Annotated in this window: 98 protein-coding genes, 1 tRNA gene and 1 pseudogene (1 of these 100 running past the window's edge); 45 read left to right on the top strand and 55 right to left on the bottom strand. The window is 62.1% G+C overall.

Going from position 1 to position 97,126, the window contains the following annotated elements; all coding sequences use genetic code 11:
- Positions 1-725: 725 nt before the first annotated feature.
- Complete coding sequence (locus BLR35_RS19110; RefSeq protein ID WP_090385686.1) at positions 726-3,146, bottom strand: efflux RND transporter permease subunit; 2,421 nt, start codon at positions 3,144-3,146, stop codon at positions 726-728.
- A gap of 6 nt (positions 3,147-3,152) precedes the next feature.
- Positions 3,153-5,048 (bottom strand): COG1361 S-layer family protein, encoded by a 1,896-nt coding sequence (locus BLR35_RS19105; RefSeq protein WP_090385683.1) that lies wholly within the window; start codon positions 5,046-5,048, stop codon positions 3,153-3,155.
- An 83-nt stretch (positions 5,049-5,131) separates the two neighbouring features.
- On the opposite strand from BLR35_RS19105, the gene BLR35_RS19100 reads away from it, so the two are divergent.
- A complete protein-coding gene (locus BLR35_RS19100) occupies positions 5,132-5,926 on the top strand; it encodes a TrmB family transcriptional regulator (protein ID WP_090385680.1) in 795 nt (264 codons plus the stop codon).
- Positions 5,927-6,072: 146 nt separating this feature from the next.
- Here BLR35_RS19100 and BLR35_RS19095 read toward each other — a convergent pair whose 3' ends face one another.
- From BLR35_RS19095 to BLR35_RS19060, 7 genes and pseudogenes are all read right to left on the bottom strand, one after another.
- The gene (locus BLR35_RS19095; protein WP_139169330.1) at positions 6,073-6,816 is read right to left on the bottom strand and encodes a hypothetical protein; all 744 of its coding nucleotides are present in this window, start codon (positions 6,814-6,816) and stop codon (positions 6,073-6,075) included.
- Positions 6,817-6,903: 87 nt separating this feature from the next.
- Positions 6,904-8,028, bottom strand: a complete 1,125-nt coding sequence (locus BLR35_RS19090; RefSeq protein WP_090385674.1) for a DUF63 family protein — start codon at positions 8,026-8,028, stop codon at positions 6,904-6,906.
- A gap of 120 nt (positions 8,029-8,148) precedes the next feature.
- Positions 8,149-8,960: pseudogene (locus tag BLR35_RS19085) on the bottom strand (TrmB family transcriptional regulator).
- A gap of 88 nt (positions 8,961-9,048) precedes the next feature.
- Entirely contained in the window at positions 9,049-10,305 is a 1,257-nt protein-coding gene (locus tag BLR35_RS19080; RefSeq protein ID WP_090385671.1) for an RNA-guided endonuclease TnpB family protein, read from the bottom strand.
- Between the two features lies 1 nt (position 10,306).
- On the bottom strand, positions 10,307-10,699 hold the full coding sequence (gene tnpA / locus BLR35_RS19075) for an IS200/IS605-like element ISNph5 family transposase (RefSeq protein ID WP_090385668.1): 393 nt from the start codon (positions 10,697-10,699) through the stop codon (positions 10,307-10,309).
- 1,103 nt (positions 10,700-11,802) lie between these two features.
- Positions 11,803-12,615 (bottom strand): inositol monophosphatase family protein, encoded by an 813-nt coding sequence (locus BLR35_RS19065; protein WP_090385661.1) that lies wholly within the window; start codon positions 12,613-12,615, stop codon positions 11,803-11,805.
- A gap of 55 nt (positions 12,616-12,670) precedes the next feature.
- A complete protein-coding gene (locus tag BLR35_RS19060; RefSeq protein WP_090385657.1) occupies positions 12,671-14,173 on the bottom strand; it encodes an HTTM domain-containing protein in 1,503 nt (500 codons plus the stop codon).
- 285 nt (positions 14,174-14,458) lie between these two features.
- Between BLR35_RS19060 and BLR35_RS19055 the strand changes: the two genes are divergently transcribed.
- The gene (locus BLR35_RS19055) at positions 14,459-14,902 is read left to right on the top strand and encodes a hypothetical protein (protein WP_170831077.1); all 444 of its coding nucleotides are present in this window, start codon (positions 14,459-14,461) and stop codon (positions 14,900-14,902) included.
- Positions 14,903-14,930: 28 nt separating this feature from the next.
- On the opposite strand, the gene BLR35_RS19050 is transcribed toward BLR35_RS19055, so the two are convergent.
- The 4 genes from BLR35_RS19050 to BLR35_RS19035 form a co-directional block, all read right to left on the bottom strand.
- A complete protein-coding gene (locus tag BLR35_RS19050; protein ID WP_090385654.1) occupies positions 14,931-15,392 on the bottom strand; it encodes a response regulator in 462 nt (153 codons plus the stop codon).
- Positions 15,393-15,756: 364 nt separating this feature from the next.
- Positions 15,757-16,227, bottom strand: coding sequence for an Lrp/AsnC family transcriptional regulator (locus tag BLR35_RS19045; protein WP_090385653.1), 471 nt, complete (start codon positions 16,225-16,227; stop codon positions 15,757-15,759).
- A gap of 240 nt (positions 16,228-16,467) precedes the next feature.
- Positions 16,468-16,550, bottom strand: a tRNA-Leu gene (locus BLR35_RS19040).
- 123 nt (positions 16,551-16,673) lie between these two features.
- The gene (locus BLR35_RS19035) at positions 16,674-17,846 is read right to left on the bottom strand and encodes an XdhC family protein (protein ID WP_090385652.1); all 1,173 of its coding nucleotides are present in this window, start codon (positions 17,844-17,846) and stop codon (positions 16,674-16,676) included.
- A gap of 362 nt (positions 17,847-18,208) precedes the next feature.
- Here BLR35_RS19035 and BLR35_RS19025 point away from each other — a divergent pair, with 362 nt between their 5' ends.
- Both BLR35_RS19025 and BLR35_RS19020 read left to right on the top strand, forming a co-directional pair.
- Positions 18,209-18,877 carry a nucleotidyltransferase family protein gene (locus BLR35_RS19025; protein WP_090385649.1) on the top strand — a complete coding sequence of 223 codons (669 nt, stop codon included), beginning with the start codon at positions 18,209-18,211 and terminating at the stop codon, positions 18,875-18,877.
- Positions 18,878-18,933: 56 nt separating this feature from the next.
- On the top strand, positions 18,934-19,995 hold the full coding sequence (locus BLR35_RS19020; RefSeq protein WP_090385647.1) for a phosphotransferase family protein: 1,062 nt from the start codon (positions 18,934-18,936) through the stop codon (positions 19,993-19,995).
- A 42-nt stretch (positions 19,996-20,037) separates the two neighbouring features.
- Here the strand turns inward: BLR35_RS19020 and BLR35_RS20835 are convergent, their stop codons facing one another.
- The 3 genes from BLR35_RS20835 to BLR35_RS21180 form a co-directional block, all read right to left on the bottom strand.
- Positions 20,038-20,196: a hypothetical protein gene (locus BLR35_RS20835; RefSeq protein WP_170831076.1), complete on the bottom strand. Its 159-nt coding sequence runs from the start codon at positions 20,194-20,196 to the stop codon at positions 20,038-20,040.
- 100 nt (positions 20,197-20,296) lie between these two features.
- Entirely contained in the window at positions 20,297-20,881 is a 585-nt protein-coding gene (locus BLR35_RS19015; protein ID WP_139169329.1) for a hypothetical protein, read from the bottom strand.
- A 219-nt stretch (positions 20,882-21,100) separates the two neighbouring features.
- Complete coding sequence (locus BLR35_RS21180) at positions 21,101-21,229, bottom strand: hypothetical protein (protein ID WP_280139376.1); 129 nt, start codon at positions 21,227-21,229, stop codon at positions 21,101-21,103.
- Between the two features lie 110 nt (positions 21,230-21,339).
- Here BLR35_RS21180 and BLR35_RS19010 point away from each other — a divergent pair, with 110 nt between their 5' ends.
- From BLR35_RS19010 to BLR35_RS18990, 5 genes are all read left to right on the top strand, one after another.
- Positions 21,340-21,834, top strand: a complete 495-nt coding sequence (locus BLR35_RS19010; RefSeq protein ID WP_090385642.1) for a DUF309 domain-containing protein — start codon at positions 21,340-21,342, stop codon at positions 21,832-21,834.
- A gap of 127 nt (positions 21,835-21,961) precedes the next feature.
- A complete protein-coding gene (locus BLR35_RS19005) occupies positions 21,962-22,759 on the top strand; it encodes a M14 family metallopeptidase (protein ID WP_090385639.1) in 798 nt (265 codons plus the stop codon).
- Between the two features lie 82 nt (positions 22,760-22,841).
- On the top strand, positions 22,842-23,396 hold the full coding sequence (locus BLR35_RS19000; protein ID WP_090385637.1) for a YeeE/YedE family protein: 555 nt from the start codon (positions 22,842-22,844) through the stop codon (positions 23,394-23,396).
- The gene (locus tag BLR35_RS18995; RefSeq protein ID WP_090385634.1) at positions 23,396-23,863 is read left to right on the top strand and encodes a DUF6691 family protein; all 468 of its coding nucleotides are present in this window, start codon (positions 23,396-23,398) and stop codon (positions 23,861-23,863) included. The genes BLR35_RS19000 and BLR35_RS18995 overlap by 1 nt, the downstream gene beginning before the upstream one ends.
- A gap of 53 nt (positions 23,864-23,916) precedes the next feature.
- Positions 23,917-24,900, top strand: a complete 984-nt coding sequence (locus BLR35_RS18990) for a deoxyhypusine synthase (RefSeq protein ID WP_090385632.1) — start codon at positions 23,917-23,919, stop codon at positions 24,898-24,900.
- Positions 24,901-25,730: 830 nt separating this feature from the next.
- On the opposite strand, the gene BLR35_RS18985 is transcribed toward BLR35_RS18990, so the two are convergent.
- On the bottom strand, positions 25,731-26,279 hold the full coding sequence (locus BLR35_RS18985) for a DUF8121 family protein (protein WP_139169328.1): 549 nt from the start codon (positions 26,277-26,279) through the stop codon (positions 25,731-25,733).
- 240 nt (positions 26,280-26,519) lie between these two features.
- On the opposite strand from BLR35_RS18985, the gene BLR35_RS18980 reads away from it, so the two are divergent.
- The 4 genes from BLR35_RS18980 to BLR35_RS18965 all read left to right on the top strand — a co-directional run bounded on the left by BLR35_RS18980 (position 26,520) and on the right by BLR35_RS18965 (position 29,248).
- Positions 26,520-26,819 carry a hypothetical protein gene (locus BLR35_RS18980; protein ID WP_244510287.1) on the top strand — a complete coding sequence of 100 codons (300 nt, stop codon included), beginning with the start codon at positions 26,520-26,522 and terminating at the stop codon, positions 26,817-26,819.
- Between the two features lie 8 nt (positions 26,820-26,827).
- A complete protein-coding gene (locus tag BLR35_RS18975; RefSeq protein WP_090385625.1) occupies positions 26,828-28,141 on the top strand; it encodes a PQQ-dependent sugar dehydrogenase in 1,314 nt (437 codons plus the stop codon).
- 72 nt (positions 28,142-28,213) lie between these two features.
- The gene (locus BLR35_RS18970) at positions 28,214-28,558 is read left to right on the top strand and encodes a glutaredoxin family protein (protein ID WP_090385622.1); all 345 of its coding nucleotides are present in this window, start codon (positions 28,214-28,216) and stop codon (positions 28,556-28,558) included.
- A gap of 105 nt (positions 28,559-28,663) precedes the next feature.
- The gene (locus BLR35_RS18965; RefSeq protein ID WP_090385620.1) at positions 28,664-29,248 is read left to right on the top strand and encodes a DUF7110 family protein; all 585 of its coding nucleotides are present in this window, start codon (positions 28,664-28,666) and stop codon (positions 29,246-29,248) included.
- Positions 29,249-29,384: 136 nt separating this feature from the next.
- On the opposite strand, the gene BLR35_RS18960 is transcribed toward BLR35_RS18965, so the two are convergent.
- The 7 genes from BLR35_RS18960 to BLR35_RS18930 all read right to left on the bottom strand — a co-directional run bounded on the left by BLR35_RS18960 (position 29,385) and on the right by BLR35_RS18930 (position 36,478).
- Positions 29,385-29,861 (bottom strand): hypothetical protein, encoded by a 477-nt coding sequence (locus tag BLR35_RS18960; RefSeq protein ID WP_090385617.1) that lies wholly within the window; start codon positions 29,859-29,861, stop codon positions 29,385-29,387.
- On the bottom strand, positions 29,854-31,569 hold the full coding sequence (locus BLR35_RS18955) for a coiled-coil domain-containing protein (RefSeq protein WP_139169327.1): 1,716 nt from the start codon (positions 31,567-31,569) through the stop codon (positions 29,854-29,856). The genes BLR35_RS18960 and BLR35_RS18955 overlap by 8 nt, the downstream gene beginning before the upstream one ends.
- On the bottom strand, positions 31,566-32,189 hold the full coding sequence (locus BLR35_RS18950; RefSeq protein ID WP_139169326.1) for a hypothetical protein: 624 nt from the start codon (positions 32,187-32,189) through the stop codon (positions 31,566-31,568). Before BLR35_RS18950 ends, BLR35_RS18955 begins: the two co-directional genes overlap by 4 nt.
- 733 nt (positions 32,190-32,922) lie before the next feature.
- Positions 32,923-33,936, bottom strand: a complete 1,014-nt coding sequence (locus tag BLR35_RS18945) for a hypothetical protein (protein WP_090385609.1) — start codon at positions 33,934-33,936, stop codon at positions 32,923-32,925.
- Positions 33,937-34,047: 111 nt separating this feature from the next.
- Positions 34,048-35,379 carry a hypothetical protein gene (locus BLR35_RS18940; RefSeq protein WP_090385606.1) on the bottom strand — a complete coding sequence of 444 codons (1,332 nt, stop codon included), beginning with the start codon at positions 35,377-35,379 and terminating at the stop codon, positions 34,048-34,050.
- 62 nt (positions 35,380-35,441) lie between these two features.
- Positions 35,442-35,954: a hypothetical protein gene (locus BLR35_RS18935; RefSeq protein WP_090385604.1), complete on the bottom strand. Its 513-nt coding sequence runs from the start codon at positions 35,952-35,954 to the stop codon at positions 35,442-35,444.
- Between the two features lie 212 nt (positions 35,955-36,166).
- The gene (locus tag BLR35_RS18930) at positions 36,167-36,478 is read right to left on the bottom strand and encodes a hypothetical protein (protein WP_090385602.1); all 312 of its coding nucleotides are present in this window, start codon (positions 36,476-36,478) and stop codon (positions 36,167-36,169) included.
- A gap of 389 nt (positions 36,479-36,867) precedes the next feature.
- Here BLR35_RS18930 and wecB point away from each other — a divergent pair, with 389 nt between their 5' ends.
- Both wecB and BLR35_RS18920 read left to right on the top strand, forming a co-directional pair.
- A complete protein-coding gene (gene wecB, locus BLR35_RS18925; protein WP_090385704.1) occupies positions 36,868-37,977 on the top strand; it encodes a non-hydrolyzing UDP-N-acetylglucosamine 2-epimerase in 1,110 nt (369 codons plus the stop codon).
- A gap of 205 nt (positions 37,978-38,182) precedes the next feature.
- Complete coding sequence (locus BLR35_RS18920; protein ID WP_090385600.1) at positions 38,183-39,154, top strand: phosphoadenosine phosphosulfate reductase family protein; 972 nt, start codon at positions 38,183-38,185, stop codon at positions 39,152-39,154.
- Here the strand turns inward: BLR35_RS18920 and BLR35_RS18915 are convergent, their stop codons facing one another.
- The 8 genes from BLR35_RS18915 to BLR35_RS18880 form a co-directional block, all read right to left on the bottom strand.
- The gene (locus BLR35_RS18915; RefSeq protein WP_090385599.1) at positions 39,155-41,380 is read right to left on the bottom strand and encodes an amino acid transporter; all 2,226 of its coding nucleotides are present in this window, start codon (positions 41,378-41,380) and stop codon (positions 39,155-39,157) included.
- Positions 41,381-41,495: 115 nt separating this feature from the next.
- On the bottom strand, positions 41,496-41,825 hold the full coding sequence (locus BLR35_RS18910) for a cupin domain-containing protein (RefSeq protein ID WP_090385596.1): 330 nt from the start codon (positions 41,823-41,825) through the stop codon (positions 41,496-41,498).
- A gap of 49 nt (positions 41,826-41,874) precedes the next feature.
- Entirely contained in the window at positions 41,875-42,966 is a 1,092-nt protein-coding gene (locus BLR35_RS18905) for an Mrp/NBP35 family ATP-binding protein (protein WP_090385594.1), read from the bottom strand.
- A gap of 128 nt (positions 42,967-43,094) precedes the next feature.
- Positions 43,095-43,409, bottom strand: coding sequence for a hypothetical protein (locus BLR35_RS18900; RefSeq protein WP_090385592.1), 315 nt, complete (start codon positions 43,407-43,409; stop codon positions 43,095-43,097).
- A 162-nt stretch (positions 43,410-43,571) separates the two neighbouring features.
- Positions 43,572-43,886, bottom strand: coding sequence for a hypothetical protein (locus tag BLR35_RS18895; RefSeq protein ID WP_090385590.1), 315 nt, complete (start codon positions 43,884-43,886; stop codon positions 43,572-43,574).
- Complete coding sequence (gene nrfD / locus BLR35_RS18890) at positions 43,883-45,289, bottom strand: NrfD/PsrC family molybdoenzyme membrane anchor subunit (RefSeq protein WP_090385587.1); 1,407 nt, start codon at positions 45,287-45,289, stop codon at positions 43,883-43,885. The genes BLR35_RS18895 and nrfD overlap by 4 nt, the downstream gene beginning before the upstream one ends.
- The gene (locus tag BLR35_RS18885; RefSeq protein ID WP_090385585.1) at positions 45,286-46,974 is read right to left on the bottom strand and encodes a 4Fe-4S ferredoxin N-terminal domain-containing protein; all 1,689 of its coding nucleotides are present in this window, start codon (positions 46,972-46,974) and stop codon (positions 45,286-45,288) included. The genes nrfD and BLR35_RS18885 overlap by 4 nt, the downstream gene beginning before the upstream one ends.
- A 231-nt stretch (positions 46,975-47,205) precedes the next feature.
- Positions 47,206-47,877 carry a helix-turn-helix domain-containing protein gene (locus tag BLR35_RS18880; RefSeq protein ID WP_090385583.1) on the bottom strand — a complete coding sequence of 224 codons (672 nt, stop codon included), beginning with the start codon at positions 47,875-47,877 and terminating at the stop codon, positions 47,206-47,208.
- 135 nt (positions 47,878-48,012) lie between these two features.
- Between BLR35_RS18880 and BLR35_RS18875 the strand changes: the two genes are divergently transcribed.
- The 3 genes from BLR35_RS18875 to BLR35_RS18865 all read left to right on the top strand — a co-directional run bounded on the left by BLR35_RS18875 (position 48,013) and on the right by BLR35_RS18865 (position 49,021).
- Positions 48,013-48,240, top strand: a complete 228-nt coding sequence (locus BLR35_RS18875; RefSeq protein WP_090385580.1) for a DUF2249 domain-containing protein — start codon at positions 48,013-48,015, stop codon at positions 48,238-48,240.
- Between the two features lie 133 nt (positions 48,241-48,373).
- The gene (locus BLR35_RS18870; RefSeq protein WP_090385579.1) at positions 48,374-48,607 is read left to right on the top strand and encodes a DUF2249 domain-containing protein; all 234 of its coding nucleotides are present in this window, start codon (positions 48,374-48,376) and stop codon (positions 48,605-48,607) included.
- A gap of 144 nt (positions 48,608-48,751) precedes the next feature.
- A complete protein-coding gene (locus BLR35_RS18865; RefSeq protein ID WP_090385577.1) occupies positions 48,752-49,021 on the top strand; it encodes a DUF2249 domain-containing protein in 270 nt (89 codons plus the stop codon).
- On the opposite strand, the gene BLR35_RS18860 is transcribed toward BLR35_RS18865, so the two are convergent.
- Entirely contained in the window at positions 49,018-49,917 is a 900-nt protein-coding gene (locus BLR35_RS18860; RefSeq protein ID WP_090385574.1) for an alpha/beta fold hydrolase, read from the bottom strand. The two genes, BLR35_RS18865 and BLR35_RS18860, sit on opposite strands and share 4 nt — an antisense overlap.
- Before the next feature lie 161 nt (positions 49,918-50,078).
- Between BLR35_RS18860 and nirK the strand changes: the two genes are divergently transcribed.
- From nirK to BLR35_RS18835, 5 genes are read left to right on the top strand one after another with little or no spacing between them, the layout of a single operon-like run.
- Positions 50,079-51,176, top strand: a complete 1,098-nt coding sequence (nirK, locus tag BLR35_RS18855) for a copper-containing nitrite reductase (protein ID WP_090385572.1) — start codon at positions 50,079-50,081, stop codon at positions 51,174-51,176.
- A 39-nt stretch (positions 51,177-51,215) separates the two neighbouring features.
- Positions 51,216-51,800 carry a cupredoxin domain-containing protein gene (locus BLR35_RS18850; protein ID WP_090385569.1) on the top strand — a complete coding sequence of 195 codons (585 nt, stop codon included), beginning with the start codon at positions 51,216-51,218 and terminating at the stop codon, positions 51,798-51,800.
- Positions 51,801-51,822: 22 nt separating this feature from the next.
- A complete protein-coding gene (locus BLR35_RS18845; protein WP_090385565.1) occupies positions 51,823-52,605 on the top strand; it encodes an SCO family protein in 783 nt (260 codons plus the stop codon).
- Positions 52,606-52,607: 2 nt separating this feature from the next.
- Entirely contained in the window at positions 52,608-53,144 is a 537-nt protein-coding gene (locus BLR35_RS18840; protein ID WP_090385562.1) for a TlpA family protein disulfide reductase, read from the top strand.
- Between the two features lie 6 nt (positions 53,145-53,150).
- On the top strand, positions 53,151-53,813 hold the full coding sequence (locus BLR35_RS18835; RefSeq protein WP_090385558.1) for a cytochrome c biogenesis protein CcdA: 663 nt from the start codon (positions 53,151-53,153) through the stop codon (positions 53,811-53,813).
- Positions 53,814-53,817: 4 nt separating this feature from the next.
- On the opposite strand, the gene BLR35_RS21175 is transcribed toward BLR35_RS18835, so the two are convergent.
- Positions 53,818-53,943: a hypothetical protein gene (locus BLR35_RS21175; RefSeq protein ID WP_280139375.1), complete on the bottom strand. Its 126-nt coding sequence runs from the start codon at positions 53,941-53,943 to the stop codon at positions 53,818-53,820.
- A 113-nt stretch (positions 53,944-54,056) separates the two neighbouring features.
- Complete coding sequence (locus BLR35_RS18830) at positions 54,057-55,034, bottom strand: transcription initiation factor IIB (protein ID WP_090385555.1); 978 nt, start codon at positions 55,032-55,034, stop codon at positions 54,057-54,059.
- Between the two features lie 192 nt (positions 55,035-55,226).
- Between BLR35_RS18830 and gatC the strand changes: the two genes are divergently transcribed.
- Positions 55,227-55,505 carry an Asp-tRNA(Asn)/Glu-tRNA(Gln) amidotransferase subunit GatC gene (gene gatC, locus BLR35_RS18825; protein WP_090385552.1) on the top strand — a complete coding sequence of 93 codons (279 nt, stop codon included), beginning with the start codon at positions 55,227-55,229 and terminating at the stop codon, positions 55,503-55,505.
- A gap of 2 nt (positions 55,506-55,507) precedes the next feature.
- Positions 55,508-56,779 carry an Asp-tRNA(Asn)/Glu-tRNA(Gln) amidotransferase subunit GatA gene (gene gatA, locus BLR35_RS18820; RefSeq protein ID WP_090385550.1) on the top strand — a complete coding sequence of 424 codons (1,272 nt, stop codon included), beginning with the start codon at positions 55,508-55,510 and terminating at the stop codon, positions 56,777-56,779.
- A 1,454-nt stretch (positions 56,780-58,233) separates the two neighbouring features.
- Here the strand turns inward: gatA and BLR35_RS18810 are convergent.
- Positions 58,234-58,584: a helix-turn-helix transcriptional regulator gene (locus tag BLR35_RS18810; protein WP_090385701.1), complete on the bottom strand. Its 351-nt coding sequence runs from the start codon at positions 58,582-58,584 to the stop codon at positions 58,234-58,236.
- A gap of 73 nt (positions 58,585-58,657) precedes the next feature.
- Positions 58,658-59,485 (bottom strand): NRDE family protein, encoded by an 828-nt coding sequence (locus BLR35_RS18805; protein ID WP_090385545.1) that lies wholly within the window; start codon positions 59,483-59,485, stop codon positions 58,658-58,660.
- A 186-nt stretch (positions 59,486-59,671) separates the two neighbouring features.
- Between BLR35_RS18805 and BLR35_RS18800 the strand changes: the two genes are divergently transcribed.
- Complete coding sequence (locus tag BLR35_RS18800; RefSeq protein WP_090385542.1) at positions 59,672-60,220, top strand: hypothetical protein; 549 nt, start codon at positions 59,672-59,674, stop codon at positions 60,218-60,220.
- Positions 60,221-60,522: 302 nt separating this feature from the next.
- Here BLR35_RS18800 and menE read toward each other — a convergent pair whose 3' ends face one another.
- From menE to BLR35_RS18755, 9 genes are all read right to left on the bottom strand, one after another.
- Positions 60,523-62,067, bottom strand: a complete 1,545-nt coding sequence (gene menE, locus BLR35_RS18795) for an o-succinylbenzoate--CoA ligase (protein ID WP_090385539.1) — start codon at positions 62,065-62,067, stop codon at positions 60,523-60,525.
- Positions 62,055-63,155, bottom strand: a complete 1,101-nt coding sequence (locus tag BLR35_RS18790; protein ID WP_090385537.1) for a mandelate racemase/muconate lactonizing enzyme family protein — start codon at positions 63,153-63,155, stop codon at positions 62,055-62,057. The genes menE and BLR35_RS18790 overlap by 13 nt, the downstream gene beginning before the upstream one ends.
- Positions 63,152-64,090 carry a 1,4-dihydroxy-2-naphthoate polyprenyltransferase gene (locus BLR35_RS18785; protein WP_090385534.1) on the bottom strand — a complete coding sequence of 313 codons (939 nt, stop codon included), beginning with the start codon at positions 64,088-64,090 and terminating at the stop codon, positions 63,152-63,154. The genes BLR35_RS18790 and BLR35_RS18785 overlap by 4 nt, the downstream gene beginning before the upstream one ends.
- A gap of 93 nt (positions 64,091-64,183) precedes the next feature.
- The gene (locus tag BLR35_RS18780) at positions 64,184-64,489 is read right to left on the bottom strand and encodes a hypothetical protein (protein WP_090385532.1); all 306 of its coding nucleotides are present in this window, start codon (positions 64,487-64,489) and stop codon (positions 64,184-64,186) included.
- 66 nt (positions 64,490-64,555) lie between these two features.
- Positions 64,556-65,221: a cohesin domain-containing protein gene (locus tag BLR35_RS18775; RefSeq protein WP_090385530.1), complete on the bottom strand. Its 666-nt coding sequence runs from the start codon at positions 65,219-65,221 to the stop codon at positions 64,556-64,558.
- A 2-nt stretch (positions 65,222-65,223) separates the two neighbouring features.
- The gene (locus BLR35_RS18770) at positions 65,224-66,585 is read right to left on the bottom strand and encodes a DUF7350 domain-containing protein (protein ID WP_090385528.1); all 1,362 of its coding nucleotides are present in this window, start codon (positions 66,583-66,585) and stop codon (positions 65,224-65,226) included.
- A 33-nt stretch (positions 66,586-66,618) separates the two neighbouring features.
- A complete protein-coding gene (locus tag BLR35_RS18765) occupies positions 66,619-67,917 on the bottom strand; it encodes a DUF7405 family protein (RefSeq protein WP_090385525.1) in 1,299 nt (432 codons plus the stop codon).
- Positions 67,918-68,010: 93 nt separating this feature from the next.
- Positions 68,011-68,529 carry a hypothetical protein gene (locus BLR35_RS18760; RefSeq protein WP_090385523.1) on the bottom strand — a complete coding sequence of 173 codons (519 nt, stop codon included), beginning with the start codon at positions 68,527-68,529 and terminating at the stop codon, positions 68,011-68,013.
- A gap of 48 nt (positions 68,530-68,577) precedes the next feature.
- Complete coding sequence (locus BLR35_RS18755; RefSeq protein WP_090385520.1) at positions 68,578-69,468, bottom strand: 1,4-dihydroxy-2-naphthoyl-CoA synthase; 891 nt, start codon at positions 69,466-69,468, stop codon at positions 68,578-68,580.
- A gap of 401 nt (positions 69,469-69,869) precedes the next feature.
- Here BLR35_RS18755 and BLR35_RS18750 point away from each other — a divergent pair, with 401 nt between their 5' ends.
- Positions 69,870-71,144: a hypothetical protein gene (locus BLR35_RS18750; protein ID WP_244510286.1), complete on the top strand. Its 1,275-nt coding sequence runs from the start codon at positions 69,870-69,872 to the stop codon at positions 71,142-71,144.
- Positions 71,145-71,852: 708 nt separating this feature from the next.
- Here BLR35_RS18750 and menD read toward each other — a convergent pair.
- Genes menD through BLR35_RS18735 form a run of 3 tightly spaced genes read right to left on the bottom strand, consistent with a single transcriptional unit; the run spans position 71,853 to position 75,654 of the window.
- Positions 71,853-73,649 carry a 2-succinyl-5-enolpyruvyl-6-hydroxy-3-cyclohexene-1-carboxylic-acid synthase gene (menD, locus tag BLR35_RS18745; protein WP_090385515.1) on the bottom strand — a complete coding sequence of 599 codons (1,797 nt, stop codon included), beginning with the start codon at positions 73,647-73,649 and terminating at the stop codon, positions 71,853-71,855.
- On the bottom strand, positions 73,646-75,022 hold the full coding sequence (locus BLR35_RS18740) for an isochorismate synthase (RefSeq protein ID WP_090385513.1): 1,377 nt from the start codon (positions 75,020-75,022) through the stop codon (positions 73,646-73,648). Before BLR35_RS18740 ends, menD begins: the two co-directional genes overlap by 4 nt.
- Positions 75,023-75,054: 32 nt before the next feature.
- Complete coding sequence (locus tag BLR35_RS18735) at positions 75,055-75,654, bottom strand: sulfite oxidase-like oxidoreductase (RefSeq protein WP_090385510.1); 600 nt, start codon at positions 75,652-75,654, stop codon at positions 75,055-75,057.
- 211 nt (positions 75,655-75,865) lie between these two features.
- Here BLR35_RS18735 and BLR35_RS18730 point away from each other — a divergent pair, with 211 nt between their 5' ends.
- Both BLR35_RS18730 and BLR35_RS18725 read left to right on the top strand, forming a co-directional pair.
- A complete protein-coding gene (locus BLR35_RS18730; RefSeq protein WP_090385508.1) occupies positions 75,866-76,165 on the top strand; it encodes a hypothetical protein in 300 nt (99 codons plus the stop codon).
- Between the two features lie 195 nt (positions 76,166-76,360).
- Entirely contained in the window at positions 76,361-76,591 is a 231-nt protein-coding gene (locus BLR35_RS18725) for a ribbon-helix-helix domain-containing protein (protein WP_005579832.1), read from the top strand.
- A 15-nt stretch (positions 76,592-76,606) separates the two neighbouring features.
- Here the strand turns inward: BLR35_RS18725 and BLR35_RS18720 are convergent, their stop codons facing one another.
- Positions 76,607-76,795, bottom strand: coding sequence for a DUF7550 family protein (locus BLR35_RS18720; protein ID WP_090385505.1), 189 nt, complete (start codon positions 76,793-76,795; stop codon positions 76,607-76,609).
- A gap of 114 nt (positions 76,796-76,909) precedes the next feature.
- On the opposite strand from BLR35_RS18720, the gene BLR35_RS18715 reads away from it, so the two are divergent.
- From BLR35_RS18715 to BLR35_RS18695, 5 genes are all read left to right on the top strand, one after another.
- Positions 76,910-77,626 (top strand): hypothetical protein, encoded by a 717-nt coding sequence (locus tag BLR35_RS18715; protein WP_090385503.1) that lies wholly within the window; start codon positions 76,910-76,912, stop codon positions 77,624-77,626.
- Positions 77,623-79,005: a transposase gene (locus BLR35_RS18710; RefSeq protein ID WP_090385500.1), complete on the top strand. Its 1,383-nt coding sequence runs from the start codon at positions 77,623-77,625 to the stop codon at positions 79,003-79,005. The genes BLR35_RS18715 and BLR35_RS18710 overlap by 4 nt, the downstream gene beginning before the upstream one ends.
- A 57-nt stretch (positions 79,006-79,062) precedes the next feature.
- Positions 79,063-79,878, top strand: coding sequence for an imidazole glycerol phosphate synthase subunit HisF (gene hisF, locus BLR35_RS18705; protein WP_090385497.1), 816 nt, complete (start codon positions 79,063-79,065; stop codon positions 79,876-79,878).
- Between the two features lie 66 nt (positions 79,879-79,944).
- Positions 79,945-80,769 carry a zinc-ribbon domain-containing protein gene (locus tag BLR35_RS18700; RefSeq protein ID WP_090385494.1) on the top strand — a complete coding sequence of 275 codons (825 nt, stop codon included), beginning with the start codon at positions 79,945-79,947 and terminating at the stop codon, positions 80,767-80,769.
- A gap of 59 nt (positions 80,770-80,828) precedes the next feature.
- Positions 80,829-81,557 (top strand): hypothetical protein, encoded by a 729-nt coding sequence (locus BLR35_RS18695; RefSeq protein WP_090385492.1) that lies wholly within the window; start codon positions 80,829-80,831, stop codon positions 81,555-81,557.
- Here the strand turns inward: BLR35_RS18695 and BLR35_RS18690 are convergent.
- Positions 81,554-81,838, bottom strand: coding sequence for a DNA-directed RNA polymerase subunit L (locus BLR35_RS18690; RefSeq protein ID WP_090385698.1), 285 nt, complete (start codon positions 81,836-81,838; stop codon positions 81,554-81,556). The two genes, BLR35_RS18695 and BLR35_RS18690, sit on opposite strands and share 4 nt — an antisense overlap.
- A gap of 130 nt (positions 81,839-81,968) precedes the next feature.
- On the opposite strand from BLR35_RS18690, the gene BLR35_RS18685 reads away from it, so the two are divergent.
- From BLR35_RS18685 to BLR35_RS18670, 4 genes are all read left to right on the top strand, one after another.
- On the top strand, positions 81,969-83,768 hold the full coding sequence (locus tag BLR35_RS18685) for a rhomboid family intramembrane serine protease (protein ID WP_090385489.1): 1,800 nt from the start codon (positions 81,969-81,971) through the stop codon (positions 83,766-83,768).
- Positions 83,769-83,922: 154 nt separating this feature from the next.
- A complete protein-coding gene (locus BLR35_RS18680) occupies positions 83,923-84,672 on the top strand; it encodes an ABC transporter ATP-binding protein (protein ID WP_090385695.1) in 750 nt (249 codons plus the stop codon).
- Entirely contained in the window at positions 84,662-85,918 is a 1,257-nt protein-coding gene (locus BLR35_RS18675) for an ABC transporter permease (RefSeq protein ID WP_090385487.1), read from the top strand. Before BLR35_RS18680 ends, BLR35_RS18675 begins: the two co-directional genes overlap by 11 nt.
- Positions 85,915-87,150 carry an ABC transporter permease gene (locus BLR35_RS18670; RefSeq protein WP_090385486.1) on the top strand — a complete coding sequence of 412 codons (1,236 nt, stop codon included), beginning with the start codon at positions 85,915-85,917 and terminating at the stop codon, positions 87,148-87,150. Before BLR35_RS18675 ends, BLR35_RS18670 begins: the two co-directional genes overlap by 4 nt.
- An 82-nt stretch (positions 87,151-87,232) precedes the next feature.
- On the opposite strand, the gene BLR35_RS18665 is transcribed toward BLR35_RS18670, so the two are convergent.
- Positions 87,233-87,850: an METTL5 family protein gene (locus tag BLR35_RS18665; RefSeq protein ID WP_090385483.1), complete on the bottom strand. Its 618-nt coding sequence runs from the start codon at positions 87,848-87,850 to the stop codon at positions 87,233-87,235.
- A 10-nt stretch (positions 87,851-87,860) separates the two neighbouring features.
- A complete protein-coding gene (locus BLR35_RS18660) occupies positions 87,861-88,262 on the bottom strand; it encodes a DUF7961 family protein (protein ID WP_090385481.1) in 402 nt (133 codons plus the stop codon).
- Positions 88,263-88,420: 158 nt separating this feature from the next.
- Here BLR35_RS18660 and BLR35_RS20425 point away from each other — a divergent pair, with 158 nt between their 5' ends.
- Positions 88,421-88,591 carry a zf-TFIIB domain-containing protein gene (locus BLR35_RS20425; protein ID WP_139169325.1) on the top strand — a complete coding sequence of 57 codons (171 nt, stop codon included), beginning with the start codon at positions 88,421-88,423 and terminating at the stop codon, positions 88,589-88,591.
- A gap of 51 nt (positions 88,592-88,642) precedes the next feature.
- Here the strand turns inward: BLR35_RS20425 and BLR35_RS18655 are convergent, their stop codons facing one another.
- Together BLR35_RS18655 and BLR35_RS18650 are read right to left on the bottom strand one after the other, a co-directional pair.
- The gene (locus BLR35_RS18655; RefSeq protein WP_090385479.1) at positions 88,643-89,695 is read right to left on the bottom strand and encodes a disk-shape morphogenesis protein volactin; all 1,053 of its coding nucleotides are present in this window, start codon (positions 89,693-89,695) and stop codon (positions 88,643-88,645) included.
- A 97-nt stretch (positions 89,696-89,792) separates the two neighbouring features.
- Positions 89,793-90,695: a cell division protein CdpA domain-containing protein gene (locus BLR35_RS18650; protein ID WP_090385476.1), complete on the bottom strand. Its 903-nt coding sequence runs from the start codon at positions 90,693-90,695 to the stop codon at positions 89,793-89,795.
- A 111-nt stretch (positions 90,696-90,806) separates the two neighbouring features.
- On the opposite strand from BLR35_RS18650, the gene dph2 reads away from it, so the two are divergent.
- The 6 genes from dph2 to BLR35_RS18620 form a co-directional block, all read left to right on the top strand.
- Entirely contained in the window at positions 90,807-91,856 is a 1,050-nt protein-coding gene (gene dph2, locus BLR35_RS18645; RefSeq protein WP_090385474.1) for a diphthamide biosynthesis enzyme Dph2, read from the top strand.
- Between the two features lie 393 nt (positions 91,857-92,249).
- The gene (locus tag BLR35_RS18640; RefSeq protein ID WP_090385472.1) at positions 92,250-93,005 is read left to right on the top strand and encodes a DUF7344 domain-containing protein; all 756 of its coding nucleotides are present in this window, start codon (positions 92,250-92,252) and stop codon (positions 93,003-93,005) included.
- An 87-nt stretch (positions 93,006-93,092) separates the two neighbouring features.
- A complete protein-coding gene (locus tag BLR35_RS18635; protein WP_090385692.1) occupies positions 93,093-93,923 on the top strand; it encodes an MBL fold metallo-hydrolase in 831 nt (276 codons plus the stop codon).
- Positions 93,924-93,976: 53 nt separating this feature from the next.
- Positions 93,977-95,752, top strand: a complete 1,776-nt coding sequence (locus BLR35_RS18630) for an AAA family ATPase (protein ID WP_090385470.1) — start codon at positions 93,977-93,979, stop codon at positions 95,750-95,752.
- Between the two features lie 94 nt (positions 95,753-95,846).
- Positions 95,847-96,773 carry a phosphoribosyltransferase HisG-related protein gene (locus BLR35_RS18625; RefSeq protein WP_090385466.1) on the top strand — a complete coding sequence of 309 codons (927 nt, stop codon included), beginning with the start codon at positions 95,847-95,849 and terminating at the stop codon, positions 96,771-96,773.
- A gap of 94 nt (positions 96,774-96,867) precedes the next feature.
- On the top strand, positions 96,868-97,126 hold the 5' portion of the coding sequence (locus tag BLR35_RS18620; RefSeq protein WP_090385463.1) for an ArsR/SmtB family transcription factor. Its footprint extends 107 nt past the window's final position; only the first 259 of its 366 coding nucleotides appear in the window; its start codon is at positions 96,868-96,870; its stop codon lies off the right edge, out of view.

The raw sequence follows: 97,126 nt of genomic DNA, 5'->3' as shown, positions 1-97,126 counted from the left end.
AGTCGGGCTATGCCCGACGACGGCGAGGCTTCCCACGGCACCGCACCGCTGAGTTGGGATATTTGCTGGTTTACGACCCGTCGGCATGACGGGCCGATGGCGGGGCCACACCGCCGTTACTCCTATCCCGGCATGGGACTCGGAGTTATCTTGTTGGCCGAGACACCACAGCGGTTCGAGATGGGTGTCTCGAACGTATTGGGTCTCGGAGTCCCAATATTGTGCATTTAGGTGGCGGGGTAACCGCCTCGGTGTACGTCATACTACGACACGATGATCCTTAAATATCCGTATTGCTGCCGAACAGTGATTGTATCAGCGTTGTTGGATTCACGCCCGCCGTAAACGGCAGGATTCTCTCCTCGAAGAAAGATAGACGTCTCCACTCCATATCGATTGGCGGGCCAGCTCGAGACTCGTCGGTGTAATTTAGCTTTCTTCTCGCTTGCGTTCGTCGTTCCGGTCGTCGTCGCACTCACCTGGCTGTTGTGGCGATCTTCGGTGCGCTGTCGTACGTCCCTTGCAACCCTGACAGCCGTCGTTTTGTTCTGTTCCGTCTCGAGACTTTCAGACTGGACAGGTCGGCAGCCACATTCTAGGTTTCGTTGCTTCGTCGAGAAGTGTTCACGACGATCCATCCCGACGATATACGTTTCGTTTAGATGAACGGACAGCCGCTCGCCGAAGACGCAGTCCGGGGAAAACGACGCGTTAGTGACTGTCGCTCAGCCGAACAGTCGCTCCCAGACCACGAGCGTCGGCGGCAACACGATCACCGCCATCAGGTACGAGTAGATGACGCTGATGACCATCAACACGCCGAACTGTCCGATCGCGGGAGTGACTGCGATTATCAGCGATCCAGCGCCACCGAGCGTCGTCAGCATCGAACCCGTCAGTGCACCACCCGTTCCGCGAAGGGTCGTTAGCAGCGATTCGTAGGCATCCTCGCATTCGTTGTACTCGTCGATAAACCGGTGAGTGACGTGAACCGAGTAGGCAACACCCACACCGATCGTGATCGACAGCACTGTTCCGGTAAGAGCGTTCAACGCGATTCCAACCATTGGCATCGTCCCACCGAGAACGGCCACGGTGACGATGATCGGAATGAGATTTGCTATGCCAAGCGATGCCCGACCCTCGAGAACGTGATAGATCAGCATTAGGAATCCGGCTGTGAGTGCAAGCGCAATCGCAAGACTGAGCAATGACGACTCGAAGACGAGATTCGAAATCTCGTGGAAGACGACGATATCGCCGGTCGGCGTCGTACCGAGGCGGTAGTCAGCAGCAAGTTCCTCGGCATCGTTGCTGACTTCTTCCTGCGTTGCGTCAGCCTCGACAGTGTAGATGACGCGCATACTCCGCTGATCTTCGGTGACGTACTCGAGTGCGTCATCCCGAGCATCCGATGTGAGGAGTTGGTCGAGGACGTACCCGACGTTCCGATCGGGAACACCGTTCCCGCTGACGTCGTTTGCCTCGAGCAGGTACGCGAACTCGTCGTCGTCCTCGGCGTGTTCGTGCATGACGTCGACGACGCTCTGGCTGTCAGCGTGCCCGTCTGCGGTGATGATCGTCGATGGTGGGTCCGAGCCAGCACGGTCGACGGACTCGAGGACGTGATCCTCGTGTATCGGCCCTTGGACGTAGATCGTTACTTCGTCGTCTTCCCCGCTCTCGAAGTTCTCCTCGAGATAGTTGATTGTGCCAGTTGCGGTGTACTCTGTCGGAGCCAGCGGCTCCGGCGCGGCTTCCGCGTAGGCTGGAAGCTCCTCCGCGGGAAGGAAGTCTTCGTCCTCGAAGGTCGTGTCGACCGTCGTTGCGTATGCGCCAGTACCCGCGGTCAACAGGAGTGCAACCAGAAGCATCGCTTTTGGCGCTTTGTTCCCTGCGTGCGCTCCGTAGGGCAGCAGGCGGCCCAGTGCAGAATCCTCCGAGCCGAGCGGTGACGTGCTGAACGACGGCAGGTCGTACGCCCGTCGGAACCGCTCGAGTTCGACTTTCGCCGCCGGGAGGAAGACGCCAAACAGGAGGAACGTAAACACGATTCCGACGCTAGCGACGAATCCGAACTCCTGAATGGGGCCGAGTTCACTCATCATGTTGGCCCCGAACCCGATAACGGTCGTGCCAGTGACGATGAAGAACGCGACAAGCAACTGCTCGGCTGCGGTCCGCATTCCGTCTTCGATCCCGGCTCCGGCTTCACGTTCCTCTCTGAACCGGTTTACAGTGTGGATACCGAAGTCGATCCCGATAGCGAGCAACAGCGGCGGGATCGCGATCATCATGTCGGTGAACGGAATCCCGGCGTACCCCATGAAGCCGAACGTCCAGACGACGGCCATCACCAGCGAAACCAACCCGAGCACGAGGTCGAACGGATCACGGTATGCAGACGTCAGGAACCCGAGAATCAACAGGATCACCACGGGAACGATCATCGTAAGCGAGTCCTCGATCGCGCTTTCGAATTCGGAGTCGAGAATACCCCCGCCGAAAACGACGATGTCTTCCGTCATCGACTCCGCTGCTTCTTGCGTTCGCTGTTGAACAGCCTGCTCGTCGGCGTCGTCCGTGTGAGTCGCGGTCGCGACGACAGCCGATGCTCGAGGCTCCTGTTGATTGAAGTCGTTGCTCAACGGCGCAGCAAAGTCAGGGTTCCCCCCCAGATCGCGAACGACGTCACGCACCTCACCGTTCGAACTGTGCTCTAACGTCCGGATCTGTTCCTCCCGGGTCTCCGCCGTCGGATCAATCGTCAGCGCGACAAACTCCGCGATACTGGAGGTTTCTTCGACGCGGAACTCGTCGTTCTCCTCGAGATAGTACTGGAACTCGAGGAGTTGTAACAGTGACTCCTGGGAGACGACGTTGTCACTCCGCTTGATGATCTGTGTGGTCGTCGCATCGTCTTCGAACGGTGGTTCGAACTCCTCTTCGATCGATTGCTGTGCTTCGTAGGCAGGAACACCTTCTGCGAACGCCTCGACGCCCTCTTCGACCTCGATGCTTCCCAGGCCGCCTGCAAACAGCGCTGTAACGAGCAGAAAGGCGATAATGACTGCTCGCGGCCGCTCGGTGATCCAGTAGTTGACGGTATCGAGTATCCGGTCGAGGGAGTCCGGTTGCGATGCCATCGCTCGTCAGTTCTCGGCGTCGGACTCGGGTTTCGATGCCGATTCGTCCGATTCCAGTTCTTCTCCGTCGAAGTCGAGGTGTTCGCCGTCGTCCTCGTCGTCCTCCGACTCGAACAGCGAGCCCGAAACCCGACCGGAACCGCCACTATACCCGGACGTGGTACCGAACGACTCCTCGTCACCCTCGAGTCGCTGTCTAACCGACTCCGGGAGCGACAGGTCGGTGACTCGCTCGAGCACCGGGACGCCCTCGAGTCGTTCGTCGACCGTCTCCTGGTGTCGCCAGTAGACCCCGGCGGTCCCAGCGACGAGCCCGAGCACGAGTAGCAGGGACAGCACGGAGAGCCCGCCTTCGGATTCGTTGACTTCGATTGGCACGCGATAGGTGTCCGTCAGCTGGGAGTTCGACCGCTCGTCGTCGTACCGGAAGTCCATCCGCAGCGGGTACGTCTGAGCGGTCGCATCGTCGGCTACTTCGACCTCGAAACTCATCGTCGCCGACTCGCCGGGTTCGAGAGCGGGAACGAACGCCTCGTCGTCGTGGTTGTCCAGCGGGTCGTTCGTGTAGAGTTTCGCCTCGACGTCGGTGACGATCTCGGACTTGGCATTCGTCACCTCGAGGTCGATCTCCCTGGTTTCGCCGATTTCGTAGTCGGCGTCGACTGGTTCGACGACGAACTCGTCGCGTTCGGGTTCGACCTCGAGCGGAACGTCGATCGGTTCGTGAGTCATTCGGATGTCGTCGTGGACGTTCCGGTACCGAACGTCGACCTCCATCACTCTCGGTCCGGGTTCGGCTTCACCGCCGATTCCAACCCGGAACTCGAAGGGAGCCGCCTCACCGGGTTTCAGGTCGCCGACGGCGAACTGGGTCTCGCGCGGATAGACGTTCGAGCCGCTTCCCAGCCCATCCTCGAAGTCGGGGACGATTTCGTCTTCGCCGTCGTCGACGACGATCACTGCACCCTCTACTGGCTTCGGCCCCTCGTTGACGATCGAACCCTCGACGGTACCGTCCTCGCCGACGTAGAGGTCGGTCTCGAGGTTATCGACGTCGAACGTCTGTTCGTGGGCCGTCTCCGCACCGACCCGGACTTCCCGCGAGGTCTTGTCGACACCCTGTTCGTCGCGGAACTCGACGGTGACCGAGACGGGGTAGGTTCGGGCGATGGCGTCGGGGTCGACGTCCATCGCTGCCTGGACCGTCGCCGTCTCGTTGACCGACCAGTCGCCGACGTACTCCTCGTTACCAGACGTCTGCAGTTCTGACTCGTCGGTCGTCGGATCGATCGTCTGGACGTTCTCGTCGGGCGAACTGAACTGGACGACAGCATCGCTCGCGTTGTCGACGCCCGTATTCTCTAACTCGAGCGTAACCAGTCCGCGGTCGCCGACCACGAGGTCGGACTGGACGTCGATGGCGTCGAACCGCGCTCGTTCCTCGACGATGACCTCGACGGTTTCGGTCGTGGACGTCGTATGCTCTTGCCCGTTCTGTCTCGTGTAGGTATAGTCGATTTCGGCCTCGAGTTCGTACGTTCCCGCCTCGGCGTCCTCGTCGACTGCGATCGTGAACGACTCCGAGAAGAGCGTCTGGGCGGACATCGTGGGAAGTGGCGACTCACCCGTCTTCACCTCGATCGGCGCGTCCTCGCTCTCGAGTTCGACGGTCACGTCACGGGCCTCGGTCATCGGCGTGTCGCCGAGTCCGTCATCGTCTTCGGTCGACGCCCCGTTACGTATCTCGAGTTCGAGATTCGTTTCTTCGCCCGGTTCGACGATGTTCTCAGGAGTGTAGACATCGAAACTTGGTGTACTCGACGCGGCAGTGGAACCGATTAGAGGGAGACTAGTCACCGCCAGCAAGACGACTGTGAACGCGACGATTCGGTTCCGTTTCATTACGTGACCGTTTCCGGAGACCACATATCAACCTTTCTATTACAAACCACAAGCTTGTTGTTTCTTCCCCACAATTGCTTTGTATGGACGAACACGCCGATCTACTCGCTGAACTCGGGCTCTCGAACTACGAGGCGAGAGCCTACGTGGAACTCACACGGGGTGGGGCGATGACTGCCGACGAGGTCGCCGCAGAATCAGACGTCCCCCAGGGACGGGTGTACGACGTGCTGAACTCGCTAGTCGACCGCTCGCTAGCCAGAGCAGACGACGGACGCCCCCGAACCTACGTCCACGTCGAACCCGACGAAGCCGTCGACCGACTCCTGGATCGCCGAGTCGAAGAACTCGAGGAACAGCAAACAGCCTACGAACGGACAGCTTCGGCCGCAGCCGACGCACTTTCGGGGATTACCGAAGACGACACGAAAGGCGGGTTCACCACGAGTGCGCTTCACGAGGACGCGGCCCGGGATCTGTTGCTCGAGCGGTTCGCCGCAGCCGACGACTCGATCCGGATTGCTGCGGACACGGTCGACGTCAGTCCCGAGTTCGAAACCGTGTTCGCTGACCGACTGCGAGACCTTCTCGAGATAGATATCTCGGTCCGCCTCCTGGCGACGAACTTCGAACATGCAGCCGACCGGATCGACGACCTCGTCGCCACCGGGATGGAGGCCCGAGAAGCGGAACGGATCCCCGAGCAACGATTCATCGTGCTGGACGGCTCGGAAGTTTGTCTCGAGGTCGTCAACCCCGCAGCACCCGACGAACTGCTCGCGGTCGTCAACTTCCGCGAGGACGAGACCGCCCGCGAACTCGCGGAGAGTTTCGACGAACTCTGGGAGCAAGCGGATACCTGGCGCATGGACGACTGACACTACCGTACGAAGGCGATCGTGGTGTCGAGCCACTCGCGTTCTGAAACACTCTCGTCCGGAGATCGCATCGACTCGAATCGTTCGAACGTAGACAGTCAGTCGTCTCGAGTAGCGGCCGATGCAGTACTACTCTCGAGATAGTACTAGGACCGAGACCGACGGTTGCGGCGAGAACTGACGAAGATCGCCAGTGTGGAGCCGACGAAACCGGCGAGCAGGAGCACGAGAACGTAGTGAAACACCACGCCACTGGCACCCAGGCCGATCCATACATGTGGAAGCGCGAGAACGATCAGTCCGATGCCCGTACAGCCGAACACGCTGTAGGGATGAGTCTCGCGATAGGACAGCGCGAGGGTTCCGAGGGAAAGGCCGTACAGCACGACACCTAGAAACACCAGCGGCAGCACGATCAGCGCGCCAAATCCGAGCCCGTAGCCGTACTTCGTTTCGACGAGATAGCGTTCACCGTCGGCCTCGAGCAGCGAGTAGGTGTTACTCGTTGCGCCGCCGGGATACTCGTAGGCGTCCGATGGGAACTCGGTCCGAACGGATTCGTCGTACGCAGGACAGGTAAGCGACGAGTCGGGGCAGACGACGATTGCGGTCTCGTGCCATCCGGAATTCGCTGTCGATCGTTCGTACTCGTCTCGCATCTCGGTGAACGCTTGCTGCGCCACTGGGGGGAGATCGCCGACCGTAGTTGCGTCAGCCTCCTCGAGGTCGGTGTCGTCGATCGTCGCGTCGAACGAGGTCGTCGATTCGTGGGTGATCGCGTACCGCTCGGTCTCGGTCGGCTCGACGTAGAGGTCCGGCGCAACGAGAAAGCTCGCGGGGAGGAGGGCGGCAACGAGGAGCGCGAGGACCAGCAATAGGCGTGAATCCATTGACAAGAATGTGCACGTTCGCTACCGCTGATAGCTTTTTTCTTCGCGGCTACCGGTGCGAACTGAGCGACAAAACCGGAGAGTCGCCTAGACGCCGAACGTCGCCCGGAGCATGTCACGCGTTCCGGGGCCGAGACCGACGGCGACGACGGTGATCATAAGCAGGATGGCGTACCGTGGACTCTCGTCGAAGACCTCCTCGTTGAAGATCCAGATGACGACGACGGCTGCCGCGAGCTTTACGAGCAGGAACGGCCACGCCTGACCGGTTATTTCGGCGATCTCGGCCGGCAGGATCGAGCCGGTGACGTCGACGATCGTCGCGTTGACCGGGTGTTTCGGGACGAGATTCTGCGTGTGGCCGAACGCGACCGCCCAGTCGAGGCCGATGACGTTCGCGACGCCGTCGACCGCGTGCGCCCAGATGACGACCAGTCCCATGTACCGCGTTCCGCGGTTGATCTCGGGTGTGAACCGTTCGACCGCTTCCCAGGTGAGCCACGTCGCGATCGACGCGCCGACGAGCGTCGTCAACAGCAGGTACGGGTAGAAGGTGGCGTACTCTGCCGCTACAGCCAGATAGCCGAGATAGCCGAGCGTCAGCGCCAGCAGCCCGGTTCCGATACCGAACAGCGGATACTCGTAGCCCGGGACGTAGTCGTTGCGATCCAGCCAGACCGAGACGACGACGGCGACGACCGTCACGGCGAAGACGGTGAAGTAGATCAACGGGCTGATCAGGAATCCGGACCAGGGGAGTTCGATCGCGAGTTCACCCGTGTCCCGGAACGCGGCGACGTTGGCGTCCTCGACGACACGCAGGGCACCGCCAAACAGCATGAACGGGAACAATCCGTAGAAGCCAGCCCGGTAGCGTTCGATCTCGAGTCGCTGGATCAGGAAGACGATCCCGATGACTGCCAGGACGAGCGTCGGGATGTAGCCCGCGTAAGAGACGAACGTGTATCCGGGTGAGGCCGTCGGTTCTGCGCCGGGAGCCTCCGCACACGGCACCTGTTCGCCGCCGGCCCAGGCGACACAGCCCCAGCCGTGGGCGTCGGCGACGACCGGCCCCCAGTAGTACTGCCAGATGAAGTCGACGTACACTCGCTGCGGGAACCGCACGGCAAGGAGAACCACTCCAGCAGCGAGCACGAGAACGGTCGCAGCCCAGATGCGCTCGGGGCCGTACCGTTCGATGTACTCGTACATATCAGATACCCATTGCGGGGACCGCTTACCGTTTCCGGTTTCTCGTGTCCCGACCTCGATCGTCGTCTCGAGACAGCGATTCCGTTCTCCAGCGGTCGTTTTCGGGAGCGAACCGAGCGATCAGTATCCCGGATCTTCGATCGCGGGCAATCCGGCCGTTACCAGTCGACGCAGGAGGACCACGACGCCGTTTTGCAGTCCCCTGGCGAAGATCGCTTGCTCGTTTTGCGCCCCCTCGCTGGCGTCCGGATAGTACGAACCGATCAGCAACGTCTCCCGGTCGACGAGCAGGATACGGCTGATCGCGACCTCGTTGTCGGTGCTGGTCCCGGTAAGCCAGTCGATCCCCGTCTCGAATACGCGAACGTTCGACAGCTGGTCTTCGAGTTCCCTCGTCGTTTCTGCCTGTCCCCCCATGACGATCGAGAGGTCTCGATCGGCCGCGTTCTGGAGCTCGTCGAACAGCGTTTCGGAGAGAGCATCTTCGTCGACGACCAGGAGAGCGATCTCGGATTCCGCCCTATCGATCAGTTCGAGCGTCCGTGACTCGATCGCTTCGTGTCCGGTCAGCGACCAGACCTCCTGGATATCGTCGCTGTCGTCTGTCTGCTGGACTTCCGCGTTTTTGAGATGGGTCCCGAGCGTGTCGATCCGATCGTTGTATCGCTGTCGAAGGATCTGTGTCGCCTCATTGATGTCGACAGCCCGGTACAGCTGGGACTCGAGTGTTGCACTTCGACCAGTCCCTGGGACTCGAGGACGCGAATCGCGTCGTAGACTCTCGTCCGCGGAACCTCCGATATCTCGTGTATTTCCTTCGCTGTCCCACTGGGCAGTTTGTTCAGCGCGAGAAAACACCGCGCCTCGTACTCCTGTAATCCCAGGTCCTGTAACAGGCTTACCGCCTCTGCCGTTGTTTCGTCCTGTGTCATGGCCCAACCACGAATTCGGATATCCGAACACGCAGAGTGACATCCTCCGCGCCGTGAACGGCGCGGCTTCCCTGCATGGGAATACCGGCTAACTACCGGCAGTGGGTTCCGACCCGACCTCGCCGAGCGTCATCTGCCGTGGTTGGCTCTGCTCGGTGGGGGTCGCGGCGCTGTCACAGGCGCTCCCATCCCGTGAGATGTCATCGCCTGCCGGTTTCAGCGGCAGGCTCTCACCCCACGGGTCGAGACGGTCAGCGATGTTGACCGCCGCGTTGATGTCTGCGTGGTACTCCGACACCCAACAATCGTCGTTCTGACACCGGAACTCGTCGCCGTTTCGGTGCCCGATGTGGCCGCACTCGTGGCACGTCTGGCTCGTGTACTCCGGGCGGATGTATTCGACCGGAACCCCGGCCTCTCGTGCTTTGTCTTCGATACGCTGTTGGAGGCGAGCGAACGCCCATGCGTGGAGGCGTCGGTTCATCCACTCGCCGTAATCGAGGTCTTCGCGGATGTCCGAAAGGTCTTCCAGCACGACCACGGGCTTCTCGAACTGGCAGGCGTACTCGACGGCCTGCCGGGATGCCTTCTCGATGATGTCTGTGAGTGCGTTCTGGTAGTGGTCGAATCGGTCGTCAATCCGCCACTCGGCGACCTCGCGCTCTTGGAGTCGCTTCAGCGTCGTGTACATCTCTTTGCGGAGATGACGAGCGCGACCACCGTTGATGAGTAGTGGGTCAGTCGGAGTCCCCTGCTCGCAGGCACAGCCCGCGAGCAGGTGTGCTTCGCCGATATCGAAGCCGACAGGCGTCACGTCTTCGTCTGTCGGTTCGTAGTCAGGTTTTTCGACCGGAAACTCGACGGTGACGTGGAGCGTCCACGACGTGCGGTGGCGTTGCAGGCGGAGTTGTCCTGCCGACGCCTCACCATCTACGAGGTCGTGCCACAGTCCCTCTTGGGCGGGGTTAATCCGAAGCGGTATCCAGAAGTTCGTCCCCCGACCGGGCTGAGGTACCCACCACGTAAACTCGTAGTCCCGTTCCGGTGAGTGGTCAAACTCGGCGGCTTGGTTGGTGAGCCGAACCGGATGGGTGTCGTCCAACTCCTGTGCGCCGTAGGTGCCGTGCAGTTGCGGGACGTAGTTGCACAGGGCCGCTTTCGCCTGATACGGCAAATCGTAGGGCGTCACCACGTCGCTGGTGGCGGTCATCGTCTCGCACCCGGCCTCGAATGCTTCGTGGAGTCCTGCGCGGTAGGTGTCGAGCAGGTCGCACAGTTTGCGTTCTTTGTGGGTTGTTGGTGGGGTGAGCGTGGCCTCCAGCGTTTTCGTGGTTGTGGCGGTCATGCTACTGGTTTTCCACGTAGTCCATCAACACGTTGATGCTCACTTGACCTGTCGTGGCGAGGAAATATCCCGGTTGCCAGAACGCATCTTCGAGCGTCTGTTTCACCTCGGGGTACTCCTGCCGAATCCGGCGCGAGGTAACTCCCTTGAGCGAGTTGATGAACTTCGTGAGGTCGGTGGTGGGTTTGGTCGTGAACAGGATGTGAACGTGGTCGGTGCCGCCGTCCACGTTCTTGATGTCGGCCTCGAAGTCGTCTGCAATCTCGTGTGCAACTTCGGCTACGCGCTCAAGCCGCTCATCGGTGAGGATGTCGGCGCGGTACTTCGTGACGGTCACGAAGTGGTATTGGAGCGCGTAGACCGTGTGCGACCCGGATTGCAGGTGATATTCCATTTGGCCTCACCAAATATAAGATACCCAATTTCAATAACTCTTGTGCCGGTGGGTATTCGGTCGGGCAGACCAACGTGGACTGTCGCACCGGGCTTACGCGATTCACGCCCGCCGTGAACGGCGGGATTCTCTCGCCGAATCAAGATAGGGCACGAGTATGGAAAAGAATTCGTGTTCGAACGCTTCTCACTGCAGGTACGTTCCACCGCTTCCTTCCAGATTTTTCACTCAGATTATCACACAAGGTACTTGAGCGTACGGTCGGTAAGTGAAACTGGCAGGTTCCGTCTGGCCCAACCACTTCGGAACCTGCTTACTTTACTTCGGTGAGCGAGCCAGAAGTAGCAACCAAACAGTCGAACGTACCAGCTCCCGTTCAGGAGATTCGTGGAAAGCGCTCGATCGGTACGACTATCGAAACCACTACCGGCCAGTACACACTCGACCATAGATCGGACTCGACAGGTTACTACTCGACTATCGAATCGTAACTGCGGTCGGGAACTAGCGCTGGCGAGGACCGCTGTATTTCATCCGCTCCGGAGTCACACTGGTCCCAGATAGACTACCGGGCGGTATTTCTGTGCAACCGTGGACGGGGCGCGGTTACACCAGTAAATCGTTACAGAACCCGTCTCACACTGATGTGGCAGAGAACGCTTCGTGATTGTCGGCCAGTAACCGCAAAACGGGTTCGACCTCACCAAACCGTGGTCCTCGTTCGATAGCGTTTATCTGTGGCGTCCAGTCGATAAATCCGTACTCCTCCAGTTTGGGGAGATGCACGTGTCGTCGTTCGATATGCATCCGTTCGTTGTCCGGCGGGGAGTCGATATTGACTGATTCGTCCTGTTCGACGAGCGAGAACAAAATTTGTCGCCGTTGCTCGTGCGATAGTGCCTCGAACAGTATATCGTATCGTTGCTTCATTTGAGATAGTTAGGCACCGCCTCGTGTTTATACCCCCACATTTTCACGGCACGATGGGTTTTGATTAATCGAGTGAACGACAGCGGTCCGTCTTCGACCCGCGCTGTCGGACGACAGTCGATGCGACCGTCTTTCCACGATGTATCGCCGACAGCGACGTTCCAGAGCGACAGTCAGTGATCGGTATCGATCTCCCGTGCCGCCTCGAGCAGTTCGTCGTGAACCCCGCCGTTCGAGGCGACCAACCCCGTGCTGTCGTGCCGCCATCGCTCACCCTCGAGGTCGGTGACGGTACCGCCGGCCGCCCGAACCAGCGCGACGCCGGCAACGGTATCCCACGGGTTCGCCTGCAGGTTCGTCACCGCGCCCTCGAGTGCGCCCGACGCGACCATCGCGAGCTCGAGCTGGGCACAGCCGAAGCGTCTGACGTCGGCGAACCGGTCGACGAGCGCACGGGCAGCATTGCCGTACTGGTCGCGCTGGTCGAAGTCCCACCAGAAGGTCGGACAGGCGGTCGACACGCCGGGATCGGTACGGTCGCTTACCGACAGTGGCTCGCCGTTGCGGAACGCACCCGCTGGACCGACGCGATAGGTGTCGGAGAGCGCAGGAAAGACGGACGCGCCGGCGACCGGTTCGCCGTCGACGACCGCTGCGACGGCGGTTCCAAAGGCCCGGATGCCGGCGACGTAGTTGTTCGTCCCGTCGATCGGATCCACGATCCAGGCTGGCCCCTCCTCGGGGACCGCCTTCAGCTCCTCGTCTTCCTCGCCGACGATCGGATCGTCGGGGAACGCGGCACGAATCTCCTCGGCGACGGCTACCTGGGCGTCCCGGTCGGCCTGGGTCACGAGATCCGTCTCGCCGTCTTTGGAATCGACCTCGAGGTCGCCCCGAAACGAGTCGGCTGCAACGTCGGCGCCGGCCGCTGCCGCATCGACGGCAACGGCGGCTCGACGCTCCAGCGAGTCCGATGAATCACTCATTGTAGACTGTCGGTCCGGGCGTCGAAAAGATGTAGCGGTTCGCGACAGCTTGCGGTCAACACGCGTACTCGAGTCGCGTCTCCGCCGTCGGCTCACCGACCGGACCGTCGGTCGCAACTGGCTGTTCGACGTAGTAGACGGTCACCGTCTCCGGTGGATCGTCGTACCCCTCGAGGGCCTGCTCACAGCGGTACTCCGCGAGTGGCTCGTAGTGTGTCTGGCCGGCGTAACGCAGTTCCGAGCCGTACCGCTTCCAGAGGACGGAGGGATCCCTGTCCGCAGCGTCCGGTGGCCGATCGATCTCGCCGGAATCGTCGACGAGCGTACCGACGGTCTCGCCGCCCTCCAGGTCGGCCTCCCACGCGTACCACCAGTAGGCCTCGGGTGGGTTCGGCGCGAAGAAGGACCAGCTCGCGCCCTCGATCTCGTCGGGCATCGACGACGGCGAGTCGACGAGACCGGCACCGGCAAGCTGCCAGGTGACGATCGTCACGAGGAAGACGACGAGGAAGGCGGAGCGAGCGAGCCGGGCACCACGATAGAAGGTGTCGGGAAGCGTCGGGAACTCGAGGGCGAACAGGCTGCGTGGGAACCGTTCGGCGACTGAACGCCACCGTTCGGGCGAGACGAACACCTCGAGTCGCTCCCAGACGCGAGGTGGCAGGAACAACAAGAGTGCAGCAACCATGGCGAACGGGAAAGCACCGAGTCGCATCGTCGCCGCGAGACCGAGCTGTGCCCCGATGAAGGAGAGGGCGAGCGCGATCCGGAGCCGATCGGTGAACACGAGCAACAGGACCGATCCACAGAGCAGGACCGTCCACGCCCAGTTCGAGACGGCCAGCACCGGCCCCCAGTCGGCGATCCAGGGGCCGAGCCAGACGACGTACTGCTCGAGCTGGAAGATCCGTGGCACTGCCGTCCCGCTCGTCCAGGACTCGCTGTGGAACTTGAGCGCGCCGTTGACCGCGTAGATGGTGACGAAGTGAACGAGGATCGCCGCGGTCGCAACCGAGAACAGTCGGCCGTCGCTCTCGCCGACCCGATCAGTTGCGCGTAACTGCGTGTCGATCGACCACCGGCGCTCGAGCGGCAGGAAGAGCCCGAGCACGAGCAGGGAGAGCAGGATCGTATCGCCGCCGTTGAGCACCAGCGGGTTTCGCGCGTGCAGGGACGCGAGCAAGACGACGGTGACGAGCGTCGCGAGCCGAGTTCGGTAGCCGACCGTCAGGAGGAAAGCGGCGACGACACCGACGCCGACCAGCAGAATCTGGAACCAGGTGCTTCCGGAGAGAGCGTGCAGCGACGCCGACGCGAACGCCGGATACAGCTCCGCAAGCGTCGATCTCGGGAGGACGCCACTGTCCGTGTAGAACGTCGTCACTCCCGGAAGGCGGACGAAAAGCAGGTCGGCAAGGACCACGAGCCCCAGCGCGATCCGGAACGCGGCAAGCGCCCGCAGATCGATTCCGAGCCGGGGCTCGAGGACGCGTCTCACCTTTCGGCGCACGGACAGGGCGACCGTTCGTTCGCCGTCTATCGCTTCTGTGGAGGTCATGGGGACCGCTCGAATCGATATCGGGGTTGTCAGGGAACGTATAAGTGTTTTGTCCTCTCTGCAGCCATTCGGGAAGACTCGACAGGACACAAAACCGAGAATTGACGGCTCTCGAAAGATCTTCTCCCAATCAACTGCTGCTCGAGGCTGCTGTAACGTTCTGTTCCAGATACACTTTTCTCGCTGGCCCGCAACTACTGACGTATGGGACAAAACGTCTGCTGTCGGTACGGTCCCGGACGGTTACCCTACGCATCCCGCCGAGACGTCGGCGGCGGAGTTGCGATGATGGCGACCGGATTGCTTGCAGCCGTGCTCTGGTTCGGTGGGGCAGGATTGCTGCTCGCCACCGGAATCGCCGGTGAAAACGTCGGCTTCCTGTTTGCCATCGGTACCCTCTTCGTCCCGCTTGCAGCCCCGACGGCGTTCGTCGTCGGCACACTACTCTGGCGGTACGCGTACTCCGATCGAAACCGACAGCTCTGTGGCGCACTCTTCGGAGCCGTAACGCCAGTCATCTGTCTCGGTGTCGGCGCGTTCGGACCCGCGGCGCTCGTCGCAGCCGACAACGTCGCCCGGGGCGAAATGGGCGTACTCGAGGGAGTAGCGTTCGGACTCCTGCTCGTCCCGATAGGGTTCGGTTTCGCACTCGTCGCTGCTGGCTGGTTCGTCGGCCTCGTCGGAGCGTTCGGTGGCTGGTATCACGAACGAGCAAAACAGATCCCGTAAGCCTCGACGGACAGCGTTACCGGACCGGCTACGACGGGATCGGTGGTAACTGTACGTTTTGATACCAGAACTGCTCGATCATCTCCGCGAGCCGCACGTATTCGTCGGGATCCGACGGCTTCGTGATATACGCGTTAGCACCGGCTTCGTAGCAGCGGGTGATATCGGTACGCGATTCGGAACTCGTCAGTATTATCACCGGCAGGCATTCGATATGAGGATCGTCTCTGATCGACTCGAGCAGTTCGCATCCGTCCTTCCCAGGGAGATTCAGATCGACGAGTGCAAGGTCGGGAAGTGACGTCGAATCATCGGTAACGCCCCGGTGTAGCAGGTGAAGCGCCTCGTAGCTATCAGTGGCCGTCCGTAACTCCGTGTCTTCGGACACCATCTCGAAGGCGTCCTCGATGAGCCGAACGTCACCCGGATTGTCTTCGACGAGCAGTACCTCTCTTGGCTCCCCAGAACGTGAACGGGAACCGCTAGCCATCACGGTTCATGCACCCGTTAGTAAGCATCCGCCTGATAGAGTTCTCAACTACTTCCTGCAGAACCTCGGTCACGGAGCCGCTGTATACTATCTCCCTATAGTTGCTAGATTCACACGTACCAGCCGTATTATCTCCTCTTTCGTTATCGATACCCCATCCGATTTCCATCGGGGTTTCCTCCGTAGAATAAATTCCTCCGTGTAACATTCTCACTACTATCATTCAATATTGCGCTAAACATAAGCTCCCTCCCTAATATGCTTGGAAAATATGCGCCAATTGAGAATCCAGTGAAGAAATCTTCAATCCTTGTGTTGAAGGTTTCCTCAACTCGAGAGGGAAAGGAAGTGACGGGTACCAGTATTAAACGACTTCCTCTCCAAAGTGATCGAACGGCTGCACGTGCATCTCCTTGAGGAACTGCTCGTCACGAATAGTACAGCCGACGTCTTCGAGCTGGGTCGCAATACCCGTAATGTCGTCGCTATCTTCACCGACTGCCTCGAGAATCAAGTTCTCACTCCCGGATAACGCTTCGATAACTCGCACGACCCCTTCGATCTCGAGGGCTTGCTCCGCCAACGCGTGCCGATCGGAAACGGGTACTGTACAGACAAAAAGCACGTGCAACTGGAATCCCGCTCGTTCGTAGTTGATGTGAGGATTGTATCCCTCAATAACGCCGTGTTCCTCGAGACGCTCGATCCGGTTTCGGACCGTGTTCGGTGCGACGTCTACTTCCTCGGCAATCGCTGCCGGAGAGTGATTTCGTGCATCCTGTTGTAGCATGTGGAGAATCCCACGATCGACGTCGTCGAGAGTCAACGAATCCATCGTAGCAGTGTGTATACGCCAGCGTTACAAGAGAATTGGGGCGTTCCTCGTTTGCATCGAATACAAACGTTTGGAAGTCAAGGATTATCTCGTTCGACCGATCGATTTCCCGGTCGATCCCATTCGTTGCAAATCGATCTCGAAGCGACCGCTCGGAATACAGACGACGCTAAGCGCCGTGGTCTCCGTTGCAGAATGTTGCGAGGGAAGATCCCGCGTAGGACCTTCTGCATCTTGCGATGCGAGGGGAGGGAATCGAACCCACGAACTCCTACGAGAGCGGATCTTGAGTCCGCCGCCGTTGGCCGCTTGGCTACCCTCGCACGCACTCCGTACAGCGACGAACTGCACGAGTTAGCTTTCTTGCGGGCTTTGTACCCGTCCGTAACTATGGCCGTCGGATATAAACCAGCTACGGATCAGGTTCGACACTCGAGGAAACGGACTCAACTCGTCGGCGCGTCGGGGTCGGACGCGACGTCGACTCGGCCGTGGACCGGCCCCTCGCGCTCCGTCAGGTGACGTGGCTCGCAATCGTTGACGACCGCGAGCAGTTCGGCGACGATGCTGTGAGCGATCCCGTACGGTGATCCGCTCCCGAGATCCAGTCCGACTGGCGTGTACAATTTCGCTCGCTCGTCGGCATCGATCTGTCGCCCCTCCGTCTCGAACTTCGCGAGCATCTCCTCGAACCGTTCGCGTGGCCCCATCAACCCGACGTAGGGAACGGGCGACTCGAGCAGTGTATCGACTGCCAGCCGGTCGTCGACGAAGTTGTGGGTCATGACGACTGCGTACGTGTTTCCGTCGAGATCCAGATCCTCCCGTAGCGTGCCAGGAGAGGTCGTCATCCCGCGGTCGATAGACGGGAATCGCGCTTCCGGGTCGACGCCACCGCGAAAGCTCACGACGGTGACGCGGAAGTCGTTCAACTTCGCGAGTTCGACGACCGGACCGACGTCGTGGCCGGTCCCGAACACCACCAGTTCCGGCGGCGCCGACAGCCCGTCGACGAACAGGTCGACTCGCTCGCCCTCGACGGTCGTCTCGAGGACGTCACCACGACCGCGATCCGCGAGTTCCTCGGCGGGTTCCCGGAGCTTCTCGCGTGGCCACACCGCCACCGGTTCCGAGCCTGGCGTCCCGAATCGGTCGCCGTCGGGATAGTAGTAGAGCCGATCGCCGGTCGACAGCGATTCGGCGTCGCTCTCGAGGACGGTAACGATCGCCACGTCCTCGCCAGCGTCGAAGGCGTCGACTGCGGGCTGGTATCGCTCGGTCAGGGGCTCGAGCAACACGTCGATGATCCCGTTGCAGCCGACGCCGAGCCCCCAGACGTCGTCATCGTCTTCCATCAGGTCGTACGTGACCAGTTCGGGCCGACCCGACTCCCGAACTGACTCGGCCTGTCGCAGGAGTTCGTCCTCGAGACAGCCGGCAGTGATGCTCCCGACGCCCCCTCCCTCCTCGTCGAGCAGCATCTTCGCCCCCGGACGACGGTAGGCGTTGCCCTCGACGTCGACGATCGTCGCGAGGACGTCGGTCTCGGTCGTCTCGACTCGCTCGCGAACGCGCTGTACCACTTCGGTTTCCGGAACGCTCCAGTTACTCGCTGTCATGGTGGAGATCGATCGGTGACGGGGAATCGCCTCCGTATACGGGTCGTCTATCCGTGGTCGTGTAACTCTATCTCGCACGCGTTCCGTTCGCTCCGGTCCACAACGGGCTCCGACCTCGGTACCCGTGACGAGATCGGCGCTGGTGTGACTCCTCGCTCGACGGCTGCGTTACCGATCGTCGATGGCCACGACCAGCAACTCGTCGACGCCGTTCGCGTCGACCGAGTGGTGTAGCGACGGCAACAAAAACTACGTGGTTCGTGCGCTCGAGGAACTAGGTGAGTGCTCTCCGAGAAACCGAACAAATCGACCCTCACAACCGGTGAACCAGTCGGTGTCGTCCCTCCTTACGCAATCGACCGATGAGCGACGGGACTGCGTCAGAACCGCCAGCCGATGCCGACCTCCCGGTCGTCGAGCCACCGTTCGAGGCGACCGACGACCCTCGAGTCGGCGGCGTGGTGCTCGCGGGCGGGACGAGCGACCGCTTCGGCGATCGCAACAAGCTACTGGCATCACTCGAGGGAGCGCCGCTCGTCGCTCACGCGGCTCGAACCCTGCTCGAGACGGACGTCGATCCCGTCGTGGTCGTCGTCGGCTACGAAGCCGATCGGGTCCAGGAAGCAGTGTCGGAACTTCCAGTGACGACGGTCTCCAACCCGACGTACGAGGCGGGACAGTCGACCTCCGTTCGATCCGGAGTCGAGACGCTTCGCGAGCGGACGACGGTCGACGCCGCGGTGATCGCACTCGGAGACATGCCGTTCGTCGATCCGTCGACGGTCGACGCGCTGGTTTCGGCGTACGCCTCCGGTGCAGGCGACGCACTCGCACCAGCCTACGAGAGCGAGCGCGGCAACCCGGTCCTGTTCGATCGTCGGTTCTTCGACCTGCTGACGGCCGTCGAGGGAGACGTCGGTGGACGGCGAATTCTCCTCGAGGGCGACTCGAGCGCGCTCGTCGCGGTCGACGATCCGGGCGTGTGTCGGGACGTAGACCGGCCGAATGATCTCTCCCACGAGAAACGGTAGTGATCGATTCCGACCGGTCCCGAAAAGCCCATAAATGACACTATGACATCACATCCATGGACGAGATTCCCGAGGCACGGGAGCTTCCTAAATCGGCGCTCGAGGCGGCGGTGCAGACCATCGATCCGACCTGGGAACTCCGCGAGGCGGTCCCCGCCGAGCGCGGCTTCTGTTCGGTCTATCGACTCGTAGTCGCCGACAGCGACTCGACGCAGGAACTGTACCTGAAGGCCTCGCCCGACGGACGACCCTGGAGCATTCCGACCGAAGCGCGGCTCCAGGCGGTCCTCGAGAGCCGGACGTCGATTCCAGTTCCCGAGGTACTCGCCGTCACCGACGCTCACGAGACGCTGCCGTCCCCGCACTACCTCATGCGTGGACTCCCCGGCGAGGACGTCGCCTACGAGCACGTTGCCCGACTCGAGGACGACGCTCTGCGACGGCTCGCCCGGGAGATGGGAGCGTATCTGGCCGACCTCCACTCGGTTCCGGCGACCGAAGCGTTCGGCCACGTCCGTCACGACGGTCCCGAACTCGCCGGCGAGCAACCCAGCAGCGACCCGACGGCCCTGACGGTCGGCGACCCGTCCGACGACTGGCCGGCGTATCTGCGGGAATACGTGACCGAAGAACTCGAGCGACACGCTGACTCCCGGTTCTCACACCTGACGCCCGAACTCCGTCGGTGGCTCGAGTCGGGTATCGACGACCTGACGGGGCCGTTCGAGCCCGTCCTGGGGCGCAACGATCACGGGCTACACAACCTGCTCGTCGACCCCGAGACGGGCGAGATCACCGCCGTCCTCGACTGGGGGTACACGCTCTCCGTGCCCGCGGCCTTCGACTTCGAGTTCGCCGTCTACCTCTACAGCGGGGCCTTCCTCGCGGGACTCCCGGACGCTCGGGATCGCCGCATGCTGGTTCGGGAGGCGATGCTCGAGGGGTACCGGACAACGGCTCCGGATCGCGTCGCCGAGGTCGCGACCCCCGAGCCGCTGTACGAGGCGGCAGCGATGCTCCGGATCATGAACGACTTCGATCATCTCGATCTCCCCGTCGGAACCGAGGAGGCGGTAAAAGATCGCATCATGGAAGACGTCCGCGACCTTCTCGAGTGACGGCGGTTCCAGTGCAGGAAACCCCTCGCTCGGACGAACGGCTTACGCCTCGCCGTCGACGGCGGTGAGGAGGTCCCGTTCGTTCATCGTCTCGAGAACGTCGCGGACGGTCCGCTCCCGGCCGTCGACGAGGTTCGCCTCTTCGATCACGGCCTCGACGTGGACACGTCCCTCGAGAATCGTCAGCCGAATCGCCGACACCCACGCGGGTTCTCGCTTCGTCTCCCGACACAGACAGTGTGCAATTGCGACATGCTATTATAACGTTTTACGTGGATTGCAGTTCCGTAACCGAAGACAGTTACTCCCGTGCGAGCATCGACGGCGTTGTGCGATCCGGATAGTCGTAGTCGTCTCCGCCAATGGTGACCGTAACTTCGTCAGGTTCAGGGACTCTGTTTCCGTTTCGGTCGTCGTCAATTCGAGCGATAACCGAGTGAGGCGCGTAATCGTCTCCACCTACCGACGGAGTCTCGATCGAGAACGCCGCGTGAATGCCATCTTCGGTCCGTTCGAACCTCTCGGGGACGAGATCACGATCGGATTGCATCCCGTACTGGACGACCAGGAGGTACTCGTTTTCGAAGTCCGTCTCGTGAACGAACTCATCTACCGTCTCGTCACTAACAAATCGCGTTTCTGCAGCCTCCTCGTCGGGAATTACGTCCCAGTAGTGGTCATCGCTGCCCGTCACCCTGTCGCCTTCGATCTGATGGTATCGTACTCCCTCCTCGAGGACGTCAGCGACCTCGTAGTACGTTGTCACCGTCATCCCTGGAGGGGTTTCCGGTTCGGAGGAAAACACGTCATCGATGCTGGTCATACAGCCGGCAACGCCTGCAGTAGCTGCCGGTACGATAGCTGCGACGAGGGTACGCCGGCGCATACTACTGCTTTCAGTGGCGGAGAATAAAGAGGTAGTTCTATAGTATCCACTGCAAGTCAATGCACACCTGATCGCACGACAACTGTGCGATCAGTGTGTAACTAGCTGCAGTTGTTACTATAACTAAAATCAGTTTTGTCGCTTTTCTCCTACCGATCGTCCTCGACGCTGCTGTGGCGATCCTCGAGCGTGTCAGTATCGATAGGGTTCGACGGCACACTACTGCGACGGTTCGTCGAGCACGTCCCGCGAGTAGTCCGTCTCGCAGTTCGGACAGCGATAGTTCCCCTCGAGTCGTTCGTAGAGACGGTGCCCGCAGTTTCGACACCGGCCGTGGGGGTAGTTCATAGCCTGAATGGAGGGGCTACAGCCGAATAAGGCCTCCCCTGATACTGTGTAGGCTCTATATACGGTCGGTGAAGCGAACGGAATACTTGCACGCAGCCCCAACGACGACCGTGGACGAGCACACGCGCGATCCGACCGTCGATCCACCGCCGGACCGCGCCGACCCGCCAACGGGCTGGCTCGAGTCCGACGGGCGCTGGGAGCACGCGACCCTCCGGCGGGCGACGGTCCACGGCGTTCGGCTGTTCAACGCCGGCGAGTACCACGAGAGCCACGACTGTTTCGAGGACGAGTGGTACAACTACGGCCGCGGGCAGGCCGAGAGCGCCTTCCTCCACGGGATGGTCCAGGTCGCCGCCGGTGCGTACAAACGCCACGGCTTCGAGAACGACGACGGGATGCGGTCGCTGTTCCGGACGGCACTGCAGTACCTCCAGGGCGTCCCCCACGACTACTACGGCGTCGACGTCCTCGAGGTTCGAACGAAACTGACGAACGCCCTCGAGGAGCCCGACCGGATCGACGGCTGGCAAATCCGTCTCGACGGCGAGCGACCTACCGCACGCACAGTCGATCGGGAGTACGCTGAGACCCTCGAGGAGTAAGACGGTCTACCGGATCGATTTCGGCACAACCGCAGACGGTCGCAGTTGTGCCGTCGCTGACGTGCAGTAGTCCGTACGACCGAAGCCGAACCGTATCGCCTTTGGGTGCCCAGATCAACTAGTCTCTATGAAAGTCGCACAGCTCGGGTCGGGAACGCCGGAGGTCGCAGTCCTCGCCGGCGTCCACGGCGACGAACCCTGTGGCGTTCGCGCCGTCGAACGGATTCTCGACGAACGGCCGACCGTCGAACGGCCAGTCAAACTCGTCGTCGCCAACGAGAAGGCTCTCGAGCGACGGGTCCGGTTCGTCGACGAGGACCTCAATCGAGCGTTCCCGGGCGATCCGGATGCAAAGACCCACGAAGGGAGGCTGGCCCATCGGCTCGGCGACGAACTCGAGGGCTGTCTCACCTTCTCGATGCATTCGACTCAGAGCTACGCGGAACCGTTCACGATCGTCGATTCCGTCAGCGAGACTGCGACGGAGCTGTGTCAACGACTGCCCGTGATGGCGATGGTCGAAACGGGCGAGTTCGCGGAGGGCCGGCTGATTACCGAGGCCGAGACGATCGAGGTCGAGTGTGGGCAGCAGGGCTCCGAGACGGCCGCCCAGAACGCCGACCGGCTCATGCGGACGTTCCTGACCGCTACCGGTGCGTTACCCGGTGACACAGTCCAGCGGGAGCTCCCCGTCTATCGGCTTACCGACGTGATCCCGAAAGAGTCCGCCGAGACGTACGAGGTCTTCGTCGAGAACTTTACCGAGGTCGAGGCCGGCGAGACGTTCGCGGCCGCGGACGGCGACGAACAGGTCGCCGAGGAGTCGTTCTATCCCGTTCTCATGTCGTCCAACGGCTACCGGGACGTCTTCGGCTACGCCGCGGAGAAACTCGAGGTACTGGACGCACAGACCGCAGCCGATTAGCGTCTCCTCCGGGCGTCCGAGATACACACAAGTTTCCCCGCGGCGACAGCATTGATACCACCGCAACTCCTTCCAGCAGGTGATGAGTGTAGCGCTTACCGTTGCGTTGGTCGGGGAGCTGTTTCCGAACGGGATCAGCCACTACGCGATCGGCGGGTTGCTGGTCGGACTCGGGGTCGTCGTGATTTACCTCGGGACCGCCATCCCCGCCGGCGCGAGTACGTTCCTCGAGTCGACGCTCTCCTACGTCTCGAATCTCTCGCGATTCCAGCGGTATCGCCCCTCGCGTGACTGGCGGGTCGTCTTCACGCTCGGCATCGTCGCTGGCGCAGCGATCTACGCCGTCACGTTCCAGTCGGGACTGGTCTCGAGCGGCCTCCACCAGCCAGCCACGACCGGCCAGTTCCGCGAGGTCGGCGCGCTGACGATCTGGCTGACCGAAGTCCAGCCCTGGCGACTGTTCCTCGGCGGCATCCTGATCGGGATCGGAACCCGACTCGGGAAGGGATGTACCTCGGGCCACGGCGTCTGTGGCGTCGGCTCGGCCTCGAGTGCGTCGTTCGTCGGCGTCGCGACCTTCCTGCTGGTGGCGATCGGGGTCGCACAGCTCGTCGCGGCACTGGGGGTGAGTCCATAATGGCTGGGGAGCACGAACAACACCCGCTGTTCCTGCCGCTGGTGTTCGCCGGCGGGCTGATCTTCGGCTTCGGCCTCGGGTTCAGCCACATGGCCCAGCCCGAAGTCGTCCTGAACTTCCTCCAGTTCGACGACCTCGGCCTGCTGTTCGTCATGTTCGGGGCCGCCGTCGTCACCGGGATCACCTTCTTCGGAGTCAAACAGTTCCGGACCACGGCTCCCCTGACAGGCACGACCTACGGCCGACGACTGAAAACGCTCGACAGGAACGTCGTCGTCGGCGGCGGCATCTTCGGCGTCGGCTGGGGCCTGTCGGGGATCTGTCCCGGTGCGGCCTACGCCAGCCTCGGCGTCGGCAACGTCGTTATCCTCTACGGCATCGCCGGCATGTTCGTCGGTACATACCTCCAGGGCTACTGGCGCTCTGCACACGCCGAGACCGAATCGTCGGCGACGACGGCCGACTGATCGCATAGCGCCAAATCCGGCAACTTAAACTGCTTCTCTCCGTTCTCCCGTGTATGACCGACGACGACTCCCGCGAACACGTCGTCCCGGGGTCCGACGAGGAACTCGAGACGGCAGACGTTCGCGGCTACGACTTCCGCGACGGGGCCGACCTGTCGTCGCTGCTCGAGGCCTACGAAACGACCGGCTTCCAGGCCACGCAACTCGCCGAAGCGATCGAGATCACCGAAGGGATGCAGGCAGAAGACGCCAAAGTATATCTCACGTTCACCTCGAACATCGTCTCCTCCGGACTACGAGAGGTCGTCGCCGCGCTGATCCGAGACGGCTTCGTCGACGTCGTCATCACCACCTCCGGATCGCTGACCGAGGACGTCATCAAGACCGCAAAACCGTTCAAAATGGGGGAGTGGAAGGCCGACGAAGCGGAACTCCGCGAGCGCGGCATCAACCGACTGGGCAACATCTTCGTCCCCTCCGACCGCTACGTCTGGCTCGAGGAGTACCTCTACGACTTCTTCGACGACTTCTTCGCCGAAGAGAGCATCCGGACACCGACCGAGTTCGCGCGCGAACTCGGCGAGACGCTCGAGGACGAGGATTCGGTGCTCAAGCAGGCCGCGGACAATGATGTCCCAGTCTACTGTCCCGCGCTGACCGACGCAGAGGTCGGGAACTTCCTCTACTACTACCGGCAGCGCCAGGATACGGATTCGGACATCGGCATCGAGATTCTCGACGACTACGAAAGCATCATCGAGGACGGCATGTTCGCGGACACGACCGGCCTGATCGCCGTCGGTGGCGGCGTCCCGAAACACCACGCCATCATGACGAACCTCTTCCGCGGCGGCGCGGAGTACGCCGTCTACATCTCAACGGGGATGGAAGGCGACGGCTCGCTCTCGGGCGCACCGCCGAACGAGGCCGTCTCCTGGGGTAAGATCAAGGACGACACCGAACTGAACTACACGCAGGTCGAAGCCGAGGCGACGCTCGTCTTCCCGCTGCTCGTTGCGGAAGCATTTTACAACTAATCTGGGTTCGTAGCAGCCCCAGAAGCAGTTTTTAGTTACCGAGACGCCTCGAAAGCCCTCGGCGCGCTCGCGGCCGCTCCGCCGGATACCCTCGCTACTGCTCGGATAGTGCCGGCGGAGCGACTCCCCCGAGCGCGAGCGTGTTCACGGCTCACGCCGCTCGCCGTTCACGCCGATCGTGGCGTTCCCTCGTCGGTCACGCCACGCGCCCCTCGCCCTTTCAGTCCGCCAGGAAATACCTGCCCTTCCCCGGATCGCGGGCTCCTCGCATTGCTCGGATCCCGCTCCCGGCCGTGTGGAATCGCTTTGCTCCTATAATTGAACAGACCGCGTGGCGCGTGCTGTATAGCCGCCCGAGCAGATGCGAGGGTGGCTCGCCGATACCGCGCGAGGGAGGAGTGAGCGAGTGAAACGAGCGAACGAGTCGGCTGGGGAGGAGAGTGGTGTTGTGGGTGGGACTGAAAGGGGCTGGCTCGCGTGGCGGCGGAGCCGTGGTTCGAGAGACCTCCGGTCTCTCGTCATCTCGGAAGATCGAAGGTCTTCCGACGAGTCATCGAGGTGGCTTCGCCACCTCGAACGACCACGTTACAGGCGGTCGGCGAAGCCGACCGCCCGGTCGGTCTCTCCCCGGCGACGCAAGCACGTGACTGACGGGAACGCGCGCAGCGAGCGGCGGATGGGCGAGCGGCCCAGGGGCTTTCGAGGCAGTGACTACAGCAGTTGATGGACTATAGTAACAACTGAAACTGTTTGCACACCGATCGCACCGCTGTCGTGCGATCGGGTGCGCACTGACTTTCAGTGGCTACTATAGAGTCAGGAATCGACTTCTATTCGAACTGGACTGTCGTCCGATCTCGAGCAGTGTAGGTGGTCTCGAAAAAATCGTCGTCGGAGAAGACGATCTCGTAGTCGACTTCTAGCGGCCCCGGTTCGTCGTCACCTATCGTCTGGTGGGCCAGTACCTGGTAGCTTACTGTCCCTTCGCCGTGGTCGAGCGCCTCGACGACGATCCAGCCGTCTTCCCGATAGGTGTCGAACTCGTCGTACAGGTGCGTTCGGAGCGGCTGAACGAACATACTGTCGGGTCCCAGATCTTCGGATTCCGGCCTGAATCGAAACCGGGTGCGCTCGATACTGGTTTCGGTAGGCTGTGAGATCGTCGTTTGCAGTTGGTACGTCGACGACGTGTTCGATCGCTCACGAAACGAAACCCTGACTAGCTCCTCGTCGCGGTATTCGTGTGTGAACTGAGTCCACGTCGAGTCGCGGTCTTCGGTCGGGTTCCGAAGAGAGACCTCCTCCTCGAGTGCCGAACAACCACTGAGGGAAACGCTGGCTACCACTGCGGTTGTGGCGAGATACTGTCTGCGATTCATACAGTTCAGAAGAAACAGCCATACTATATATTTTACTGACAAATACTCTGGTTTCGTATCACAGGGTACAGGCGTAGATTACTGGCTTTCTACCGGAAGGAGGCTCGATACGCAGGCATCCCTTCTGGAGTGACCACCTGATTCGTGCTACTCTCCGAAAAGAAATCGGACCCCCGACCGACTGCGACGATCATTCGCGCTGGCCGAAGGCACTTCCACGCGCCAGCCGTAGCCTCGAGCATGACCGGAACCGACGACGACTCCGTTGGCGGCTATTCGCTCCGCCAGGAGGTACGCTGGGCCGGGCTCGCCGTCGCCGCGATCACGATCGTCGGCTGGCTCGGCGTCTTCGACGGCCTCGAAACCAGCGCGCCTCGAGCGCTCGCGGTGCAACTCGGGCAGCCCTCGTCGTCGGTACGTGGCTCGTCCTCGCTGTTCTCGGAGTTGTCGGGCTCTATCGCTGGTTCCGTTCCGGGGAGTAATTCTCCCGAAGGCGGGCGACGGGTGTCGGGCCAAGACACTCCCCGATCCGCTCCGTAGGAACGACCATGCCCCCGACCCGACGCCGATTACTATCGACTGCGGCAGCCACGGTCGTGGCCGGCACTGCTGGCTGTCTCGAGGGGGTCGCTTCGAACTCCCTCGAGCTCGCCACCCCCGAAGAGACCCCCGAAGACGACTGGACAGCGCCCGACTGGGAACCCGCGGACGGCGAACCGACCGAGGACGACGTGGAGCCGACGACGGTCGTCTCCGGCCTCGAGATCCCCTGGGACCTCACGTTCGCGGGCGAGGACGCGTTCGTCACCGAGCGAGACGGCGGTCTGCTCCGGTTCGACGCGGACGACCTCGAGACGGGCTCGGATCTCGGGCCAGGGGATGCGGAAGCCATCCTCGAGGGTGCGGACCTCCCGGATCGGTCTGCACCCGGCGAGGGTGGAACGCTGGGCGTCGCGGCCCACCCCGACTACCCCGAAGAATCCGTGCTGTTCGTCTACTACACCGTCGACGACGACGGCGTCGGGAACCGGGTGGTTCGATACGACCTCGAGAGCGGCGACCTCGAGCCGATCCTCGACGGAATTCCGGGCGCGACGACCCACAACGGCGGCCGGATCGCGTTCGGCCCCGATGGCTACCTGTGGGTGCTGACCGGCGATGCGGAGGAGCCAGCGCTCACGCAGAATCCGGGCTCGCTCGCGGGTGCCGTGTTGCGGATCGATACCGACGGCGACCCTGCACCGGACAATCCCGACTGGGGCGACGGCGAGTCGAGAACCTACACGCTCGGCCACCGGAATCCCCAGGGAATCGACTTCACACCGCAGGGGACGCCGGTGATCGCCGAACACGGACCCGCGGCTCGAGACGAGGTGGCGATGCTCCGGCCGGGCGGCAACTACGGCTGGAACGTCACGCGCGGCGGGCCGGACGACCCGGAGTACGAGAACTACGACGAGTACGAGGCAGTGACACCGCCGCTAGTCAACACCGGTCCGGAGACGACGTGGGCGCCGTCGGGACTGACGTTCTACGAGGGCGACGCGCTCGAGGCGTGGCAAAATCGGCTCTTCGTCTGTGGGCTCGTTTCGGAAACGCTGTACGGGGTGACGCTGCGGAGCGAAGACGATGATGGTGTCGAGGATGACGACGCGGACGCCGTCTACGACGACCCCTGGCTCGACGACCGCTTCACCGCGACCGTCAGCAGGCTCTTCGAGAGTACCTACGGGAGACTTCGGCACGTCGAACCCGGTCCCGAGGGCTCGCTGTACCTGCTGACCTCCAACCGCGACGGCCGCGCCGGAGGCGAGTTCCCGCTCGAGGACGACGACCGGATCGTTCGACTCGAGTCGGTTTGATGGGAACTGTGGCCGTTTTACCGGAGAGGCAATGACGCAAAACCTATCCCTCTCACCGCCATACTGCGGTGTATGGACTTCCCGCCGAACCAGGGTCTCGATCAGGAGGAGGTAAACGAACAGGTCGCCGACGTCATCGAGGAAAACGAGGTCGTCCTCTTCATGAAAGGGACCGAACTCATGCCCCAGTGTGGCTACTCGCGGAAGGCACTCGGCCTGATCGACCACCACCGCGACGAGTACGAGACCGTCGACGTTCTCGAGTCGTTAGACGAGTACCGCGTCGCACTCGAGGAGTACAGCGGCTGGGAGACGATCCCGCAGACGTTCGTCGACGGCGAGTTCGTCGGCGGCTCGGACATCTTAGAAGAGCTACAGGAACGTGGCGAACTGGCCGAGACGCTCGACGCAGAGTAAACCCCAAACTTAAATTTGTCCGTACTGGTATCTCACGCATTTAATAGCAGATCATATAAGTGACCCACGCGTAGTGGCATACAAGACTCTCGTACTCCCCCCACTATGTCATCAGAGGAATCCAGACACGTTTATCGGTTGCATTCGACGCTCGAACTCCCCCTCGAAGATCTTCACGATCACATCGACGAAGCGACGTTCCCCGACGGGGTAGACGACGTAGAGATCACACGACGGAACAACACGCTCATCCTCAAGGCAGTCGCCAAGGATCAGTCGGTCAGCAAGTACACGCCGACCGCCCAGCTCAAGGCCAGCGTCACCGAAAACCGGGTGTACGAGGAAGACCCCGAAGAGCGCCGCCAGCAGTCCTTTAGCTGGGACGAGGAGGAAGAAGAGGAGATCGAATCCGAACTCGTCGAGTTCGCCGCGTTCAAGGGCGACCGAGAGACGGTCCTCCAGAACTCGCTGCTGCAGTACGAGATGTTCCTCGTCCTCTGTGGCATCGCCGAAGCCGCCGAGAAAGGCACGCTGACCGCAATCTCCGAGCACGACGGCGAACTCGATGCCACCCGGATCGTCGACGGCGAACCGCGGCCGGCCGACGTCGAGGTCGTGGAAGGACCTCGAGACCACGGCTCCGGCGAGTCGGGCGTCAACTGGCGGGACAACAAGTTCATCAGCGACTGAGCGTATAGAAGCGTTCTATATTTGTTCACGACGGTAGTGACATCTTCAGTCAACGGAACTCAAAATGGTATAGGAAGGTTAATTAGTATTAATAAGTTGTATTTCATTAGTGTTAGAGCGAAGAGAGCCAGGCGGTTTATTGGTCAATTCCGAATATCTCTGCCTTCCGCTTTGCGATCTCCCAGTCTTCTTCAATCTCGCTTCCTGATCGATCTTTATTGACCACAGCGACCAGTTCCAGGGACCTTTCTCGTTCTTCAGTGTCTTTTTTTCGAAGTATCCTGAGACCGCGTCGAATCCCCTTAGCAAACTTCGAACCTTTATTCGTCTGTTTATAGAGCCACAGCTTCCCATCCTTCTCGACGACCACAAGACCAAGTTTATCGTACGCTCTAAAGAGATTGGAAAGCCCCTGATCGGTGGGACCGAAGCTGTCATGTTCAAAAGTCCACTCGTCTTTCCCCACTCCGTCGATCTCTTCCCGGAGATGAAATAAGGATTTAAAAAACTTCTTTCGGCCTTGGATTTCACCATCGAATTCATCAAGTAACAATAATCGGGGGTGGTATCGGCCTTCTTCCGGGTCAAGAGGGTCAGGTTCGTCGTTACTCATTTGTGAAGTCCGTCAGTTTGTATTGTCTCTCAAGGCTTAGGGTCGTTGCGTGGTTGAACTCTTGCCAGATGTACTCGTCCGATGAGGTTAATATAAATTGAATATCCAAATTCCTCATGTACGCAATGGCGTCTTCTTTGATGCCTCGATCAAGGTGTGCAAAGGGTTCGTCTAATACTATGGTCTCCCAGTCAATACTACCCCGGTCCAATGCGATTTGATTGAGGGCAATGACAAATGAGATGTTGAGGAGAACGACCTCTGCATCAGCCAAATCACCTCGGCGATCATATTCGCGTCTTCGACCGTCCTCGTTGACAAGGACGATTTCACCGTTACGCTGTAGATGAATGTTTTCTGCTATCTGGGGGGCGATTTGTTGGTAGTGGTGGTTCCACCGCTCCTCAAAGTTTGATAATTTGGTCGAAACATCCTCGTCCTCCAGCTTTGCAATGACTTCCTTTTTGGCTTCCTGTTCCTCTTCCAGATCAGAGATATCTTCGTCCAGTTCTGTGACCTTGTCTTCTATGTTCTTCAGTTTCACATCGTATTTTTCGAGGGCTTCTTCGGCCTCTACTCTCTTTTCCTTCGCTTTGGCGTGGATACTCTGAATGTCGTGGTCAAATTCCTTGAGCTGGTCGACCGCATAGCTATTGAGATCCGCTATCTCCGGCCTCTCTTCTTTGAGCGACTGTATTTCAGACTCGACTTCGTTTTTTCGCTCTCTTAGCTCCTCGAGCTCGTGGTCGATTTCATCTAATTTCCCCTCCGATTGCTGTTTCTCCGTCTCCAAATGGCTGAACGTATCTCTGATATCAGTTGATTGATTACAGAAGGGGCACTGCTTGTTATCGAGTCGGGTAGTTGCCTCACTTCTGTTGACGCGTTCGTCGCAAACCGGACAGATAAATTCCTCAAGAGCTTTGATAATGATTTCCCGGGTTTCTTCCTCTAATTCCTTAGCCCGAGTTCGTTCGTTCTGTTTCTCTCGAATATCGGTTATGAGTGAACGCTTCTCTGAGGTGAGATTGTCAATTTGGTTTTCAAGTTCAGGATCACGTTGGAGGGCGTTACTGATTTCCTCTAAGCGTCCGCTTTCAGCCAACTCCTCTACAGTAGACCATTTTTTCACTTGTGAACGGATATCGGAAAGTTGTCGCTGACGTCGACTTTGATCTCGTTCTTTGGAATTCCGTTCTGCTATCTTTCGTTCAGCCTCGGCTTCAAGTTCTTCTACTTGGTCTTGGAGATTCGCAATCCGTTCACTCAAATCGTCATTCGTAGCATCGAGCACTCGAGTGACTCGTTTCGGTTGAGGTAGACTCTCAAGCGGCAGTTCGCTTAATCGTGAATGAAGAAAATGTGCATGAACTAAATCTCGTGAACCTACTTGACGACGGACGATTTCTTCAGCTTCGTCAGGACCGAATTCCTGCTCGTCAGTTCGAACTGTCTTCCCAGGCTCACCGCGGAATATCTCCAGGTCATTGCTCAACTGTAGTTCAACAGCGTTTCCATGGCCCCTCTGCAATGCGATCGTTTCTCCGAGAAGGGCATATAGTAATGCGTTGAAGGTATGTGTTTTACCACTTTGATTTTCACCTTGAATAAGAATGTCGGTACCTGAGACGCCGTCTAACTTGATCGAGCCACCTGATGTCAGTTCAGGGCGGGCGAATTTATCGATCTGGAATTCTTGTACTTTCATGGATTAATCGATTTGGGCGTGTATTCGATCAGGCCAATCATGTCGCGGTGTTGTTGTAAAACTATCCATAATGCTACCATCCCACACAGAAATCCGATCAATGTAGAAATCATTCCGTCTATCAACACCCCTACGATAGGAGCTGAGACTACAATTAGCAGGCTGGAAAACGCAATCGCAACGACTCCTCGAGTATCCGCATCTACTGAGTCAAATTCTTCACCATCAACGTGATCAAGCAACTCTCCATCGATGACTTTCACCGAGTCAGGATCAGCCACCTCTTCAGGGAGTTGTTGACGGACCTCTGGCGTTAATTCGATTTCAGCGGCGACCGAAGTCGAATCACCTGTGGTGTCGGATAAGGTCTCCAAGTACGAGATCAGGCTTTCATCCTCATATATCCGTTCGATCACCGAGCGTGTGATCAAAAACGGTATGATAGCGATGATCAGACTCGGAGTCCCTGTGTACACTAAGAACCGCCATTTTGGTACATTATCGAGAAAAAGAATGACTACTATAGACGCATGAACGAACGTAATCGCAGTGCCAACAACAAGTCTCTGGTTACTTGAAAACTTGTGTAGGACACCTTGTGGAATATCTGATGACGGCATCTAACAGTATTCTAAAAGAATCAAGTAACTCATCCTTCAAAAATCTATCCTGAATTTGAACTTCGGTTATTAAATAGATCCACTTCTTATGGGGTACCTCTGGCATTAACTTGGCCTGCGATTTCAGCCTGTTCTACTCTACATCGAGAGTAGCAAGCTTTCCAAATTCTGCTGATTGAATAGTGATTTTCGAGTTAAATGGGGTGGTACCGATCTTAAAATTATCTTCGTCAGTCAATAATAAGATAACTCAAATTCTGACTGCACCGGCTAACATTGCTATCCAACAGAGCACCATATGAACAATATATTTGAAGGAAATTATATTTCTGCCGAAAAGAACAGATAATATCGTTCTACGCAGAATCTGAGTCTTGGCTCCGAATTTCCCTCAGGCGCTCTCGCGCATCAACAAGCCGTTCGTGTGCCATTTCATCCGACCAATTACTAAATCGAATCCTCGAATCTTCTGGTCCATATTTCGTCCAGTTGAGGCTCTCTTCGTCTTTTCGAAGATCTACGACAATAGCATCGTCTGGGGTATCACTAATTTGGTTATAGAATACTCTCCCGTCGGCTGAATCGCCATCGTCGTCCCGAAGCGTTCCTCGCCGAATAGGCATCCTTGTGAATTAGTAGACAGCCCTGCACTTAATACTGTGGCATTGATTTCAGGTGGGTAGGACCAAATAGGAGAAAAGTTACGCCACGTTCCCGTGAATAGGGTGCTGAGTTATCTTAAAACATCTCTTTCATTTCCTTGTCCTGCTTCCATGAGGTACTGCACTTGTGCGTTTAGTGCTTCTGTCTTCATCGCAGAATATAGCTCCCTCGAGTTCACTTCATAGAACCATTCTTCAAGCCGTTCTGCTCCTTCTGTTGTCGTCACTGGTTCATCATGATGATACATCAGTTCTACTAAATCTGCAATATCTTTGTGATCAACGTCGTTCAGTGATTCAGGCGAGTCCATCCCTTGGATCACCGTTTGTAGACGACGTGTTGTTCCAGATGTAGTTCCTTCGTGAATAACACCGTTGCCCTCCACGAGAATAGTACCGCCGGCTATCTGAAGTTCATCTTCGTGGGCTGGTGTGTTGAATAGCCGATCAGCCGCGAGTATGATTTTTTCACGTGGGACACGCCATTTGACTAAGATACCATCCGAATGATAGTGACCAATACCCTCAATTCCAGTGAAGTTAGCTACTGTTGACGTTTTGAAATAATACCGATCAGAATCAGGGAAATCAATTGCTTGTGCCACGATCTTGGCCATTGAATTTTCGCGGATTCCCCGATACACGGTTTTAGTTGCTGATTCGTCAGTGGTTCCAAAATGGATTTCAAGAAAACACTGGCTTGCTACGTAGAGTTCTTTGAAAGTTTGGATCTGCTGATCGTTGGGGTAAACCGCCTCTTCACCTCCGTTCCGTATCTGCGTCGGAATTCCAAGTGCTTCTTTTGCTAACCGCTCGTACGACTGTGCAATTCCATCATCGTACTTATCAGGGTTTTTCCACTTGAGAAGATACGAATATACTTGGTCAAACTCGTAGTCGTTATTTCGGTTCAAATACTTTTCAAAGCGTTTTCGTTGCTTCTTGGATAGTCGCTGGTAGGTCTGGGGCACGTACTCGGTCCGCTGAATCTCCAGGTCGTGGGGGTCAAACGGTAGACTTGCCTCCAGAGCCGATATATTCCCTTCTCCCACCTGTGTATCCTCTGGAGGAGACCAATTGCTCATTACCTAAGCATTTCCCTCGAAGGATTTGATTCTTTTTCATTGCCATTAATTTGTTTATTTGCTTATTTTAAAAGCACTTGTATAGCACTGAGGCTAAGTAAGGTATGAAAATCATCTTTTATTGGTAATAGCTTTGTATGGCGCCGGATACTCCTGTAACCTCGCCCGGCCGAGCAACGCGTTGAGGTAGGCCTGGATGCGCTCGTTCCAAGGCCGCCACCTGTCGTCCCACGAATCCCGACGGACGTCCGCGATTCGAAGGTTTCCGATCCCTTCCTCCGAGAGGACGACCATGAACGGGGCAGGATCCGAGCCGATCACGTCGTCGTAGGTCGACTTCCCGCGGCGCTTTTCCGCGAGAATGTGGCCGGGATCGAACGCCTCGTCGTCTGGTTCGACCTCGAGTTGCGCCACCGCGTACTCGTGGGCCCGCCAGTCGACGAGTCCACGCGCTAGCGCGAGCACCTCGAGGACGAGAAACTCCTCGTCGATGTCCCGTCGCCAGGGCGGGGAGAACGACGTCGGGAAACACCACTGTGCGAGCCGAGAGTGAGCGAACTCGTAGGGGCCGTACTCCTCGGGGTCGCCGATGTACTCGTCTTCGACCTCGTCTCGAGTCGGCATCGGCTCGAGTTCGGTGCCGAACTCCTCGAGGAGGCCCCGAAGGTGGTCGTCGTAGGGTGCTTCCGTGCTGTCGAACAGTTCCCACAGTCGATCTCGGTACTGTTCGCCGGTCTCGACTGCTATCTCCGCCCGCAGGAGTTCCGACGTGATCTCACCGATATTTCGTGAGTCGTAGTTCGGTGGGTCGGAGTCGTCGTCGTGGATCTCCTCGAGTCCGCGGAACTGCGCGAGGTGGCGTCCGCGCTGCAGTTCCGACTCGACGTGGACGTACCACGCCAGGTCGCGTTCCGGATCGGCCACTGGCCGACCCTCTATGTCGTCGACCACTGTGTCGACCCGCTCGAGCAGGGCGTCGGCGCGACCTGCGAGCGCCTCGAGGTCTTCCTCACCGTGTTCCGCGCGCACTCGTCCCAGGTCTTCGCCGGCGAATCGCATCCCGTATCTGGCCCGGGAGAGGGCGTCCTCGTACTCGCCGTCCTCGAGCGATTCCTCGGCGCTCGAGAGCCAGCCGCCGGAGCCGGTGACGAACCGACCGTCGTCGTCCTCTATGTCGTCCCAGCGTTCGAGGGCCTCGTCTTCGGTTTCGGCGAGCAGTTCGACGGCCTCGCGAGCGTGGGCTTCGGTTACCGTCGGCTGCCAGAGCGAACTCGGCGCGGGCGGCGTCGGATAGTAGTTGGTCGCCCAGTCGGTCAGTACGTTCGGGAGGGCTGTCGGTCGGGTCACGCCGGTGGCGACGAGGGCACCGCTTCCGAGCGTCGCACCGCCGGCGAGCCCACCGAGAAGCTGTCGTCGGCTGATCGACGACGGGTCGGGAACCATATTGTTCGGTGACGAGTCAGCGACGAAATAACTTTCTCTCCGCCAGAAGAAACCGACTGCTATTAGAACTCGAGGGAAACCGACTCCTGAACGTCCTCGACGAACTCCGCCTCGACGATGTCGACTCGATGGAGGTCCTCGAGGTCCCCGTTCAGGGCGTCGGCCTCGTATTGTAAGATTGCAACCGTCACGAGGAACACGACGACCTCGTTGAAGTCGTCGATCTTGAACCCGTCCTCGAGTTGCTCCTCGTACCAGCCCCGGGAGTTGTTGAGCGCGCGGGAGACCTCGTTCTCGTCGATGTCGGCGAGTTCGCGGAGGTACTCGACCTCGAGCATGTCCTTGATTCGGAAGAAGTCCAGTCGCGTGAACTCGTGTGTGCCACCCGACCGCTGGTGGTTCGTGTACCAGTTGGTCGGTTCGTCCAGCAGGTCGTCGACCTCGGACTTGTGTAGCTCCAGGTCCGTCCGGAGCGACTCGAGGTACTCCATGTCGGTCTCTCGAACGGCGTACGAGTCCTGACTCGCGAACGTCGTCGCTTTGCTCAGGATCAACCGATCGCGTTTGTCCGGCATTCTCACTCCTCGATACTCGTATCCGTCAATTAAATCACTCGACTATCACGTCCGCTCGAGAACGGCGGTTCCAATCCGTCGCGGCTGACGGTCTCGAGCCGAACTACTGAACAGACGGCAACGCAGAACAGTCTCTGTCACCTGTCCGTCCGTGTATGCCGACAGTATCTCGACTCAATACGTCCTTTCTCGCGGTATTCATCCCCGAACCGTCACGGATCCGCCTGGAGGAGGGCGGTAACGACTGCGGCGATCGCTTTCCCGAGTCGCTCGGGGGTATCGGTGAGGTCCCAGCAGTAGTCGCCGTTGCGCGTGATCGTCTCCCACTCGAGGTAGTCACGACGATCCAGTTCGAGCAGAACGTTCTCGAGGAGTTGCTCGTCCGGGCGGTAGTCGGTCCACTCCTCGAGTTGTGTGGCTAGCTGTGCGGTCGTCACGACGACGCGGTCCTCGGAACCGCCGCCCGTGCCGGAGAGAGCGGGTCCGGTGCCGGCCGTCGGTGGGGAGGGTGGCCGTTCGGTCACGATGGCCGGTCTTGGAAGTAGTCGGGAATTTGCGTTGAGGTTAATTACTCCGTCTTTGAAGACGAGCGGGCGGACGAACCCGTACGGAGCGGATGTCGCGCCGAAACGTGTTGCTTCAGTTGTGTCACCGCGACCGTCGGAACGGGTTCGGCCGACTCGATCCCGGCCTGTGCCGTCGGATCGGCGTCATCGTTTCACTTCCGACGATTAGTGCGCTGATAACGATATACCACATTCTGGAAGGGTCGCTACATGATATCCGAGGTGAACGTCTTTCGACTCAAATCGTCCCTCCACAGCAGTCCGACGGGCACCCGCGCTCGCTGCGGTTCGTGCGTCGGATCGGCCAGCCAGGACGTTCGGTTCCACGGATCCGGGGAGGTGAACTGATGCGGGTCTGCTCGATCGTCGGTGCGCGACCGCAGTTCGTCAAGGCCGCGGTCGTCTCGAGAAAGATCCGTGACGTCGGCGAGGAGACCCTCGTCCACACAGGCCAACACTACGACGAGGAGATGTCGGACGTCTTCTTCGAGGAACTGGACATCCCCGAACCCGAGTACAACCTTGGGGTCGCTTCCGACACCCACGGTCGCCAGACGGCGGCGATGATAACGCGACTCGAGCCGGTACTCGAGTCGGTCCAGCCCGACGCAATCTTGCTGTACGGCGACACCAACTCGACGCTTGCGGGCGCTATCGTCGGTTCGAAACGCGACGCCACGGTCGCCCACGTCGAGGCCGGCCTCCGCAGTGGGAATCGCGAGATGCCCGAGGAGATCAATCGTATCTTGACGGACCACGCCTCCGAACTCTGTTTCGCGCCGAGCGAGGCCGCCGTCGGCAACCTCGCCGCGGAGGGCATCTCCGAGGGCGTCTTCTGGACCGGCGACGTGATGTACGACGCCTTACTCGAGGCCCGCGACCGCTCGAGCGAGGCGTCGTCGATCCTCTCGGAACTCGGCCTCCGCGAGGGCGAGTTCGTCCTCGCGACGGTCCATCGCCAGCGAAACACCGACGTCAGGTCGAACCTGGCGTCGATCGTCGACGCGCTGGTCGACGCCCCGCTCCCGGTCGTCTTCCCGGCTCACCCGCGGACGGTCGACCGACTTCAGGCGTACGGACTCTGGGAGCGAGCGACCGAGGAACTCGAGGTGATCGAACCCCAGGGCTACCTCGACTTCGTTCGACTGCTCGACGCGGCCGAACGCGTCGCGACGGATTCGGGTGGCGTCCAGAAGGAAGCGTTCTTCCTCGAGACGCGATGTGTCACCTTGCGGGAGGAAACCGAGTGGGAGGAGACCGTCGACGCCGGCTGGAATCAGCTGGTCGGTTCGGATCCCGCCCGAATTCGCGCGGCGCTCGCGGCGGACTGGTACCCCAACTCCCATCCCCGACCCTACGGCGACGGACTGGCCAGCCGACGCATCGTCAGCCTGCTCCAGCGGGAACTCGACGTGGCGGATCCGGATCGACGACTCGAGGCGGCCCCGCTCGACTGATCCGATTCGATGAAACTCTCTAAAAGTTAGTTGTATGGGCGAATATTGCTGCCCTCGCCGATCACAGTGTGATTTCCTGAACGCCGAATTTTGGCCCTACACCCACTTTACAGCGTATTTCGACTTCGCCCTCGCGGAAAGTTCCGTCAGAGGTTTCCGTCCCCCAAAACGATTTAAATGAGGTAATTATATCTAATTACGAGCGATGAGCCAGAAACCTCCCCAGTACGCCGACGTCGACTACGACGATGGAACCGGTGAAGACCCCGACGACTACCCCCACGTCAACGACAAGATAGAGAAAGCAGTCGAGGTCACCCGACAGGGACTCGAGCAGTACGACAACCCCGCCGTCATGTGGACCGGTGGGAAGGACTCGACGCTCGTCCTCTATTTCGTCACCCAGGTCGCCGACCGGTACGACCTCGAGGTGCCGCCCGCCATCTTCATCGACCACTACCAGCACTTCGACGAGATCCACGACTTCGTCGACCACTGGGCCGACAAATGGGGCCTCGAGGTCATCTACGCGCGCAACGAGGACATCGGCGACTACGTCGACGAACACGACCTCGAACCGGGCGACGAAATCGAGATTTCGGACCTCTCCGAGCACAACCGCCGCCACGTCCGGGACATCCTCGAGTACGAGGAGGATACCTTCCCGTTCCTGCTCGATACCTACGTCGGCAACCACCTGCTGAAGACCGTCGCACTCAACGACGCGATCGAGGAGTACGAGACCGACGGCATCATCTCGGGTGTCCGCTGGGACGAACAGGAGGCCCGCGCGGACGAGACGTTCTTCTCGCCGCGTCACGACCCCGACATCTACCCGCCCCACGACCGCGTCCAGCCCATCCTGCAGTTCGAGGAGGCTGCCGTCTGGGAGACCTTCTGGAACTTCGTCGTCCCGGACACCGTCGAGGAGTTCCCGGACGACGGCTACGTCCCCGAGGGCAAAGGCGACCTGCCGGACGACCTCGAGCCTTTCGACACCCCCGTCTCACCGAAGTACTGGGAAGGGTTCCGGTCGCTCGGCAGCGAGATCAGCACCGAGAAGACTGAAGACGACCCCGCCTGGCTGCAGGACCTCGAGGGGACGACCGAACGAGCGGGCCGTGCCCAGGACAAAGAGGATCTGATGGAACGGCTGCGCGACCTCGGCTACATGTAATTAGTCGCCGAACCGCTGGAGTCGCCGCCACAGTCGCCGAGAGAACGGCACCTGTTCTCCCGGTTCTTTGACCACGAGCACGGACGTCTCCGTCTCGGCCGCGACGAAGTCCGTGGTCTGGCCGAAGAACTCGCGCACCCGGTCGGGGTGGGTCGGCGCACCCATGACCAGCAGATCCGCCTCGTTCGCTCGCCGCACGAGTGCGCGGTCCGCGTCGGCAGCCTCGAGTACCTCCGTCTCCGCCGGACTCGAGAGCACGTCCGTTAGCTCCTCGAGGTACGACCGCGCCGACGTCGTCGCCTCCTCGGAGGCATCCTGTGGGAGAGCCGTAACCAGCGTGAGCGTCGCGCCCGTGACGGTTGCGATCGCGTCGGCCAGTTCGACTTCGGCACGGTCGTACGGTCCGGAGTCGGTCGCGACCACGATTTCGCCGATTCCACCCGTCCCGCGGTGTTTCAACACGGCCAGTCGGACGGGAAACTCCGAACGCAGGATCTCGTCGACGTGGCTCTCCTGCAGGTGGTGTTTCCGGATCGGATCGTGCCAGTCGACCAGGACCAGTTCGGTTCGCTCGTTGACGCTCTCGAGGAGTGCGTCGGTTCGGTCACGGGTTCGGACGTGATCGAAGACGACGGCGTGGTTTTGCAGGGCGAGTTCCCGTTCGATCCGGCCGATCCAGTCGTCGTCGACCTCGTGGTCCGCTTCCGACAGCGGGATCTGGGGTGGAACCTCGGTGATCGTGAGTACGTCCAGGTCGGCGTCGAACCGATCGACGAACGACCGCATCGCGGTCAGCAGGTGGGGGTTGGTCTCGCCTTCTGCCGTCTCGACGAGGACGTGTGGGCCACCGGTCGCCACGTTTCCGATCCGGGATCGTTTTTCCTCGATCGACTGTCGGTACTGTGCGCCAAGCACCTGGTCACGGACGTCGTGATCCGGCTTTACGGGCTCCCCTCGCTGCGTCTGAACGTAGTACCAGCCGACGCCGGCGAGGACGAACGCGACGGCGCTCACCTGAGAGAGCACACCCATGAACGGGATCAGCGCTAGCGCGGCGACCGAACCGAGGATCGGCAACACCGGTGAGAACGGCACTCTGTAGTCAGGGTCGTACCACTCCGGCCGGGACCGACGGAGCAGAACGACCGTGACGTTGAGCAAGGCGAACACGAGGATGCCGAACGTGCCGCCGAGTTTCGCCAGATCCTCGACCTCGAGAATCAACACGAGGGCGATCATCACGCCGCCTGTCAGCCAGATGGATCGGGCCGGCGTCCCGAACCGTGGTGACGGTTTCCCGAGTTTCCGTGTGACGAGGCCGTCCCGAGACATCGCGAAGGGGAATCGCGAGGACGAGAGGATCGCTGCGTTGGCGGTCGAAACGGTCGCGAAAATCCCCGCGAGTGCGATGACGGCGCCGCCGAGACCACCGAGGAACAGGCGGCCTGCCTCGGCGACGGGCGCGTCGCTTCCGGCGATTGCCTCGATCGGCATGACGCCGGTGACGATCAGCATAACGCCGACGTACAGCAGCGTGACGAAGACGACAGCACCGAACAGCGCCCGCGGCAGCGTCCGGCCCGGATCCTCGACCTCTTCGGCGACCGCTGTCGCCTTCACGATCCCCAGATAGGAGATGAACACGAGGCCGGTCGTCGTGATTACCCCTTCGACACCCGTGGTCGCGAACGGCGACCACAGCTCCGCGTTCGCCGCGAACAGGCCGCCACCAGCAAAGACCGCGAGAATCGCGACGAGACCGATCACCACGAAGTTCTGAAGGTGACCGGTTTCTTCGGCGCCGACCCAGTTAATGAGGATCAACAGGAGACCGCCAACGATGGCGACGCCGAGGACTGGCACTGCAGAGAACTCGGTGACGTACCAGCCCAGTCCCTCGAGCGCGAACGACCCCTTGAAGATGAGTGCGAGCCACGCGCCGAAGCCGACGACGGTGCCGACCAGCGGCCCCATCGCCCGACTCGTGAAGTAGTACGGTCCGCCGGCCTTGGGCATGGCCGTCGCGAGTTCGACCGCACACATCGTCGCGACGAGCGCGATCAACCCGGCGATCCCGAACGACAGCGCCGAGGCTGGGCCTGCCCCTTCCGCTGCCGGCCCCGGGAGGACGAAGATGCCGGCACCGATCATGGTGCCCGACGCGATAGTAAAGACCGCGAATACGCCGAGGTCGCGACTCAGGTCAGCGTCCGATCCACGAGGCATAGATTGTCGGATGTTCTCCCACGCCAGTAAAGAAACCCTTCATTGTGGCAAGACAACAGTCCTGCACGCACCGTCGCCGGTAGGTGCGGGAAAAGCCCCCACACAGAGTACCGCCTCAGGACGGCAACGGACACAGACTCGCCGTGAAGATCACCGTCTCGTCGGTCTCGTTTCGGGCGCCGTGGTCGACGCCGCGGGCGTGCTGGACGACGCCCGGTGCCGCCACCTGTTCGCTCTCGCCGTCCTGGACTACCGTCACCGTTCCCTCGAGGACGTGGAACACGTTCGTACTGTCGGGATGATCGTGGGACTCGAGTTCTGCACCCGGGCCGAGTGCGAACACTTTCACGAGCACGTCGTCGGTCACGACCAGTTCCGCGGTTTCGACGTCGCCCTCGTCGGGCTCGAGGTCCGCTATCGCGTCGGCGTAGCTGTCGAGTGACATGATCGCCCGTTCGACGGGAAAGAGGTAAACGCTAGGGAAAGAGAGACGCTCAGTCTTCGGTCTCGGTCGGCAACACGTCGGCGGGTTCGTCGGAGGTGTTCTCGGCGACCGTCCGACGGTTCGTCTCGCCGACGCGGTCGGCGATTTCGGCGACGACGTCCGAAACGGGCTCTTGGACCGGGCTCTCGTCGTCCTTGACGATCGGTCCCTTGCTCCCGTCGGCGCCGAAGTCCGGGTGGATTGGGATCTTGCCGATCAGCGGCACGTCGTACCGGTCGACGATGTCGTCCGCGCCGTCGGTACCGAACAGACCGTGCTGGTCGCCACAGGACGGACAGACGAACGAACTCATGTTCTCGACGACGCCCAGCACCGGCGTGTCGTGTTTGTTGAACATCTGGATCCCCTTGCTGGTGTCCTCGAGTGCCATCTCCTGGGGCGTCGTGACGACGACCGATCCCGTAACCGGCATCGACTGCAGCAGGTTCAACGTTGCGTCACCCGTTCCCGGCGGCAGGTCGACGATCAGGTAGTCGAGGCGTCCCCACTCGACGCCCTCGAGGAACTTCATCATGAACTTGTTGACCATCGGACCGCGCAGAATCGCTGGGTCGTCGTCTTCTTCCATCATGAAGCCCATGCTGATGACCCGAACGCCGTCCGAACGGGGTGGGACGATGTCCTCGTTGGGCATCACGCCGGGTTCACCCTCTATGGGCAGGATTTTGGGAATGTTCGGTCCGTGGATGTCGGCGTCGAGCAGGCCGACCATCGCACCGCGTTTCTCGAGGCCGGCCGCGAGGTTGGCTGCGACCGTCGTCTTGCCGACGCCACCTTTCCCGGAGGAGACGGCGATGACGTTGCGAACGTTGGGGAGGACCTGGTCGTCGAAACCGTGTTCTTCGCCGGCGTGGGCCCGCAGGTCGGCCTCGAGGCCGACCTCGTCACAGATTTCTCGGATTCGGTTCCCGAGTTCCATCTCCGAGGGTGCGTAAGGGGCGTTGAGCGCGAGAGAGATGCGAGCAGTCTCGTCGTCGATGGTGACGTCGTTGACCAACCCGAGCGTGACGATGTCCTGACCGATGTCGGGGTCCTCGACATCCTCGAGTTTGATCTTGAGTTCGTGTTCGGTGATGCTCATAGTGGATCGATGTGCGTACGCTAATCGACGGTTCGGACAGGGATACGTGTGATGGTTCGCCCGCTACGGGCACTGTCGGACGGGTTTCGGGCGGGCGACTCGACGCGACGGGAGTACAGCGGTCCGTATCAGGGGCCGACCGACCCGATCGGTTCCGGAGCGCCGCCGAAGAAGACGATGCCGATGATGACGGTCAGCACGAACATACTGACCCACATTCCCGACGTCAGTCCGACGAGGTAGACGACGCCGAGCAGTCCAGTCGAGGTTTCGCGTGGCGACCCGACGAACCACGCGGTCACCATGACGTAAATCGGGACCAGAATAACTCCGAAGATGAGCCAGCTTCCGGTGTTCGGGAAGCCGGTCAGCCCTTCAGTACCCCCGTAGTCGTGATACAGCACCGCCGACAGCTCGAGGACGATGTCCGCTATCGCCGTCATACTCGAAGCATCACCCCCACGGGGGTTTCGGTAGTGCATGCGAGTGCATGGTCACGGAAAGGATACCGCTCGAGACGAAGCGTGAGAGACGTCAGCGTAACCGCACGGCTCGAGAAGACTGCGTCCGAAAAAACGAGTGATCGAGTTGGGTAGCGACTCGAGTTACGGGCCGGGGTCGCTGAACGGCAGCGGTTCGGGGATGCCTCCGAAGAAGATGATCCCGAGCAGTGCGGTGAAGAACAGCATCGGGACCCACATCGCGGCCGTAATCCCGACGAGGTAGCCGACACCCATCAGGCCCGTTTTTACGTTGCGGGGTTCGCCGAGGAACCACGCGGCGATCATGACGTAGACCGGAACCAGGATGACGCCAAAGATGACGTACGTCCCGATGTTCGGGAAGCCGGTCACGCCTTCGGTACCACCGACGCCGGCGTAAAGCGGCAGGTTCGCGAGTGCGGTTGCGAGTGTGCTCATGCTTTCACCTCCGGTTCGGTTTCAGTTTCGTGTTCGTCGTGACCGTGGCCGTGGTCGCCACGCAGGTGTTCGATCGCGTGGAGTTCGACGACCGGAACGAGCTTCGAGATGACGAGGAAGAACAGCGTCACCATCCCGATCGTTCCGAGCACGGACGACATTTCGATCAGGCTCGGGTAGTACTCGCCGGGCGTGGCGTCGTAGATGCTAAACGCCGGGTACCAGAGACCGGCGACGACGAAGTACGTCTTCTCGACGAGCGTCGCGATCAGCACCAGCACGGCCGCACCGATCGCGCGCTTCTTGTTGAACAGCGACGGTCGCAGCGTCGTCGCGAAGATGTACGCGAGGACGCCCAGCACCATCAGCATCGGCACGATGTAGGCCGGATGCGAGAGCTTCGAGGCCGTCGCAGCCGCGTGATCGACCGTCGGCGAGAAGCTGCCGGAGACGAGCTGCTGGAGCTGCAGCCACAGGAACAGCAGACAGAAGAACCCGAGCCACAGCAGCAGGCCACGGAAGATGTCGTCAGTGATGATGTGGTCCCAGTCGTAGGCGCGACGGAACGCGTACGAGACCAGGATCACGCCGCTGATCGCCGAAGTCAGTGCGATAGTGAGGAACTGCGGCCCCTGGATCGCACCGAACCAGCCGGGGTACGTCGGCAGCAGGGCGAACAGCCACGGAATGACACCGCCGTGAAGCAGAAGGGGTGCCATAATGATGATCGCCAGCGCGACCCACCAGACCATCCGTTCGATGACCTTGTCTTCTTTCTCGCTGTAGCCGAGGGTCATGAGGTTGTAGACCGGCGCGAGCAGGTCGGGCGCCTGGAAGCTACCGACCTTCGGTGCAAACGACGGCAGGTCGTCGCGCAGACGCGAGATGTCGTACCGGAGCGTCAGGCCGAGGTAGGTCGCAGTCAGCACGAAGTAGGCCGTAATGACCGTCACGTCCCACACCAGCGGCGAGTTGTTCACCGTAATGTGGTAGTGGCCGATGACGCTCGTGACCATCCGGTCCGGACGGCCCATGTGGACGATAATGTAGAAGCCAGCCGCGGAGAGGCCGGCAAGCGTCAGCATCTCGGCGAGTCGAGCGACCGGCATGTATCGGTCCATCCCGAGCAGTCGGACTGCCGCAGAGAGGATGATACCGCCGTGAGCGATCCCGACCCACCAGATGAACGCGCCAATGTACAGTCCCCAGGTGACGCCGCCACCGGACCCCCAGTCAGAGAGGCCGGTGACGCTCATCCCGACGTAGAGCTGGTAGAACCAGCCGATCAGGAAGATACCGAACGCCGCTGCCGCGGCTCCGAACACGGCGAGGTACTTCTTCGAGATGGTCTCGATCCCGACCGGCCGCAGAATGTCGGACTCGGTTGGGGTCTTCGTGCTCATGAGAACAGCCCTCCGTCGACGGTATCCTCGTCAAGCACTTCCTTGCGGTTGTCGACGAAATCGATCTCCTCGCCGTTGATCGCCGTGTAACTTCCGAGCTGTTCGTACTGGAGTGCGGTCCCGGTCGGCTCCACCTGTTCGGCGTTCGGACCGGGTTCCTGACCCATGTAGACGACGTTCGGGTTCGTGCCGTACTCCTCGAGCAGCCGGAAGTTCGAATCGGGGCTTCCGGTGAACGATTCCAGTTCGATCTGGGCGTCTCGCTCGTCCGGCCCGTCGAACTCCTCGTCGTCGTCGGTCTCGTCGGCGAGGCCGAGTTCGACGAGGACCTCTTCGCTATCGTGGTCGAGGCCGTGGTCTTCGAGCGTGTCGAGCGTTTCGCGGAAGCTGCGCTCGTGGTAGGCCAGGTCGTGGCTGTGGAGTTCGTCGTCGCCGTCGTACAGGTCGTCGGAGACGATGTCGACGGCCTTGATCAGCGTCAGCTCGTCTTCCTCGAGATCCGTCGCGTCGAGAACGGACTCGAGGTCGTCGTCGACGCCGTCGAGGTCCTCCTCGAGGTCGTCCACGCTCGGCGGGTTGACCCGCCAGAGGGTACGGCCGCGGGCGGGGTTGTCGGCGTACTTCTGGGGGTCGCTGTCGGGATCGTTCATGTTCCCGAACTGGATGGCGCCCGTCGGACAGACCTCTTCACAGGCCGTCGTTCCGACGTACTCCTCACCCATCTGGCCGTCCTGCCGGGTCGGACACATCGTACACTTGCTCATGACCCCACGCGGCGCGCGGCTGTCGACCCAGCGCCCGCGGTCGTCGGTCATGTGATCGCCCATGTCCATGTCCTCGTGGTGTTCTTCGATGGCGTCCGTGGGGACGGTCGGTTCGTCCCACTGGAAGTAGTTGACACCGTACGGACAGGCGACCTGGCAGTATCGGCAGCCGATACAGACGTCGTAGTCGGTCAGCACGAGACCGTCCGAATCTCGCGTGTGACGGGCCGTCGTCGGACAGACCTTCTCACACGGCGCGTCGGTACAGTGCTGGCACGGGCGAACGAGTCGGTTGGCGGCGGCGCCAGCGTTACGGGCGAGTTCGGATCCTTCTCCGCTCGCGCTCGGATCGTCGTACTGGAGGACGTACATCCAGTTGACACCCGAGTCGAGCTGGTTCTCCTGTGAACAACCGGAGACACAGGTGAGACAGCCGTCACAGCGGTCGAGGTCGATGGCCATCCCCCACTGGACGCCTTCGTCCTCGTCTGGCTCGTCCTGGGCAGCCGCGACGTTGGCTTCGGGCTCGGGTTCGCTGGGGCCGTCGTCGACAGTTCCCCACGCGCCGAGACCGACGGCAGCAGCGCCAGCGCCCATCTTCTTCATGGCGTCGCGGCGGCTTTCTTCGCCGTCGCCCTCGAACTTCGAGAGCATCCGGGAGACGGTTCCTTCCTCGGCGGCCTGTGCCTCCTCGTAGGCCGCTTTCGTCGGTCGCTCGTCCTCGCCGAACTCCTCCATCACGTCGTCGTGATATTTCTCGTGGAATTCGGCCTCGGAGAGTTCGCCCTTGGTGACGCGCATCGCGTCCTGGGCCATTTTCATACCGAGTTCCGTATCGTACTCGGTATCGTCGAGCATCGACTCGAGGTCGTTTTCCCACTCGCTTCCGAGTGGGTGGAAAGATTCGTCGTCCGTACTCATCTGGTTAGAACACCTCTGTACACGGCGTTTTCGTAGAGCAGTAACTTGCCGGCACCCACTTTAATATGTTCATCTGTGTCCTCTAGGCGAGGACTCGCAACTAGATCTTGTTGAAGTATACTCCCGATTTCCAGCCGATGAGAATCGACGCGAACAAGTTCGGGTATTTAAGTATGATGTCGGCGAAAACCGGTTACGTATACTGCCACACGGTATCGAGACACGTTACGGTCAGTTCGAAACGAGCTGTTCCTCGAGTGAGTCTTCGCCGGTCATCGGCAGGTCCTCGACGAACCGTTTAATGATCGCTTCCTCGGCACGGTGAAGCGTCTCGCTACACGTCGACTTGGCGATGTCGAGGTGGCCCGCGAGGTCGGTCAGCGAACATCGGCGTGGCGTGTCGTAGTACCCTTCCTCGACGGCAGCAGTGAGTACCTCGAGCTGGCGATCCGAGAGGAGCTGGCTCTCGTGGAGTCGCTCACGGACGTTCTCGATGCGATACTGGAGCCCGAAGCTCTCGAGCTGTTCTGCGAGTTCGGCGAGTCGGTCGCGCGAGCCGGTGACCTCGATCGTCGCCTCGCCGTCCTTGATTTCGACGGGAAGCTCGATCGGCATTCCCGAATCTCTCGAGGAGAACAGCAACAGTGGGGCCGTCGTCTCGAAGTGGACCGTCGCTTCGTTCTCGCTCCACTGGGCCAGTGTGAGCTCCGTGATCTGGGGATGGTCGTTCATGTCGTCGACGACGTCCGGGACGTCCGAGCCTGTCACTCGGACGAGAGCGAACCCGCTCTCGGAGCCCGGGACCGCGCCGAGGACGCGAAACGTCGCATCCGGATAGTCGGTCGAGACCTGCTCGACCCAGACCTGTTCCGGCAGCGTGACCGTGAGAGTCGCTTGAACCATGGTTTGGTGTTCTAGATGGACTCATAAACCCATACCCACGAATATGTTCGGCGTAGTTCCTACGGCGTGGGAATTCGGGCAGGTCGAATATGTTCGAGTGAACATCCAACCTGCATGGGGGCGAAACGATAGCCGATGACGACCGAACAAGTTGACCGGACGATCGACGTACGCGAGATCGAGGGCCCGCCGTTCGACGACATCATGGCCGCACTCGAATCCCTCGAAGACGGAGAACGACTCCAGTTGATCGCACCGTTCGAACCCGAACCGCTCTACGAGGTACTCGACGCGCGCGGCTACGCACACGAGAGCCACCAGCAAGACGGCGGCCTCTGGTACGTCTACGTCGAACACGCCTGATACGGCCTGCTGTGACGATTTACTGGGGCAACCGGACCCCAGTGGTTGCACCGTCACTGACGGACAGCAGCCGACCGAACGCGAACGTGTTCGGCCAAACCGAAACGAACCTCCACGACCCACATCCATCTGCATGACACGACTCGACGTCAGGGACATTCCACCGGTAAACCGCCATCCAACTATCCACGAAAAATTCGAGGAACTCGAGCCTGGCGAGACGTTGACCATCGTCAACGACCACGAACCGAAGCCGCTGTTCTACGAGTTCCAGGCCGAAGTCGACAGCTTCGATGCCGATTCCTACGAGGTCGAACAGGTCGCCACAGACGAGTTCGTCGCCAGATTCCCGAAACAGGAGGTCTAGTGGCGGTCCAGGCCTGATCCGGCGGGCCGGTACAGATCGGTTCGGCCCATCAATCGACGCTCGAAACGGTACCACCCCAGCCCGCATTTCGATCCGAACACGTACGGCACGGAATCTACACACACTGAGCCCGTCGATACGCGTATGCAGTCGCATCGTTCCGTCGTCGAACGCACCGACGCACCGACCGACCACCCCCGGGAGACGATCGACGTCCGCACGCTCGGTCCACCGGAGCCGCTGAAAACCACTCTCGAGACGCTCGTCGACCTCTCCGACGAGACGGTCCTCGTCCAGCGAAACGACCGCGTCCCGCAGTTTCTCTTCCCTAAACTCGAGGACCGGGGCTACGCCCACGACACCGTCGAACTCGAGGACGAGGTCGTGACCGTCATCTGGGACCCGGACACCTAACCGTCCAGGTGCTCACACAGTAGTTCCGCCAACCGATCCGGTTTTTCTCGCGGGAGCCAGTGACTCGCGTCCGGGAACAACTCGAGGCGGCCGTCCGTACAGTGGTCGTAGCTGTCGATTGCCAGTTCGGGGACGAGCGCGGTATCTTCCTCACCCCAGGCGACGAGCGTGGGTGCGTCGACCCGATCCCTCGGCGGCGGTGACGGATACCGCGCGTTCGCCCGGTACCAGTTCAGCATTCCGGTGAGAGCACCCTCTCGACGCCACGCCCGACGATAGCGCTCGAGGTCTGCATCGGAGAACGCCTCCGAATCCGCCGTTCCACGAAGCGCTCGCTCGAGGACGCGGAAATCGTCGTAGCGGCAGACCCGTTCGGGAAGCCATGGGAGCTGGAAGGTGTACGCGTACCAGCTTCGTCGGATCTGGTCGGGGTTCGAGAGGAGTTGTCGGCGGAACGCGGTCGGATGCGGTGCGTTGACGACTGCGAGTCGGTCGACGACCTGGGGGTATCGAAGTGCAAGCTCCCACGCGACGATTCCACCCCAGTCGTGGCCGACGACGGCGGCGGTGTCCCGACTCTCGGTAGCGATCAGTTCGACCACGTCGCGTGCGAGTTCGGGCCGGCGATAGGCACGTACCGACTCCGGCTTTTCGCTGCGGTTGTACCCTCGCTGGTCGGGGGCCAGCACGCGAAACCCGTCCTCGACGAGCGGTTCGATCATCTCGTGCCAGCCGTACCAGAACTCGGGAAAGCCATGGAGCAACACCACGAGCGGATCGTCCGGATCACCGGCGACCCGTGCGTGTAGCTGGAGGCCGTTTACTGACCTGAACGTCGAGTTCCCCACGGTGGTCGAGAGTGAGGCCGAGTCGACTGCCGGTTTTGTGGCGTCCATACCGTCGTCTACGTGCTGACTCGGCTTCAAAGCCGACCGGTGAACGGACTCTCGAGAACGCCACCCCTCAGACGAACATGTTCGATGGTATTCCCTCTTTTGTAGAATTCCCGATACCGTTCTACATATGAGGGGTGTTTATTCAGATGAGGAGAACCACAATGACCCAATACACCGCAAACCGACGAACCTTCATGAAAGGCATCGGAGCGACCGGCGTCGTGGCAGTTGCCGGCTGCCTCGAGGGAACTCCCTCGGAGACAGATGCAGACCCCGAACCGTCGGCTGATGACGGTGAACAGGGTCTTCCAGCGGCCGAACCCGTCGACGTCGACGCTATCGCGGCCGATCCAGCAGACCTTCCGCCCCCGGTAGACTGGGACGAGCCCAGGACCCACGAGATCACGATGGAGACGATCGAGGTCACCGCCGAAATCGAACCCGGCGTCACCCTCAACTACATGACCTACGACGGGCAGATCCCAGGACCGATGATCCGGGTTCGCGAAGGTGACACGATCGACCTCACCTTCGAGGTGCCCGACGAGCACAACGTCGACATGCACAACGTCGACTTCCACGCGGTCTACGGGCCCGGTGGCGGTGCCGAGGCGACGACGATCGCTCCCGGCGACGAACCCGCTCGACTACGATTCCAGCCGAAGTACGCCGGCGTCCACATCTACCACTGTGCGGTCCCGAACATGGACCAGCACATCAGCCTGGGGATGTTCGGCGCGATCCTGGTCGAACCCGAAGAGGGACTGCCCGAAGTGGACCGCGAGTTCTACTTCGGACAGCACGAGGTCTACACCGACGGCGAGGCCGGCGAGGAAGGCCACCACACCTACGACTTCGACGCGACGGCCGACGAGGACCCGACGTACGTCCTCCTGAACGGCGAGGCCTACGGCTTCACGCCGGACGGCCAGCACGGTCCCGTCAAAGCCGAAGTCGGCGAAACCGTTCGAGTGTACTTCGCCAACGGCGGACCGAACCTCACCAGCGCCTTGCACCCGATCGGGAACGTCTGGTCGAAATACTACCGCGACGGCGACCTGCTCTCGGAGCCCGGTCAAAACGTCGAAACCGCACCGGTCGCACCCGGGACGGTCGTCGCAGGGGACATGGAGATGCACGTCCCCGGCCCCGTCAAGATCGTCGACCACGCCCTCTCGCGAGTCGTCCGCAAGGGCATGCTCGGCGTGATCGACGTCGAGGGCGAGGAGAACCCGGACATCTACGACGAAGATCCCTGAGACGCTCGAGGAAACTCGGGCTCTCCCCCAACCAGAGCCATGACAACGACACCCATCACGCGCCGCCGCCTGCTGCAGACGACAGCTGCCGGTACGACGCTCGCGCTCGCAGGGTGTCTCTCGAGGCCGAGTGACGACCGTTCCGACGACGAAGACGACGGAACCGGCGAACTCGGTTCGCCGACTGGCGGAGCCGAGGTCGTGACGACCTCGACGCCGTACCCCCAGTTCGATCCGTGGCTTGTCCACGTCACGGTCGGCGGGACCGTCACCTGGATCAACGAGGACGGACGACACGACGTCACCTCGTACCATCCAGACACGCACGGCCCCCAGCGGATCCCCGACGAGGCCGAGCCGTGGGCCAGCGACCAGCTCTCCCGTGAGGGAGACAGCTTCGAACGGACGTTCGACCGCGAAGGCGTCTACGACTACGCCGACACGCGACACGTCTGTACGTCCCACGAACACGTCGGCGCGGTCGGTCGCGTCGTCGTCGGCTGGCCGGATCCGGACGACGAACCGGCGCTCGAGGAGCCCCAGCCTGCGTTACCGACGCAGGCTCAGAACGCGTTCGAGACGCTGAACGAAGAGACTCGCCCCGTCATCGAGGCGGGGCCGTAACGCCCACCCGATCCACACAATCATGCCTATACAACCAATCGACAGACGCCGATTCCTACAGGTAACTGGAGCGGCGGCGCTCTCGGCGACGGTCGCCGGCTGTGCCGACGCGATGACGGGTCGGGACGGGGCCGACGAGAACGTCGTCCTGGGACCGCCGGAAGGCCACGACCGTGCCGACCCGGACCGAGTCCAGTACCCGATCTACGGCGAGCCCATTCCCGACGTCACCGTTCCCGCGCCGCTGCAGAACAGAGAGGTAACGACGACCGAATTCCACGGCGAACGCCACGCCTTCTACACGTTCGTCTTCACGCGGTGTCCGGGTGCCTGTCCGGGACTGATGGGGACGCTCCGTCACGTCCAGGACGACGCCATCGAGGAGGGGTACGCCGACGAGGTCGCGTTCCTCCCGATCACGTTCGATCCGGCACACGACACCCCCGAGGTGCTCGCCGAGTACGAGGAGACCTATGGCATCGAGCACGAGCCCGGCCACTGGTACACCCTCCGCCCGGAGGACGAGACCGACGCCAAGGCCGTCGTCGAAGAGGAGTTCGGCTGTGCGTTCGATCCAGCCGAACCGGATGACGACGGCGAAAACGGGCACGACGAAGAGATGGGGCACGACGACGGGAATGGCCACGACGAGGAAGACGAAGGTGGCCACGAGATGGCCTTCGTCCACCACGTCCTCCTCCTGCTGGTCAACAAGGACGGCTACGTCGAGCGGGCCTACTCCGGCGAAGTACCGACGCCCGGCGACGTCGTCGAAGACACGAGGGCCGTCGTCGAGGGGTGGTGACGATGCGCCGTCGCGAAGTCATCGCTGGAGCCGCAGCACTCGCAGCCACAGGAGCGGGAGCAGCGTACGCACTGGGCGGCGTCGACCCCCTTGAGAGCGACGACGCGATCGAGCCGATCGAACTCGAGACGCTCGAGGCTCCCGGGAGCGACGCTGGAACGGCCATCGTCCCCGAGCCGGGACGGGTCACCTTCCTCGAGCTATTTGCGACCTGGTGTGACGTCTGCGAGCGGATGATGGAGCCGACCGGCGAACTCTACGACGAGTTCGGCGACCGGATCCAGTTCGTCTCGGTTTCCAACGAGCCGATCGGCCGCAGCGTCACCCGCGAGGACGTCGCCGACTGGTGGGACGCCCACGACGGCCGATGGGCCGTCGCGATCGACGACGACCTCGAACTCACCAGCGAACTGAACGCCTCGGGCGTCCCCTACAGCTTCGTCCTCGACGAGGACAACGTCGTGACCTGGTCCGACCGAGGGAGTAAGTCCCTCGAGGAGCTCCGCGAGCCGATCGCAGCACAATTGGACGGAGTGTGAGCGGCCGTGTTCTCGGGCGAACTGCTCGGCGCTGCCGCGTTCGCGCTCGCCGCGGGCATCGCGGCGTTTTTCTCGCCGTGTTCGTACGCGCTGTTGCCCGGCTACGTCGGCTACTACGTCTCCGCGACCGGTGAGGAGCAACCGCCACTTGGTGGCACGATCGTCCGTGGACTGGCTGCTGCCGCCGGTGCCGTCGTCGTCCTCGGCGTCCTCTCGGTCGTCGCGCTACTCGCCGGCGAGACGCTCCAGGGGATACTGCCCGCCCTCGAGTACGGCGTCGGCATCGCACTGATCGCGGTGGGTGGCTGGATCCTCTACGGCGGCCCCGGCGCGGTCCACGCCGTCCTGCCGAAGCGCCGCTCGAGTATCTGGGGGTTCGCGATCTTTGGCGGCATGTACGCGATCGCCGCGACGGGGTGTGTGTTGCCGCTGTTCCTGGGGATCGTCTTCCAGTCGTTGACGCTGTCGACGGCCGCCGGTGCCGTGGTCCTCGGTGCCTACGTCGTCGGCTTCGGCGTCCTCTTGCTCGCGGTGACCGTGGCGACGGCGGTCGGCTACGCCGTCAGCGCAGGGCGGCTGGCCGGCCACGTCGACCGCATCGTTCGTCTCGGCGGTCTCGTCCTGATCCTCGCCGGGATCGGCCAGCTGTACGTCGTCGGAGCGTACTGACCACTTACGTCCACACGCTGAGACAGTCCGACGAACAGAAGTGCAGGTCGACGTGGTCGCCAGCGTTCGTCTCCGGATGCGTCCTGAGCGTGTACGCAACCTCCTCCGAACGACAGTTATCGCATTCCATACTGTCGTCGACGGGTGACTACCAGTTCAGTATGACCTGACTAAATACGTGAACGAGCGACCAGGAGGAAGCGATCTCGAGTTAATATGGAATTTTCTCGCCGCAGAAATCGATCAGACCGGCGCGCCCTCCTCGGCCTCGAGGAGTTCGTGATACCGGTTGCGGATCGTCACTTCGGAGATACTCGCGACCTCGCTGACGTCGTTCTGGGTGACCTTCTCGTTGGTCAGCAGGGCGGCGGCGTACACCGCGGCGGCGGCCAGTCCGACGGGTGATTTCCCGCTGTGGATCTCGGCGTCTTTGGCGGTCTTGAGTAGCTGTCGGGCGCGGCGTTCGGTCTCGTCGGGGAGGTCGAGGTCGCTCGCGAACCGCGGCACGTAACTTTCGGGGTCGGCCGGCTGGACCTCCAACCCCAGTTCTCGAATGACGTAACGGTAGGTGCGGGCGATCTCGTCTTTTTCGACGCGGGAGACCGCCGAGATTTCGTCGAGGCTGCGCGGCGTGCCTGCCTGACGTGCAGCGGCGTACAGCGACGCCGTCGAGACGCCCTCGATCGAGCGTCCCGGGAGCAGGTCTTCCTCGAGTGCGCGCCGGTAGATGACCGACGCAGTCTCGCGGACGTTGTCGGGAAGTCCCAGTGCGGAGGCCATCCGATCGATCTCTCCGAGCGCCTGCTTGAGGTTGCGTTCCTTCGAGTCGCGGGTGCGGAACCGCTCGTTCCACGTTCGCAGGCGCTGCATCTTCTGGCGCTGCCGACTCGAGAGCGATCGGCCGTAGGCGTCCTTGTCCTGCCAGCCGATGTTGGTCGACAGCCCCTGGTCGTGCATCATGTTCGTCGTGGGGGCGCCGACGCGGGACTTCTCGTCTTTCTCGGCTGCGTCGAACGCGCGCCACTCGGGGCCGCGGTCGATCTCTCCTTCGTCGACGACGAGGCCGCAGTCGGCACAGACGGTCTCGGCGTGTTCGGTATCCGATATCAGCCGTCCGTCACACTCCGGGCACTGCTCGCGTTCGCTCGTCTCTTCGTTCGACTCCACTCGGTCGGCCTGACGTCGCTGGTCGCTGCGAGTTCGAATGCTGGAGTCAGTCATTGTGTTGGGACCGATCGAAACGTCGATAAAACGCTCTGTAGTGATCCTAGTAACGAACGTCGGTTACTTAAAAACTTCGGTGACGGCTGGCGTAACCTCGGGTGGTTGCGACGATATCCGTGACCGCTCGAGCAACCGGGGCAGTTCCCACGTATCGAAACCCTTACTCCCCGGAAGCGGGTTCGGACACGTATGAGCGACGACGCCGTCAGCCCCGAGGAAGTCCGCCACGTCGCGGAGCTGGCCCGCGTCGACCTCGCAGACGACGAGGTCGACCAGTTCACCCGACAGTTCGCGGACATCCTCGAGTACTTCGAGACGCTGGACGAGGTTCCCGAGGTCGACCGCGAGGCCGACCTGGTGAACGTGATGCGGCCGGACGAGGAACGTGAGTCGCTGGATAGCGAGGAGGCGCTCCGGAACGCGCCCGAAACCGAGGACGGCTACTTCAAGGGCCCGAACGTTTCCTGATCATGTCGGCAAACATCTTCATCACGGAAGACCGAATCGAAGGCGACGAGGACGGCCCGCTGGCCGACACGACCGTCGCCGTCAAGGACAACATCTCGACCGAGGGCGTCCGAACGACCTGCGGGTCGGCGATGCTAGAGGAGTACGTCCCGCCCTACGACGCGACGGTCGTCTCCCGCCTGAAAGACGCAGGCGCAACCATCGTCGGTAAGGCCAACATGGACGAGTTCGGGATGGGGACGACCAACGAGACCTCGAACTTCGGTGCCGTGGACAACCCTGCCGCGCCTGGCCGCGTTCCCGGTGGCTCTTCCGGCGGATCGGCCGCCGCAGTCGCCGCAGGCGAGGCAGACGTCGCGCTCGGCTCCGACACCGGCGGCTCGATCCGCTGTCCAGCCGCGTTCTGTGGCGTCGTCGGGATCAAGCCCACCTACGGGCTGGTCTCCCGATACGGACTCGTCGCTTACGCCAACAGCCTAGAGCAGATCGGTCCCTTCGCGAACACCGTCGAGGACGCCGCTGCACTGCTGGACGTGATCGCGGGGAGCGACGAACGGGACGCAACCACGCGCGAGCCACAACTCGAGGGCGAGAGCTACGCCGACGCCGCCACCGGCGACGTCGACGGCCTCACCATCGGCGTCCCCACGGAACTGCTCGAGGGTGCAGACGAGGACGTCGTCGAGACGTTCTGGGACGCCATCGCCGACCTCGAGGACAAGGGTGCAGAGTACCACGAGGTCTCCCTGCCGTCGGTCGAACACGCCGTCGAAGCCTACTACGTGATCGCCATGTCCGAGGCGTCCTCGAACCTCGCGCGGTTCGACGGCGTCCGATACGGCAACTCCGGCGGCTACGACGGCAACTGGAACGAGGCGTTCTCGGAGGCCCGAAAGGAAGGCTTTGGCGACGAGGTCAAACGCCGCATCCTGCTCGGCACGTACGCGCTCTCTGCCGGCTACCACGACAAGTACTACAAGAAAGCCCAGGACGCCCGAGCGTGGGTCAAACAGGACTTCGACGAGGCCCTCTCGGAAGCCGACGTGCTGGCCTCGCCGACGATGCCCGTGCCGCCGTTCGAACTCGGCGAGAGCCTCGAGGACCCCCTCCAGATGTACCTCGCGGACGCGAACACCGTTCCAGTGAACCTCGCGGACCTGCCCGCGATTTCGGTTCCCGCCGGTGAAACCGACGGACTTCCCGTCGGCCTGCAGCTAATCGGTCCCGCGTTCGGCGAAGAGCGGATTATTCAGGCGGCGAGCGCGCTCGAGTAAACCGGTTTCGATCGCCCGGGACTGCCATCGAACCGAACAGCGTTCCAGGATCACCTATTATTTCAACAAAACAGATAACAGGTAGAGAGCTGCAGTAAACTGTGAACCGGAGACTGCATCTCACTACAACCGCAGTCGTGCCTGACGGTTTCCCCGGCGGTTACTCGGCACTCGAGGAAGAGATAGCTCTCGAGAACTCGATCGAAGAGCGCGACGATTCGTGTGGCACTATCTAGTCTATAGTCGCGACTAAACGTCTAGAAAAAGCCTAATGAGTCATAGAAGACAATACCAAGGCAAGGAAATGTCTGGTGAAAACCACGTAGAATATATTGTAGAATTGTTATTATGAGGAGAGGAATAACAGTACTAGGAGTATCTATTATTTTCGGACTGCTTCATGTAGCTACTGCCGTCTATGGAATATTTTCCATCTCTGGCAGTATCAGACTGGAGATCATAGTTTTGGCAACCCCAATTTTTATTGTTGCTGCAGCACCTGTATATATGCTTCTGCAGTACAGTATCATACTACCACTCCTGTTTAGTTTGTACGTACAATTCGGCGTGGTGAGCGAAATTATCTCTGGATACAGTATGGAACCCTCCATCGTTCTTTATTTTTCACCAGTCATTCAGGGACTATTGATTGGTGGATTAGCAGTCCTTGCTGTCATAGAGTACAGTGTCCGCACTCAAATTGGAGTATTCCCCCGTCTCCACTAGTGTAATATCTCATCAGTGGCCAATGGGCGACGAAACCGGACCGCTCGAGGTCGATGACGAGATCGTCCTCTTCGGACGAGAGTTTCTCGACACTACCGACACTGCGTGGAATCTATAGATGGAAACGGCGTATGTCGACTCTGACAGACCCGTCGAAGGAGAAAGTCGTTCTCGTTACTTGCCCGTCATAGACTGGCGGTGGTCAGAAACGACTCCCTGTTCAACGACGACTGTCGTGACGTATCCGAGAGTACCGCCAAGAACCGTCGCATAGAGGAACTGCGAAAGACCCCGGAGCGGCAGTTCGACACTGAGTACGAGTGTAACGACAAACAGGAGTCCAAATCCAATAATTCGGAGTTTCCCGTACCGATTCGCTGATATCCGGTCACGAATATGCCACGCGAACGGTCCAGTAATAAGGAAAACACCGATAGAAACTGTTCCTGCCCAGAGCCACGAACTCCAGTTCGTACTATGTTCTACGAGACGTATCGTACTCAGACTAACCACGAAAACAAAACAGACGAACACAACGAGAACGTGTGGTTTTGGCACCCTCGAGCGCATCGCATTATGATAAACAGCTGAATGTAAAGAGGGTTAGGTTATTGGGGTTGCCGGGACTGTCGGAACGTCCGTATCGAGGTGTTCAGTGGGTTTGCTGGAGACGAGTCTACTCGATCACGACGACGACGATACCGACCAAATCCTCGAAAAGAAACTCGTTACTCCTCGTAGGCGAGGTTCATGATCCATTGCGAGAAGGCGTCGCTGTTGGGATCGACCTCCTCCTCGCCGATAAACGGCGAGAGCATGTCGCCGGCCATCAAGAGTGTGAAATCCAGGTCCCGCGCCGTCGGGCTGATGTAGTAAGTGTTGTGTCCGTCGTAGACCGTCTCCTCGCGGTCGACCAGCCCCTTCTCGACGAGTGACTCGACGATTCGGCTCCCCTTGCGCGAGGAAACGTCCAGTTCCTTCCAGAAGTCGCTCTGGTGGATTCCCCCGGTCTCGCGAACGAGCTCGAGCCCGGCACGCTCGTCCTCGGACAGTTCTTCTTCGACCGCGGAAACGCTCACGGTGACCACCCCTCCGTGCTCGCCGCGACAGGCAGGAGTTCGTCCATGTCCACAACAGAATTGGGGGAGCCGCTTAAATGTGCCTTTCGTCGTCGACCTCGCTCGTGGCGTCCATTTCTGCTCTACCTGCCTCGAGCGAAACCCCAATGCGATCGTACTCAGTCCGGCACGGCGGACCCGAGGCATACGAGTATCGAACGGCGGGCGGTGACTGCTCGGGACCGATCGCGATCAGCGACGACGATCGAGTTCCGAAGCCGTCTCCGTGGATGCAGACGCCGTACTCGTGATCGCCGAGTACGTTGCCAGCGCGCTCGAGCCACTCCTCGACCGTTTCCGTCGGCTCGCCGCTCTCGTCCTTCTCGACGGACAGTTCCTCGCGGACCCCGCGAGCGTTTTCGGCCTGCGCTCGAGCCGCGTCCGCCCGAGCGGACGGGACGTCCGCGTCGTCGTCGACCGCGACGTTGACCACGACGTGGACGCCGGGATCGAACGCCGTGACCTCGAGGTCACCGTCCCACTGGTAGCAGTACGCGTCCTCGGCGTCGGCGATGACCAGATGGAAGCCGTCGTACTCGGCGGCTGCCGTCGCATCCTCGACGATTGCGGCTGCTTCACCAGCCGAACGCGCCTCGAGGACGTCCGCCACCAGCAGTCCACGGGAGCGGTCGCCGGCCAGGTCGTGGTCGATCCAGCGGTTCGTGATCCCTGCGAAGACGCCGAACTCGTTGTAGCCGATCCAGGTGCCGCCAGCCTCGGCGTCCTGCGGCGCGACCACCGTCGGCTCCTCACTGTAGATGCCGGGCGAGAGCGAGTCGCGCTCGAGGCGCTCGTCTCGGTTCGCTGCGACCGCGACCGGTGCGTCGTCGAAAACCTGCCACGCGAGCGTGAGCGTACACACGACTCGTGGTACGGATGGCAGACTCTTAACTTGACTGTGGACGACGGTCGAATCGAACGGACGTAATCGGACGAACGCAACTTGCAAACTCCCAGCCACAGCAGTCGCAGTCTCCACGGGTCGGTACACTTCGCTCGTTTCAACCGAAGAAAGTATTTATGATTAGTTAGAATAGTAATATATCGTATGCTGCCCTCCAACCAGGACGCCCTCCGAACGACCTACGACCAATACGGCCCCGGAACGGACCGAGACGATATCGCTGCAGGATACGCAGCCGCGATCGGTGCCGTCCTTGCGGCCGCACTGTACATTTTCTCAGTCTGGCTCGTCGATTCCGGTCATCTCGGTCTCGATTGGTCGCCGTACTTTGCAGCGCTCGAGTTCCACTGGGTCGTCTACTTCTCGACGGTCGGATCGGTTATTGCCGCACCGACAGCGTTTCTCATCGGAGTGGCCGGATGGCGAGCCATCCAAACGCAGACGGCTTTCAGCGGTGCGTTGAGAGGTGTCGTCGGTGCGGTAGCGACGTACGTCGCGGCGTTCGTCCCCATCGCGGCAATGTTCTTCGTTACAGGAGCAGGGTCAGCTGCGGCGGGGTCGGCGCTGGCGAACGCGCTCGAGTTGGCCGGTATCGTCGTCGCCGTCGGGTTCGCCCTCACGTGGTGGCTCACCATTCCGGTTGGCTGTCTCGTGGGCGTAGTCTACACGGTCAACAGTTCGACCACAGCCTGACACTCGTTCCATCGCGGCCGGTTTAGCCGCCTCAGATTCTATCGGTTGTCGCTGTCATATGGACCGCTGTATGCAATTACTGCCGATCGCCAGATACGGAGCCGGTGATCGACGGTAGATAGTTACAGCGATCCGAATCAGGGGCTTCGCAGCTGTCGCTGCAACGTCAGTACCCCACGGACCGTAGTAGTGGAACGAAACAGCACGAGTTCACGCCCAAACAGCCAGCCCTCTCGAAGGTCGTGCGGTAAGTGCGTTCGACGAGCCGACGTCGTCTTCCGCAAGTTTCAGTCGGCCGAGGGTTATCGACGGGCGTCACTTACGCCGACGCCGTCCTCGAGCAATCGCTCTCGAACCCCCTCGCGATCGACCGTCCCCGACGCAGTCCGGGGGAGTTCGTCGACGGCCGCGAGCGTCTTCGGTCGTTTGAACCCCGCGAGTCGCTCGTCGCAGTGCTCGAACACCGATGCGTACTCGAGGCCGTCGCCCGCCGGTACGACCGCGGCGGCGACCCGTTCGCCCCACTCTTCGTCGGGGAGACCGACGACAGAGGCGTCGTCGACGTCGGGATGAGACCGCAAGGCGTCGATTACCTCGCCGGGGTCGACGTTCTCCCCGCCCGTGACGATGCGGTCGCTGCGGCGGTTGAGAATCCAGAGTCGACCGCCCTCGTCGCGGTAGCCGATATCGCCCGTGTGTAGCCCTCGTTCTCCGATGGCTGCAGCGGTCTGCTCGTCCTCGAGATAGCCCGGCGTCACCGTCGGCCCCGAGACGACCAGTTCGCCGGGTTCGCCGGGCGGAACCCGCTCGCCGTCGTCGTCGACGACCGTCACTTCGGTGCCGACGAGTGGCCGGCCGACAGTTCCCTCGTGTGACCGTATCTCTTCGGGCGTCGCCGTCGCGATCTGGGAGGCCGTCTCGGTCATCCCATAAGTCGGGTGGACGGGCACGCCGGCCTCGAGACAGCGCTCGAGCAAGTCCTCGGTTGCAGGCGCGCCGCCGAGCAGGACGAACCGCAGCGAGTCGGCGGGTTCCCAGCCGGCCTCCAGCAGTCGCTTGCACATCGTCGGGACGAGTGAGACGCCGGTGACGTCGTACTCCTCGAGGACGCGGGCCGTCTCCAGGGGGTCGAACTCGCGCTGGATCACGACGGTCGTTCCGTACAGCGTCGACCGGAGGACGGGCGCGAGCCCACCCATGTGGTACATCGGGAGACAGCAGAGCCACCGATCGTCGGGATCGACGCCGAGCCGGAACGCCGACGCCGTCGCACTGGCGAGCAGGTTCCCGACGGTCAGACGGACGCCTTTCGGCTCGCCGGAGGTACCCGACGTGAACATGATCAGCTGGGTGTCGTCGGGATCGATTTCGCGATCCGACGCGCTCGAGACGCCGTCTTCCGTCCGATCGGAGAGATACTCGACGGTTCCCGCCTCGGGCTCGTCGACCGAGACGACTGGTCCGGCGTTCGTCCGATCGCTGATCTCGAGCGCCGTTCCCTCGGTTTCACGCTCACAGACGATCGTCTCGCAACCGGTTCGTTCGACCTTCCCTGCGAGCGTCTCGGTCGTCTCGCGGACGTTCAGCGGGACGACAGTCGTCCCCGTCCGCATCGCGGCGAAGAAGACGACGGCAAAGGCCGGCCGGGTATCCATCAGGATACCGATTCGTGAGGAATCGGGAGCGAACGCTCGAGCGACCGCCGCTACGCGTTCGTCGAACTCGGTGTAGGTCCACTCATGGCCCGTTTCGACGTCGATCATCGCGGTCGTTTCGGGGGTCGCGGCCGCGCGAGAAGCGAGGAGGTCCGGCGGCGACGCTTCGAGTCCGGGGATCACTCCGGCCACACCCCCTCGACGCCCAGCCCTTTCGCCTGCGGAACCACTGCCGATCCCTTCTCCAGGAAAACCGGGTCGCGCCCGAGGTCCTGGGCGAGCAACTCCGCGGTCGCGAGCCCACAGGCGGGGACGTCAGGGATCGCCGCCGCGAGGTGGACGGCACCCGTTCGCGCGACGACGCCGTCGATCGTCGTCGTCACCAGCGGCGTAATATCGAGTTGGCTCACCCACGCTGCGATCTCGCGAGCGACGTCGACGCCACCCAGTGCCATCGGCTTCAGGACCACGACGTCGGCGGCATCGGCGCCACAGATCCCGTCGATCCCGTGCTCGAGGACACCCTCGTCGAGCGCGATTTCGACCTCGCCGGCCGCTTCACGGAGGTCCGCGTACCCTTCGAGCGCGCCCGCAGGAAGCGGCTGCTCGAGGATCGAGACGTCCAGTTCGTCGAACGCCTCGAGTGCGCGTTTGGCCTCGGCGTAGGTCCAGCCCTCGTTCGCGTCGACCCGGAGTTCGACGTCGGGGCCGACCATCTCACGAACGCGACGGACGCGATCGATGTCCGCCTCGAGGTCTCGCAGCCCGGCTTTCAGCTTGCAACACGTAAAGCCGCGGTCGACTGCTTCCATCGCTTTCTTCGCGGTTTCGTCGGTCTCCCCGTCACCGATCGTCGCGTTCACCGGAACGCGACCGACCATCGACTCCTGGCCGAGGTGTCGGTACAGCGGCGTCGCCGACTGCGAGGCCTCGAAGTCAGCGAGTGCGAGCGAGACCGCGTGGCGAGCCGCGACCTGTTCGTCGACGGCCGCGAGCGCCCCCTGCGGCCCGTCCGACCGAATCGCCGTCCGCGCACGCTCGAGGGCGGCCTCGCAGTCGTCGTACGACTCGGTCCAGCCGGCAAGCGGCGTCGCTTCGCCGAAGCCGACGGTCGACTCCGTCGGCTCGTCGGCCGACCGCTCGAGGACGCGAACCAGAAATCCCTCTCGCGACTCGATCGAGCCGCCGGCCGTCTCGAGCGGGCTCTCGAGAGGCAAAGAGAACGGGCGGATATCGAGGGTAAGCTCCGGCAGTTCGTGGTCGTCCGTGTTCGAACTCATATCGAGAGCCCCACTGCGAAGAGGACGGCGTAGAGCGCGAGCAGTTTGCCAGTTCCCTCGAGCGCCGGGTTCAGCGCCTCGCCGCCGGTTCGTGTACAGACGGTACGGGCAATGACGGCAGCGTAGGGAAGCGTCACCAGCGGCAACAGGACGGCGGGGCCGAACTCGCCGGAGATGGGCCAGAACCACAGCGGCGCGAGATACGCGAGCGCGAGCAGTGCGACGAACTCGATGCGACTCCACCGGTAGCCGAGTCGCACTGCCAGCGTCCGCTTGCCGGCCTCGGCGTCGGTCTCCCTGTCTCGGACATTGTTCACGATGATGATGCACGTCGAGATGGCGGCGACGGGGAGGCTGGCGACGAATGCCGCGAGCGTGACGGTTCCGGCGGGAACGGTCGTCGTCAGTGGTTCCGCGAGCACTGCAGTCGCCTGGACGTAGAAGGTGCCCATCACCGCCACGATTCCGAAGAAGACGAAGACGAAGAGGTCGCCCAAGCCGTGATAGCCCAGCGGATAGGGTCCACCCGTGTAGGCCCAGCCACAGAGCACGCTCACGAGTCCGATCGCGAGGATCGGGACGCCGCCGACGTAGACCAGGTAGGTCCCCGAGAGGATCGCCAGCGCGAACGTGACGATCGTCGCGAGTTTCACCTGTTCCGGGGAGATAATGCCGGCCTGCGTGACTCGAGTGAATCCTTCCCGATCCTCCGTGTCGGCCCCCTTGATCGCGTCGTAGTAGTCGTTCGCGAAGTTCGTCCCGATCTGGATTAGCGCCGCGCCGACGAACGCCATCACTGCCGGCAACAGCGCGAACACCTCTTCGTGGACCGCGAGTCCGGTTCCGACGATGACGGGCGCTGCAGCCGCAGGTAAGGTCTGTGGGCGTGCCGCCATCAACCACGCCTTCGTCCGTGACGTCTCGACCTCGGTCATGCCTCGAGTGTCCCACTCGAGAGAGTGTCAACGTTGGCATTGCGACCGAGGGCGGGTGTGGCCCCAATCGCAGGCGGGAGACGGGAGCGACAGCTACTGTCGCTGGGGTTCCCGGCGATAGTAGTCGATGAGGAGTCCGCCCGCCCGCACGATAACGTACAGCGTCGCGGTCACTATCGTCAGTGGGACGACGACGCCCCAGAGACCGGTGATTGCCCGTCCGAACTCGGCGTGTAGTAACAGGAGGTGAATGTCGAGCAACTCGAGCGGCAGCGTCAGCAATCTCGCCACGATAGTAACGACTGCAGCGACGCCGACCCAGAACAGGAGGATGCCGAAGATGACAACCGACTCGGTTATCGCCCACTCGAGGCGATCGCGGGGTGATTCAGGGAGCATACCCCAGACTGTCTGTTTTCCAACTATAAATCGGTCGGAACGGCAGCATGAATTCCTATCGTGTCGCTACTTCTCCCGGCGGACCACGTAGAGAGCGACAGCCGCGAGTCCGGCGACGACCGCTGCGGAGGACCCGAATCCGGGAACGGCGTCGGCAATAGCACTCGAGTTGTCGGGATTCTCTACAGCCTCGATACTGATGGTCGCGTCCCGCTCGAGTGTTCCCTGTGGATAGTCACTGACGAGGAACGCGGACGCGTCCGTGATCTCGATCGTCTCGTTTGCCGTCGGCGCGTCCGGAGCGACCTCGAACGCAATGGTCGCCGCGGGTGCGGCCGTCGTCGCACCGTCTCCTGGCGGATCGCGTTCCTGACTGATCGTTACCTGGCCGTCATCGTCGTCGACATCGGCTGATCCGACGACCTCCGCGTCGGGATTGCCGGCAGCGAGCATCTCGTCGTGAGTCACCTCGGCAACCGAGAAGACGTCGGCGTCGTAGGAAAGCGTCGCCGACAGTTCGTCGATCCCGTCACCGACGAGATCGCCGTGAGTACTCACCACGAGGTCTATCTCGATCGTTTCACCCGTCTCCGCGTCGGCCTCGGAGGGGTTGAGAGTGAAGATCGCGATGTTGTCACCGGCCACGGCGGGAGCGGCCATTCCAGCCGTTGCGACGACGACGAAACCCACGAACGCGAGCACCAGTGTGACAGATCGGACCCGTGTGGACATCGTCAGTCCTCCCCGGTCGGAATTGCGAGTTCCAGCGGCGGCATCTCGAGAAACGCCGTCTCGTACCCCTGGTGGCGTGCGACCTGGGGCGGCGACTCGAACGTGACCGTCACCGAATCGCCCGGTTCGACGTCGGCGACCGACGTGCCGTAGTGGTGGTCGTACTCGCCGTCGATGGTCTGCTCGAGGTCGACGTCGGCAACCGTTTCGCCGTCGCGTTCGATCGTCACCGAGAGCGACGCGTCCGCGAGCGGCACGCGGTTGTAGGGGGTACGAGGCGAGACGAGCAGGTATCGCTCGTCGTCGTCGGCGAGTCGGAAGTCGGACTCGAACAGCGTCGCGAGAACGGCGGCGTCGCCGCTTCGCGGGAGGTCCTCGTGTGCGTCCGGAGTCCCGTCGTCGGGATCGACGAGGAGCGTTCCGGGGTAGTCGCCGATCGATGGGAGCGCGGAATAGGGGACGTGAGCGTGATCGTCGTGGTCATCGTGACTCTCCTCGTGCCCGTCGTGGTCACTCTCGTCTTCGTGCTCTTCGCCGTGGTCGTCTTCGTGGCCATTCTCGTGTTCCTCGCCGTGGCCGTCCTCGTGGCCATTCTCGTGTTCCTCTCCGTGGCCGTCCTCGTGATCCATCGGCTCGAGTGCGTCCCGTCGTCCCCACTCTTCCTCGTCGAGGTAGTCGACACCGCCGACGACCTCGTGGCGGAACTCGTCGTCGTAGACGAACTCGAAACTCGCGGTCGCGCTCTCGTCGAACCGCCCCTCGAGATCGCCGGTCGTCCGCGTCGCAAGCGGCGGGAGGTCGACCTCGACGGTGTAGGTGCCGTCTCCCGGCAGGGTGACGTTGTCGCCGAAGTGAAAGCCCATCTCCTGGGAGATCATCGTCCAGGGCGACCGCGGCGAATCGACCTGTTCGCCGTCCTGATAGACACGGAGCTGTGCCCCGTCGTCAACGGGGAGGACGACGCCAGTCTCCTCGTCCCAGAGCGTGAACATCATGTGGACGCCCCGACCGTCGTCGGGAAGCTCTCGTGAGACGTCCTCCTCACCCGCACCACCCGTGACGATCCAGAACTGATGTGGGTACGAGAGCATCGGTGCGAGGGTGTAGTCGCCGGCCTCGACGGGATCGTACATCCGCATCGCCTCCCGGTGGGTCGGCAAGTACACCGCGTCCGGCGGATCCTCGACCTCGAGGAGTTCGGGACCGATCTCGAGATCCTCGAGGTCGTCGTCTTCGTCGGTCCCGGTTTCGTCATCGTCGTCCCCGTCGGTGCCAGTGCATCCTGCGAGCGCGAGCGTGCCCGCAGCGGTGCCCGTCAAAAACGTTCGGCGGTCGATACGGCGGTTGGAGTCTGTCTCGTGCATGGGTTTCGTGTTTCGTTGGTCAGTCGTTCGTTCCTACTCCGAATCTGCGTCCGGATCGGGCGTCGGGAGCGCCCGCAGCGACCGCGGCGGAAGCAGGTAGTTCCCGCGCCGGTCGACGAAGACGTAGTGGAGGATGCCGTTGTTCGCCGACGGCACGTCGAGGTTCTCGCCGTTCATCGCCTCCCGGACCCGGACGAAGTCGTCGATGTCCCGCTGTAGCGAGAGGAAGTGCAGCCCCGGCCGGTCCCCGTCGACGGTGTTGAAGTCCCGGCGCAACAGCGGTGGTTCACCGTCGACTCGCGCCCGCGCGGTCTTCTGTGCGTGACCGACGACACCGTACTGGCGGGCATCCGCCGTCGTCGACTCGATTCGCTCGTCGGTCAGGCCGCTCGAGTCCGCGAGCGCCTCGCCGTAGTCACCGACTAACTCTTCTTCGGCGTGTTCCCGGCTGAACAGCTTCGAGACCCGCTGGAAGTGGTTGTCCTGTTCGAACCAGACCTCGAGTTGCAGGTCCATCGAGGAGAGTTGCTGGGTCGTCCCGCCGGCGAACGGCCCCGATTCGATCGTCACGCGGTCCTCGGTCGCCTGACTGCGGCGGAACCCGGACCGAAAGCCCATGAAAAAGGGCGCTTCCTCCGGAATCGAGTCGGGGACGCCCGGCACGTCCGTGTGTTCGGCGGGTAATCCCTCGCCGACGAATCCCGTTCGACGGTGGTCCTCGAGCGGTTCGAAGACCTCTGTCAGGTCTCGCTCGAGGTCGACCCCGTTGACCGTCTCTCGGTCGCCGAACAGTGCTTCTTCGACCTCGAGGACGACGTCCGGTTCGTCACTCGCGAGGTGCAGGACGGCGTCGTACTCGTCGAACTCGGGGTTGCCGCCGCGGATCAGCGGCTCCGGATCGGGGAGGTCGACCGACTCGGGCAGCGACTCGTCGAATCGGGCGAAGTACGCCGGCGTGTAGCCCAGCGTGAAGAGCAGTCCCTCGTTGCTCCACTCGTAGGCGCGCTCGAGGGTCCGAAGCGCGGATTCGACGGTCTCTCGTGGCTTGCTCGCGTCGCCCGCAGGATCGACGTCGTCTGCGAGCGATACGGCGACCAGCACGTGGTGTTCTGGCGGGATCACATTGCCGTGATCGTCGGTCGGCAGCGCGTCGTTCCAGGCGTGCTGGCGTTCCGGCAGCGAGTCCGGATCGTCGGTTCCCGCCGGGATCGTCCGCTCTGCGTCGTTACGGACCGTCTCGAGGCAGGCAGCGAGTGCGCCCGCACCGCCGACGGCCACGAGCGTCCGAAGATAGTCACGACGTGGAAGCGTGGACCGGTCGGGAAGTGTCACTGCTCGAGAGTCGGGGAGAGAGGTTCAAATGGTTTTCTCTCGTCGAAAATACTACTGGCGTCTCCGACGCCGAGTGCGTAGCGTTCAAACTGGTCAGGCATCGGCTAACGTCTCGTGAAACGACGCTGCGCTTTCCTCGTCAGGGAACATCGGCCGGAACTGTCCGTCGAACTCCCCCGACTGCATCGCGTCGGCCAGGTCCGGGCCGAGCGCATGGCTATCGACCGGTTCTCCCTCGAGATGCGTATGAATCTCCGTCGACGTCGGCTCGTCGAACGCGTCGACCGCCTCGAGTGCATCGACGAACGATTCGGTCCCATCTTCGGTGAGCAGGAGTGGAACATAGTAGGTCCCGTAACGGTCGTCGTACTCGTACGTGCCGACTTCTGCTACCTGCTGGGCGGTCACAGCGTCCCGCATCTCACCGTCCCGCTCGACGGAGAGCAAGACGGTGTCGGATTCGACCGAGACCGGCTCGGTCCGACTCTGTCCGTCGCTATCGTCGGTCTCCTCGCCACTTCCGGCATCGGCGACGGTCTCGAGACAGCCAGCCGTCCCGACCGCAAGAACGCTACTGCCGACGAACTGTCGCCGCCGCATCGAGTCAGTCATTTGAATAGTTGGTCGACTTCGAGACACGTCAGCGTTCCGATGGAGACGTCAGTAGTGCCACGGGTAGTCGTCGAAATCCGGATCTCGCCCCTCGACGAAGGCGTCGCGTCCCTCTTTGGCCTCGTCGGTCATGTACCCCAGCCGCGTCGCTTCGCCGGCGAACACCTGCTGGCCGACCATGCCGTCGTCAGTCATGTTGAACGCGTACTTGAGCATCCGCATCGCCGTCGGGCTCTTGGCATTGATACGCTCGCCCCACTCGAGAGCGGTCTCCTCGAGTTCTTCGTGAGGAACGGCCTCGTTGACCATCCCCATCTCCTCGGCTTCCTCGGCGTCGTAGGTCTTCCCGAGGAAAAACACTTCGCGGGCCTTCTTCTGGCCGATCTGTTTCGCGAGGTAGGCCGAACCGAAGCCGGCGTCGTAGCTTGCTACGTCGGGATCCGTCTGGAGGAACTTCGCGTGTTCCTCGCTCGCAAGCGTCATGTCACAGACGACGTGCAGCGAGTGTCCACCGCCGACCGCCCAGCCGGGAACGACACAGACGACGACTTTCGGAATGTGACGAATGAGACGCTGTACCTCGAGGATGTGGAGCCGTCCTTGTTCGGATGCTCGTTCTTCGTCGCCGTCGTACTGATAGCCGTCCTCGCCGCGAATCGTCTGGTCGCCGCCGGAACAGAACGCCCAGCCGCCGTCTTTCGGCGACGGGCCGTTCCCGGTCAGTAACACACAGCCGACGTCAGTCTGGCGTTTCGCGTGCTCGAGTGCGTCGTACAGTTCGTCGACGGTCCCCGGTCGGAAGGCGTTGCGCACTTCGGGCCGATCGAACGCGATTCGGACGGTTCCCGAGTCGACGGCCCGGTGATACGTGATGTCCTGAAACTCGCGGACATCCGTTATTTCCGTCCACTGTTCGTCGTCGAAGAGTTCCGAAACCATCGTCCGAGTGTCGGAGAGGAGGCGTGAAATAGGTTCTCGTCGGCTGACGACAACGCCACTCGAGCCAGCGGCTGTCCGAGGGTTTCGAGTCTGTCTGGGCGGATTCCAGAAGTTCAACGGCTCTTCTAACGTCAATAGGTTCCGGATCCGATTCGTCACGGACTCATCGATCGTCGAAATAGGTCCAGTCTTATATGCGATATGGCAGGGATATTATATAGGATACGTTCGTAAAGCCCCCTATGACCACGAATCGGCGGGCACTTCTCTCTTCTCTGGCAGCCACCACCTCTATTGGCCTCGCCGGGTGTCTGGGTGGGGCAGGACCTCTCGCAGACGGTTGGCTATCGAGCGATGGCGAAACCGCAGACTCGGGTTCCGGGGAAGGAGCCCTCGAGACCATGACTGCGGTCACCCCCGAATCAGCCAGCCTGCTCGTCGCCGATCTCGACCTGCCCCGCCGGACGACCCTGAAACTCTACCTCAACGCTCCGACGGCCGACGACCCTGCTGGTGACTGGAACATCGAGAAAAATATCGTCGCCCGACCGACACTAGAACTCCCGGTCGCGGACGAGCCACTCGACGCGACGATCGACCAGCGAACCGACGAAACGGACGCGTTCGACTCTCAGACCGATGGTATGCGGATCGATTTCGAACTAGACGAGGATCTTCCCGACGGAATCCCACTGCAGTTTACCCTGCAAGCGGTGGAAGACACAGAAGACGGACGGACGTACAACCTCGGAACGACGCAACCGTTCACGATCATCCCCGGGGAAGACAACGCAATCACCATAGAGCGGTCGAACAACGGCTACGAACCGCTCGAGTACTCCTCGAAAAGTGACGTCTTCCTGGATCGGGACGCCACCGACGACGGCTACCGCATCCGGATGGCCGCAGGAACAAACGATACGCGCTATCACGCGCCCTCGCAGTCGGGAATCCCCAATCGGAACGACGAATTCGGCTTCGAGGACTACAAACGGGGTGCGTTCGAACGACCGTGGGGGATCGAGTACGAAATTAGCGAGGACGAACACGACGCCGCCCTCCGCCACTGGAAGATGCGCTACAAACACAGCGGCGGTGACGAAGACCAGCTAGACGTGATGTGGCGGTACTATCTGGACGGCGGCGAAGAGTGGGGGGTCACACACGACACCCTCGAGCCGATCGAACGCCTCGCCGAACAGTTCGCGGAGAAAGCGGAACTCCTCGGGTTCGAAACCCCCGAGGAGAAGGTTCGGTTCGTCGCGGACATCATCCAGTGGATGGAGTACGAAACCGACGAGGAACGGCGGTGGCGTGATCTTCCCGAGGTGCAACACCCGGTGAACTTCTTCTCTCGCGGTCGTGGTGACTGCATCGACAAGGTCGTCGCCGCAACCTCCCTGCTCTACCAGGATCCGTTCCCGGACTACGTGATGGACAAGTACTACATTTTCCGCAACCCGTACAGAGGCGGTATTTTCCAGACCCAGACGGAGCATATCGGGCTCACCATCGAGAGCGATATCTTCACGACCGATCTCGGCGGGCCACAGGTCAGCGACGACGATGGCTACAGCTACATCGAAATCACGTATCCCGGTCCACTGGGTGCAGCATACCCCGGCAACGAGGACCTCGAACTCGTCGACATCAGCGACGCCTGGCCCGGCTACTGACACGGTTTGCTGTAACTATTTACCGCCGATCGCCAGACCGGGATCGGTGCTCGTCGGTAATTGACTACAGCAGACCGTATGAGCACTCGATTCTGTAGTAACGGTTGATATCGAACGGCGCGACCCCTGGTCCGTCGATACTTCGTTCCAGAGAGCCGGCGGTCTACGATGTGATCAGTGCCAGCGAGTCAGGGCAGAGGGAAGCACCGGCCGATCGATCCTGCGTAATGTTCCGTCGACGACCAACAGGTCATCCTCGGGTGTCGAGACCGAAGTGATCGACTGCAACAGCGGCGTCAGCGGACGCCCGATTCGTTTTCCGGCAGTACGCTGGATCTGACGACTGGCAGCTACCGTAATTCACTCACCGACGAACGAGACATTTTGTATAGCATTATGTAATTTATCAGGTTGGCATGCACCATATCTGGAAGAAAATGAAACTCACTCAGACAAGAAAATATCTTCGAGAATGGCCGCGGCGCTAAATTCATCCGATCACAGGACACGACCAGCGACGCCTGCAGGCCACTGCTCGAGATCGAGCGCCGAAACTGACCTCACCGCTGCACTGTGCAATGATCGATAACGATGCTGGCCACTGGACTCAGAGTACAGCAACAGCCTTACTCTACCGATACTCACCACCAAAAACTCGCAGCGTCAGCGCGACAGCCACCACCAGTCGAGGACAACCAGCTGAATACGTTACTCCTCGAATTCGCTCTCGATGCCATCTATAACCGCCCGCTCGAGTGTCTCGCGCCGTCGATGACTCGCTTCGGCGTCGAACGACACCGAGAGCACCTGCGTTCCGTCGGTCTCGAGCGAGCGTTCGTAGGCGTCCGCAAACTCCGCGGGGGAAACGGCGTCGAACTCGAGGTCGTACAGGTCTGCGAGCCGATCGAACTCGAGGCTGTGTGGCGTCTTGAACTGGTCCGTAAACGGTGGATCGAACTCCTCGATCGGGAGTTTGTGGAAGATACCGCCGCCGTCGTTGTCCAGCAGGACGATCGTCGCGTCGACGTCACAGCGGTCGATCGCGAGCAGGCCGTTCGAGTCGTGGTAGAAGGCGAGATCGCCGGTCACGAGCACGAGCGGTTCGTCTTCGCCGGTCGCACTTCCGGCACCGAGGGCCGTGCTCGTGATGCCGTCGATACCGCTGGCACCGCGGTTCGCGAGCACCGTCAGTTCGGCGTCTCGAGGGCGACCGAACCGGTCTGCGTCCCGGATCGGCATGCTGTTCGAGACGAAGACGGTCGTCGGATCCGGCGCGCGTTCGAAAACCGACGCGAGAACAGCCCCCTCAAAGGGGTCGTCCGCGAGGTCAGTTCGGGCCTCGTCCCGCAGGTCCCAGTGGCTCCGTTCGGCCTCGTCGAACCGGGCACGCCAGTCGTCGTCCGTCTCTGTCTCTCCCTCGAGCGCCTCGAGGACTCCGTCGACGACCGATTCCGGCCTGGCGGCGATCAGATCGGTCGCCGTGAACGTCGCCTCGCGCCACGCGCCCGCGGGGTCAACTACGAACTGTCTCGCGTCGGCGTCCCGCAACGCGTGACGCAGGGATTTCGAGGTCGGCGACGCACCGAACCGGAGGACGACGTCGGGATCGGGGAGTTCCCCGGCGTAGACGTCGTAGCCGCCGTATATCGGGCCGCCACGTTCGACGTGTGAACCGAACCGGAGCCCCGAAAGCGGGTCCGCGAGTACTGGTGCGCCGATTCGCTCGGCCAGCGAGACGACGCGTTCGCGGTCGACGTGCTGTAAATCGGCTGGATCAGCAGGTCCAGCGACGAGCAGCGGTCGATCCGCCTCCGCAAGCGCCGTCGCGATCGAACGGGCCGACTCGGTCTCGAGACCGACCGTTCCCTGTTCGGTATCGACGAAGGGGCCGTCCCGTCCTCGAGCGGCCGTCGTCTCGGCGAACGACTCCGGAACCGCATCCGGTACGTCGATCGGCTCGAGGGGTTTCCGGAACGGACAGTTGAGGTGGACTGGCCCCAGTTCAGAGCCGCCGGTTTCCGAGAGTGCGCGTGCGGCGGTCGTCCGGAGGCTCCGGACCTTCCGTTCGTCGGCCTCGGGTTCGGGTAGTTCGGCGAACCATCGGACGGCGTCGCCGTAGAGTTTGACCTGGTCGATCGTCTGGTTCGCGCCGCTGTCGCGCAGTTCGGCCGGTCGGTCGGCCGTGAGAACGAGCAGCGGGACGCGGGCCTGGTCAGCCTCGAGGACGGCGGGGTGGAAGTTCGCGGCCGCCGTCCCGGAGGTACAGACCAGCGCCGTCGGCTCGCCGGTTCTCCGGGCACGGCCGAGCGCGAAAAAGGCCGCGGACCGTTCGTCGAGGTGGGAATACACGTCGACGTCGGGGTGTTCCGCGAAGGCGACCGTCAGCGGCGTCGAACGGCTGCCAGGGGCGATACAGACGGCCTCGAGGCCGCCGCTTGCGAGTTCGTCGACGAGAACGCGCCCCCAGAGGGTCGCACGGTTCGGACTCGAGCGTGGATCGGTCATCGTAGTTCGTCGAGAATCGAGCGCAGTTTCAGCTGTACTTCCTCCCACTCGTCGTCGGGGTCGCTGTCGGCGACGATGCCGTTGCCCGCAAAGAGAGTGATCGCGTCCCCGCGTGCGACACCAGAGCGGATGCCGACCGCGAACTCGCCGTCGCCGTGTCCGTCGAACCAGCCGACGGGAGCGGCGTACCAGCCGCGATCGAACGTCTCGGTCTCGTGGATTGTCTCCCAGGCTGCGGCCGGTGGAACGCCGCCGACTGCCGGTGTCGGATGCAGCGCCTCGACGAGTTCGAGGACGTGCCGATCGGTTTCGAGCGTCGCCTCGATCGGCGTCCAGAGGTGCTGGATCGTCGCCAGTTTCCGGACCGACTGATCGGCGACGGTCAGTTCCCGCGTGACCGGCTCGAGTTGGTTGCAAATGGCGTCGGCGACGAGACCGTGCTCGCGCTGGACCTTGTCGCTGTCGAACAGCGTGCTGGCGTACTCCTCGTCGGCTTCGGGGGTGTCACCCCGGGCGACGGAGCCGGCCAGTGCCTCGGTCTCGACGTGATCGCCACGTTTGGCGACCAGTCGCTCCGGCGGCGCGCCGAAGAAGGTCCCGCCGACCTCGTGGCCGATCAGGAACCGGTAACAGTTCGGGTATCGACGTCGGAGTCGCTCGAGCGTCGCCGCGACGTCGAGGTCGTCCGCGAGGTCGATCGACAGCGCCTGTGCGAGCACGACCTTGGTGAGTCGGCCCTCGTCGATTCGCTCGAGAGCGGACTCGACCTGGTCGGTCCACTCCTCAGGTGTGGTACTTCTCGTGGTCTCGTCGACACCGGGGCCCGACCCGCTCGAGCGCATCGCAGGGAGGTCGGCCAGCCGATCTGACCAGCGTTCGAGTCGATCCTCGGCGTCGGTTTCGGTTTCACCGACAGCCGTCAGCCACGTTCCGTCGTCGCTTCTGACGACGAGCGCGCGTGGGATCACGAACGAGGCCGCGTCGAATCCGCTCCAGGGCTCGTCGTCCGGTTCGTGACCGTCGTGGAACGCGAAGCCGCCGAACGCTCTGGGGCGAGCGACGTCCGGTCCGTCGTGGTCGACCCGATCGAAAACCCGGCTTGCCTGCCGGCGAACGGCGTCGAAACGGTCCGGACCTGTCGCGACGATTCGAACGGCCTCGCCCCGGCCGACGATCTCGAGGCCGTCGGGCGTCGCCCACTGGATTCGCGTCTCGCCGTCCGCGTCGACGACCGCACCGAAGGAAACATCCTCGAGCTGGCGACTGTGGCTCACTAGCTCGAGTCCACTGGTATCGTACCCGGGATCGGTGCCGGCGTCGACCTCGGTCGCGAGCCGACTTCGATCCCCGCTCTCACCCGACGTCCTGTCCATCGAGCACAGTTCGGGACCGCCCGACCTTCAGCCTAACTATATCTCTCCTCTTGCCACGGATTGGCAGTCTGGGAGTAGCCACGCCGTTCCCAGTAGCCCGGCTCGGATTCGGTGAGGAACTCGACGCCGTCGACCCACTTCGCGCCCTTGTAGGCGTATCTGTGGGGCGTGACGACCCGAAGCGGGCCGCCGTGGTCCGGCGGGAGCTCCTCGCCGTCGAACGCCCACGCGAACAGGACTTCCTCGCGCATGCAGTCCTCGAGCGGCAGGTCCGTCGTGTAGTCGTCCAGCGCGGAGAACATGACGTGGCAGGCGTCGTCGGAAACGCCGGCACGTTCGGCGAGTTCGGGGAAGGAAACGCCGGTGAACTCGCAGTCGAACTTGCTCCAGCCAGTCACGCAGTGAAAGTCCTGTCGCTGGGTCTCTGCGGGGAGGTCACGAAACTCGTCCCAGGAGAAGGTAAGTTCCTCGTCGACGGCACCGGTGACGGTAAACTCCCAAGTGTCAGGGTCGAACTCCGGCGTACCGCTCTTCGAGAGGACGGGAAACGCCGACGTCTCGCGCTGTCCCGGCGGCAGCCGTTCGTCGCCGAACTCCTGATAGAGGTCCGTAACGTCGGTTACGTTCGTCATATAGGGGGAGTACGTGGCGAGCTACGTAGGTGTGACGCCACGCGTCGACGCGCTCGGATCGAACGGGTCGATCGACGCGAGTAACTCCGTATTGGCTGGACGGCGTCGATCCCGAAACGGTTCGAAACAGTCACGATAGCATCACAAGTCGAAGGATACCTCTCGAAACCCTCGCCATCCCTTAGTAGGGTCTCGGCGTCTCTGTTACCGCATGGCGAGTAGACAGCAGATTACGGAACGGGAAATGTCAGGACAGGCAGCAGAAGAAGTCGGCGAACAGGCTATCGGCCCCGCGTTCCTCGCGTCAGCGGCCTCGGTCGGCCTCGCGTGGTACTACTTCTTCCTGCGAGGTGATCGAGAACGGGGGCTGTTCGTCGGCCTCTGGCCGCCGACGATCCTCGCGTTCGCGAGTTACTTCAACCAGCGCAAGATGCGCCAGCAACTGGACTCGATTACCCAGCCTGGGACGACGCTGAAGAACGCGATCGACTCGATGATGGGAAGTCGGTAACCGCCGCGAACGCGGCGGTTGGACGGACTGCTGTAGTCAGTGCCGGTGCACCCGCGACCACCCTGTGGTGCACCGACCGCTCGTTACAGGAGACCGCATCGATCACCCCACGTCGAAGGGGTCGGTAGCGTCGCTTTTCGGTTCGTGCATATTCCCCGTCAAACCTAAATACCCCCTCGCCGAAAGCGGAATCAGATGCCGAAAGTAGAGATCACTATCCCCGAGCACCTCGAGATGCAGATCGCCCAGATGGTCGAACGCGGTGAGTTCGTCAACCGCGAGGAGGCGATCGAGGACCTCCTCTCGACGGGCATCAAGGCCTACAAGACCAGCGGGCCGATGGACGAAGAGGAAGGAACCACCGGTGGCGGCACCGGCCTCGAAGACGACGGTATGATGGGCCACGACGACGAGTACGTCTTCTAACCCGTATTTCGACGCTTACAGCGCGATTGCGCCGAGCGGGATGCCGAACGCGATCGCTGCTCCGACGACCAGGACGAGAAAGCCGATAGCGACGGCCCGCGAGGAGTAGTCACTCATCGGTGCAGTCGTTCGCTCGGCCTCGAGGTCGTGCCCGACGTCCGCGGCCGAGTCGTGATCCGTGTCGTGCTCCGTGTCGTCTGCCATGTGCGGGCGTTGTTCCCTCGGCGTCTTAAATACACCTACCGCGACGCGTGTCTCGCTACCGGCGTGAACGTATCACCCAGAGATATTTACTGAACGGGCGACAAGCAGGCTGCAATGCCCTCCAGACGTGATGCGTTCTCCCGCAGACGCCTTCTCGCCGCCGCGACAGGGGCCACGATAGCCCTCGCTGGCTGTGTCGGCGAGAGCGAGAGCCGGAGCAACTCTGCTAGTGACTACGGTACAACCGAAGGACGGAGACCGGAATCGACCCACGAGTACGAGTCGCTGTCCGTCCGAGCGGACGACGCCGACTACTTCGTGTATCGTAGCGAGGACGAGGCTCGAGAGGCCAAAGCGGAAGACGACGTTCGGCCCTCGATATACAGGCGCTCGCGGCTGTTCGTCCTCTCGGAAGACGACGCCGACACACTCTGGATCGATCCCGGCCTCGGGGACGACGAAAACGAGATTCGTGACTTCCTCGGGGAAACCGACTTCGAGACCCAGTCAGTCGTCGTCCACCAGCGGACGATCGAGGACTGCTACGAACGGCGGCTACTCGGCGTTCAGGCAGACGACGACCAGTTCCGGGCGTCGTTCTGCCGGCCACTGAAGCCGCCGACGGAACCGTGTGAAGCCGACAGAGACCGGATGCAAGCGACCGTCATCCGCGTCGACCGACCGTACGACGACCGGCCCTCGAGCGGCGGCAGTTCCGAGAGCGCGGCGTGTCCCGACTCCGCAGTCGCTCACCGGGTCGAGGACGACGGCGACGAGAACTCGAGTTCGATAACCCTGAACACGAGCGTGAGCACGGGTGAGGACGAATGACGGGAGCGAACGACGACGGACTGCGGACACGCCGCCAGCTCCTCGCCGGACTCGGGGCCGTCTCTGGCGTCGCCGTCGCCGGCTGTAGCGCCCTCCCCTGGGAAGACGACGGGACGTCGTCGTCTCTCGTATTCTCCCAGGATGAGGCAGAGCGCGTCCTCGAGGGGGCCGACGAGCCCACGATCGAGTGGCCGGTCCCGATTCGACCCGACGAGAGCGCACTCGCGGACGCGCTCGAGCGCGTCGACGCGCTGGTAGCGGAGGTCCCCGATCCGCTGGAGCCGGAACACGTGCCCAACGGCGTCGTTCGCGAGTCGATCGTCGAGAGTCGCAACGAGGCGGCGACCACCTGGGACGAGGCCGCTGATGCGACCGGCGTGGCACAGTACCATGCGCTACACGATTCCCGAGACGCCCGCGAATCCGCACGAACCGCGGCGACGTCGTGGCTCGCCGTCGACGCCGACCGGGAGTCGCTGGTCGCCGAACTCCGCGACGAACGCGACGCCGCCGACGACGCGGTAGCCGACCGACTCGAGTCGATCGAGTACCGTGGTTCCGACGCGGATGCGGGCGTTCTACGGGCGGCGCTGTACTACTACCGGCTCGAGAATGATCTCACGGGCTCCGAACGGAGCATCGATCGCTGGAGTGTCTCCGAGACGGACGACGTCCTCGACATCGGCGGAGCCGCCGGTTCCCTCGAGTCCGCGACGGCGACGGCCACTGTCTGGGAGCACCTCGAGGATCGGTGGCGCGAGGACGAGGACGATGTCGACCTCGAGTCGACCTTCGAGGACGCCCTCGAACACTCCGTCGAGGCCGCCGACGAGATCGGATTTCCCGCCCAGCAGGAAGGGTGGCTCGAGGACGTCGGTCTCGGTGACCTCGACGACCAGTACCTCGAGTTCGTCCTTCATCGCGCCAGACAGCCGGTCGACAGGGCCCAAAGCCGCATGAAAGAGGCATTGCGAGACGGCGACCTGGCGACGGGTCTCTATAGTGCACTCGAGTTCGAGATGACGTATCGTGGGTTCGAGACGGTCCGGGATCGGATCGCCGACGGCGACCTTCACGCCCCGTCGATCGAGGACGTTCGAGCCGAACGGCAGGAAGCGCTCGCTGCAGCACGGCAGGCACGAGAAGCCGACTTCGAAGGTGGGTCGATCACCGATCCGTCGCTCGGTGCCTACCTCCTCGCGGAGACGCTTCGGTCGCTCGAGTGGAACGACGCCAGCGTCCGCCGCCGTGCCACGGGTGGTGATCCGGACGCGAACGTCTCGCTGAGCAGCCAGTATCGGGACTACGTTCGGTACCGGAGCCACCTCGAGGCACTGCCGGAGGCGGTCGAGACCGTCCGCGGTCGGTTGCTCGCGTAGGATCGCCCGATCCAGACTCCTTTACTACCCTCGGTGCGAACTCCCGGTAACGACCACATGGCTCTGACCAAGCGAATCATCCCCTGTATCGACGTCGACTTAGACGAGGACGGGAACCCGGCGGTCTACACGGGCGTCAACTTCGAGGACCTGAAATACACCGGCGATCCGGTCGAGATGGCCAAGGCGTACAACGAGTCCGGCGCGGACGAGTTCGTCTTCCTCGACATCACCGCATCCGCGGAAGGCCGGGAGACGATGCTCGATGTCGTCGAACGCGTCGCCGACGAGGTGTTCATCCCACTCACTGTCGGCGGCGGCATTCGGACGACCGACGACATCAAGGAGACGCTGCGGGCCGGCGCGGACAAGGTCTCGATCACCACGGGCGCGCTCGAGCGTCCGGAACTCGTCAACGAGGGCGCGAAAGCGTTCGGCAGCCAGTGTATCGTCATCAGCGTCGACGCTCGACGGCGGTTCGACGAGGAAGGCGAGCACTACGTCGAGGTCGACGGCGAGTCCTGCTGGTTCGAGTGTACGAAGAAAGGCGGCCGCGAGGGAACGGGTATCGACGTCCTCGAGTGGGCGGCCGAAGCCGAGTCCCGTGGCGCAGGCGAGCTGTTCGTCAACTCGATCGACAAGGACGGCACCAAGGACGGCTACGACCTCCCGCTGACCGAAGCCGTCTGCGAAACCGTCGACACGCCCGTCATCGCCTCCTCGGGCTGTGGCGGTCCCGAGGACATGTACGATGTCTTCACCGAGGCCGGCGCGGACGCGGGGCTTGCGGCCTCTATCTTCCACTTCGACGAACACTCGATCGAAGAAACCAAGGAATACCTCGACGAGCAGGGCGTGCCGGTTCGCCTGTGAACACAGCCGGGAACCACCCCTCAATTACCAATACGCTTATACAGTCGCAGTCGTGCCTTTCTACCAGTGAAGTGGCGGTGCACGTGGTGTGGAAAACCACACGAGGAAAACGACCCACCCTGTGACAACTGCGGGCACAACAAGTTCGAGGAGGCGATCGTCCGCGAGAGCGACGACACTGCCGCGTCCAGGACCGTCGACACGGGGACGACCTACGTCTGGAAGTGCCCCAACTGCGGGCGCGAGCACGTCAAGAACAATCCACCCTGCTCGCGCTGTGGGAACCCCGACCTCGAGAAGACCGAACAGACCTACGACGACGTCGACCAGGAACTCGACACACCAGGCTGGCTCGAGGTCGCGAAACCCTATCTTCCCGTCTTCGCCGTCGTCGGGATCGTCTTCCTGCTGTTCGCGACAGGGATCATTCCGGCGTCGATCCTGCCGGGGATCGGGACGCCGACGCCGCCCGACGCACCCGGAAACGGCAGTGCGGTCGCAGGGATCGACCTCGAGGACACCGAAGAAGTGGTTCACGAACGACTCGAGGCCGAGCGCGACGATCCGCGATCCCTCGACGCAGGGCTCGCGGCCTTCGCGGAGTACCAGAACCGTGCGCTGATCGCGATCGAGTACGACGACGCCGACCCCGATGGTGTACCGCTTTCGGAGTTCGACGTGGACTGTACCGCCGAACCGGAAGCGGGACAAGTAGCAGTCCCTGACGCCGGCGAACAGTACACCGACGAGGCGGCACTTGGGGACGCCGTCGCCGAACGGTTGCTCGCGTCCGACGTCGGCGACGAGATTATCGGTGGATCCGCCACGATCGAAGGGGTTGACTTACACCAGGTCGACGGGACAGTCTACGTCGTCTACGCAACCTGTTAGGCTGAAACCGTTCTTTGAGCTTCATGAAGACACTTGGTCCGGCTACTGGAACGAGCAGTATGGACGACCGGACGAGTGTCACGTCTCGACGGGCGCTTCTTACAGAGACGACCCTCGCGTTCGTGGCCGTGACTGCCGGCTGTCTCGAGGGGCCAGCCGCGTCGAATCCCGGCGACGAACGAGGGAAGAACGAGCCACTCGAAACGCCCGTTGTCGACGAGCCACCACACGACCCCGAGCGTCCGAATCCGTCGGGCGAGGAGCCCTGGGAGGAGTGGAACGACGATTACCTCGGCGAAGGGATGGCGACTGAACCGACAGTCGAGTTCGACCGTGTCTCGGGGGTTCGCCTGGCCGAATCCATGCTCGCGGGCCGAGCGACGGAACTCGAGGGTGGGGTTTACAGCGTTCGCCTCCTCGCGAGCGAACGTGACCTCGAGACGGTCGTCGACCTCGAGAAGACGGATAGCGACGCACGAACGGCACTCGAGTCAGTCGACTTCGACGAGCGCATCGTGATCGTCGTCGAGTCGGGGTATGGCTCGAGTTCGGTTGCCCATCGCTGGGTGCGCGTCGAACCGCTCGAGAACGGGATTCACCTCCACGGCTACGAGACGAATCCCTACGAACAGACTGCCGACGCGTCGCCTCGCCATTCGGTACTGATCGTCGACCGTCCAGACGGTGGTGCGCTCGAGGTCGCTCGCGTCAGTCAGACGGTCGCCGAGGATCGGCGGGTGCACTACGCCTCGACCGATGGCGTCGCGACGCCGCAGGAAAGAAGTTAGGCTGCTGCTTCGAACGCGTCACGGAAGGAAACGGCCTTCTCGCGGACGTCCGCTGCCGACGCCTCGAGGGCGTCGATGGGATCGACGTCGCCTTCGGTCTTGATCGTCAGGATCGGCTCGGTCTGGCCACCCGACTGTTCCGGATTGACGTCGTAGGTCGCCGCACTCACGTCGTCGTTCTCGAGCAGTGCCCCCTTGAGGACGTTCATGAACGTGTGGTCCTCGCCGGCGATTTCGATCGAGAGTTCGTCCTCGGTCCGATCGGTGACCCGCAGTTCCATGTCACCGAATCCGGCCGTCAGCCGCTTGTACCTTTCGAAGGCGGTTCCACGGACTCCCGTACGATCGTCGACCTCGCACTCGAGTGCCGAGAGGGTAATTCCTATACGGCTCCGGTCTAACCACAGCCACATGCTCTCGATCGCGACACTGCTTTCGGCTGTCGTCCTCGGTACGCTTCTCGTCTCCGTCGCGATCGTCAAGCGACTCCAGGAGAGAGAATACGGACACGGGGGACGCTGGCAGGAACTGGCGCGGTCGCGGTTCGTCCTCGGCATCCCGTGGGGAACCCTCGTCGTGATCGCGTTCGTACTCGCCGTCTACCTGTTCGTCCAGGACGGTATCTCGGACTTCTCCGATCCCGTCACGCTTCCCTACCGCTCCTGGTCGTACTTCTATCCGCTCGGGATCGCGACGGCGTCGTTCTCCCACGCCGGTCCCGGCCATCTCATCAGTAATCTCGTCGGGACGCTCGTCGCCGCACCGATCGCCGAGTTCGCCTGGGGACACTATCCACAGGGACGAGACGCCGACGACACAGCCGACCCACCGTGGCGACGACCCTGGATTCGCGCGCTGGTCGTATTCCCACTGGTCGTGATCGGCGTCGGACTGCTCACCAGTCTCTTCGCACTCGGTCCCGTGATCGGTTTCTCGGGCGTGGTCTTCGCGTTCGCCGCCTTCGCGCTCGTTCACTACCCGATCGTGACGTTGATCGCAACGCTTGGCGTCCAGAGCGCGCTGTATACCGTCTACAGCGCGTTACAGAATCCGATCCACGTTTACGTCGCCGAACCCGCTCCACCGACGCCGCCGTCGTGGGCCGGTATCGCCATCCAGGGCCACGCACTCGGCTTCTTCATCGGTCTCGTGCTTGGAATTGCCCTCATCGAGTGGCGGAACAACCGGCCCGATCCGTTCCACCTCTGGCTCGCGCTCGTCCTCTATGCGATCTCGAGTGGCCTCTGGCAGATTTACTGGTTCGGAGAGGGCAACTCCTTCTACCTGTTCCAGGGCCCCGGCGTCGCACTCGTCGTCGCGCTCGCGCTCGTGATCACGCTTGCGCTCTACGCATCCGAACGCTCTCTCTTCCCGAAGCGAGTCGAACGCTTCCTCGTTCGTCTGCGAGGCTCGGAGTGGGCAGTCGATCGCCCCCTCGAACTTGCACGCTCGAGCAGTCCCGACTTCGGTCGAATCCACGAGATAGCCGGCGGCTACCGGACCGAACGGACGACGAATCTGTCGAGCTACAGTCGCCGCGGCGGGGCGTTGCTCGTCGTGTTGCTGGTTCTCGCCGCTCTCGTCGGGATGGCTATCCCCGTCAACGTCGTCGCGGTCGACGCGAGTCCACAATCGCCCGAGTCGGCGATCGAAATCGAGGACTACACGATCGAGTACGCCGAGGACGTCGAGAACGAACTCGTTTCCGACTTCGGTATCGACCAGCTAGGCGAGGGACTCGAGGCAAGCGGCGTCATCGTCGCGAGCGAGCAACGGAACCTCTGGATCGAGGCAGTCACCGAACAGCACCTCGCGTACACGGGTAACGAAACCGTCACGGTCGGCGGTCCGGGCTGGCGCTCGAGCGTCGTCGTCGAACGCGCGGGCTGGGAACCGGTCGGCAACGAACCCGTCTACCAGATTCGGATGGCCGAACGCGGCGAAGACCAGCAGGTCGTATACGAGTCCAGCGAGGTGCAGGCCGACGTCCTGGTCGAAAACAGGACGATCACGGTACTCTCCGAGGACGGCGAGTTCCGTCTCGAGGTCGCTTCGGCCGAGACCGGCATCGCCGAGACTGCGGCTATCCCTGAGACCGACGAGTCGACGTCCGCCGCCGGTGTGCAGTTCGAACACGAGGACGGAACGATCTACGCGATGACGGACGAAACGGTCGTCGCCGTCGCGAGCGAAGAAACCTACGACGGCTGAGTTCGGTCTCGTTACTGCACCGGACAGTCGGCTGTACGTGGACGTTTCGACGGACGGCGTCGCCCTGCGACGCGCTGTAACCGAACCCAACCGGGAGAAGCGAGTGTGAAACAATGCCCCGGTGGGCCGTCTCCTCGTGCAACTGACCGAACCGATGTTCGAACGATCACGACGGCAGACGGCCACAGCGGGGTCTCGCACACGCGACCGTACTGAACGGACGACGGCCGTCCGTCTCGAGGGCGTGAGCCACGAGTACGGGGCGGGAGCCGAGCGGTCGGTCACCGCGCTCAGAAACGTCTCACTCAGGGTCGAGACCGGCGAAGTAGTCGGCCTGAAAGGGCCAAGCGGGAGCGGCAAGTCGACGGTTCTCCACGCCGTTGCGGGACTGCTGGTTCCGTCCGAGGGGGCGGTCTCACTGCTGGGAACCGACGTCACCGAACTCTCCGATCGGAAGCGAACGCGACTGCGCCGGCGTCACGTCGGCATCGTCTTCCAGCGGTTTCACCTGCTCCCGTCGCTGTCGGCGCGGGCAAACGTCGCCCTGCCGCTCGTTCAGGCCGGCGTCGGCCGCTCGAGTCGCCGGGAGCGAGCCGAACGGCTGCTCGAGGAGGTCGGACTCGGCGACAGAACCACACACCTCCCCGGCGAGTTGAGCGGCGGCGAGCGTCAGCGTGTGGCTCTCGCACGGGCGCTCGCAACGGACCCGGACGTCATCGTCGCCGACGAGCCGACCGGCGAACTCGACACCGCGACAGGCGAAGACGTCCTCGAACTGTTGACCGACGTCGGTCGCGACGGCGACCGGGCTGTGCTCGTCGCCTCCCACGACGAGGCCACGCTGTCGGTCGCCGATCGGGTGATCTCGCTCCGTGACGGCCGGGTGGTGATGGATGGGAACTGACGGCGACGGGAGCCGCCGATCGCGCTGGGCTGGCGTCGTCTCGCTCTCGGTAGGTCGGCTGTGGAAACGCGCGACACGGACCAGATCGGGCAGGATCGCGGCGATGACGGCCGCCGTCGCGCTGACGATCGCGCTTTTGCTGATCGTGACGGGGATGGCGCTGGCGCTCGCCGACGGCGGCGTCACGAACGAAGACGACGCCGACGTCACCGTCGCCCCGGAAGGGTCCGGAACGATCTCGACGGTCGACGGCGTCGAAGGGCCGCGACTCGGCGAGACGAACGAGCGCACGGAGACGATCCGCGAAGACGACGGTGTCGACCACGCGTCGCCGGTACTTGTCGAGAGGGTTCGACTCGAGTCGGCTGGCGACGACGGCGAGCCACGGACGATTCTCGTCGTCGGCGTCGTTCCGGACGACGAGAACAGAACCGTCGCCGGTCTGTCGACCGGGGGGCTCGAGCCCGGCGATCCACACTACGCCGACGGTGCCTACGACGGACCGCGGGAGCGAGAGATCGTCCTCTCCTCGTCCGCGGCGGAGCGACTCGAGGCCACGAGCGGCGACGATCTCGCCGTCTCGGGACTCGAGAGTGCCGGTGGCGACGAAGTGCCGACGCCGACGGTACAGGTTACTGCCGTCGAGGACGGGCCGGAGGAGAGCGAGGCCCCCGTCGCGCTCGTCCACCTGAGCGAACTCCAGGACGTCTCCGGTGCGGCCGACGGCGAACTCGCCGATCACGTACTGGTGTGGGGCGACGAAGAGGCCGCGACCGCCGCCGCGAGCGAGGAGTACCCCGACGCTGCGATCGAGACGGACGACGCCACCGACCCCTCGGCGCTGTTCGACGACGGCCTCGCGTTCGCGACCAGCCTCCTCGCGCTGATCGTCGGGCTGACGATCTGTACGTCGTTCGTCGCGACGACCGCGGGAATGACCGTCGACGAGGACCGGCGAACGCTGGCGGTCCTCGAGTCGATCGGCTTTCCGACCTCGAGCCGACTCGCAGTCGTGGGGCTGTCGACGATCGTGACGACCGTCTGTGGCGCACTCCTGGGCGCTGCGCTGGGGATCGCCGGGATCGAACTCCTCGACGCCGTCGTTACGTCGGACACGATCGCCCAGGCACACCCGCTTTTCGTCCCCTACGCCGTCGCCGTCGGACTCGTGTCTGGGGCCGTCGCGGTTCCCTATCCGATGGCGATCGCGGCGCGAACGTCCGTTCTCGAGGAGGTGGGCCGATGATCGCCACCAGCCTCGTTCGAGCGCGGGCGATCGTCGGTATCGCTGCCGCCCAGCTCCGCCGGTCGCCCGGACGGACTGCCCTTGCCGTGTTCGCGGTCGCACTCGCGGTACTCTCGGTGACGCTGCTTGCCGGACTCGGAATCGGCGTCGTCGAGACTGGCGAGGACGGACTCGAGAACGCCGATCAGGACATCTGGATCTCGAGCGAGCCCGTCGATCCAGCCGCCAGCGGGACCGAGAATCCGATCGTCGGCGCTCACGGCACTGCTGCGGAACTGACGGACCGCGACGACGTCACCTTCGCGACGCCGATCGCACTTCAGGACGTCTACGTCGGGACGGAGCCGGACGAACTGGAACGACGACCCGCAGTCGGCGTCCAGGAGACTCACGAGGGGTTCGACTTTCAGGACGGAGAAGGGTTCGAGACGCCTGACGACGCCTACGAGAGCGACGAGCCCCGCCGGGACGAACCGGCGACCGACGAGATCGTGCTCGACCCCCGCGTCGCGGAGAGTCTCGACGTCTCGGTTGGCGACACGCTCTACGTCGGCACCAGTCGGGAGACGGCACCGGAGTACGAGTTCACCGTCGTCGGGACCTCTGATTACTACTCGCAGTATCTGGGCTCGGAGACGGTGACGATGCCACTCGTCGACCTGCAGGCGGTCGCCGGCACCTCCGGAACCGACCGTGCGACCTTCCTGACGGCCGACGTAGCCGACGACGCCGACCGGGAGGAAGTCGCCGCCGACCTGGACGAATCGTATCCGGAGTACGACGTGCGCACCAGCGACGAGCAGGTCGAGGCGATGATTGGCGAACAGCCGCTCGTGGTCGCAAGCGGCGCGACCCTGGTCGGCCTCGCGATCGTCGGCGGCGTCGTCCTGACGGTCAACCTGTTCGCGCTCGTCGCCGCCCAGCAACGCGAACAACTGGCCGCGCTCCGGGCGATCGGCCTCTCGCGGTGGCTCCTCGCGGGAACGATCGGCGCACAGGGGCTCGTGATCGGACTCCTCGGCGGTCTCGCCGGACTCGCCGCGACGCCACTGCTCGCGAACGGACTGAACCGGATCGGGGCCGAAGTCGTGAGTTTCGACGACCTCGTCCGGACGCCGCCGGACGTCTACCTGATCGGGTTCGCCATCGCGTTCGTCGTCGGCACTCTCGTCGCACTCGTCGCCGGCTGGCGGGCCGGCCGGTATGCCCGGATCAGCCACCTCGAGGGGTGAAACGGTCTGCTGGAACGAGTTACGGTACAACCGCAAAACGGGTCGCGGTTGCGCCGTCGATGACTCACAGCAGTCCGTATCGTTATCGCCACTCGATCCGGAACACTTCCGCCTCGAGCGTCTCGCGTGCTTCGGTGTGGAACTCGAACCGCCGTTCGATCGGGAACGGTGCCCGGAACGCGTGGGTGACCTCGCCGCCCTCGTCTGCGGCGTAGGATTCGACGAACTCCTGGCTCCCCTCGTTGTGGATCGTGTAGGAGACCGAGGCGATCGTTCGGGCGGTCTCGAGAAACTCGCGATCGGCGTGTCGGTTTCCGCGCTGTGCGCCAAATGGGGGATTCGAGACGACGGTTACGTCGGCGTCAGGAGACAGCGGCGGTCGGGTTACGTCGCCGACGATCCAGTCGACGTCGCCACCGACCTGGGCTGCGTTGTCGCGGGCGACTGCGAGCGCGTCCGGGTCGACGTCGACTCCGACGACCCGTTGTGCGCCTGCGAGCGAGGCTGCGACTGCCAGCATTCCGGTTCCCGTTCCGAGGTCGGCGACGGGGCGCTCGAGGTCTCCCTGCAAACCGGCCAGGTGACAGAGGTGGGCGGCGATCTCCGGCGGTGTGAGGTACTGTTCGAGGTCGGGAGACGGATCGGAAAAGTCAGCTATCGACTCGAGTTCGCGAGCGAGCGTCCGCCGGGACGGTGCCATCGCGTCCAGGTTACTCCTCGAGCGTGATAGGCCCCTCGAGTTCCAGGACGATCCCTTCCCGCTGGGCTCGTTCGGCACAGGCCGCGAGCGCGGGACGGACTTTTTCGGGGTTTTCGACGTCGTCGACGGAGACGACGACGGAGCCGACACCGAGGAACGCGCCTGCACGTACGTGACTTCGGATGCGGTCGACTTCCTCCTGAGTCGCCAGCGAGCAGTCTTCCTCGAAACAGGCGTTGATGGTCAGCGAGGTCGGCGAGAGGTTCGCTTCCGCCAGTTCGCGTTTGAGGTCGCGGAGGTAGCCAGGCGCGGTCGACTCGAGGGCGGCCGCGTCGATGCTCACGGGGGTGACGTCGGTCTGATCACAACACTCGATCGGTGACGGCTGGTCGGGGGACGAAGTGGTACTCATTACTACCCCATACATAGGCCGCATACAAAAGCTTTGTTGAATACGCAGTAGTAATAGGCTGGCCGGCAGATCGGGTTCGAACCCGGATCCGGCAGCGAAACACTCAGCCAAAAAACAATTTCATATAGAGTTAAGGACGGTCCGGAGCACGACTACGTATGGACGAGTGCCCCCGATGTCAGCGCTCGCTCGAGAAACTCACCCTCGGGGAGGTCTCGACCATTACCTGTCCACATTGCGAGTACGCGGACATCCCCGTCGAACACGAACCCGACGAGGAAGACGCCGAATCCTGGCGGGACGCCTTCAATCGGTTCTACGAGGAGTGACCGGCGTTCGGGCGCCTTCGAATCGTCGGTGACGAACGGAAAACGGAGTAGTTACTCGTTTGCAGCTGCGGCTTCCGCTTCCTCTTCTTCGTTGTCGTCTTCGGCGACCGCCTCTCCCGTATCGACGTCCTCGTCGGAGCGGGCGGCGACGAGACCACCGCGTGCGACGCTGTAAAGCGGTTCGTCCGCGTGGCTCACGCTGCTGATCGAGAACGGAATGTTCGCCTCCTCGAGGTGGTCACGGAACAGTTCCTCGAAGCCGTCCGGACTCGAGGTGCCGCCGGTGACGACGACGGGCACGTCCAGTCCTTCCTCGACGTCTTCGTCGTCGACTTCCGAGACGATGTTGTCGATGACGTAATCGAGCAGGTTCTCGTAGTAGATCGACAGCGCCCCTTCGACGCCACCGACGTCGGTCGTGAAGTCGAGTTCGAAGTCGTCTTCCTTGATCGAGGTCACCTTGTCGACGGGCGTGCCAGTCGCGCGAGCGGCCTGTTCGTCGACCCAGTCGCCACCGCGGGCGACGGAGAACTTCATGACCGGGACGGCGTAGTAGGACAGACAGACGTTGGTCATACCGGCACCGAAGGAGATGCCCAGTCCGGTGAAGTTGTTGTCCGCGAGTTCACTGTAAATGACGGACATCCCCTCGTTGATGGGCTCTGCGTCGTAGCCCATGTCGTTGAGGAACGATTCGATCGTCTTCTGGTGGTACAGCGTCGAGAGATCCGAGTCGATCGGGTCGGCAGGCGTCGAGAAGTAGAGTTTCTCGTCGGGATAGCCGGGTTCGCCGACGACCTGTTCGATGATGAGCTTCATCATCGGGATCGCACTCTGCTCGTCGTTCGAGAGGATCCCGTGTTTCATCGGCCGGCGAGTCTCCTTGTTGAAGATGTTCGCGAAGTTCAAGGCGTCGTCGCCGACGACGTAGACCTTATCGTCCTTGCGAATGTGGAGGACTTCGCTCCGCGAGAGCATCTGCTCGGCCATATCCGAGTACTCGATCTCGACGAAGGAGTTGCGCTGTTGCACGAATACCGTGTCGTTCCCATCCTGCTGTGCAGACAGGATGTTCATCGTACCGACGTCTAGGCCTTTGGCCATAGTTGAGCAAGGCGGCTGACGGATTATAAATCTATGTCTATTAATTTCAATCTCGAATTAATGGTAAATATACTATCTCCCTGAAAGTAAGAGAGGATTACTTCTTGCCGACGAATGCCCGGAATCGGTCGACGATCGAGGTAAGTTTCGCTTTCGCGTCGCCCTCGTCGTCTGTCTCCTCCTCTGCCCGCTTCTGTTCGCGGAGTTCTCGCAGCTTTTCGGTCTGTTCGTCGACAGTTGCACTCGAGGTCGTCGTCTTCGATTCACCGCTTTTGAGCCCCTTGAGGCTGTTGACCTGCGCGTCGATCCCGGAAGAACGCGTCGTCGTCGTCCCGGCGCTCGTGTCGACTTCGACGTCGTCGAACTCGTGGTCCGAGAAGCTCAGACGGGTGTTGTCGTTCTTCTCGACGCCGCCCCAGGAGAGTTCGACGTCGGCCATCGCGTCGTCGATGTCCTGTTGAATCTCCTCGTCGGTGTAGGATTCGGTCTCCGTCTCCTCGGTCGCTTCCTCGAGGCGGTCGACGGTCTGGGCCATATCCAGGTAGTGGGCGATCAGCGCCGCGCCGGTCGAGGCGGCGACGCCAGCGAGTCCGATCGCGTACGTTGCGACGATTTCGACGGTGTAGTCATCGCCGTACAGCCAGTCTTCGGGGTAGGCCACGTAGAAGCCGACGACGGCACCGAACGTAATCGCGACGCCGGCGATCGACGTATAGAGCATGCGTCGTTCGGACGGAAGCAACACGACGACGCCGAGAAGCGCCAGCGGCACCGACAGCATCGCGACCATGTACGCCGGTTCGACCCACGCGAAGTACGCCGACGAGCGAGCCTCGAGCGTCGTACTCCAGAGAAAGAGCAGCAGGGCGACGACGGCGAGACCGATGCCGCCCAGGAACAGTCCGAAGCCGACGTAGACGTCGGTCCGATCCTCCGGTTCGCCGATATATTGGCGGTAGAGGTCGAAGAGATACCCGTCTGTGGACTCCTCAGCTGACATTACACCCTCGTTTAGACTCCAGTACTATGACTGTTGGGTCGCCAGTACCAGGATCGAAAATAAGGATCGTGAAGCGTCGGCGTTATACGTCCGTGGCCGTTACCGCGGTTAATGAGTCAGGAGTCGGAGTACACCGAAGGGGATCTTCGGAACACCGGAATGCGTCTCAAACACGATCGCGAGTGGGACTACGAACTCGAGCAGATCATCGAGGCGATCGAGGAACGAGACGCGACCAAGGTCGGACTGCAGTTCCCCGAGGGACTGAAACGGCGCGGTCCCGCCGTCGCCGACGACCTCCGGGAACGCACCAGCGACGACGTCACCTTCATGCTCTCCGGACAGCCCTGTTACGGTGCCTGCGACCTCGACACCTACCTGATGAAACGCACCGACGTCTTCGTCCACTTCGGTCACTCCCCGATGAAGGACACGGACAAGGTGATCTACGTCCCGCTGTTCTCGAACGTCGACGTCCTGCCGATCATGGAGGAAGCCCTGGATACCCTCGAGTCACCCGACGAGACGGCGGACGTCGGGCTCGTGACGACGGCTCAGCATATGAACCGTTACGAGGAAATGCGTGAATTCCTCGAAGAGCAGGGCTACGAGGTCCACAGCCGCCGTGGGGACGACCGACTGACCCACGAGGGGCAGGTCCTGGGCTGTAACTACGCGAGCGCGGACGTCCCCGCGGACCAGGTACTGTACGTCGGCGGCGGGAAGTTCCACCCGCTCGGTCTGGCGATGGAACACCCCGAGAAACACGTCGTCATCGCCGACCCCGTCAACAACGTCGTCACCGCCGCAGACACGGAGAAGTTCATGAAACAGCGCTACGCCTCGGTCCACAAGGCGATGGACGCCAAGAAGTGGGGCGTCATCTTCTGTACCAAGATCGGCCAGGGACGCTGGGAGACCGCCCAGGAGATCCTCGAGGACAACGACGACGCCTACCTCATCACGATGGACGAGGTCACCCCCGATCGGCTGCGGAACTTCGACATGGACGCGTTCGTCAACACCGGCTGTCCGCGGATCACGACCGACGACGGCCCGCAGTTCCACAAGCCGATGCTCACCCCCGGCGAGTACGAGATCGCCGTCGGCAACAAACCGCTCGACGAACTCTCCTTCGACACCTTCCACGGAACCTGGTAGTCGGTCGAACTCGACCGACTGCAGTCTCGAGTCGGGACCGAATCGCCGCTGGCCGTCCCGACCGCGTTCAGTTCTGGGCGTCGTTCTCGACTGGTCCGGCGTCGATGGGGTCCTCTGGCGGACCGTCGTCGCGTTCGCTCTCTATAGTAACAACTGCAACTATTTACACACTGATCGCACAGTTGTCGTGCGATCAGGTGTGCATTGACTTGCAGCGGCTACTATATCTGCTCCTCGTCTGCGACGTACCGGTCGGTCCTCGATTCGTTCTCTTTTTCATCGATTCGTGAATCACAGGTTCTGGAGAATTTCAGCGGCAGAGGCGTAATACTCCACTTCTTCCAAACTAGTTTGGAGCAGTTCTTTTGCCCGAACAGGACGGACCAGTAGTCGATGACTAACTCACCTGCCGACGGCCGACCGACCGACTCTCGAGCGGACGTCTTTCGAGCACTGGCAGACGAGAGCCGACGGGAGGTTCTCCGACTCGCGTACGAGCGATCGCCGGACGGAATCGGGAAAAACGACCTTGCACTCGAGGTCGCTGCAGTAACGAACGACAAACCGGTCGACGCGGTCAGCGACGACGACCACGACCGTGCGTTGATCGACTGCACACATCGATTACTGCCGGCACTGCGCGACGCTGACCTCGTCACGGTGGACGACGGCACCGTCACGACGACCGACCACTGGGCGTACGACGACCCGGAGATCGTGGAGATCGTCTCCGGTCGAACCGACGCCTCGAGCGACGAACTCGACGCAGCGTTTCACGCGCTTGCGGAACCACGCCGACTGGCCGCCCTCTCCGCGCTCAGCGACGCTAATCGTCCACTGACGACCGCGGAACTCGCTCGCGCCGTCGCCGCTCGTGAGGCCGCGACGACCGAACGCGACGTAACCCAGGATCGGATCGACCGCGTCCACACGTCGCTCGTCCACGGGCACCTGTCGACGCTCTCCGACGTCGGACTCCTCGAGTACGAGGCGGACTCGGATCGAGTGTCGACCAGCGAGGAACGGATCGTCTGTACTACCTGGATCGACGGGAACGAAGACGACGACGCGAAACCACGCGTCTACGGCGTCGACGTTCGAACGGCCGACGATTGCGAGACACTCATCTCGGTCGGTCAGTCGGTGTAGCGTCGTTTTCTCGGCTGTCATCGACCGTGGTTGGCGTTCGAAATCGAGACAACAACACTTACCCAGTCGGTTCACGACCTCTCGAGTATGCAAAGCGACTGGGGAGACTGGCTCGTTCGCGACGTCGAGGAGGCGACGCCCGACGGCGTCGCCGTCTGGTATCTCGGCTGCAACGGCTTCGTTCTCAAGGGCTCCGGCGGAACGACGCTCTTCATCGACCCCTACCTCGGACTCGGCGACCCGCCACGGACGGTCCGGATGATCCCGGTGCCGTTCGACCCCGACGACGTCGCCGAGGCCGACGCCGTGCTCGCGACCCACGAACACACCGACCACGTCCACGGGCCGAGCCAGGCACCGATCCTCGAGAACACGGACGCGACGTTTTACGCACCCGACGATAGTCTGACCGTCGCACGGGAAGAGGAGAACTGGACCGAGGAGTGGGACGTCTCCGAGGACCAGTTGTCGGAGATTGCGGAGGGCGACACTTTCGATATCGGTGAGTTCACGATCCACGTCGAGGAGGCCCACGACCCCGACGCGACCCATCCGGTGAGCTACGTGATCGAACACGACGCGGGCACCTTCTTCCACGGCGGCGATACGAAGCCCAGCGACGCGTTCGATCGGATCGGCGAAGAGTACGACATCGACCTCGGCGTGCTCGCGTTCGGCACCGTCGGGCAGATTCCCGACAAAGAAACCCGCGAACCCAAACGGACGCGGTGGTACAACGACGAGAACCAGATCGTCGAGGCCGCATCGAGCCTCCAGTTCGACCGCCTCCTGCCAAGCCACTGGGACATGTGGAAAGGACTGACCGCCGATCCGACCGTCCTTCATCACCACGCCGCGAGTTTCGACCACCCGGAACGGCTCGAGGTCGTCGAGATCGGTGACCGAACTGATATATAATTCGTCACAATTCCCCGCACCATTTATAGTAATGGTACGGTAACGTTAGTCTCATGAGTAGCATCGCCGACGCGGACGACGTGATCGAAGTCAGCGCCGACGGGCTAAACGTCAGAAAGACGTTTACGGCGGAGGAGTTCCCCGTTCCTGCGATCCGCTTCGAGATCGAATCCCAGCGCGACAGTACGGTCGAATTTAGACTCTCCGAAGATATCCCCGACTCGTTCCCGATGGACAAGATCGGGTTCCACCCCGAATACCACAGCGACGACTGGACGGCCTTCCAGGACAACCACGTCGAGTTCACGCACACGCTCGAGGCGGGCGAACGGCTCGTGACGGTGTACGGCATCCGGATCGACGACGAAGGCGCCGCCGCGGACTTCATGACGGAGCCGACGATCGTCGAGGTGAACCCGGACGAACAGCGGTCGACCAGCGACGAGGTCGACGACGCGGTCATCGACAGCATCGTCTCCGGCGAGAGCGACCGTGCCGTCAAAGAGATGATCTCCGGTGGCTCCGAGTCCGTCCCCGGGCTGAAAGACAGCGAGACTGGCGAGAGCGTCGTCGGCGAATCGGACGACACCTCCACTTCCGACACACCCCCCGCTGCGGACGACGAACCGGCAGCAGCCGACGCCAGCGACGACCCTGCTCCCGACACGGAGGCGGAAGGCGGTCTGGACCTCGACCTCGAGGACGTCGACGCCGAACCGGTCGACTCGCCCGACGACGAGGACGACGAGGAAGACGCGCCCGATATCGACCTCGGGTTCGACGAGGAGGAAGCGACCGACGACGAACCGGACCACGAGGACGGTATCGAACTGACGGCAGAGCCGGAAGCGGACGTCCAGTCCGAGGACGCCACCGTGAACACCGACTCGGAACTCGCTGAATCGGAGCCAGCGGAACCGGAAACGGAGGATGCACCGGCAGTCGACGAGACCCCCGAATCTGCGACCGACGCCATCTCCGAAACCGAGCCAGCGGCCGACGAGACGTCGACCGGCAACGACCCGGCCGGCGACGCGTCTCCCACTGGCGACGTTACCGTCGACCCGGCTGCCGTCGCCGACGAACTGACCGATCGCTCCGTCGCGGAACGGCTCGCCGAGGAGATTCGAAACGACGAAGTCGACGACGACGACCTCGAGACCCTCCAGTCCGAACTCGAGATCGAACGCGAGAGTGACGACGAGGACGCCGGCGAGCCGACGCCGGCCGACCTCGCGAAACTCGACCACCTCCAGTCCCGCGTCGAGGAAGTCGCCGCCTACACCGGTGCACTCGAGGAGTTCATCAGCGAGAACGGCACCGCAAGCGACATCCTCGACGAGTTCCGCGAGGACCTGGCCTCGCTGGAGGACGACCTCGAGTCGATGACTGAACAGGTCGACGAAACGGAGGAGCGACTCGACGACACCGAGAACGAAATCGAGACGCTCACCGACTGGACGACCGATATCGAAGACGACGTCGACGAGATCGGCGATCGGACCGACGACGTCGAGGACGACCTCGAGTCGGTGACCGACGAGGTCGACGACCTGGCAGACCGGACCGCAGAAGTCGAAGACGGCCTCGAGGATGTCGAGGACGTGGCAGGCGACGTCGAATCGCTCGAGGACGACGTCGAAGACGTCGAAAGCGGGCTCGAGGACGTCCGCGAGGAGGTCGACGACGTCACAGACGTCACGGACGAACTCGAGGCACTCGAAAGCGACGTCGAGGAGATCGAATCCGAACTCGAGGACGTCCGCGAGGACGTGACGGACCTCCGGGAGTGGCGCGACCAGCTCGGCTCGATGTTCTCCGGCGACTGAATCGGCTTTTCTCTCGGCCGACGTAATTCGCGGCCGTATTCGTGTGGAAACACAACTCGTTTATCCGTCCGCAGTCGAGACCCGGTCGATATCGATGGGCGAGACGATTCCGATCGCAGTTCCGCGCAAAGGGCGACCGCTCGAGTCGGTACTGGACCGGCTCGCACGTCGACTCGACGCGCCAGAGCTTGCAGACGACGTCACCTCGACGCTTCGTCACGAGAAGGCACGAACGAAAGGAAACCTCGAGGAGCCAGCCGAGGACGTCTACCATCGTCTCGCCGAGTACAGCGACGTCGACGATCCGACAGAACCCGAGTACACGCTCGTCCGGGACACGCGCGCCGGCCACCCACGACGGATCGTCTTCGACAGCGTCACGATCCCGCTCGAGGACGTCGCGGGTGTTCCCGACGATACACGGATTCGGCTGGTCGGCCGCGAGGAGCCGTTTCGGGCGCTGCGAACCCACGAGTTCGCGCTCGGGTTCGATAGCGCCGACCTGATCCTGGAGGAGGTCGTCGAACTCCGTCCCGAGCCGATCGACAGGATTGCGGATATGAACGCTCGGATCGATCCAGCCGACACCGACGTTCGCGTCGTGACCGGACTCGGAGATACAGTCTATCACACACTGATGGCTACGCCCGAGGTTGCGCCAGCAAACGAGTCGATCGACCGTGACTTCCTCGAGGGGTACGAGGGGCCGCTGTGTATCGAACCGCGATACGAACGACTGGTCCGTGCCGTCCTCGGAACGCGAACGTTAGACGACGTCGAGTTCTCCTATCCCGAAGACGGCCGCGAGGAGGAAGCCGCCATCGCCGACGCCGGACTCGGCGTCTACCTCACCGTCACCGGCTCGACCGCCCGCGAACACGGCCTGCTGCTGGGCGAACAGCTATTCCCGAGTGAGACCGTGCTGCTCGAGAGCGCGCCGGAGGTTACGGAATCGGTCGCCGCGGTTCGGTCGCTGTTGAACGGAGCGGATCTCGAGACGGAACTGGCCGTCGACGGCTGAATTTTTACTGACACCGTCTACAATCAACGTTTCTGTTGTCGTAGTGTCTTAATCGGGGTTAAGTTCAGGAAGTTTCGTGGTGAAACGTGTGCATATGACCGATCGCGGGATTTCCCACGACGACCGGACGAAAGCACGGGAACGCGTCGAATCGGAACTGCTCGCGGGAGCACTCGACCTCGACCGAGAGGCCAACCGACTGTCGGTGATGGGTGAACCCACGCGGTTTACCATCCTCTATCTGCTCGCCGAGGAGGGACAGATTCGAAGCGGTGAACTCGCCGACTTGCTGGATCGACGCCAGAACGACCTGTACCACCACCTCGACGAACTCGAGAACGCCGGACTCGTTG

The sequence above is a fragment of the Natronobacterium texcoconense genome (genome assembly GCF_900104065.1).
GTDB classification, from domain to species: Archaea; Halobacteriota; Halobacteria; order Halobacteriales; family Natrialbaceae; genus Natronobacterium; species Natronobacterium texcoconense.
Note: the sequence above shows the minus strand (reverse complement) of the source record. Positions and strands in the feature narration are given on the sequence as shown.

What these genes read in the sequence shown, in the direction of transcription:
- BLR35_RS19110 (WP_090385686.1), bottom strand. Translation starts at nt 3,146, where the DNA reads ATGGCATCGCAACCGGACTCCCTCGACCGGATACTCGATACCGTCAAC.
- BLR35_RS19105 (WP_090385683.1), bottom strand. Translation starts at nt 5,048, where the DNA reads ATGAAACGGAACCGAATCGTCGCGTTCACAGTCGTCTTGCTGGCGGTG.
- BLR35_RS19100 (WP_090385680.1), top strand. Translation starts at nt 5,132, where the DNA reads ATGGACGAACACGCCGATCTACTCGCTGAACTCGGGCTCTCGAACTAC.
- BLR35_RS19095 (WP_139169330.1), bottom strand. Translation starts at nt 6,816, where the DNA reads ATGGATTCACGCCTATTGCTGGTCCTCGCGCTCCTCGTTGCCGCCCTC.
- BLR35_RS19090 (WP_090385674.1), bottom strand. Translation starts at nt 8,028, where the DNA reads ATGTACGAGTACATCGAACGGTACGGCCCCGAGCGCATCTGGGCTGCG.
- BLR35_RS19080 (WP_090385671.1), bottom strand. Translation starts at nt 10,305, where the DNA reads ATGACCGCCACAACCACGAAAACGCTGGAGGCCACGCTCACCCCACCA.
- tnpA (WP_090385668.1), bottom strand. Translation starts at nt 10,699, where the DNA reads ATGGAATATCACCTGCAATCCGGGTCGCACACGGTCTACGCGCTCCAA.
- BLR35_RS19065 (WP_090385661.1), bottom strand. Translation starts at nt 12,615, where the DNA reads ATGAGTGATTCATCGGACTCGCTGGAGCGTCGAGCCGCCGTTGCCGTC.
- BLR35_RS19060 (WP_090385657.1), bottom strand. Translation starts at nt 14,173, where the DNA reads ATGACCTCCACAGAAGCGATAGACGGCGAACGAACGGTCGCCCTGTCC.
- BLR35_RS19055 (WP_170831077.1), top strand. Translation starts at nt 14,459, where the DNA reads ATGATGGCGACCGGATTGCTTGCAGCCGTGCTCTGGTTCGGTGGGGCA.
- BLR35_RS19050 (WP_090385654.1), bottom strand. Translation starts at nt 15,392, where the DNA reads ATGGCTAGCGGTTCCCGTTCACGTTCTGGGGAGCCAAGAGAGGTACTG.
- BLR35_RS19045 (WP_090385653.1), bottom strand. Translation starts at nt 16,227, where the DNA reads ATGGATTCGTTGACTCTCGACGACGTCGATCGTGGGATTCTCCACATG.
- BLR35_RS19035 (WP_090385652.1), bottom strand. Translation starts at nt 17,846, where the DNA reads ATGACAGCGAGTAACTGGAGCGTTCCGGAAACCGAAGTGGTACAGCGC.
- BLR35_RS19025 (WP_090385649.1), top strand. Translation starts at nt 18,209, where the DNA reads ATGAGCGACGGGACTGCGTCAGAACCGCCAGCCGATGCCGACCTCCCG.
- BLR35_RS19020 (WP_090385647.1), top strand. Translation starts at nt 18,934, where the DNA reads ATGGACGAGATTCCCGAGGCACGGGAGCTTCCTAAATCGGCGCTCGAG.
- BLR35_RS19015 (WP_139169329.1), bottom strand. Translation starts at nt 20,881, where the DNA reads ATGCGCCGGCGTACCCTCGTCGCAGCTATCGTACCGGCAGCTACTGCA.
- BLR35_RS21180 (WP_280139376.1), bottom strand. Translation starts at nt 21,229, where the DNA reads ATGAACTACCCCCACGGCCGGTGTCGAAACTGCGGGCACCGTCTCTAC.
- BLR35_RS19005 (WP_090385639.1), top strand. Translation starts at nt 21,962, where the DNA reads ATGAAAGTCGCACAGCTCGGGTCGGGAACGCCGGAGGTCGCAGTCCTC.
- BLR35_RS19000 (WP_090385637.1), top strand. Translation starts at nt 22,842, where the DNA reads ATGAGTGTAGCGCTTACCGTTGCGTTGGTCGGGGAGCTGTTTCCGAAC.
- BLR35_RS18995 (WP_090385634.1), top strand. Translation starts at nt 23,396, where the DNA reads ATGGCTGGGGAGCACGAACAACACCCGCTGTTCCTGCCGCTGGTGTTC.
- BLR35_RS18990 (WP_090385632.1), top strand. Translation starts at nt 23,917, where the DNA reads ATGACCGACGACGACTCCCGCGAACACGTCGTCCCGGGGTCCGACGAG.
- BLR35_RS18985 (WP_139169328.1), bottom strand. Translation starts at nt 26,279, where the DNA reads ATGAATCGCAGACAGTATCTCGCCACAACCGCAGTGGTAGCCAGCGTT.
- BLR35_RS18980 (WP_244510287.1), top strand. Translation starts at nt 26,520, where the DNA reads ATGACCGGAACCGACGACGACTCCGTTGGCGGCTATTCGCTCCGCCAG.
- BLR35_RS18975 (WP_090385625.1), top strand. Translation starts at nt 26,828, where the DNA reads ATGCCCCCGACCCGACGCCGATTACTATCGACTGCGGCAGCCACGGTC.
- BLR35_RS18970 (WP_090385622.1), top strand. Translation starts at nt 28,214, where the DNA reads ATGGACTTCCCGCCGAACCAGGGTCTCGATCAGGAGGAGGTAAACGAA.
- BLR35_RS18965 (WP_090385620.1), top strand. Translation starts at nt 28,664, where the DNA reads ATGTCATCAGAGGAATCCAGACACGTTTATCGGTTGCATTCGACGCTC.
- BLR35_RS18960 (WP_090385617.1), bottom strand. Translation starts at nt 29,861, where the DNA reads ATGAGTAACGACGAACCTGACCCTCTTGACCCGGAAGAAGGCCGATAC.
- BLR35_RS18955 (WP_139169327.1), bottom strand. Translation starts at nt 31,569, where the DNA reads ATGAAAGTACAAGAATTCCAGATCGATAAATTCGCCCGCCCTGAACTG.
- BLR35_RS18950 (WP_139169326.1), bottom strand. Translation starts at nt 32,189, where the DNA reads ATGCCGTCATCAGATATTCCACAAGGTGTCCTACACAAGTTTTCAAGT.
- BLR35_RS18945 (WP_090385609.1), bottom strand. Translation starts at nt 33,936, where the DNA reads ATGAGCAATTGGTCTCCTCCAGAGGATACACAGGTGGGAGAAGGGAAT.
- BLR35_RS18940 (WP_090385606.1), bottom strand. Translation starts at nt 35,379, where the DNA reads ATGGTTCCCGACCCGTCGTCGATCAGCCGACGACAGCTTCTCGGTGGG.
- BLR35_RS18935 (WP_090385604.1), bottom strand. Translation starts at nt 35,954, where the DNA reads ATGCCGGACAAACGCGATCGGTTGATCCTGAGCAAAGCGACGACGTTC.
- wecB (WP_090385704.1), top strand. Translation starts at nt 36,868, where the DNA reads ATGCGGGTCTGCTCGATCGTCGGTGCGCGACCGCAGTTCGTCAAGGCC.
- BLR35_RS18920 (WP_090385600.1), top strand. Translation starts at nt 38,183, where the DNA reads ATGAGCCAGAAACCTCCCCAGTACGCCGACGTCGACTACGACGATGGA.
- BLR35_RS18915 (WP_090385599.1), bottom strand. Translation starts at nt 41,380, where the DNA reads ATGCCTCGTGGATCGGACGCTGACCTGAGTCGCGACCTCGGCGTATTC.
- BLR35_RS18910 (WP_090385596.1), bottom strand. Translation starts at nt 41,825, where the DNA reads ATGTCACTCGACAGCTACGCCGACGCGATAGCGGACCTCGAGCCCGAC.
- BLR35_RS18905 (WP_090385594.1), bottom strand. Translation starts at nt 42,966, where the DNA reads ATGAGCATCACCGAACACGAACTCAAGATCAAACTCGAGGATGTCGAG.
- BLR35_RS18900 (WP_090385592.1), bottom strand. Translation starts at nt 43,409, where the DNA reads ATGACGGCGATAGCGGACATCGTCCTCGAGCTGTCGGCGGTGCTGTAT.
- BLR35_RS18895 (WP_090385590.1), bottom strand. Translation starts at nt 43,886, where the DNA reads ATGAGCACACTCGCAACCGCACTCGCGAACCTGCCGCTTTACGCCGGC.
- nrfD (WP_090385587.1), bottom strand. Translation starts at nt 45,289, where the DNA reads ATGAGCACGAAGACCCCAACCGAGTCCGACATTCTGCGGCCGGTCGGG.
- BLR35_RS18885 (WP_090385585.1), bottom strand. Translation starts at nt 46,974, where the DNA reads ATGAGTACGGACGACGAATCTTTCCACCCACTCGGAAGCGAGTGGGAA.
- BLR35_RS18880 (WP_090385583.1), bottom strand. Translation starts at nt 47,877, where the DNA reads ATGGTTCAAGCGACTCTCACGGTCACGCTGCCGGAACAGGTCTGGGTC.
- BLR35_RS18875 (WP_090385580.1), top strand. Translation starts at nt 48,013, where the DNA reads ATGACGACCGAACAAGTTGACCGGACGATCGACGTACGCGAGATCGAG.
- BLR35_RS18870 (WP_090385579.1), top strand. Translation starts at nt 48,374, where the DNA reads ATGACACGACTCGACGTCAGGGACATTCCACCGGTAAACCGCCATCCA.
- BLR35_RS18865 (WP_090385577.1), top strand. Translation starts at nt 48,752, where the DNA reads ATGCAGTCGCATCGTTCCGTCGTCGAACGCACCGACGCACCGACCGAC.
- BLR35_RS18860 (WP_090385574.1), bottom strand. Translation starts at nt 49,917, where the DNA reads ATGGACGCCACAAAACCGGCAGTCGACTCGGCCTCACTCTCGACCACC.
- nirK (WP_090385572.1), top strand. Translation starts at nt 50,079, where the DNA reads ATGACCCAATACACCGCAAACCGACGAACCTTCATGAAAGGCATCGGA.
- BLR35_RS18850 (WP_090385569.1), top strand. Translation starts at nt 51,216, where the DNA reads ATGACAACGACACCCATCACGCGCCGCCGCCTGCTGCAGACGACAGCT.
- BLR35_RS18845 (WP_090385565.1), top strand. Translation starts at nt 51,823, where the DNA reads ATGCCTATACAACCAATCGACAGACGCCGATTCCTACAGGTAACTGGA.
- BLR35_RS18840 (WP_090385562.1), top strand. Translation starts at nt 52,608, where the DNA reads ATGCGCCGTCGCGAAGTCATCGCTGGAGCCGCAGCACTCGCAGCCACA.
- BLR35_RS21175 (WP_280139375.1), bottom strand. Translation starts at nt 53,943, where the DNA reads ATGGAATGCGATAACTGTCGTTCGGAGGAGGTTGCGTACACGCTCAGG.
- BLR35_RS18830 (WP_090385555.1), bottom strand. Translation starts at nt 55,034, where the DNA reads ATGACTGACTCCAGCATTCGAACTCGCAGCGACCAGCGACGTCAGGCC.
- gatC (WP_090385552.1), top strand. Translation starts at nt 55,227, where the DNA reads ATGAGCGACGACGCCGTCAGCCCCGAGGAAGTCCGCCACGTCGCGGAG.
- gatA (WP_090385550.1), top strand. Translation starts at nt 55,508, where the DNA reads ATGTCGGCAAACATCTTCATCACGGAAGACCGAATCGAAGGCGACGAG.
- BLR35_RS18800 (WP_090385542.1), top strand. Translation starts at nt 59,672, where the DNA reads ATGCTGCCCTCCAACCAGGACGCCCTCCGAACGACCTACGACCAATAC.
- BLR35_RS18790 (WP_090385537.1), bottom strand. Translation starts at nt 63,155, where the DNA reads ATGAGTTCGAACACGGACGACCACGAACTGCCGGAGCTTACCCTCGAT.
- BLR35_RS18785 (WP_090385534.1), bottom strand. Translation starts at nt 64,090, where the DNA reads ATGACCGAGGTCGAGACGTCACGGACGAAGGCGTGGTTGATGGCGGCA.
- BLR35_RS18780 (WP_090385532.1), bottom strand. Translation starts at nt 64,489, where the DNA reads ATGCTCCCTGAATCACCCCGCGATCGCCTCGAGTGGGCGATAACCGAG.
- BLR35_RS18775 (WP_090385530.1), bottom strand. Translation starts at nt 65,221, where the DNA reads ATGTCCACACGGGTCCGATCTGTCACACTGGTGCTCGCGTTCGTGGGT.
- BLR35_RS18770 (WP_090385528.1), bottom strand. Translation starts at nt 66,585, where the DNA reads ATGCACGAGACAGACTCCAACCGCCGTATCGACCGCCGAACGTTTTTG.
- BLR35_RS18760 (WP_090385523.1), bottom strand. Translation starts at nt 68,529, where the DNA reads ATGACTGACTCGATGCGGCGGCGACAGTTCGTCGGCAGTAGCGTTCTT.
- BLR35_RS18755 (WP_090385520.1), bottom strand. Translation starts at nt 69,468, where the DNA reads ATGGTTTCGGAACTCTTCGACGACGAACAGTGGACGGAAATAACGGAT.
- BLR35_RS18750 (WP_244510286.1), top strand. Translation starts at nt 69,870, where the DNA reads ATGACTGCGGTCACCCCCGAATCAGCCAGCCTGCTCGTCGCCGATCTC.
- menD (WP_090385515.1), bottom strand. Translation starts at nt 73,649, where the DNA reads ATGACCGATCCACGCTCGAGTCCGAACCGTGCGACCCTCTGGGGGCGC.
- BLR35_RS18740 (WP_090385513.1), bottom strand. Translation starts at nt 75,022, where the DNA reads ATGGACAGGACGTCGGGTGAGAGCGGGGATCGAAGTCGGCTCGCGACC.
- BLR35_RS18735 (WP_090385510.1), bottom strand. Translation starts at nt 75,654, where the DNA reads ATGACGAACGTAACCGACGTTACGGACCTCTATCAGGAGTTCGGCGAC.
- BLR35_RS18730 (WP_090385508.1), top strand. Translation starts at nt 75,866, where the DNA reads ATGGCGAGTAGACAGCAGATTACGGAACGGGAAATGTCAGGACAGGCA.
- BLR35_RS18725 (WP_005579832.1), top strand. Translation starts at nt 76,361, where the DNA reads ATGCCGAAAGTAGAGATCACTATCCCCGAGCACCTCGAGATGCAGATC.
- BLR35_RS18720 (WP_090385505.1), bottom strand. Translation starts at nt 76,795, where the DNA reads ATGGCAGACGACACGGAGCACGACACGGATCACGACTCGGCCGCGGAC.
- BLR35_RS18715 (WP_090385503.1), top strand. Translation starts at nt 76,910, where the DNA reads ATGCCCTCCAGACGTGATGCGTTCTCCCGCAGACGCCTTCTCGCCGCC.
- BLR35_RS18710 (WP_090385500.1), top strand. Translation starts at nt 77,623, where the DNA reads ATGACGGGAGCGAACGACGACGGACTGCGGACACGCCGCCAGCTCCTC.
- hisF (WP_090385497.1), top strand. Translation starts at nt 79,063, where the DNA reads ATGGCTCTGACCAAGCGAATCATCCCCTGTATCGACGTCGACTTAGAC.
- BLR35_RS18695 (WP_090385492.1), top strand. Translation starts at nt 80,829, where the DNA reads ATGGACGACCGGACGAGTGTCACGTCTCGACGGGCGCTTCTTACAGAG.
- BLR35_RS18690 (WP_090385698.1), bottom strand. Translation starts at nt 81,838, where the DNA reads ATGGAACTGCGGGTCACCGATCGGACCGAGGACGAACTCTCGATCGAA.
- BLR35_RS18685 (WP_090385489.1), top strand. Translation starts at nt 81,969, where the DNA reads ATGCTCTCGATCGCGACACTGCTTTCGGCTGTCGTCCTCGGTACGCTT.
- BLR35_RS18680 (WP_090385695.1), top strand. Translation starts at nt 83,923, where the DNA reads ATGTTCGAACGATCACGACGGCAGACGGCCACAGCGGGGTCTCGCACA.
- BLR35_RS18675 (WP_090385487.1), top strand. Translation starts at nt 84,662, where the DNA reads ATGGGAACTGACGGCGACGGGAGCCGCCGATCGCGCTGGGCTGGCGTC.
- BLR35_RS18670 (WP_090385486.1), top strand. Translation starts at nt 85,915, where the DNA reads ATGATCGCCACCAGCCTCGTTCGAGCGCGGGCGATCGTCGGTATCGCT.
- BLR35_RS18665 (WP_090385483.1), bottom strand. Translation starts at nt 87,850, where the DNA reads ATGGCACCGTCCCGGCGGACGCTCGCTCGCGAACTCGAGTCGATAGCT.
- BLR35_RS18660 (WP_090385481.1), bottom strand. Translation starts at nt 88,262, where the DNA reads ATGAGTACCACTTCGTCCCCCGACCAGCCGTCACCGATCGAGTGTTGT.
- BLR35_RS20425 (WP_139169325.1), top strand. Translation starts at nt 88,421, where the DNA reads ATGGACGAGTGCCCCCGATGTCAGCGCTCGCTCGAGAAACTCACCCTC.
- BLR35_RS18655 (WP_090385479.1), bottom strand. Translation starts at nt 89,695, where the DNA reads ATGGCCAAAGGCCTAGACGTCGGTACGATGAACATCCTGTCTGCACAG.
- BLR35_RS18650 (WP_090385476.1), bottom strand. Translation starts at nt 90,695, where the DNA reads ATGTCAGCTGAGGAGTCCACAGACGGGTATCTCTTCGACCTCTACCGC.
- dph2 (WP_090385474.1), top strand. Translation starts at nt 90,807, where the DNA reads ATGAGTCAGGAGTCGGAGTACACCGAAGGGGATCTTCGGAACACCGGA.
- BLR35_RS18640 (WP_090385472.1), top strand. Translation starts at nt 92,250, where the DNA reads ATGACTAACTCACCTGCCGACGGCCGACCGACCGACTCTCGAGCGGAC.
- BLR35_RS18635 (WP_090385692.1), top strand. Translation starts at nt 93,093, where the DNA reads ATGCAAAGCGACTGGGGAGACTGGCTCGTTCGCGACGTCGAGGAGGCG.
- BLR35_RS18630 (WP_090385470.1), top strand. Translation starts at nt 93,977, where the DNA reads ATGAGTAGCATCGCCGACGCGGACGACGTGATCGAAGTCAGCGCCGAC.
- BLR35_RS18625 (WP_090385466.1), top strand. Translation starts at nt 95,847, where the DNA reads ATGGGCGAGACGATTCCGATCGCAGTTCCGCGCAAAGGGCGACCGCTC.